At 56.3% G+C, this 115,343-nt stretch carries 104 protein-coding genes and 2 pseudogenes (1 of these 106 running past the window's edge); 60 read left to right on the top strand and 46 right to left on the bottom strand.

Annotated features, from left to right (window positions below):
* Positions 1-229: 229 nt before the first annotated feature.
* The 4 genes from GHO03_RS01995 to phoB all read right to left on the bottom strand — a co-directional run bounded on the left by GHO03_RS01995 (position 230) and on the right by phoB (position 5,244).
* Positions 230-1,537 (bottom strand): CitMHS family transporter, encoded by a 1,308-nt coding sequence (locus GHO03_RS01995; protein WP_094999624.1) that lies wholly within the window; start codon positions 1,535-1,537, stop codon positions 230-232.
* A gap of 207 nt (positions 1,538-1,744) precedes the next feature.
* The gene (locus tag GHO03_RS02000; RefSeq protein ID WP_094999623.1) at positions 1,745-3,085 is read right to left on the bottom strand and encodes a hemolysin family protein; all 1,341 of its coding nucleotides are present in this window, start codon (positions 3,083-3,085) and stop codon (positions 1,745-1,747) included.
* 99 nt (positions 3,086-3,184) lie between these two features.
* Positions 3,185-4,507: a phosphate regulon sensor histidine kinase PhoR gene (gene phoR, locus GHO03_RS02005; RefSeq protein ID WP_094999622.1), complete on the bottom strand. Its 1,323-nt coding sequence runs from the start codon at positions 4,505-4,507 to the stop codon at positions 3,185-3,187.
* A gap of 44 nt (positions 4,508-4,551) precedes the next feature.
* Complete coding sequence (gene phoB, locus GHO03_RS02010; RefSeq protein WP_094999621.1) at positions 4,552-5,244, bottom strand: phosphate regulon transcriptional regulator PhoB; 693 nt, start codon at positions 5,242-5,244, stop codon at positions 4,552-4,554.
* 151 nt (positions 5,245-5,395) lie between these two features.
* Here phoB and GHO03_RS02015 point away from each other — a divergent pair, with 151 nt between their 5' ends.
* Positions 5,396-5,776 carry a hypothetical protein gene (locus GHO03_RS02015; protein WP_094999620.1) on the top strand — a complete coding sequence of 127 codons (381 nt, stop codon included), beginning with the start codon at positions 5,396-5,398 and terminating at the stop codon, positions 5,774-5,776.
* A gap of 191 nt (positions 5,777-5,967) precedes the next feature.
* Here the strand turns inward: GHO03_RS02015 and GHO03_RS02020 are convergent, their stop codons facing one another.
* The 8 genes from GHO03_RS02020 to GHO03_RS02055 all read right to left on the bottom strand — a co-directional run bounded on the left by GHO03_RS02020 (position 5,968) and on the right by GHO03_RS02055 (position 15,209).
* Positions 5,968-6,858 (bottom strand): ABC transporter permease subunit, encoded by an 891-nt coding sequence (locus tag GHO03_RS02020; protein WP_016782811.1) that lies wholly within the window; start codon positions 6,856-6,858, stop codon positions 5,968-5,970.
* Positions 6,855-7,775, bottom strand: a complete 921-nt coding sequence (locus GHO03_RS02025) for an ABC transporter permease subunit (RefSeq protein ID WP_029611643.1) — start codon at positions 7,773-7,775, stop codon at positions 6,855-6,857. Before GHO03_RS02025 ends, GHO03_RS02020 begins: the two co-directional genes overlap by 4 nt.
* Positions 7,772-8,914, bottom strand: coding sequence for an ABC transporter ATP-binding protein (locus GHO03_RS02030; protein ID WP_094999618.1), 1,143 nt, complete (start codon positions 8,912-8,914; stop codon positions 7,772-7,774). The genes GHO03_RS02025 and GHO03_RS02030 overlap by 4 nt, the downstream gene beginning before the upstream one ends.
* A gap of 69 nt (positions 8,915-8,983) precedes the next feature.
* On the bottom strand, positions 8,984-10,078 hold the full coding sequence (locus GHO03_RS02035; protein ID WP_372241699.1) for a polyamine ABC transporter substrate-binding protein: 1,095 nt from the start codon (positions 10,076-10,078) through the stop codon (positions 8,984-8,986).
* A 236-nt stretch (positions 10,079-10,314) separates the two neighbouring features.
* Positions 10,315-11,427 (bottom strand): polyamine ABC transporter substrate-binding protein, encoded by a 1,113-nt coding sequence (locus GHO03_RS02040; RefSeq protein ID WP_095017910.1) that lies wholly within the window; start codon positions 11,425-11,427, stop codon positions 10,315-10,317.
* 184 nt (positions 11,428-11,611) lie between these two features.
* On the bottom strand, positions 11,612-12,976 hold the full coding sequence (locus GHO03_RS02045; RefSeq protein ID WP_094999615.1) for an aspartate aminotransferase family protein: 1,365 nt from the start codon (positions 12,974-12,976) through the stop codon (positions 11,612-11,614).
* Positions 12,977-13,037: 61 nt separating this feature from the next.
* A complete protein-coding gene (locus GHO03_RS02050; RefSeq protein ID WP_094999614.1) occupies positions 13,038-14,396 on the bottom strand; it encodes a glutamine synthetase family protein in 1,359 nt (452 codons plus the stop codon).
* Between the two features lie 36 nt (positions 14,397-14,432).
* Positions 14,433-15,209: a gamma-glutamyl-gamma-aminobutyrate hydrolase family protein gene (locus tag GHO03_RS02055; protein WP_095017911.1), complete on the bottom strand. Its 777-nt coding sequence runs from the start codon at positions 15,207-15,209 to the stop codon at positions 14,433-14,435.
* Positions 15,210-15,487: 278 nt separating this feature from the next.
* Between GHO03_RS02055 and GHO03_RS02060 the strand changes: the two genes are divergently transcribed.
* Together GHO03_RS02060 and GHO03_RS02065 are read left to right on the top strand one after the other, a co-directional pair.
* Positions 15,488-16,864, top strand: coding sequence for a glutamine synthetase family protein (locus GHO03_RS02060; RefSeq protein ID WP_094999612.1), 1,377 nt, complete (start codon positions 15,488-15,490; stop codon positions 16,862-16,864).
* Positions 16,865-16,962: 98 nt separating this feature from the next.
* Positions 16,963-17,610, top strand: a complete 648-nt coding sequence (locus tag GHO03_RS02065) for a TetR/AcrR family transcriptional regulator (protein WP_094999611.1) — start codon at positions 16,963-16,965, stop codon at positions 17,608-17,610.
* A 109-nt stretch (positions 17,611-17,719) separates the two neighbouring features.
* Here the strand turns inward: GHO03_RS02065 and tauD are convergent, their stop codons facing one another.
* The 4 genes from tauD to tauA are packed head-to-tail and all read right to left on the bottom strand — an operon-like array spanning position 17,720 to position 21,240.
* Positions 17,720-18,553 (bottom strand): taurine dioxygenase, encoded by an 834-nt coding sequence (gene tauD / locus GHO03_RS02070; protein WP_095017913.1) that lies wholly within the window; start codon positions 18,551-18,553, stop codon positions 17,720-17,722.
* Positions 18,554-18,602: 49 nt separating this feature from the next.
* Positions 18,603-19,439 (bottom strand): taurine ABC transporter permease TauC, encoded by an 837-nt coding sequence (gene tauC, locus GHO03_RS02075; protein ID WP_094999609.1) that lies wholly within the window; start codon positions 19,437-19,439, stop codon positions 18,603-18,605.
* Entirely contained in the window at positions 19,436-20,230 is a 795-nt protein-coding gene (tauB, locus tag GHO03_RS02080; RefSeq protein WP_094999608.1) for a taurine ABC transporter ATP-binding subunit, read from the bottom strand. Before tauB ends, tauC begins: the two co-directional genes overlap by 4 nt.
* Positions 20,231-20,256: 26 nt before the next feature.
* A complete protein-coding gene (gene tauA / locus GHO03_RS02085; protein WP_094999607.1) occupies positions 20,257-21,240 on the bottom strand; it encodes a taurine ABC transporter substrate-binding protein in 984 nt (327 codons plus the stop codon).
* Between the two features lie 499 nt (positions 21,241-21,739).
* Between tauA and GHO03_RS02090 the strand changes: the two genes are divergently transcribed.
* The 8 genes from GHO03_RS02090 to GHO03_RS02125 all read left to right on the top strand — a co-directional run bounded on the left by GHO03_RS02090 (position 21,740) and on the right by GHO03_RS02125 (position 29,051).
* Positions 21,740-23,101 (top strand): OprD family porin, encoded by a 1,362-nt coding sequence (locus GHO03_RS02090; protein ID WP_094999606.1) that lies wholly within the window; start codon positions 21,740-21,742, stop codon positions 23,099-23,101.
* 293 nt (positions 23,102-23,394) lie between these two features.
* The gene (locus GHO03_RS02095; RefSeq protein WP_083369699.1) at positions 23,395-24,033 is read left to right on the top strand and encodes a peroxiredoxin; all 639 of its coding nucleotides are present in this window, start codon (positions 23,395-23,397) and stop codon (positions 24,031-24,033) included.
* 310 nt (positions 24,034-24,343) lie between these two features.
* Positions 24,344-24,937, top strand: coding sequence for an NADPH-dependent FMN reductase (ssuE, locus tag GHO03_RS02100; RefSeq protein ID WP_094999605.1), 594 nt, complete (start codon positions 24,344-24,346; stop codon positions 24,935-24,937).
* 101 nt (positions 24,938-25,038) lie between these two features.
* Positions 25,039-26,004: a sulfonate ABC transporter substrate-binding protein gene (locus GHO03_RS02105; protein ID WP_095017915.1), complete on the top strand. Its 966-nt coding sequence runs from the start codon at positions 25,039-25,041 to the stop codon at positions 26,002-26,004.
* A gap of 31 nt (positions 26,005-26,035) precedes the next feature.
* Positions 26,036-27,184 carry an FMNH2-dependent alkanesulfonate monooxygenase gene (gene ssuD, locus GHO03_RS02110; protein ID WP_016782830.1) on the top strand — a complete coding sequence of 383 codons (1,149 nt, stop codon included), beginning with the start codon at positions 26,036-26,038 and terminating at the stop codon, positions 27,182-27,184.
* 7 nt (positions 27,185-27,191) lie between these two features.
* On the top strand, positions 27,192-27,998 hold the full coding sequence (gene ssuC, locus GHO03_RS02115; protein ID WP_016782831.1) for an aliphatic sulfonate ABC transporter permease SsuC: 807 nt from the start codon (positions 27,192-27,194) through the stop codon (positions 27,996-27,998).
* Positions 27,995-28,801 carry an aliphatic sulfonates ABC transporter ATP-binding protein gene (gene ssuB / locus GHO03_RS02120; protein ID WP_095017916.1) on the top strand — a complete coding sequence of 269 codons (807 nt, stop codon included), beginning with the start codon at positions 27,995-27,997 and terminating at the stop codon, positions 28,799-28,801. The genes ssuC and ssuB overlap by 4 nt, the downstream gene beginning before the upstream one ends.
* A 34-nt stretch (positions 28,802-28,835) precedes the next feature.
* On the top strand, positions 28,836-29,051 hold the full coding sequence (locus tag GHO03_RS02125) for a molybdopterin-binding protein (RefSeq protein WP_003444581.1): 216 nt from the start codon (positions 28,836-28,838) through the stop codon (positions 29,049-29,051).
* 722 nt (positions 29,052-29,773) lie between these two features.
* Here GHO03_RS02125 and betT read toward each other — a convergent pair.
* The 5 genes from betT to hemF form a co-directional block, all read right to left on the bottom strand.
* Positions 29,774-31,771 carry a choline transporter BetT gene (betT, locus tag GHO03_RS02130; protein ID WP_094999601.1) on the bottom strand — a complete coding sequence of 666 codons (1,998 nt, stop codon included), beginning with the start codon at positions 31,769-31,771 and terminating at the stop codon, positions 29,774-29,776.
* A gap of 1,010 nt (positions 31,772-32,781) precedes the next feature.
* Positions 32,782-33,441, bottom strand: a complete 660-nt coding sequence (locus GHO03_RS02135; RefSeq protein ID WP_153399022.1) for a hypothetical protein — start codon at positions 33,439-33,441, stop codon at positions 32,782-32,784.
* 193 nt (positions 33,442-33,634) lie between these two features.
* A complete protein-coding gene (locus GHO03_RS02140) occupies positions 33,635-33,961 on the bottom strand; it encodes a DOPA 4,5-dioxygenase family protein (protein WP_094999598.1) in 327 nt (108 codons plus the stop codon).
* A 50-nt stretch (positions 33,962-34,011) separates the two neighbouring features.
* The gene (gene aroE, locus GHO03_RS02145; RefSeq protein ID WP_138738419.1) at positions 34,012-34,833 is read right to left on the bottom strand and encodes a shikimate dehydrogenase; all 822 of its coding nucleotides are present in this window, start codon (positions 34,831-34,833) and stop codon (positions 34,012-34,014) included.
* A 22-nt stretch (positions 34,834-34,855) separates the two neighbouring features.
* Positions 34,856-35,770, bottom strand: coding sequence for an oxygen-dependent coproporphyrinogen oxidase (gene hemF, locus GHO03_RS02150; protein ID WP_153399026.1), 915 nt, complete (start codon positions 35,768-35,770; stop codon positions 34,856-34,858).
* Between the two features lie 152 nt (positions 35,771-35,922).
* On the opposite strand from hemF, the gene GHO03_RS02155 reads away from it, so the two are divergent.
* A complete protein-coding gene (locus GHO03_RS02155) occupies positions 35,923-36,900 on the top strand; it encodes a quinone oxidoreductase (protein ID WP_095017919.1) in 978 nt (325 codons plus the stop codon).
* 177 nt (positions 36,901-37,077) lie between these two features.
* Here GHO03_RS02155 and GHO03_RS02160 read toward each other — a convergent pair whose 3' ends face one another.
* Both GHO03_RS02160 and GHO03_RS02165 read right to left on the bottom strand, forming a co-directional pair.
* Positions 37,078-37,635: an L-threonylcarbamoyladenylate synthase gene (locus GHO03_RS02160; protein WP_094999595.1), complete on the bottom strand. Its 558-nt coding sequence runs from the start codon at positions 37,633-37,635 to the stop codon at positions 37,078-37,080.
* Positions 37,636-37,670: 35 nt separating this feature from the next.
* Positions 37,671-38,096 (bottom strand): annotated as a pseudogene (locus GHO03_RS02165) (DNA-processing protein DprA); the annotation flags it as partial.
* A gap of 173 nt (positions 38,097-38,269) precedes the next feature.
* Between GHO03_RS02165 and GHO03_RS02170 the strand changes: the two are divergent.
* Positions 38,270-38,848 carry a hypothetical protein gene (locus GHO03_RS02170; protein ID WP_153399032.1) on the top strand — a complete coding sequence of 193 codons (579 nt, stop codon included), beginning with the start codon at positions 38,270-38,272 and terminating at the stop codon, positions 38,846-38,848.
* A gap of 822 nt (positions 38,849-39,670) precedes the next feature.
* Positions 39,671-40,741, top strand: coding sequence for a hypothetical protein (locus tag GHO03_RS02175; protein WP_153399035.1), 1,071 nt, complete (start codon positions 39,671-39,673; stop codon positions 40,739-40,741).
* Between the two features lie 25 nt (positions 40,742-40,766).
* Here GHO03_RS02175 and GHO03_RS02180 read toward each other — a convergent pair whose 3' ends face one another.
* The 3 genes and pseudogenes from GHO03_RS02180 to GHO03_RS02190 form a co-directional block, all read right to left on the bottom strand.
* Positions 40,767-40,970 (bottom strand): hypothetical protein, encoded by a 204-nt coding sequence (locus tag GHO03_RS02180; protein ID WP_153399038.1) that lies wholly within the window; start codon positions 40,968-40,970, stop codon positions 40,767-40,769.
* Positions 40,971-41,025: 55 nt separating this feature from the next.
* Positions 41,026-42,723, bottom strand: coding sequence for a recombinase family protein (locus tag GHO03_RS02185; protein ID WP_178110286.1), 1,698 nt, complete (start codon positions 42,721-42,723; stop codon positions 41,026-41,028).
* Positions 42,724-42,766: 43 nt separating this feature from the next.
* Positions 42,767-43,444, bottom strand: a pseudogene (locus GHO03_RS02190) (DNA-processing protein DprA); the annotation flags it as partial.
* 381 nt (positions 43,445-43,825) lie between these two features.
* Between GHO03_RS02190 and def the strand changes: the two are divergent.
* From def to GHO03_RS02215, 5 genes are all read left to right on the top strand, one after another.
* Positions 43,826-44,332, top strand: a complete 507-nt coding sequence (gene def / locus GHO03_RS02195; protein ID WP_016782844.1) for a peptide deformylase — start codon at positions 43,826-43,828, stop codon at positions 44,330-44,332.
* 207 nt (positions 44,333-44,539) lie between these two features.
* Positions 44,540-45,490 carry a methionyl-tRNA formyltransferase gene (gene fmt / locus GHO03_RS02200; protein WP_094999593.1) on the top strand — a complete coding sequence of 317 codons (951 nt, stop codon included), beginning with the start codon at positions 44,540-44,542 and terminating at the stop codon, positions 45,488-45,490.
* On the top strand, positions 45,487-46,797 hold the full coding sequence (gene rsmB / locus GHO03_RS02205; protein ID WP_095017920.1) for a 16S rRNA (cytosine(967)-C(5))-methyltransferase RsmB: 1,311 nt from the start codon (positions 45,487-45,489) through the stop codon (positions 46,795-46,797). The genes fmt and rsmB overlap by 4 nt, the downstream gene beginning before the upstream one ends.
* Positions 46,798-46,817: 20 nt before the next feature.
* Positions 46,818-48,194, top strand: coding sequence for a Trk system potassium transporter TrkA (gene trkA / locus GHO03_RS02210; RefSeq protein WP_094999591.1), 1,377 nt, complete (start codon positions 46,818-46,820; stop codon positions 48,192-48,194).
* 10 nt (positions 48,195-48,204) lie between these two features.
* Entirely contained in the window at positions 48,205-48,516 is a 312-nt protein-coding gene (locus tag GHO03_RS02215) for a tetratricopeptide repeat protein (RefSeq protein WP_094999590.1), read from the top strand.
* Between the two features lie 122 nt (positions 48,517-48,638).
* Here the strand turns inward: GHO03_RS02215 and GHO03_RS02220 are convergent, their stop codons facing one another.
* Together GHO03_RS02220 and GHO03_RS02225 are read right to left on the bottom strand one after the other, a co-directional pair.
* Complete coding sequence (locus tag GHO03_RS02220) at positions 48,639-49,526, bottom strand: lysophospholipid acyltransferase (protein WP_094999589.1); 888 nt, start codon at positions 49,524-49,526, stop codon at positions 48,639-48,641.
* Positions 49,527-49,709: 183 nt separating this feature from the next.
* Entirely contained in the window at positions 49,710-50,267 is a 558-nt protein-coding gene (locus GHO03_RS02225; RefSeq protein WP_095020604.1) for a DNA-3-methyladenine glycosylase I, read from the bottom strand.
* Between the two features lie 81 nt (positions 50,268-50,348).
* Here GHO03_RS02225 and glyQ point away from each other — a divergent pair, with 81 nt between their 5' ends.
* From glyQ to GHO03_RS02245, 4 genes are all read left to right on the top strand, one after another.
* Entirely contained in the window at positions 50,349-51,302 is a 954-nt protein-coding gene (gene glyQ, locus GHO03_RS02230; protein WP_003437964.1) for a glycine--tRNA ligase subunit alpha, read from the top strand.
* Positions 51,299-53,353 carry a glycine--tRNA ligase subunit beta gene (gene glyS / locus GHO03_RS02235; protein ID WP_094999587.1) on the top strand — a complete coding sequence of 685 codons (2,055 nt, stop codon included), beginning with the start codon at positions 51,299-51,301 and terminating at the stop codon, positions 53,351-53,353. The genes glyQ and glyS overlap by 4 nt, the downstream gene beginning before the upstream one ends.
* A 4-nt stretch (positions 53,354-53,357) precedes the next feature.
* The gene (gene gmhB / locus GHO03_RS02240; protein ID WP_165446529.1) at positions 53,358-53,897 is read left to right on the top strand and encodes a D-glycero-beta-D-manno-heptose 1,7-bisphosphate 7-phosphatase; all 540 of its coding nucleotides are present in this window, start codon (positions 53,358-53,360) and stop codon (positions 53,895-53,897) included.
* Positions 53,898-53,974: 77 nt separating this feature from the next.
* Entirely contained in the window at positions 53,975-54,745 is a 771-nt protein-coding gene (locus tag GHO03_RS02245) for a 1-acyl-sn-glycerol-3-phosphate acyltransferase (RefSeq protein ID WP_094999585.1), read from the top strand.
* A 253-nt stretch (positions 54,746-54,998) separates the two neighbouring features.
* On the opposite strand, the gene GHO03_RS02250 is transcribed toward GHO03_RS02245, so the two are convergent.
* From GHO03_RS02250 to GHO03_RS02260, 3 genes are all read right to left on the bottom strand, one after another.
* A complete protein-coding gene (locus GHO03_RS02250) occupies positions 54,999-56,216 on the bottom strand; it encodes a class I SAM-dependent methyltransferase (RefSeq protein WP_095017923.1) in 1,218 nt (405 codons plus the stop codon).
* 228 nt (positions 56,217-56,444) lie between these two features.
* Entirely contained in the window at positions 56,445-58,067 is a 1,623-nt protein-coding gene (locus tag GHO03_RS02255; RefSeq protein WP_094999584.1) for an MFS transporter, read from the bottom strand.
* Positions 58,068-58,157: 90 nt separating this feature from the next.
* A complete protein-coding gene (locus GHO03_RS02260) occupies positions 58,158-59,819 on the bottom strand; it encodes a GMC family oxidoreductase (protein ID WP_153399044.1) in 1,662 nt (553 codons plus the stop codon).
* Positions 59,820-59,970: 151 nt separating this feature from the next.
* On the opposite strand from GHO03_RS02260, the gene GHO03_RS02265 reads away from it, so the two are divergent.
* Positions 59,971-60,858 carry a LysR family transcriptional regulator gene (locus GHO03_RS02265; protein WP_094999582.1) on the top strand — a complete coding sequence of 296 codons (888 nt, stop codon included), beginning with the start codon at positions 59,971-59,973 and terminating at the stop codon, positions 60,856-60,858.
* A 71-nt stretch (positions 60,859-60,929) separates the two neighbouring features.
* On the opposite strand, the gene gyrB is transcribed toward GHO03_RS02265, so the two are convergent.
* The 4 genes from gyrB to dnaA are packed head-to-tail and all read right to left on the bottom strand — an operon-like array spanning position 60,930 to position 67,119.
* A complete protein-coding gene (gene gyrB / locus GHO03_RS02270; protein WP_016782862.1) occupies positions 60,930-63,347 on the bottom strand; it encodes a DNA topoisomerase (ATP-hydrolyzing) subunit B in 2,418 nt (805 codons plus the stop codon).
* Positions 63,348-63,352: 5 nt separating this feature from the next.
* A complete protein-coding gene (recF, locus tag GHO03_RS02275; RefSeq protein ID WP_094999581.1) occupies positions 63,353-64,456 on the bottom strand; it encodes a DNA replication/repair protein RecF in 1,104 nt (367 codons plus the stop codon).
* A gap of 21 nt (positions 64,457-64,477) precedes the next feature.
* Positions 64,478-65,581: a DNA polymerase III subunit beta gene (gene dnaN, locus GHO03_RS02280; RefSeq protein WP_016782864.1), complete on the bottom strand. Its 1,104-nt coding sequence runs from the start codon at positions 65,579-65,581 to the stop codon at positions 64,478-64,480.
* A 38-nt stretch (positions 65,582-65,619) separates the two neighbouring features.
* Positions 65,620-67,119: a chromosomal replication initiator protein DnaA gene (gene dnaA / locus GHO03_RS02285; RefSeq protein WP_095031564.1), complete on the bottom strand. Its 1,500-nt coding sequence runs from the start codon at positions 67,117-67,119 to the stop codon at positions 65,620-65,622.
* Positions 67,120-67,682: 563 nt separating this feature from the next.
* On the opposite strand from dnaA, the gene rpmH reads away from it, so the two are divergent.
* From rpmH to mnmE, 5 genes are all read left to right on the top strand, one after another.
* A complete protein-coding gene (rpmH, locus tag GHO03_RS02290; protein WP_003213577.1) occupies positions 67,683-67,817 on the top strand; it encodes a 50S ribosomal protein L34 in 135 nt (44 codons plus the stop codon).
* A gap of 16 nt (positions 67,818-67,833) precedes the next feature.
* Positions 67,834-68,235, top strand: coding sequence for a ribonuclease P protein component (rnpA, locus tag GHO03_RS02295; protein ID WP_019828646.1), 402 nt, complete (start codon positions 67,834-67,836; stop codon positions 68,233-68,235).
* Positions 68,228-68,461, top strand: coding sequence for a membrane protein insertion efficiency factor YidD (gene yidD, locus GHO03_RS02300; RefSeq protein ID WP_019828647.1), 234 nt, complete (start codon positions 68,228-68,230; stop codon positions 68,459-68,461). The genes rnpA and yidD overlap by 8 nt, the downstream gene beginning before the upstream one ends.
* A gap of 13 nt (positions 68,462-68,474) precedes the next feature.
* Complete coding sequence (gene yidC, locus GHO03_RS02305; RefSeq protein WP_094999579.1) at positions 68,475-70,157, top strand: membrane protein insertase YidC; 1,683 nt, start codon at positions 68,475-68,477, stop codon at positions 70,155-70,157.
* 80 nt (positions 70,158-70,237) lie between these two features.
* Positions 70,238-71,605 (top strand): tRNA uridine-5-carboxymethylaminomethyl(34) synthesis GTPase MnmE, encoded by a 1,368-nt coding sequence (mnmE, locus tag GHO03_RS02310; protein ID WP_094999578.1) that lies wholly within the window; start codon positions 70,238-70,240, stop codon positions 71,603-71,605.
* Positions 71,606-71,637: 32 nt separating this feature from the next.
* Here the strand turns inward: mnmE and GHO03_RS02315 are convergent, their stop codons facing one another.
* Positions 71,638-72,558 (bottom strand): transposase, encoded by a 921-nt coding sequence (locus GHO03_RS02315; RefSeq protein WP_133144963.1) that lies wholly within the window; start codon positions 72,556-72,558, stop codon positions 71,638-71,640.
* A 469-nt stretch (positions 72,559-73,027) separates the two neighbouring features.
* On the opposite strand from GHO03_RS02315, the gene GHO03_RS02320 reads away from it, so the two are divergent.
* The 17 genes from GHO03_RS02320 (at position 73,028) to glmS (ending at position 90,998) form a co-directional block, all read left to right on the top strand.
* Positions 73,028-74,644, top strand: coding sequence for an ABC-F family ATP-binding cassette domain-containing protein (locus GHO03_RS02320; RefSeq protein ID WP_153399047.1), 1,617 nt, complete (start codon positions 73,028-73,030; stop codon positions 74,642-74,644).
* Positions 74,645-75,148: 504 nt separating this feature from the next.
* Positions 75,149-77,041, top strand: coding sequence for a tRNA uridine-5-carboxymethylaminomethyl(34) synthesis enzyme MnmG (gene mnmG, locus GHO03_RS02325; protein ID WP_016782869.1), 1,893 nt, complete (start codon positions 75,149-75,151; stop codon positions 77,039-77,041).
* Positions 77,038-77,682, top strand: a complete 645-nt coding sequence (rsmG, locus tag GHO03_RS02330) for a 16S rRNA (guanine(527)-N(7))-methyltransferase RsmG (RefSeq protein WP_094999576.1) — start codon at positions 77,038-77,040, stop codon at positions 77,680-77,682. The genes mnmG and rsmG overlap by 4 nt, the downstream gene beginning before the upstream one ends.
* An 18-nt stretch (positions 77,683-77,700) precedes the next feature.
* A complete protein-coding gene (locus GHO03_RS02335) occupies positions 77,701-78,492 on the top strand; it encodes a ParA family protein (protein ID WP_094999575.1) in 792 nt (263 codons plus the stop codon).
* A 9-nt stretch (positions 78,493-78,501) separates the two neighbouring features.
* On the top strand, positions 78,502-79,374 hold the full coding sequence (locus GHO03_RS02340) for a ParB/RepB/Spo0J family partition protein (protein WP_094999574.1): 873 nt from the start codon (positions 78,502-78,504) through the stop codon (positions 79,372-79,374).
* Between the two features lie 148 nt (positions 79,375-79,522).
* Positions 79,523-79,930 (top strand): F0F1 ATP synthase subunit I, encoded by a 408-nt coding sequence (locus GHO03_RS02345; RefSeq protein ID WP_003437994.1) that lies wholly within the window; start codon positions 79,523-79,525, stop codon positions 79,928-79,930.
* A 16-nt stretch (positions 79,931-79,946) separates the two neighbouring features.
* The gene (gene atpB / locus GHO03_RS02350) at positions 79,947-80,816 is read left to right on the top strand and encodes a F0F1 ATP synthase subunit A (RefSeq protein WP_086799500.1); all 870 of its coding nucleotides are present in this window, start codon (positions 79,947-79,949) and stop codon (positions 80,814-80,816) included.
* Positions 80,817-80,938: 122 nt separating this feature from the next.
* Positions 80,939-81,196 carry a F0F1 ATP synthase subunit C gene (gene atpE, locus GHO03_RS02355; RefSeq protein ID WP_002555987.1) on the top strand — a complete coding sequence of 86 codons (258 nt, stop codon included), beginning with the start codon at positions 80,939-80,941 and terminating at the stop codon, positions 81,194-81,196.
* A 57-nt stretch (positions 81,197-81,253) separates the two neighbouring features.
* Positions 81,254-81,724, top strand: a complete 471-nt coding sequence (locus tag GHO03_RS02360; protein WP_094999573.1) for a F0F1 ATP synthase subunit B — start codon at positions 81,254-81,256, stop codon at positions 81,722-81,724.
* 12 nt (positions 81,725-81,736) lie between these two features.
* A complete protein-coding gene (locus GHO03_RS02365) occupies positions 81,737-82,273 on the top strand; it encodes a F0F1 ATP synthase subunit delta (RefSeq protein WP_016782875.1) in 537 nt (178 codons plus the stop codon).
* A 21-nt stretch (positions 82,274-82,294) separates the two neighbouring features.
* Positions 82,295-83,839, top strand: a complete 1,545-nt coding sequence (gene atpA, locus GHO03_RS02370; protein WP_086799496.1) for a F0F1 ATP synthase subunit alpha — start codon at positions 82,295-82,297, stop codon at positions 83,837-83,839.
* Positions 83,840-83,889: 50 nt separating this feature from the next.
* Positions 83,890-84,750 carry a F0F1 ATP synthase subunit gamma gene (atpG, locus tag GHO03_RS02375; RefSeq protein WP_003438003.1) on the top strand — a complete coding sequence of 287 codons (861 nt, stop codon included), beginning with the start codon at positions 83,890-83,892 and terminating at the stop codon, positions 84,748-84,750.
* Between the two features lie 27 nt (positions 84,751-84,777).
* Positions 84,778-86,157, top strand: a complete 1,380-nt coding sequence (gene atpD, locus GHO03_RS02380; RefSeq protein WP_153399050.1) for a F0F1 ATP synthase subunit beta — start codon at positions 84,778-84,780, stop codon at positions 86,155-86,157.
* 56 nt (positions 86,158-86,213) lie between these two features.
* A complete protein-coding gene (locus tag GHO03_RS02385; RefSeq protein ID WP_029611653.1) occupies positions 86,214-86,633 on the top strand; it encodes a F0F1 ATP synthase subunit epsilon in 420 nt (139 codons plus the stop codon).
* Between the two features lie 115 nt (positions 86,634-86,748).
* Positions 86,749-88,116, top strand: a complete 1,368-nt coding sequence (gene glmU, locus GHO03_RS02390) for a bifunctional UDP-N-acetylglucosamine diphosphorylase/glucosamine-1-phosphate N-acetyltransferase GlmU (RefSeq protein WP_094999572.1) — start codon at positions 86,749-86,751, stop codon at positions 88,114-88,116.
* 269 nt (positions 88,117-88,385) lie between these two features.
* The gene (locus GHO03_RS02395; RefSeq protein ID WP_088378585.1) at positions 88,386-89,153 is read left to right on the top strand and encodes a DeoR/GlpR family DNA-binding transcription regulator; all 768 of its coding nucleotides are present in this window, start codon (positions 88,386-88,388) and stop codon (positions 89,151-89,153) included.
* A 9-nt stretch (positions 89,154-89,162) separates the two neighbouring features.
* Complete coding sequence (glmS, locus tag GHO03_RS02400) at positions 89,163-90,998, top strand: glutamine--fructose-6-phosphate transaminase (isomerizing) (protein WP_094999571.1); 1,836 nt, start codon at positions 89,163-89,165, stop codon at positions 90,996-90,998.
* Positions 90,999-91,133: 135 nt separating this feature from the next.
* Here glmS and GHO03_RS02405 read toward each other — a convergent pair whose 3' ends face one another.
* Positions 91,134-92,096: a bifunctional GNAT family N-acetyltransferase/nucleoside diphosphate kinase regulator gene (locus GHO03_RS02405; RefSeq protein ID WP_094999570.1), complete on the bottom strand. Its 963-nt coding sequence runs from the start codon at positions 92,094-92,096 to the stop codon at positions 91,134-91,136.
* A gap of 187 nt (positions 92,097-92,283) precedes the next feature.
* Here GHO03_RS02405 and GHO03_RS02410 point away from each other — a divergent pair, with 187 nt between their 5' ends.
* The 7 genes from GHO03_RS02410 (at position 92,284) to cfaB (ending at position 102,012) form a co-directional block, all read left to right on the top strand.
* Complete coding sequence (locus tag GHO03_RS02410) at positions 92,284-93,123, top strand: LysR substrate-binding domain-containing protein (protein ID WP_256668367.1); 840 nt, start codon at positions 92,284-92,286, stop codon at positions 93,121-93,123.
* Between the two features lie 178 nt (positions 93,124-93,301).
* Complete coding sequence (locus GHO03_RS02415; RefSeq protein ID WP_153399053.1) at positions 93,302-94,636, top strand: serine hydrolase; 1,335 nt, start codon at positions 93,302-93,304, stop codon at positions 94,634-94,636.
* Positions 94,637-94,786: 150 nt separating this feature from the next.
* Complete coding sequence (hflK, locus tag GHO03_RS02420; protein ID WP_153399057.1) at positions 94,787-96,721, top strand: protease modulator HflK; 1,935 nt, start codon at positions 94,787-94,789, stop codon at positions 96,719-96,721.
* An 11-nt stretch (positions 96,722-96,732) separates the two neighbouring features.
* Positions 96,733-97,746, top strand: a complete 1,014-nt coding sequence (gene hflC / locus GHO03_RS02425) for a protease modulator HflC (RefSeq protein ID WP_153399060.1) — start codon at positions 96,733-96,735, stop codon at positions 97,744-97,746.
* The gene (gene hflK / locus GHO03_RS02430) at positions 97,743-98,801 is read left to right on the top strand and encodes a protease modulator HflK (protein ID WP_153399063.1); all 1,059 of its coding nucleotides are present in this window, start codon (positions 97,743-97,745) and stop codon (positions 98,799-98,801) included. The genes hflC and hflK (GHO03_RS02430) overlap by 4 nt, the downstream gene beginning before the upstream one ends.
* A complete protein-coding gene (locus GHO03_RS02435; RefSeq protein ID WP_095023140.1) occupies positions 98,798-100,708 on the top strand; it encodes a cation-translocating P-type ATPase in 1,911 nt (636 codons plus the stop codon). Before hflK (GHO03_RS02430) ends, GHO03_RS02435 begins: the two co-directional genes overlap by 4 nt.
* A gap of 119 nt (positions 100,709-100,827) precedes the next feature.
* Positions 100,828-102,012 carry a C17 cyclopropane fatty acid synthase CfaB gene (gene cfaB / locus GHO03_RS02440; protein WP_088378578.1) on the top strand — a complete coding sequence of 395 codons (1,185 nt, stop codon included), beginning with the start codon at positions 100,828-100,830 and terminating at the stop codon, positions 102,010-102,012.
* Here cfaB and GHO03_RS02445 read toward each other — a convergent pair.
* A complete protein-coding gene (locus tag GHO03_RS02445) occupies positions 102,003-102,473 on the bottom strand; it encodes a hypothetical protein (RefSeq protein WP_254925285.1) in 471 nt (156 codons plus the stop codon). The two genes, cfaB and GHO03_RS02445, sit on opposite strands and share 10 nt — an antisense overlap.
* Positions 102,474-102,598: 125 nt before the next feature.
* Entirely contained in the window at positions 102,599-104,038 is a 1,440-nt protein-coding gene (gene cls, locus GHO03_RS02450; RefSeq protein WP_095023139.1) for a cardiolipin synthase, read from the bottom strand.
* Between the two features lie 134 nt (positions 104,039-104,172).
* Between cls and GHO03_RS02455 the strand changes: the two genes are divergently transcribed.
* The gene (locus GHO03_RS02455; RefSeq protein WP_016782904.1) at positions 104,173-104,691 is read left to right on the top strand and encodes a DUF3617 domain-containing protein; all 519 of its coding nucleotides are present in this window, start codon (positions 104,173-104,175) and stop codon (positions 104,689-104,691) included.
* On the opposite strand, the gene GHO03_RS02460 is transcribed toward GHO03_RS02455, so the two are convergent.
* Genes GHO03_RS02460 through folE2 form a run of 5 tightly spaced genes read right to left on the bottom strand, consistent with a single transcriptional unit; the run spans position 104,692 to position 108,569 of the window.
* Complete coding sequence (locus tag GHO03_RS02460) at positions 104,692-105,252, bottom strand: DapH/DapD/GlmU-related protein (protein WP_095020592.1); 561 nt, start codon at positions 105,250-105,252, stop codon at positions 104,692-104,694.
* The gene (locus GHO03_RS02465) at positions 105,249-106,139 is read right to left on the bottom strand and encodes a metal ABC transporter substrate-binding protein (protein ID WP_153399065.1); all 891 of its coding nucleotides are present in this window, start codon (positions 106,137-106,139) and stop codon (positions 105,249-105,251) included. Before GHO03_RS02465 ends, GHO03_RS02460 begins: the two co-directional genes overlap by 4 nt.
* A gap of 11 nt (positions 106,140-106,150) precedes the next feature.
* Positions 106,151-107,017, bottom strand: coding sequence for a metal ABC transporter permease (locus tag GHO03_RS02470; RefSeq protein WP_094999559.1), 867 nt, complete (start codon positions 107,015-107,017; stop codon positions 106,151-106,153).
* Positions 107,017-107,676: a metal ABC transporter ATP-binding protein gene (locus tag GHO03_RS02475; RefSeq protein ID WP_095024798.1), complete on the bottom strand. Its 660-nt coding sequence runs from the start codon at positions 107,674-107,676 to the stop codon at positions 107,017-107,019. The genes GHO03_RS02470 and GHO03_RS02475 overlap by 1 nt, the downstream gene beginning before the upstream one ends.
* Positions 107,676-108,569: a GTP cyclohydrolase FolE2 gene (gene folE2, locus GHO03_RS02480; protein ID WP_095020589.1), complete on the bottom strand. Its 894-nt coding sequence runs from the start codon at positions 108,567-108,569 to the stop codon at positions 107,676-107,678. Before folE2 ends, GHO03_RS02475 begins: the two co-directional genes overlap by 1 nt.
* 127 nt (positions 108,570-108,696) lie before the next feature.
* On the opposite strand from folE2, the gene GHO03_RS02485 reads away from it, so the two are divergent.
* From GHO03_RS02485 to GHO03_RS02500, 4 genes are all read left to right on the top strand, one after another.
* Positions 108,697-109,908: an N-acetylmuramoyl-L-alanine amidase gene (locus GHO03_RS02485; protein WP_153399068.1), complete on the top strand. Its 1,212-nt coding sequence runs from the start codon at positions 108,697-108,699 to the stop codon at positions 109,906-109,908.
* Positions 109,909-110,001: 93 nt separating this feature from the next.
* Positions 110,002-111,210 (top strand): zinc metallochaperone GTPase ZigA, encoded by a 1,209-nt coding sequence (gene zigA / locus GHO03_RS02490; protein ID WP_150628723.1) that lies wholly within the window; start codon positions 110,002-110,004, stop codon positions 111,208-111,210.
* Positions 111,207-111,860: a DUF1826 domain-containing protein gene (locus GHO03_RS02495; protein ID WP_095017938.1), complete on the top strand. Its 654-nt coding sequence runs from the start codon at positions 111,207-111,209 to the stop codon at positions 111,858-111,860. The genes zigA and GHO03_RS02495 overlap by 4 nt, the downstream gene beginning before the upstream one ends.
* Positions 111,861-111,899: 39 nt before the next feature.
* Complete coding sequence (locus tag GHO03_RS02500; RefSeq protein ID WP_153399071.1) at positions 111,900-112,880, top strand: GTP-binding protein; 981 nt, start codon at positions 111,900-111,902, stop codon at positions 112,878-112,880.
* A 199-nt stretch (positions 112,881-113,079) separates the two neighbouring features.
* Here the strand turns inward: GHO03_RS02500 and GHO03_RS02505 are convergent, their stop codons facing one another.
* Positions 113,080-113,481, bottom strand: a complete 402-nt coding sequence (locus GHO03_RS02505; protein WP_094999552.1) for a DUF3301 domain-containing protein — start codon at positions 113,479-113,481, stop codon at positions 113,080-113,082.
* A 113-nt stretch (positions 113,482-113,594) separates the two neighbouring features.
* Here GHO03_RS02505 and pdxY point away from each other — a divergent pair, with 113 nt between their 5' ends.
* On the top strand, positions 113,595-114,467 hold the full coding sequence (gene pdxY, locus GHO03_RS02510; protein WP_095020586.1) for a pyridoxal kinase PdxY: 873 nt from the start codon (positions 113,595-113,597) through the stop codon (positions 114,465-114,467).
* Positions 114,468-114,497: 30 nt separating this feature from the next.
* Here pdxY and GHO03_RS02515 read toward each other — a convergent pair whose 3' ends face one another.
* A complete protein-coding gene (locus tag GHO03_RS02515) occupies positions 114,498-114,983 on the bottom strand; it encodes an acyl-CoA thioesterase (protein ID WP_094999550.1) in 486 nt (161 codons plus the stop codon).
* Between the two features lie 287 nt (positions 114,984-115,270).
* Between GHO03_RS02515 and GHO03_RS02520 the strand changes: the two genes are divergently transcribed.
* Positions 115,271-115,343, top strand: the start of a protein-coding gene (locus tag GHO03_RS02520; protein ID WP_094999549.1) for a cation:proton antiporter. The gene runs 1,688 nt beyond the window's last position; only the first 73 of its 1,761 coding nucleotides appear in the window; it begins with the start codon at positions 115,271-115,273; the stop codon falls past the right edge of the window.

Below are 115,343 nucleotides of genomic sequence, written 5' to 3' on the forward strand. Positions count from 1 at the left end.
AAGCAGCTATCGGCCTCCCCGAAACGCTTTTTGTACACGCCCCGGCATTTTCTTGGGCACCGGGAAAACATACAAGCAGCTGCCGAGGAACGAAGGCTGCGTCCGGCTGCGCAGCAGTCGTAAAATCGGCGATTGCGGTGTGTCAGGCACACCATAGGCTCAGACTTTACGACCGCTTCGCGCTCGAACGCAGCCTTCGTTCCTCGGCAGCTGCTACGCGATTGCTGTGTTACAGCGTACTGAACAGCGGGAATGTGCCCAGCAGCAGCGCGGCGACCATGATGCACAGGCACACCAGAATCGCCCACTTGAGGGTGAAACGCTGGTGATCGCCAAACTCGATACCGGCCAGGGCTACCAGCAGGTAGGTCGAGGGCACCAGCGGACTGAGCAAATGCACTGGCTGGCCGACAATTGAGGCACGGGCCATTTCGGCGGCAGTGATGCCGTAGTGGCTGGCCGCTTCGGCCAATACAGGCAGTACCCCGTAGTAGAACGCATCGTTGGACATGAAGAAGGTGAAGGGCATGCTCACCAGCGCGGTGATCACCGCCAGATACGGCCCGAGCGCAGGCGGAATCACGGCCAACAGGCTTTTGGACATGGCATCGACCATCCCGGTGCCCGACAGGATGCCAGTGAAGATACCCGCGGCAAAAATCAGCCCAACCACTGCCAGGACACTGCCAGCATGGGCCGCTACACGGTCTTTTTGCTGTTGCAGGCAAGGATAGTTGACGATCATCGCGATACTGAACGCGACCATAAACAACACGGGCAGAGGCAGCAGGCCGGCAATCAGCGCGATCATCAGCGCCAGGGTCAATGCACCGTTGAACCAGATCAGTTTAGGTCGACGTGCATCCGGATACTGCGACACGCTGATTTCGCTGTGGTCGACTTCATCGCCGTGCAGGTGCAATTCGCCCAGACGCGCACGCTCGCGCTTGCCGTAGAACCAGGCGATGACCAGGATCGCTGCGCAGCCGGCGAGCATGGCCGGGATCATCGGTACAAAAATATCCGAAGGATCGACGTGCAGCGCACTGGCCGCCCGTGCAGTCGGGCCGCCCCAGGGCGTCATGTTCATCACGCCGCCGGCCAGGATGATCAGGCCGGCCATGATCCGCGGGCTCATCCCGATACGGCTGTAGAGCGGCAGCATGGCCGCTACGCAAATCATGTAGGTGGTCGCGCCGTCGCCATCCAGGGACACCACCAGCGCCAGCACCGCCGTGCCCACCGAGATTTTCAGCGGATCACCCTTGACCAGCTTGAGGATCTTGCGCACTGCCGGGTCAAACAGACCGGAGTCGATCATCAGGGCAAAGTAGAGGATGGCGAACATCAGCATCACCCCGGTAGGGGCCAGCTTGGTGATGCCTTCGAGCATCATCGGGCCGATTTTCGGGGCAAAACCGCCGAAAACGGCAAACAGGATGGGCACCAGAATCAGGGCGATCAGGGCGGAAAGACGCTTGGTCATGATCAGGTACATGAATGTAATGACCATGGCAAAGCCAAGGAAGGTCAGCATGAAAGTCACCCTTATTGTTGTAGTAAGGCGCTGACCGCGGGTTGTACGCGTGGCAGGCCAACCGGTCTGTTGCCGGTAATGACTCGATGCTAGAGAGGGAAGCTTTCAGCCAGCTTTCGCTGGCAAAAGTTCTTACAGAAGGGAGAGTTGCATAAATCCTTGCAGCAGCTGCCGAAGGTACGAGGCAGCTGCTACAAAGAGCGGGCTTTAATCCAGCTTGAGGACTTTGGCCAGGACGATTTTCGGACCTTTCATCTTTTTGATGATGATGCGCAGGCCTTCGACTTCCAGTTGTTCTTCTTCGGCCGGAACCCGCTTGAGGGTGTCGTAGATCAGGCCCGCGACGGTTTCGGCTTCAACGTGGTCAAGGTCCACACCCAGCAAGCGTTCAATCTTGAACAACGGCGTGTCGCCGCGCACCAGCAGCTTGCCAGGCTGATACGACAGAATGCCGCGCTCGGCCTTGCGGTGTTCGTCCTGGATATCACCCACCAGCACTTCCAGCACGTCCTCCATGGTCAGGTAGCCCACCACCTTGCCGTCAGCTTCTTCAACCAGGGCAAAGTGCGCGCCGCCCTTGCGGAACTGCTCAAGCAACTGACTCAGCGGCATATGCCGCGACACCCGCTCCAGCGGTCGGGTCAGTTCTTCAAGGTTGAAGGTTTCGGGCAAGTGGTCCAGGTCGGCCAGTTCCAACAGCAGATCCTTGATGTGCAGCAAACCGACGAAGGTGTTGGTGTCGGCATCATAGACCGGGTAGCGGCTGAATTTGTGGCGACGGAACAGCGCCAGGATGTCCTTGAGCGGCGCCTTGGAATCCAGGGTCACCAGGTCTTCGCGGGAGTTGGCCCAGTCGACCACTTCCAGCTCGCCCATTTCCACGGCAGAAGCCAGCACGCGCATGCCCTGGTCGCTCGGATCCTGGCCACGGCTGGAGTGCAGGATCAGCTTGAGTTCTTCACGGCTGTAAGCGTGATCGTGATGGGCACCGGGCTCACCCTGGCCGGCAATACGCAAAATCGCGTTGGCACTGGCGTTGAGCAGGTAAATCGCCGGGTACATGGCCCAGTAGAACAGGTACAGCGGCACGGCGGTCCACAGCGACAGGGTCTCTGGCTTGCGGATGGCCCAGGACTTGGGCGCCAGCTCACCGACCACGATGTGCAGGTAGGAAATGATAAAGAAGGCGGTAAAGAACGATACGCCCTTGATCACTTCAGGCGACGAGACGCCGATGGCGCCCAGCAGCGGCTCCAGGATATGGGCGAACGCCGGCTCGCCGACCCAGCCCAGGCCCAGCGAGGCCAGGGTGATACCCAGCTGGCAGGCAGACAGGTAGGCGTCGAGCTGGTTATGCACGGTGCGCAGGATCTGCCCGCGCCAGCCGTTGTCTTCGGCTATCGCCTCAACCCGGGTGGAGCGCAATTTGACCATGGCAAATTCGGCCGCAACGAAAAAACCGTTGAGCAAAACCAGGATCAAAGCAAAAAGAATCATGCCGAAGTCGGCGAAGAGTGTCGCGAGGGTCAAGCCAGGGGAAGGGTCCATGATGGAGTTTTACGGGTTCCGTCGTTACAGATAGGGAGGTATGGCCAAACAATGTAACGGCTGATGTAGCCCTTGCCTAGTGGGAAAGGGCTACAGGGCCTAGTCAATAAGTGTCTTTGGCTGGGGTTTTGTCACCTGGCCCGGTGCGAAATGGCAGGTGAAGGTGCTGCCGTGTCCCAATACGCTGCTGATCTCCAGCCGCGCGCGGTGGCGCAGCAACACATGCTTGACGATCGCCAGGCCCAGCCCGGTGCCGCCGGTGCTGGCGTTGCGGCTGGAGTCGACACGGTAGAAGCGTTCCGTCAGGCGCGGCAAATGCTTGTTGTCGATGCCCACGCCCGAGTCCTGCACGCTCAAGTGGGCGCCCGCGCTGTCTGCCCACCAGCGAATGCGTACGCTGCCGCCATCGGGGGTGTATTTGACGGCGTTGAACACCAGGTTGGAGAACGCGCTGCGCAATTCGGCTTCGCTGCCCTTGAGCGCGCAATCGGCTTCCACGTCCAGGGTGATCGTCTGGTTGCGCTGACCGGACAACGCCTGGGCGTCGCTCTTGATCGAACGCAGCAAGCTGTCGATGGCCACCGGCTGGTTATCCGAGGGGTAGTCCGTGGCCTCCAGCTTGGCCAGCAACAGCAGGTCGTTGAGCAGGGTCTGCATGCGTTCACCCTGTTGCTGCATTTGCGACAGGGGGCGCTTCCAGCGCGGGTTTACGTCGTCGACGTTATCGAGCAGGGTTTCAAGATAGCCACAGATCACCGTCAACGGCGTACGCAGTTCATGGGACACGTTGGCGATAAAGTCTTTGCGCATCTGCTCCAGTTGATGAATGCGCGTCACATCGCGCACCAGCATCAGGTGTTCGTTGTTGCCGTAGCGGGTGATATAGAGCTGGATGCGCAAGTGATCGTTGACCGGCGAGGGGATATCCAGCGGTTCGCCATAATTACCTTGCTCGAAGTATTCCTTGAAGCGCGGGTGGCGTACCAGGTTGGTCACTGGCTGGCCGCTGTCCTGTGGCGTCTTGAGACCCAGCAGGGTCTCTGCGGCGAGGTTCCACCACTCCAGGTTGCCGTCACTGTCTAGCATGATCACCGCGTCCTTGAGCGCCGCCGTAGACTCTTGCACGCGATCGATCACCGCTTGCAGTCGCCCGCGTACGCGCTGGTCACGGCGCTGCAGGTGGTAGATGCTGTCGAACACCTCGCCCCACAAACCGTAGCCATCGGGCGGTGCTTCGTCGGGTTTGTGCTGGCGCAGCCACTCGTGCAGGCGCAGCAACTGCTTGAGGGTCCAGCCCAGATAGAACGCTAGGCCAATGGCCAGGCTCCAGCCGTAATAGCCACTGATCAGCCCGACCAGCAGGCAGCCAGTGACCAAAAGCAACAAATGACGGATCAGAGTGCCATGCCAGTTTTGATTCACGTCGCGCGAGTCCTTGCTTGCCGCTGGATCAGTGAGAGCCGGTATCAGGCCTTGGTGGAAAACCGGTAACCGGTACCACGCACGGTTTGTACCAGATTTTCGTAAGCCTCACCGAGCGCTTTGCGCAAGCGGCGGATATGCACGTCCACAGTGCGCTCCTCCACATACACGTTGCCGCCCCAGACCTGGTCCAGCAACTGGCCCCGGGTGTAGGCGCGCTCCTGGTGGGTCATGAAAAATTGCAGCAGGCGGTATTCAGTGGGGCCCATTTCGGCAGGGGTGCCGTCGATGGTCACGCGGTGGCTGATGGGGTCGAGCAGCAGGCCGCCGATCTCGATGGGCGATTCGGCATCGGCCGGGCCGGCGCGGCGCAGCACGGCCTTGAGGCGGGCGACCAGCTCACGGGGGGAGAATGGTTTGGTGATGTAGTCATCCGCGCCCACTTCCAGGCCCTGGATCTTGTTGTCCTCTTCACCCTTGGCCGTGAGCATGATGATGGGAATATCGCCGGTCAGCTCTTCGCGCTTGAGGCGTCGGGCCAGCTCAATGCCCGACGTACCGCCGGGCAGCATCCAGTCGAGCAGGATCAGGTCCGGTTTACGGTCCACGATAATGGCATGGGCATCCTGGGCATTATCGGCTTCAAGGCAATCGTAGCCCGCCATTTCCAGGGCCACGGCGATCATCTCGCGGATCGGCGCCTCGTCATCAACGATCAAAATGCTCCTGCCAACCATGCCGTAATCCTCTCGTCATTAAACTGTCTTGTGGCGCATTAGATAACGCAATTATTGCAGTCGTGTGACAGCTTTGGGGATGGGCGCGCGCTAACGGTTCGTGAACTACGCTTTAGTCTCAAATCGTACAACCACAAAAAGGACGATTCCAATGACATCTAGCTCGTTTTCCCTAAAGACATTGCTGCTGGCCGTAGCCTTCACCTTGCCCGGGTTGGCGTATGCGGCTGAACCGGCGATGACCAAGGACGGCATGCTGGTCGACCACAAAGGCATGACCCTCTACACCTTCGCCAAGGATGCGGGCGGCAAATCGATGTGCAATGACAAGTGCGCCGCCAACTGGCCGCCGCTGGCAGCCGAGAGCACAGCCATGGACATGGGCAAGTGGACGGCCATCAAGCGCGATGACGGCCACATGCAATGGGCCTATGACGGCAAACCGCTGTACACCTTCGTGATGGACAAGAAAGCCGGTGACATGACCGGTGACGGTAAAATGGACGGGGCGTGGAAGGTGGCCAAGCCATAGGAAGATCAAAAAAACCCTCACCCTGACCCTCTCCCAATGGGAGAGGGGACTAGAAGCAAAAGCAGATGTACGCCTCACTGAAGATCGGCTCCCTCTCCCTCCGGGAGAGGGCTGGGGTGAGGGGTCTTGATCTCAGGCAAAAAAAACCTCGCCTCCCTGTCACAGGGGGCGAGGTTTTTTATGACGCTGTCTTAAACCGCGCTGGTCGACTGCGGACGACGCACGTCCGGCTGCTTCCACGATTCCGCCGCAGACTCATCGATAGCCTGCTGAATCGCCTTTTTGCGGTGCTCTTCGGCACGGCGGCTGAAGAACCACACCATGAAGGTCACCAGTGACACTGCCAGCAAAATCAGGCTGGCCACGGCGTTGATCTCAGGTTTGACCCCCAGGCGCACCGCCGAAAACACTTCCATCGGCAAGGTCGTCGACCCCGGCCCCGACACAAAACTGGCCAGTACCAGGTCATCCAGCGACAGGGCAAAGGACATCATTGCGCCGGCCGCCAGGGAGGGCGCAATCATGGGAATGGTGATCAAAAAGAACACCTTCCACGGCTTGGCGCCCAGGTCCATGGCCGCTTCTTCGATCGACAGATCCAGCTCACGCAAGCGCGACGACACCACCACCGCCACATAGGCCGAGCAGAACGTCGTGTGCGCGATCCAGATGGTCACCAGGCCACGTTCTTGCGGCCAGCCAATCATCTGCGCCATCGCCACGAACAGCAGCAACAGCGACAGACCGGTAATCACCTCTGGCATGACCAGCGGCGCCGTCACCAGGCCGCCAAACAGCGTGCGACCCTTGAAGCGGCTGATACGCGTCAGCACAAATGCCGCCAACGTACCCAGTGCCACCGCTGCAATCGCCGTGTACAGGGCGATTTCCAGCGAGCGCATCACCGAACCCATCAGTTGCGTGTTGTCCAGCAGGCCCACGTACCACTTCAACGACCAGCCGCCCCACACCGTCACCAGCTTGGAGGCGTTGAACGAGTAGATCACCAGAATCAGCATCGGCAGGTAGATGAACAACAACCCCGCGACCAACATAAAGCTAGAAAAACGGAAGCGATTCATATCTTGCCCTCCAGCTCTTTAGCCTGGCTGCGGTTGAACAGAATGATGGGCACGATCAGGATCGCCAGCATGACCACGGCAAGCGCAGACGCCACCGGCCAGTCACGGTTATTGAAGAACTCTTGCCACAGCACTTTACCGATCATCAGGGTTTCCGGGCCGCCCAGCAGTTCCGGGATCACGAACTCGCCCACCACCGGGATAAACACCAGCATGCAGCCGGCGATAATGCCGTTTTTGGACAGCGGCACGGTGATCTTCCAGAAGCTGTTGAAGGTGCTCGACCCCAGGTCTGACGCGGCTTCCAGCAAGCTGGTGTCGTGTTTCACCAGGTTGGCATACAGCGGCAGGATCATGAATGGCAGGTACGAATACACAATGCCGATATACACCGCGATATTGGTGTTGAGGATCTGCAGGGGTTCACTGATCCAGCCCATCGACATCAAGAAGCCATTGAGCAGGCCGTTGTTGCTGAGAATGCCCATCCACGCGTAGACGCGGATCAGGATCGCGGTCCAGGTCGGCATCATGATCAGCAGTACCAGCACGGTCTGCATCTCTTTACGGGCATTGGCGATGGCATAGGCCATCGGATAACCGATCAGCAGGCACAGCAGGGTGCTGAAGAAAGCCATCTTCAGGGAGCCCAGATACGCGGCGATATACAGTTCATCGTCGCCGAGCATGGCGTAGTTGCCCAGGTTCAGCAGTACCTGGATTTTCTGGTCAACGTAGCTATAGATCTCGGTATACGGCGGAATCGCGACGTCCGCTTCGGCAAAGCTGATCTTCAGGACGATGAAGAACGGCAGCATGAAGAACAAAAACAGCCACAGGAATGGAATCCCGATGACCATATGGCGGCCACCGGGGGTTATTCGTTGCAGTCGGCGTTTGAGTTTTCGCATGTTCATGAGCGCAATACCACGCCGCTGTCGTCTTCCCACCACACGTAGACTTCGTCGTCCCAGGTCGGGCGGGCGCCACGGCGTTCGGCGTTGGCCACAAACGACTGCACCAGCTTGCCGCTCGGCAGCTCGACGTAGAACACCGAGTGCCCGCCCAGGTAAGCGATGTCATGCACCTTGCCGCGCGACCAGTTGTATTCGCAGGTCGGCTTTTCGGTGGTGACGAGCATTTTTTCCGGGCGAATCGCGTAGGTGGTGTGCTTGTCTTCCACCGAGGTGCTCACGCCGTGACCGACGTAGATGTCGTTCTCCAGCTCCGGGCACTTGATCCGCGCATAGCCTTCGGCGTCATCGACCACTTCACCGTCGAACAGGTTGACGTTGCCGATAAATTCGCACACCAGGCGGCTGACCGGGGTTTCGTAAATGTCGATAGGGCTGCCGATCTGGGCAATCCAGCCCAAATGCATGATCGCAATACGCTGGGCCATGGTCATGGCCTCTTCCTGGTCGTGGGTCACCATCACGCAGGTCACGCCCACGCGCTCGATGATCTCAACCAGTTCCAGCTGCATCTGCGAACGCAGTTTTTTGTCCAATGCGCCCATTGGCTCATCCAGCAGCAGCAACTTCGGGCGCTTGGCCAGCGAACGGGCCAGGGCAACACGCTGGCGCTGGCCACCGGACAACTGATGGGGCTTGCGCTTGGCGTACTGGCTCATGTGGACCAGCTTGAGCATCTCGCCCACGCGGGCATCGATCTCGGCGGTCGACATCTTGTCCTGCTTGAGGCCGAAGGCGATGTTCTGCGCCACGGTCATATGCGGGAACAGGGCATAGGACTGGAACATCATATTGATCGGCCGCTCATAGGGCGGCAGGTCGGTGATATCAACACCGTCAAGGAAGATACGACCCTCTGTTGGGCGCTCGAAACCGGCGAGCATGCGCAGCAAAGTGGATTTGCCCGATCCCGATCCGCCGAGCAGGGCGAAGATTTCGCCCTTGTTGATTTCCAGGGACACATCGTCCACGGCAATCGTCTCGTCGAATTTCTTCGTGACCCGGTCGATTTTGACCAGCACCTGCTTAGGTGTCTGGTCGCCCTCGAGGGCTTTCTTATAGGCGCCGGAGGCAACAGCCATTACGTAACTCCCAACAAATTTAGCAGCCCGGCCTTGATGGCCGGGCCTTGGATAGGTGGTCTGGCGAGATTACTTGCCCGTCTTGACCTTGGTCCACGTACGCGTCATCAGACGCTGTATTTTCGGGGGCAGCTCGGTTGAGACGTATGTCTTGTCCAGCACCGCCTGGGTTGGGTAAACCGCTTCGTCGGTACGAATGGACTCATCCATCACCTTGTCGGCCGCCGGGTTAGGGTTGGCATAACCGACATAGTCACTGACCTGAGCGATCACTTCAGGCTTGAGCTGGTAGTTGATGAATGTGTGGGCCTCCTTGACGTTGCTGGAATCCTTGGGGATGGCCAGCATGTCAAACCACAGGGCGCCGCCTTCCTTGGGCACGATATAGGCGATGTTCACGCCTTTTTTTGCATCCTCGGCACGCGTCTTGGCCTGGAATACATCACCGGAAAAACCAATCGCAACGCAGATGTTGCCGTTGGCCAGGTCGGAGATGTATTTGGAAGAGTGGAAGTAGGTGACGTATGGACGCACCGACATCAGGACTTCTTCAGCTTTCTTGTAGTCCTTGGGGTTGGTGCTGTTGGCATCCAGGCCCAGGTAGTTGAGTACGGTAGGCAGCATTTCATCCGCCGAATCCAGGAAAGCCACGCCGCACTTGGTGAGCTTCTTCATGTTCTCGGGTTTGAACACCGCATCCCAGGAGTCGATACTGTCGACGCCCAGCACTTCTTTGACTTTATCGACGTTGTAGCCAATGCCGTTGGTGCCCCACAGGTAAGGCACGGCATATTGATTGCCCGGGTCATTGGCCTGCAGGCGCTTGAGCAGGGCCGGGTCGAGGTTGGAATAATTCGGCAACTGCGCAAGGTCGAGCTTCTGGAACGCACCCGCCTTGATCTGCTTGCCCAGGAAGTGGTTAGACGGAACGACCACGTCATAACCGGTACGCCCGGCCAGCAGTTTGCCTTCCAGGGTTTCGTTGGAATCAAAGACATCATAAATCGGCTTGATGCCGGTCGCGGCTTCAAAATCAGCCAGCGTGTTCGGCGCGATATAGTCCGACCAGTTGTAAATGTGCACCGTGGGTGCCGCTTGTACGCTGACGGCAAGCGTCAAACCAGCTCCGACCAGCAAGGTCTTGCGAAACAGAGATATAGACACGTGATGGTCCTCTAAATAGTTGGGCCTGAGTTGCCCGCGTCATACGGCAGTCGAACCGCCAAAGACAAAACCGGCGCGCAACTTACCCTCGATAAACCTGCACAGCAAAGTTTTCCGCGAATAATTGCCCTAACACCTTGTTTTTCCGACCATTGCGCCGGTTTTTGTGAAACCGGAAGGCATCAGCCCTCCGGTCTCAATCGCAGCCTTCGGCAGCGGCTACAAGGGGCGAGGCGTTATTTACCGGACTTGATTTTGGTCCAGCTGCGCGTCAGCAACCGCAGGGTGGTCGGTGGCAAATCGCTGATAGCGTAGAGCTTGGCCTTCACTTCATCGGACGGGTAAATGCTCGGGTCGCCCGAGATATCTTTATTCACCAGCGGCGTTGCAGCCTTGTTACCGTTGGGGAAACGCACGCTGTTGGTGATTTCGGCCATCACTTCAGGCTGCATCAGATAATTCATCCAGGCATAGGCGGCGTCGACGTTCTCGGCATCCTTGGGAATGGCGACCATGTCATAGAAGCTGCCGGCACCTTCTTTAGGGATCGCGTACTTGAGCTTGACCTTGTCACCGGCCTCTTTGGCGCGGGAAATGGACTGTTCAAGGTCACCCGAGTAACCCACGGCCACGCAGATGTTGCCGTTGGCCAGGTCGGAGATGTACTTGGAGGAATGGAAGTAGCCGACCGAAGGGCGAATCTTCAGGAACAGCGCTTCGGCTTCAGCCAGTTGTTTCTTGTCTTGCGAATCGGTCGGGTAGCCCAGGTAGTGCAGGGCGGCCGGGATCATTTCGGTCGGCGAGTCGAGGAAGCTTATGCCGCAGCTTTTAAGCTTGGCAGCGTTCTCCGGCTTGAACAGCACGTCCCAGGAATCGATGGTGTCCACGCCCAGCGCGGCCTTGACCTTCTCCGGATTGTAGCCGATGCCGATGGTGCCCCACATGTACGGGAACGCATGTTTGTTGTCTTTGTCGCTGGCATCGCCAACGGCCTTGAGCAACGCCGGGTCGAGGTTTTTCCAGTTGGGCAGCTTGGACTTGTCCAGCTCCTGGTAAACCCCGGCCTTGATCTGCTTGGCCAGGAAATTGTTGGAAGGCACGACGATGTCGTAGCCGGACTTGCCCGCCAGCAGCTTGGCCTCAAGGGTCTCGTTGCTGTCGAACACGTCGTAGACCACCTTGATACCGGTCTGGTCTTCGAACTTTTTAACCGTGTCCGGTGCGATGTAATCGGACCAGTTGTAGATGTGCAGAACCTTGTCTGCTGCTTGAGCTGCCCCGGCCATCACACCCATCAAGGAGAGGGCGAGAAGGGTCTTGCCAGCTTTTTTAAAACCTGATGCCTTCATCTGTAATGCTCCAATTGTTCTTTTAAACCACCGATTCAGCGACCTGATCTCAAGGTGACTAAAGCCGGCGGCTAGTCTGGCAAGATCCGGGGCAGGCTTTCAAGGGAAGAGCCTTGATTCTTAAGGCTCTGAGCGCAATTGCCTGCTTTAAAACAGCAGTTCTCCTGCGCTCAAAGCCTAGCAGTTAACCTTGCAAAGTTTCCAAGGTCAGATCCAGGCACTTACGCGCCTTGGTCACCAGCTCGTCGATCTCGTCCTTGCTGATCACCAATGGCGGCGAGATGATCATGGTGTCACCCACGGCACGCATGATCAGACCGTTATCAAAACAGAACTGCCGGCAGATCATGCCGACACCACGGCCTTCGTAACGCTTGCGTGTGGCTTTGTCCTGTACCAGCTCAATGGCACCCAGCATGCCCACACCACGCACTTCGCCCACCAACGGGTGATCGTTCAGTTCACGCAGACGCTTTTGCAAATACGGTGCCGTTTCGGCATGCACCTTCTCGACAATTTTTTCTTCGCGCAGGATGCGGATGTTTTCCAGTGCCACGGCAGCGGCTACCGGGTGACCCGAGTAGGTGAAGCCGTGGTTGAAATCGCCGCCCTCATTCAGCACCGCCACCACTTCGTCGCGCACGATCAGGCCGCCCATCGGGATGTAGCCCGAGGTCAGGCCCTTGGCGATGGTCATCATGTCCGGCTTGAGGTCGTAGAAATCACTGCCGAACCACTCGCCGGTGCGACCAAAACCACAAATCACTTCATCGGCCACGAACAGGATGTCGTACTTGGCCAGGATTTCCTTGATGCGTGGCCAGTAGGTGGCTGGCGGCACGATCACACCGCCCGCGCCCTGGATCGGCTCGGCAATAAAGGCACCGACAGTGTCGACGCCCAGTTCGAGGATTTTTTCTTCAAGCTGATTGGCCGCCCAGATACCGAACTCTTCCGGGGACATATCGCCACCTTCACCGAACCAGTACGGCTGCGGGATGTGGGTAATGCCCGGAATCGGCAAATCGCCCTGTTCGTGCATGTAGGTCATGCCGCCCAGGCTGGCACCGGCCACGGTAGAACCGTGGTAGCCGTTTTTGCGGCTGATGATGGTCTTTTTATTCGGCTGGCCCTTGATCGCCCAGTAATGGCGAACCATGCGCAGCATGGTGTCGTTGCCCTCAGAGCCTGAGCCGGTGAAGAACACATGGTTCATGCCTTCAGGTGCGATCTCGGCGATGGCTTTGGACAGTTCAAGGACCGGCGGGTGGGCGGTCATGAAAAACAGGTTGTAGTACGGCAGTTCACGCATTTGCTTGCTGGCCGCTTCAGCCAGCTCGTCACGGCCATAGCCGATGGCAACACACCACAGGCCGGCCATGCCGTCGAGAATCTTGTGGCCTTCGCTGTCCCACAGGTACACGCCCTTGGCGTGAGTGATGATGCGTGGGCCGACTTCTTTCAACTGTTTGAAGTCACTGAACGGTGCCAGGTGGTGATCGTTGCTCAGTTGTTGCCATTCGAGGGTTTGCGGGTTCTTGTTGGTCATACGGCTCTCCTTTAGTCAGTAGAGGAGGGGCGGCGCCTTCCTGGCTCGCCCCTCCAGCGTGTCAGACGGCGAACAGCAGGAATTCCCGCTCCCACGAACTGATGACGCGCTTGAAGTTTTCATGTTCGGCACGTTTGACTGCCACGTAGCCGGTGATGAACTTGGTGCCCAGATACTTCTCGACCGTCTTGCTGTTTTCCATACGCTCCAGGGCGTCTTCAATGGTCAACGGCAAGCGCAGGTTGCGGCGCTCGTACCCACGGCCCACTACCGGCGCACTCGGGTTGATGCCTTCGACCATGCCGATGTAGCCACACAGCAGGCTGGCGGCAATAGCCAGGTACGGGTTGGCATCGGCGCCCGGCAGGCGGTTTTCGACACGACGGTTCTGCGGCCCGGCATCCGGTACGCGCAAACCCACGGTACGGTTCTCCTCGCCCCACTCCACGTTTACCGGTGCCGAGGTATCAGGCAAGAAACGGCGGAACGAGTTCACATTCGGAGCAAACAGCGGCAACAGTTCTGGAATGAACTTCTGCAGCCCGCCGATGTGGTTCAGGAACAGGTCGCTCATGGTTCCATCTTCATTGGAGAAGATGTTTTTGCCGGTGTTGATATCGATGATGCTCTGGTGCAAATGCATGGCACTGCCAGGCTCGCCGGTCATGGGTTTGGCCATGAACGTGGCGGCGACATCGTGCTTGAGCGCGGCTTCGCGCATGGTGCGCTTGAACACCAGAATCTGGTCGGCCAGGGACAGTGCGTCGCCGTGACGGAAGTTGATTTCCATCTGCGCCGTGCCGTCTTCGTGGATCAACGTGTCCAGATCCAGCTTTTGCAGTTCGCACCAGTCGTATACGTCTTCGAACAACGGGTCGAATTCGTTGGCCGCTTCAATGGAGAAGGACTGACGACCGGTTTCCGGGCGGCCGGAGCGGCCCACAGGCGGCTGCAACGGGTAATCCGGGTCGTCACTGCGCTTGGTCAGGTAAAACTCCATCTCCGGCGCCACAATCGGCTGCCAGCCGTGGTCGGCGTAGAGCTTGAGCACCTTTTTAAGCACGTTGCGCGGCGACAGCTCGATCGGGTTGCCCTGCTTGTCGTAGGTATCGTGAATCACCTGAGCAGTTGGCTCAATTGCCCACGGCACCACAAAGACTGCGTTCTGATCGGGACGGCAGACCATGTCGATGTCGGCCGGATCGAGGAGTTCGTAATAGATGTCGTCTTCGACATAGTCGCCCGTTACGGTTTGCAGCAATACGCTCTCGGGCAGGCGCATGCCCTTTTCGGCAATGAACTTGTTGGTCGGGGAGATCTTGCCGCGAGTAATCCCGGTAAGGTCGGCGATCATGCATTCGACTTCTGTGATCTTGTGGTCTTTCAACCAATCGGTGAGCTGGTCGAGGTTGTTACTCATAAATGCCTCTGGGCTGAGTGTCCTGACTTGAATAAGTCAGGCGTTTACTGACGCATCTGCGTCGCGTTGTGTTGCGCGCCGTCTGCAGGCATCTCCAAATGCCTGGAAGATGGCGAGGTAAATCGGGTTGGAGCTTACCTGCCATTCGGGGTGCCACTGAACCGCCAAAGCAAAAGCCTTGCCGTCTTTGACCGACACGGCTTCGACCAGACCGTCCGGTGCAAGGGCTTCTGCGCGTAAACCGGGGGCCAGGCGATCGATACCCTGGGTATGAATCGAGTTGACCTCGAACTCAGTGGGCAAGCCCAAAGCTGCCAACACTCCGCCCGGCTGGACGTGCATGGCGTGGCTCGGTGCATATTGCACCTCAACAGGGGCACTGGGGTCTTCGCGATGTTCGATAAAACCTTCGACTTCATGCAATTTCTGGTGAAGTGAGCCACCCAGAGCTACATTCAACTCCTGAAAGCCGCGGCAAATGCCGAGCACCGGAACGCCCGCTGCCAATGCAGCACGAATCAGGGGAAGGGTGGTGCGATCACGCTCGGGATCATGCAGCGTGTCTGGTGCGCTGGCGGGGCCGTGATACAAGTGGGGTTCAATATTGGAAGGCGACCCGGTAAAGAGCAGGCCGTCCAGACCGTCAATAATATCGGTCGGATCAATCAGTTCCGCCAGTGACGGAATGATCAGGGGCAAGCCTTTGGCGGCCACTGCAACTGCTCGCACGTACTTATCGCCAGTGATGTGATAAGGATGCAAACCGATCTGCTTGGTGCAGGCGGTGACGCCGATTAACGGCAGGCGTGACATGTAACACCCCGGTATTATTGCTGTTATGGGTTTGAATCGAGCTTAGCCTTGTTCATTTTTTTACACAACACCCCCGTAAAAAATACAACACGGCCCGCTCAAGCCTGCGGGCGCCACCCGTCAAAACAGAACAAATACGCCCCAAAAAGCGTCAAAAATGGCCTTCCGGCGCTTTTTCAGGGCAAAAAAGAGGCTGCTTGACTTCGGTATGCCGTTCGGGTTGACTGAATCCCGTAGCGCTCAATGATTGATATTTTTAACAACAAAGGTGTTGCATCATGTCGGTACCCCCGCGTGCCGTTCAGCTTAACGAAGCGAACGCGTTCCTTAAGGATCATCCTGAGGTTCTGTACGTAGACCTTCTCATTGCGGATATGAATGGTGTGGTGCGCGGCAAGCGCATCGAACGCACCAGCCTGCACAAGGTTTACGAGAAAGGCATCAACCTGCCTGCCTCTCTGTTTGCACTGGATATCAATGGCTCAACGGTGGAAAGCACCGGCCTGGGTCTGGATATCGGTGACGCAGACAGAATCTGTTATCCCATCCCCGACACCCTGTGCAACGAACCCTGGCAAAAGCGCCCTACCGCGCAACTGCTGATGACGATGCACGAACTTGAAGGTGAACCTTTCTTCGCCGACCCTCGCGAAGTACTGCGTCAAGTTGTTACCAAATTTGACGAGCTGGGCCTGACCATTTGTGCCGCTTTCGAGCTGGAGTTCTACCTGATCGACCAGGAGAACGTTAACGGTCGCCCGCAGCCACCCCGTTCGCCGATCTCCGGCAAACGCCCGCATTCGACTCAGGTTTACCTGATCGACGACCTCGATGAATACGTCGACTGCCTCCAGGACATTCTGGAAGGTGCCAAAGAGCAAGGCATCCCGGCTGACGCCATCGTTAAAGAAAGTGCCCCGGCGCAGTTCGAAGTGAACCTGCACCACGTTGCCGACCCCATCAAGGCCTGCGACTACGCGGTACTGCTCAAGCGTCTGATCAAAAACATCGCCTACGACCATGAGATGGACACCACATTCATGGCCAAGCCTTATCCGGGCCAGGCGGGCAACGGGCTACACGTTCATATTTCGATTCTGGACAAAGACGGCAAAAATATTTTTGCCAGCGAGGATCCCGAGCAGAACGCCGCATTGCGTCACGCGATCGGCGGTGTGCTCGAGACCCTACCGGCACAGATGGCGTTCCTTTGCCCCAACGTGAACTCCTACCGTCGTTTCGGCGCACAGTTCTATGTGCCCAACTCGCCGTGCTGGGGCCTGGACAACCGTACCGTGGCCATTCGCGTTCCGACCGGCTCGGCCGACTCGGTACGGATCGAACACCGGGTTGCCGGTGCCGATGCCAACCCGTATCTGTTGATGGCCTCTGTGCTGGCCGGTGTTCACCACGGTCTGACCAACAAGATCGAACCGGGCGCACCCGTCGAAGGCAACAGCTACGAGCAAAACGAGCAAAGCCTGCCGAACAACCTGCGCGATGCATTGCGTGAGCTGGATGACAGCGAAGTGATGGCCAAATATATCGACCCGAAATACATCGATATTTTTGTCGCCTGTAAAGAGAGCGAGCTGGAAGAGTTTGAACACTCCATCTCCGATCTCGAATACAACTGGTACTTGCATACCGTGTAAGCGATTGCAGTCCACGAAAAACGCCGCCGGCCTTACAGCCCGCGGCGTTTTTTCATGCTCACAGGTCTACAATGCCGGCTGCCCTTGAGGAGACGCTGATGTCCAGCCGCGCCACACCCCGAAAGCCACGCGCTCGCAGCCAGGGCCGCATCGACACGATACTTGACGCTGCCCGCACGCTGCTGACGGCGCAGGGCGTATCCAGCCTGTCGATTTACAACGTGGCAGAGCACGCACAAATCCCGCCATCGTCGGTCTATCACTTTTTCGCGGGCGTACCCGCGCTCCTTGAGGCGCTGACCGGTGATATTCACGCAGCCTTCCGCGCCTGTCTGCAGGCGCCGATCGAGCATGATGCGTTGAAAGACTGGCGTGATCTTTCGCACATTGTTGAACACCGGATGCTGACGATCTACAACGAAGATGCAGCCGCCCGGCAGTTAATTCTCGCCCAGCATGGCCTTACCGAAGTCACACAAGCCGACCGCCAGCACGACCTTGAGCTGGGGCAATTGATGCACGCGCTGTTTATGCGCCACTTTGAATTGCCAGCACTGCCACAGGACGTGGACGTGTTTGCCCTGGCGATGGAGCTGGGCGACCGCGTGTATGCACGCTCCATCCAGCTGCACGACAGCATCACCCCGCGTATGGCCGAAGAAGGCATGCGCGTGGTGGATGCTTATCTGGGGTTGTATTTGCCGCCGTTTTTGCCGAAACGCAAGAGCCCGACGGTAAACCTGTAGATACTCTGTTGCAGGTCAAGCCCTATTGTGGGAGCGAGCAGGCTCGCTCCCACAGTTGCAGTGTTCATGCCGCTGCGCTCGTCAGCGGCTACACGTCATCCCGCGCTCATCAGAACGGAGCATCACCCAAAATCGTTGCACGGTGCATCACACGGCGGTTCGGACGGTAATCGTCCACGGCGTAATGCTGGGTTACGCGGTTATCCCAAAACGCCACATCGTTCTCCTGCCAGCGCCAGCGAATGGTGTATTCCGGGCGGGTGGCATGGGCAAACAGCAACTTCAGGATCGCTTCGCTCTCTGCTTCAGACAGTTCATTGATGCGCGTGGTGAAACCTTCGTTGACGAACAACGACTTGCGCCCGCTTACCGGGTGGGTGCGGATAACCGGGTGCGACAGCGGCGGGTTATTTTTTCGGGTCTGTTCCCAGCGTGCCAAATCTTCCGGGGTCGAACCAAAGCGCTCCAGCGGGAATGACTTGGTGAAATCGTGCGTTGCGGTCAGCCCATCGAGCAGCACCTGCAACGGTTTCGACAACCCTTCAAAAGCGGCAATACCGGCTGCCCACAAAGTGTCACCACCAAAAGCCGGCAGTTGCTTGGCACTCAATACCGCGCCCATGGCCGGGGTTGGCAAAAAGGTCACGTCGGTGTGCCATACCGCGTTGTCACGCACGTCAGTCACGGCGGTGTCCAGCACCAGCACTTCCGGCTGGCCAGGCACGTTGGGGTAGATCGGGTGAATATGCAGGTCGCCAAAATTGGCGGCAAAACGGGCCTGCTGCTGCGGTGTAATCGACTGGTTCTTGAAAAACACCACATGATGCTCAAGCAATGCTTGCTCGATGGCATCACGGTGCTCAAGGCTCAGCGGTTGAGTCAGGTCGACACCCTCAATCTGGGCGCCCAGGGCAGAGCTAATCGGGGTAATGGTCAGGCTCATGATCTCTCTCTTAATCAGCGCGCCGATTAATCAGCGTCGAGTTCTGTTGTTAGTGAGCCTGGCCGTGCCACGGCACCAGCTTGCGTTGCAGGGCGCGCAGGCCCATTTCCATGGCAAAGGCGATGATGGCTATCACCAGAATCCCCAGTACCACCACATCGGTCACCAGGAACTGCGCGGCGGACTGCACCATAAAACCCAGGCCACTGGTGGCGGCGATCAGTTCGGCGGCCACCAGCGTCGACCAGCCCACGCCCAGACCGATACGCACACCGGTCAAGATATCCGGCAAGGCGCTCGGCAAAATCACATGGCGAATCAACTGCCAGCGCGTCGCACCCAACGACTGCGCAGCACGGACCTTGGCCGGGTCAACGGTACGCACGCCGGTGGCGGTGGCAATCGCGATCGGGGCGAAAATCGCCAGGTAAATCAGCAGCACTTTCGACAGCTCGCCAATACCGCACCAGATCACGATCAGTGGCAAATAGGCCAATGGCGGGATTGGGCGATAGAACTCGATCAGCGGATCGAAAATTCCCCGCGCAATGCGGTTGTGGCCAATGGCGATGCCCACCGGCACTGCCGTCAGAATCGCAAAGCCCAGACCCAGGCCGATACGGCTCAAGCTCGCGCCCAGGTGCTGCCACAGGGTGGAATCCATATAGCCGGTGGTCGCCAGCAGCCAGCCTTTTTGCAACACGGCAGAGGGCGGCGGCAGAAACAGGGGTTCAATCAGACCGGCAGCGGTAACGGCCCACCATACGGCGATCAGGGTGACGAGGGTCAGCACGCTGATCCAGCGTGTGCTCAGGCTGCGCTTGACCGGGCGTGGGGTGTGGGGCGCGGCAACCGGGTTGGCGGCGACTGCTTCATAACTGCTCATGCGCGCTCCTGCCGCTGGGCGGCACCGCGTTGTGAAAACACGCGATCAAGCACGTGCTCACGGGTTTCAATAAAGCGAGGGTCGGACTTGATCGAACGTGCCGATTCGCCGGCGTTGTAGCGCTGGCCAAAATCCAGGCTCAGACGCTCAACAATGCGGCCGGGGTTGGGCGCCAGCAAAATCAGGTCAGTGGCCAGAAACACCGCTTCTTCAATGTCGTGGGTAATCAGAAATACCGGCTTGTCGGTACGTCGGCACACTTGCAGCAACAGTTCCTGCATCTGCTCACGGGTGAACGCATCGAGGGCACCGAAGGGCTCATCCATCAGCAATACGCGAGGGTCGGCAGCCAGCGCGCGGGCCAGGCCCACCCGCTGTTTTTGACCGCCAGACAGCTCCCATACGCGGCGCTTTTCAAAGCCGGACAAATCCACCAGCGAAAGCATTTCACGGGCACGGGCTTCGCGCTTGTCCCGTGGCACACCGGCCAGCTCAAGGCCGAAAGCCACGTTGGCCAGTACGTCTTGCCAGGGCAGCAACACATCGTCCTGAAACACCACACCGCGCTCGGCACTCGGGCCGTGGACGGGTACGTTGTCGAGGGTAATTCGACCAGCGCTGGGCTCGACGAAGCCAGCGATCAGGTTCAACAAGGAGGTCTTGCCGCTGCCCGACGGGCCAAGTGCGACCAGCAGTTGCTGTGGCCCGAGGCTGACGGAAATATCCGACAGCACCGGCTCAGCGGCGCCCGGGTACTGTGCGCTGATGCGCTCCAGTGTTAACAAGGCCATGACGGTCGACTCCTCAGCGGCGTTGATTATTGAGTAACAAAAGTGGCGTTGACCGACGGCGCGTAGTCCGGCAGTACAGCGTCGACTTTTTTCTGCTCTTTCAGGAAGGCAGCAGTGTCGGCCAGGGCTTTGGTAGTCGGTGCGCCCAGCAATACCACCTGATCAGCCGCCAACGGGTAGACGTTGCCTTGCAGCAGCAGCGGGATATCGGCGGCCTTGGCGCCCGAGAGCTTCACAACCTTGTCGATATTGCCCTGATTGGCCAGCCAGGCTTTTGGGTCCTTGTGGTAGTCGGCGTAGGCATCCAGAGTCACTTTGGCGAACTGCTTAACGACTTCCGGGTGCTTGGCGGCGTAGTCCTTGCGCACGATCCAGGCATCAAAAGTCGGCGCACCGAGCTTGCCCAGCTCACCGGAAGTGATCAGCACTTTGCCGTTCTCTTTGGCAGTGCCCAAAGCCGGGTCCCATACATAGGTGGCGTCAATATCGCCACGCTTCCAGGCCGCGACAATGGCAGGCGGTGCGAGATTCAGAATCTGTACTTTCGAAGGGTCGATGTTCCAGTGCTTCAATGCAGCCAGCAGGCTGTAGTGACCGGTGGACACAAACGGCACGGCTACTTTTTTGCCGACCAGGTCCTGCGGGCCGTTGATACCGGAGCCGTTGCGGGCGACCAGGGCTTCAGAACCGCCCAACTGAGTGGCGATCAAAAAGGTTTCGACCGGTACGTTACGGGTCACGGCGGCGGTGAGCGGGCTCGAACCCAGGTAGGCAATCTGCACATCACCCGAGGCAATGGCCGCAATGATGTCTGCGCCGTTATCGAATTTGCGCCAGTTGATCTTGGCGTCGGTGGCTTTTTCGTAAGCACCGTCGGCCTGGGCGACTTTGGCCGGGTCAACGGTGGTTTGGTAAGCCACGGTGACATCCGAGCTGGCAGCCTGCGCGAAGAAGCTGGCACCCGCCAGAGACAAAGCAGCCAAAAGGCGTAGGGGAGAGTGCAGTTTCATCAGGTAGCTCCTCGGCAGGTGGCCGGATATCGGCTGGATGCGAGGTTAAATGATCTAAGAATCAGTAAATAAATAACTTTTAAGCATTAGCTTATGTAGTTACGCAACATACAGGCGCGCACCCGCGCCCTAACTGCCAGGGCGTTTTAGCCAGCGGGTGATTAGGTCGAGTGTTTAATAACCAAAGGCTATTAAAAGATTCATGAAATTATGTTTAGAAATTAGACAAAAGACCGATAGCATTCCCACGCGCGCGTGTAGGAGAAACCCTGCTATATGCCTATTTGATCTGAAAAGATCAGAAACAATTCTTTTTAGGTTTATTAAATAGTCATTAACCTGCGCACAAACGACGAATGATTAGACAAAGGTCGTAGCCATGATGGGTTGCGATTGACTTGCCGGTCACCGTCTGGCGCTAATCGCGCATCTGCAGCACCCAGGCATCAGATCCGGGGCTGAGGAACTACAAAAATTAGAAACGCAAAGGAGCAACACAATGCACAAGTCCACCTTGGCCATCGCTGTGGCCGTAGGATTGTTGGCACAACAAGCCAGCGCTGCCGGCTTTATCGAAGACAGCAAGGCCACGCTGAAGCTGCGTAACTTCTATATCAATAACGATAACCGTGACTCGGGCACCAAAGCTGCCGGTGCGCAAAGCAAGACTGAAGAATGGGGCCAGGGCTTCCAGCTGGACTTCACTTCGGGCTTCACCCAGGGCACAGTCGGTTTCGGTATTGATGCCATTGGCCTGTTGGGCGTCAAGCTCGACTCCAGCGCTGGCAAACACGGCAACCCTACCGGCGCAAACTATGGCGGTTCGGTGTTCCCAAGCGATGGCAACCACGCTGTAGACGATTTCTCCAGCCTGGGCCTGACCGCAAAAGCCAAAGTGTCCCAGACCGAACTGCGCATCGGTACCCTGCAGCCTAAACTGCCGGTTATCGTTAGCAACGACGGTCGCATGCTGCCGCAAACCTTCCAGGGTGGCCAGATCACTTCCAGCGAGTTCAAGGACCTGACCTTCACCGGCGGCCAGATCGAGCACGCCAAGGGCCGTAACTCGAGCAACAACGAAGGCCTGTCGATTGCCGGCGCGAACAATTCCATTACGGGCAAGTTCGTTAACAAGTTCTACTACGGCGGTGTGGACTACAAGGTCAACAAAGACCTGTTGCTGCAGTACTACTACGGCAACCTGGAAGATTTCTACAAACAAAACTTCCTGGGTCTGGTTCACAACTGGTCCATCGGTCCGGGCGTGTTGAAATCTGACCTGCGCTACTTCAACAGCACCGACGACGGCAAGAACGGCCACGACTCTGCGTATTACACCACCGGTGATTACGCCAACAGCTCTGCAGGTAGCGGCAAGGGCAAGGTCGACAACAACCTGATCAGCGGCCTGTTCCTGTACACCGTTGAAGGTCACACCTTTGGTGGCGGTTATCAGGTGAGTAACGGCAGCAGCGACTTCCCGTTCCTGAACCAGGGCGACGGTGCATCGGCGTACATCCCTACCGATATGCAGATCTCGAAGTTCGCCCGTGCTGGCGAGCGTACCTGGCAGGCGCGTTACTCGTATGACTTCGCCAAAGTCGGCGTACCTGGCCTGACGGCGGGCGCGGTTTACCTGCGTGGCGACAATATCGACACCTACAACAGCAAAAATGTGCAAACCAGCAATGGCTCTTCCGAGTGGGAACGCGATATCACCGTGGCTTACGTGATCCAGGAAGGCACGCTGAAAAATCTGGGCTTCATGTGGAAAAACGCCATGTGGCGCAACGATATTGCTGGCCAGCGCGACCAGGACGAAAACCGTCTGATCGTGAGCTACTCGATCCCGTTGCTGTAAGCGTGATTTAGTACAAAGTAAGAAAAATCCTGCCCGGCGCAATGCCGGGCAGGGTGTTTACCGAAGACCTCAACGGTCAATTCGCAACACATTAATAGTCGCAGCTCCCTGCCGCTCCCCTTGCCTAAACCAGAACCCACAGTGGCCCCACGCCTGGGCCGCGTCCAATGAAACAGTTTTTAATATCTCTTTTTGTTCTAATCAAATCGATATTTATTCTTTTTAATTATCTCCTGATGCATGCAGAGTGGCTCCAACACGCCCCGCCATTGCCAATAAAAAGGAGCTGCACCATGAGCCTCAGACTCGGCGACATCGCCCCCGATTTCGAACAGGATTCCAGCGCCGGCAAGATCCGTTTCCATGAATGGCTGGGCGACAGCTGGGGCGTGTTGTTTTCGCACCCGGCGGACTTCACCCCGGTGTGCACCACCGAACTGGGTTTTACCGCCAAGCTCAAGGACGAGTTTGCCAAGCGCGGCGTCAAAGCCATCGCACTGTCGGTAGACCCGGTGGACTCACACCACAAGTGGATCGAAGACATCAACGAAACCCAGAATACCGTGGTCAACTTCCCGATCCTGGCCGATGCCGATCGCAAGGTGTCTGACCTCTACGACCTGATTCACCCCAATGCCAGCGACACCCTGACCGTGCGCTCGTTGTTCGTGATTGATCCGAACAAAAAAATCCGCCTGACCATTACCTACCCGGCTAGCACCGGTCGCAACTTCAACGAAATTTTGCGGGTGATCGACTCGTTGCAACTGACCGACAGCCACAAAGTGGCCACCCCGGCGAACTGGCAGGACGGTGACGAGGTCGTGATCGTGCCGTCGCTCAAGGACGAAGACGAAATCAAGCGTCGCTTCCCCAAGGGCTACCGCGCCGTGAAGCCCTACCTGCGCCTGACGCCGCAGCCGAACAAGTAAAACCAACCTCATACCCTGTGGGAGCGGGCTTGCTCGCGATGATGGCGCCGCGGTTTTTTCTGATACACCGCGCCGATCCCATCGCGAGCAAGCCCGCTCCCACAAACATGCAACCGTGTCTTCAACAGGGTTTTTGGCCGTTTCGACGGCCTTTTTTTTGCTTTCGATTTAACAAAAAGGCATATGCATTTTAAGAATAAACAAATGAATAAATATGATTTATAGATATATAAATCACCTGTTATGGTCTGTTCACTCAAGCGAAAACGCTGACAGCGAATTGCACATATTCATTCAAGGAAACGTCTAGATGCTGGTCGTGACACTCGGAGGAAGCCCAAGCCAACGTTCCCGCTCAGGAGTGTTGCTGGACCACGCCAAACGCTGGCTCAACCAGCAAGGCGTTGAAGTGGTGAGCTATCAGGTACGCGACTTTCCGGCCGAGGACTTGCTGCACGCACGCTTCGACAGCCCGAAAATCATCGACCTGCTGCAACAGATCGAAAACGCCGATGGCCTGGTGATTGCCACCCCGGTGTACAAAGCCTCGTTCAGCGGCGCGCTGAAAACCGTGCTCGACCTGCTGCCCGAACGCGCCCTGAGCCACAAAGTGGTACTGCCTATCGCCACCGGTGGCAGCATCGCCCACATGCTGGCCGTGGACTACGCCCTCAAGCCAGTACTGTCGGCACTCAAGGCCCAGGAAATGCTTCAGGGCATTTTTGCCGAAGACAGCCAGATTGCTTACGGCGAAGGCGGCGCACAAGCGCAACTGGTGCCGATTCTGGAACAGCGCCTGCAAGAGTCACTCGAACAGTTCTACAGCGCCCTGGCGCGACGCCCCAAGCCTCTGGACCCGAGCATCCTCAACGAGCGTCTGGTGACGGCTCGCTGGAGTATCTGAAACAGCATTTTTCCCACCGATAAAAGCTCCACCACCTTACTGATCCGCTAACGGCCCAGCAGGTGCTACCCGAATCCCGAACAACAAAAAAGGAGAGCGCCATGCGCCCTGTCATTTTGCGTCGTGGTCTGGTCGCACTCTTAGCTGCGGCTGTGTCCTTCGGTGCTGTTACCCAGGCCCAAGCCGATACCCTGCGCATCGGCTATCAGAAATACGGCACGCTGATGCTGCTCAAGGCCAAAGGCACGCTGGACAAGCGCCTGGCCGAGCAGGGCGTTGACGTGCAATGGACCGAATTCCCCGGTGGCCCGCAATTGCTTGAAGGCCTGAACGTGGGCTCCATCGACTTCGGCGTGACCGGCGAAACCCCGCCCGTGTTCGCCCAGGCCGCCGGCGCCGACTTGCTCTACGTCGCCTACGAGCCACCAGCCCCCACCAGCGAAGCGATTCTGGTGCCGAAGGATTCGACCATCACCTCGGTCAAAGATCTCAAAGGCAAAAAAGTCGTCCTCAACAAAGGCTCCAACGTGCACTACCTGCTGGTGCGCGCCCTTGAAGACGCCGGCCTTAAATACACCGATATCCAGACCGTGTTCCTGCCCCCCGCCGATGCCCGTGCTGCCTTTGAACGCGGCAGTGTCGATGCCTGGGTAATCTGGGACCCGTACCAGGCAGCCGCCGAACAACAGCTGCAAGCGCGCACCCTGCGTGACGCCAGTGGCATCGCTGACAACCATCAGTTCTATCTGGCTACCAAGCCTTATGCCGAACAGCACCCCAAGGTGATCGAAACCCTGGTCGATGAAGTACGCACTATTGGCGAATGGGCCAAGGCCCACCCCGAGGACGTGACAAAACAAGTCGCACCACTGCTGGGCCTGTCTCCTGAGATCACCCTCACGGCGGTCAAACGCCAGGGCTACGGCGCACAGTTTCTGACCCCGGAAGTGGTCAATGCGCAGCAAAAAATCGCCGACAGTTTTTACCAGCTCAAGCTGATCCCCAAGCCGCTGGTTGTGAAAGACGTGATCTGGACGCCCCCGGCCAATCTGGCCAAAGCCAACTAACGCTTGCTGCCCCTAATTAGGAGACCACTCCATGAGCCTCAATATTTTCTGGTTCCTGCCTACCCACGGTGATGGCCATTACCTTGGCACCTCCGAAGGCGCCCGCGCCGTTGACTACGGTTACCTGCAACAAGTCGCGCAGGCTGCTGACCGCCTGGGCTTTGGCGGGGTACTGATTCCTACAGGTCGTTCGTGCGAAGACTCATGGCTGGTGGCGGCATCGCTGATTCCGGTAACCCAGCGCCTGAAATTTCTCGTAGCCCTGCGCCCGGGCATTGTGTCGCCCACCGTTGCAGCGCGTCAGGCCGCGACCCTGGACCGTTTGTCCGGTGGCCGCGCCCTGTTCAACCTGGTCACCGGCGGCGACCCGGAAGAGCTGGCCGGTGATGGTTTGTTCCTCAGCCACGAAGAGCGTTATCAGGCCTCGGTAGAGTTCACCCGCATCTGGCGCCGTGTGCTTGAAGGCGAAACCGTGGACTACGATGGTGAACACATCACCGTCAAAGGCGCCAAGCTGCTTTACCCGCCGATTCAGCAACCGCGGCCACCGCTGTATTTCGGCGGGTCTTCGGAAGCCGCACAGGATCTGGCCGCCGAACAAGTGGAAATGGTTCTGACCTGGGGCGAGCCACCGGCTGCCGTTGCAGAAAAAATCGAACAGGTGCGCGCCAAGGCCGCCAAATTGGGCCGCACCGTACGTTTCGGCATTCGTTTGCACGTAATTGTGCGTGAAACCAACGAGGAGGCTTGGAAGGCCGCCGACAAACTGATCTCGCATCTGGACGACGACACCATCGCCCGTGCCCAGGCCTCGCTGTCGCGCTTTGACTCGGTGGGCCAGCAGCGTATGGCCGCCCTGCACGGCGGCAGCCGCGACAACCTCGAAGTCAGCCCTAACCTGTGGGCAGGCGTGGGCCTGGTACGGGGCGGCGCTGGTACGGCGCTGGTCGGGGATGGTCCGACCGTGGCCGCACGGGTTCAGGAATACGCCGACCTGGGCATCGACACCTTTATTTTCTCCGGTTACCCGCACCTGGAAGAGTCCTACCGTGTGGCCGAGTTGTTGTTCCCGCACCTGGATATCGAACGCCCGGAACTGCCAAAAAGTGCAGGCTACGTGAGCCCGTTTGGCGAAATGGTCGCCAATGACATCCTCCCTAAAGCCGCGTCGCAGAGCTGAGGTCGCCATGAGTTCAGGCAAGGCCTCGGGCCTCAAAAATATCGGTCACACCCTGGCGCCCTGGGCCTTGCCGGTCTTGCTGCTGGCAGTGTGGCAGCTGTCCGTGTCAGCGGGCTGGCTGTCGACACGCATCCTGCCCGCCCCCAGTGCCGTGATCACGGCCGGCGTCGAGCTGGTGCGCAGTGGCGAAATCTGGAAACACCTGGCCATCAGCGGCTGGCGCGCCGGGCTCGGCTTTGTGATCGGTGGCAGCATCGGTCTGGCGCTGGGCTTTATCACCGGCCTGTCGAAATGGGGTGAACGCCTGCTCGACAGCTCGGTGCAAATGATCCGCAACGTGCCGCATCTGGCGCTGATTCCGCTGGTCATCCTGTGGTTCGGCATCGACGAGTCTGCGAAGATTTTTCTGGTGGCGCTGGGGACTTTATTCCCGATCTACCTCAACACTTACCACGGCATCCGCAACGTTGACCCGGCGCTGGTGGAAATGGCGCGCAACTATGGCCTGTCCGGTTTCAGCCTGTTCTGGCAGGTGATCTTGCCGGGCGCGCTGCCGTCGATCCTGGTGGGTGTGCGCTTTGCCCTGGGCTTTATGTGGCTGACGTTGATCGTGGCCGAAACCATCTCCGCCAGCTCCGGTATTGGCTACCTGGCGATGAACGCCCGGGAGTTCCTGCAAACCGACGTGGTGGTGCTGGCGATTGTTTTGTACGCAGTGCTCGGCAAACTGGCCGACACCGCAGCCCGGGGGCTGGAGCGCATCTGGTTGCGCTGGCACCCGGCGTATCAAGTGGTTAAAGGCGGTGCAGCATGACAGCTCAACAACCTCCACGTTTGCGCCAGGGCATACCGCTGGCCATCAACGGCTTGCAGAAGGCATTCGGTGAGCGCCTGGTGCTACGTGATATCAACCTGCATATCCCGGCAGGGCAGTTTGTCGCCATCGTAGGCCGCAGCGGGTGCGGCAAAAGCACCCTGATGCGTTTGCTGGCCGGCCTGGATCAGCCCACTGCAGGCCAGTTGCTGGCCGGTAGTGCGCCCCTGCAAGAGGCCCGTGAAGACACGCGCCTGATGTTTCAGGAAGCGCGTTTACTGCCCTGGAAAAAAGTCATCGACAACGTGGGCCTGGGCCTTAAGGGCGACTGGCGGCCAAAGGCACTCAAGGCACTGGAAGAAGTCGGCCTGGCCGAGCGCGCCAATGAATGGCCGGCAGCACTCTCGGGCGGTCAGAAGCAGCGCGTGGCCCTGGCCCGCGCCCTGATCCACCAACCGCGCCTGCTGCTGCTTGACGAGCCGCTGGGCGCGCTGGATGCCCTGACCCGCATCGAAATGCAGCAACTGATTGAACGCCTGTGGCGCCAGCATGGTTTTACCGTATTGCTGGTGACCCATGACGTGAGCGAAGCCGTCGCGATTGCCGACCGTGTCATTTTGATTGAAGAAGGCCAGGTAGGGCTGGACCTCACGGTCGACCTGCAACGCCCACGGCTACGCGGCTCGCATCGTCTGGCGGCACTGGAAACCGAAGTACTGAACCGTGTTCTTGCACTGCCTGGCTCGCCACCTGAGCCGGAACCCGTTGCACCGCTGCCTACGCAACTGCGCTGGGCGCAATAAACCCACTTTCTATCCCAAGACAGGAATCGACACCATGACCATTAAAGCCATCAACGTTCGCAACCAGTTCAAAGGCCACATCAAGGAAATCGTACTGGGCGACGTGCTGTCGGAAATCGACGTACAAACGGCGTCGGGCATCGTGACTTCGGTGATCACCACCCGCTCGGTCAAGGAGCTGGAGCTGGTGGTCGGTAGCGAAGTGATCGCGTTCGTAAAGTCCACTGAAGTGTCCATCGCCAAGTTGTAAATCATGGGTGATTCACAGCCCCGAACGGCGTAAGCCCTTCGGGGTTTTTTGTGCCTGAAAATCGCCCTCAAATCCTGGGGGTCATGGCTGTGGCCGCTCATCAGCGATAAACAGCGCAACAAATTCTTGGCCGCCTGAATGCGCTGCTCGGCACTGGCCAGCAGGGCAGATACAGAGGCGCGGGGATCGATCAATAAAACATGGGAACCGACGGGATTGTCGGTTTGGGGAACGTACTGGGACATGCTTTAACTCCTAAGAAAAGGAGCCACCTCAATCAGCTTGCACGCAGAAAGAGGCTAGCAATTGTGCGCGGGTGTGCAAGACCGGTCCCAGATAACCCGGCAGACCCGAAGATCTCCCGCGCACAACCGCCATAACGCCGATTGCAGGCGCAGAGCCTACCAAGCGAAATGAAAAGTTGGAAATCTGAGAGTCAGGCTTGCACGCCTGATCGCTGATGTTCAGCGATGGAGCGGACTATAGGCAGCCCGCCTGGGCATCACAATGGGGTAACGCGGGTGAAAGCCCGATCCCACATAAGTGCGCGAAAGGTCTGTAGAAATCGCAGCGCCTGCATCGCGAGCAAGCCCGCTCCCACAGGTTTGACGAGCATCCACACATGGTGAGAACACCCAAAACCTGTGGGAGCGGGCTTGCTCGCGATGGCATCAGCCCGGTGATTCAGGCCGTCACAGCAGCCTGAATCACCACCAAACCAATCAGCGCACCAAATGCAAAAACTGCAGATGGCGTTCGTACTGGTCGAGGATATCGTTGATGATCTGCTCTTTGGTGTAGCCCGTCAGGTCGTAGTCCTGGCTGCCTTCGGCCAGATGCACTTCAGCACGGTAGTAACGGCGATTACGCAGTTGCTCCTTTTTGCCAAAGCCACCCCGGGCGAAGGACGGCGTGAAGTAGCCACGCATCTGCACCTGGTAGATAAACGGATGTTCATCCCCATGACCGATTTCCAGGCTCACGTTGTCGTTGGCCGGGTCTGGCTGGGTGACAACGTTAAGGCCTTTCTCCCGGAACACCGCACTCACTTCTTCAATCGCCGGGCGCACGGTGGTGTCCATAAAACGGTACACCTCGTCCCGCGACGGGAAGTGCACGGCCTGGCTCAAGCGCTGGCGCCAGCCACCACGACGCGAGTGCGAAACCGGCGCCAGGGAGTGGGTCTGCGCAATCTTCTTCTGCGACTCAAGGTAGAACGCCTTGTGCAGGCCCCACATCATCAGCAGCAAAATCAGCGAGAACGGTAACGAGGTCAGTACTACCGCTGACTTGAGCGCATCGATACTGCCCGAGAACAGCAGCGCACTGGTGACCAGCGCAGTCATCGCGCCCCAGAACACCCGCAGCCATTTCGGGCCGTCTTCGTCCGCGTTATTGCCACGGGCCGAGAGGGTGGACAGCACCACAGTACCGGAGTCAGCCGAGGTCACGAAGAACACGAAGCTGATAAACACCGTCACCGCGATAACGGTCTTGCTCCACGGATAGGTCTCAAGCAGCAGGTACAGCGTACGCGACGGGTCATCGATAGCCGACTGGCCAAGGGCGACCATGCCGTGGTTGAGCACCTGGTCGATGGCGCTGTTGCCGAAAATAGACATCCACGCCAGGGTAAAGCCCAGCGGAATAAGCAGCACGCCGAACACGAACTCGCGGATGGTCCGGCCACGGGAAATACGCGCAATAAACAGACCTACAAAGGGCGACCATGCGATCCACCAGGCCCAATAGAACACGGTCCAGCCGCCCAGCCAGTCACTTGGCTTGTCGTAGGCATACACATCGAAACTCTTGGTGGGCAGTGCACCCAGGTAGTCACCGATGTTCTGCACCAGAGTGTTGAGCAAGTGCTGGGTGGGGCCGGCGAACAACACAAACAGCAGCAGGGCACAGGCCAGCAGCATGTTGATGTCGGACATCACCCGCACGCCCTTGTCGACACCGGCAATGGCCACCAGAATCGCGGCGCCCATCATCAACGTGATCAGGCCCACTTGCACCCATTGGGTATGGGGCATTCCGAACAGGTAGTCGAGGCCGGAGTTGAGGTGCAGCACCCCAAAGCCCATGTCGGCACCCAGGCCGAATACCGTAGCGATAATGCCGAAACCATCCACCGCATAACCGATGGGGCCGTTGATGCGCTTGCCGATCAGCGGGTAGAGCGCCGAGCGCAGCGCCAACGGCAGGTTATGCCGGTAGGCGAAGTAGGCCAGCGCCATGCCGACGAACGCGAACACACCCCAACCGTGCAGGCCCCAGTGCAGGAACAGCAGCTGCATGCCCTGGCGCGCAGCCTCGGCATTGCCGGCCGGGCCCTGCGGCGGGTTGAGCATATGGGTGAGGGGTTCGGACACACAGAAGAAAAATAGCGTGATGCTGATCCCGGCGGCGAACAACATGCCCGCCCAGGACAGGTAACTGAACTCGGGTTCGTCGTGGTCGGCACCGAGCTTGATCTTGCCGTAGCCGGACAAGGCGGTGACGACCACGAAGATCAGATACAGGGTCATCGCTAACATGTAGTACCAGCCGACCGTGTTGGCCGCCCAGTTTTGTGCGGCCAGCAGCCATTCGCCGGCAGCGGCAGGCATGGCGATGACCACCACACCGAAGATCAGGATAAACGCGGCGGCAAAGTAGAACACCGGCGGGTTCATGCGGATCGAGGACGTCTCGGACGTGATCGGTACACTCATTGGATGTGCACCTTATAGAGGTAAAACGGGATCAAAAAGAGCGGATTCGGCAAGGGTTAGCCTCCTGTTGTGAGCGGGCAGCGGACCACCGGTTTAACTTGAACAAGCATTCAAGTTAAACATGGATGGCCTTTCAGCACTAATCGCTGCCCGCAGCTGCACGCCTGATACGTTAGCTCATGGCAAGGTATGACACATGGCCATGATCATCGTTCAGCCGTTATAGCGTGGGGCTATCAGGGGAGGCGGGGGTGGTTGAAGGCGAAAGATTTTATGGCCGTGAAAAAAATTTCAAATCCAGGCAAATGCCGGATGACATCAAGCAAAACATCAGCAAAACCGCCGCCCCAACTCACGCATGCTCATTCCATATTTTCAGGGCTCAAGGATCAATCCTCAGTCGCCCCCCACCGCCACTGTAATGTCCGCCATTGTCGTACCCGGCGGCTGTAGTTGGTGGCCGTCCGCCACCTCCGCGGCGTCTTCGACGGCGGGCAGGTGGTTGTGTTGGCATCTGGACAGGAGGTAATGGCATTACAATCTTTGGAGGAGGAGAGGTGGGGGCAGGTGCGGGGTAATAGGGAACCACTGGCTTGCCAAAAATATACTCCTTAACTTGTGTTATCGAGCCGCCAAAAATCTTAACCAGTTTGGCTGATCCTAACTTAACGATGGCGCCAGAGTTTTCAATAGACTCAATGCGTCTGATCCAACGAGCAGCCATTTGTCGGCCCTCACTGGAAGCTGAAATAGACGCAATATGCATAAACATATAAGTCTCTGCCGCAAGCTCCAACTCGGCCTGAGTATTACCGGCCGAGTCCAGCACCCGCTGCCAATATTCTTCGCGTTTACCTCCGGTAAAATAGTAAATACGGAGTTAAGCGTCCATGCATCTGCTGTGTAGCCAGCAGAGATAAATACATCACTATGAAACTTCCAAACTTCTTGATAATTAATATCTCGAACTACTTCCAGCTGTTCGTCTTCAATTTGACTTTTCAACACCTTCAAATACTCACCGTCGAGCCGATACCATCGTTAATCCACTTTTGATCACACGTACAGGGTTCATCTTCACGCATGAAATTGCACTCTATAATGACCTGCTCCGCAGCCTTGGCATCAGTCCAATAGAGCGAGACTCTGCCTTGGCCTATATAGCCTGAGTCGGTTGCATTTAATTCATAAAACAACCCTAACGCTTCATCAAATTTGTCTCGCTGATCATCGGAAACTTTACGCTGCCTAATTATGAAATCGATCATAGAGGCTGCATTGACCTCACGAGTTGGACCTGGGTACAGAGACACACTGATAAATCCAGGGCGGATCTCCATACTGTAAGCAGGCTCCATGCTAGGCCATAACAACTCGAACCCCAAACTAACTAAATTTGCATCACACCCCTTTTTATTATTTATAAACCCCTTTTCCCAGGAGCTTTTCCCTTCATATTCTGGCCAAAAAAACATATAAGCTTTGGAAATTTCAAATACTGTTCCCGATAATTTTCCACACGCCAGGGCATAGGTTAGTTCATGAGGTTGCTTACCGTCTACAATCCAGAACCAGTGAAAACTGGAAGCAATAACTACCAGCGACGACTTAACCAGTGCCGACCATACATAGAGATAAATAAGTGCTAAAAACGGCATAACAATAAACATGGCTTAATCTTCTCGCACCGCCAGCCCCGAACATGCGATATTAAAAACCTTATATATCGTGCATATTCAAACGTTAGACCCGGTATAAAAATATAACCACAGCGAAGCCGCCGTACTTAATGTCGGATATTTCCGTAACTAATAATTTTATGTAGGAGAGGGTTAAACCGGGCGCTGAACTGCGCGCCCCCGTTTAAAAAACAGACAAATCCAGCGGCCGAATCGCGCCCATCCAGATTGCATGGTCGGTGTGGTCCAGCAGGTCATTGCCGGTATCGGGATGCATAAACACCACCAAACCGTGCCGGTAGAGCGCCAGCCACGGCAGGACGACTCCGATCAGTTCAGGGCCGAAAGCCAGTTGGCAGCTCCAGTCCGGGTGCGGGCCCACCGGGCGCTCGTGGACGCGGCCCATGGTGACGCCAAACAGTCGCCTGGCCTCTTCGCACAAGGCGCGCGCCTGATCGATGGTCGAAGCGTCGAAGTAGACATGGGCGTGGTAGCCCTTGATTCGCTGCATAAGTACCTCTTGCCCTCACCCCGCCCTCTCCCGGAGGGAGAGGGGCTGCTTTAAAGCGCCAGCAACCGGCGCAATTCAGCCAGCGCCGGTGCAGTATCCGGACGCACCCCGCGCCACAGATAAAACGCCTCGGCGGCCTGTTCGGCCAGCATGCCCAAACCATCCATCACCTGACCCGCGCCATGCCCGCTGGCCCACACGCAAAACGGCGTCGGCTCCTTGCTATACATCATGTCGTAGCACAGGGTTTTACCCGGCTCGATCAGGCTGCTGGCAATGGGGGGCAGTTCGCCGCTCAGGCTGGCCGAGGTGGCATTGATAATCAGGTCGACCGGCTCGTGCAGCCAGTCAAAACCGCTTGCAGCCACCGGGCCCAGGTCGCTGAACAACTCGGCCAGCAACTCGGCTTTTTCAACGGTGCGGTTGGCGATGGTGACCGAGGCCGGCCCTTCAGCCAGCAGCGGCTCCAGCGCACCCCGCACCGCACCGCCCGCACCCAGGATCAGGATGCGCTTACCCTTGAGGCTGAAACCGGCATTGACCGTCAGGTCGCGCACCAGCCCTGCACCATCGGTGTTGTCCCCCAGCAAAACGCCATCGGCCAATTTGCTCAGGGTGTTGACCGCTCCTGCTCGCTGGGCCCGAGCTGTCAGTTGATCCGCCAGGCGGTAGGCGTCTTCTTTGAAAGGCACTGTCACATTGGCGCCACGCCCCTGCAGGAAAAACTCCGTTGCGCAGCCAGCAAAATCATCCAGTGGTGCCAGCAAGGTGTCGTACTGCATGGCCTGGCCAGTTTGCTCGGCAAACAGGCGATGCAGCACCGGGGATTTGCTATGGGCAATCGGGTTACCAAAAACAACGTAACGGTCCATCAGGCAAGCTCCTCGGGCAGTGTCAGGCGTTGGCCAACCAGTCGCGGTCTTGCAGGAAGTAATCCGTCAGGCGCGCTTCCGGGCTTTCCGGTTCCGCTTTCCAGTCATAAGCCCAGCGCACTTGCGGTGGCAGGGACATCAGGATCGACTCGGTGCGACCGCCCGATTGCAGGCCAAACAGGGTGCCACGGTCATAGACCAGGTTGAATTCCACATAGCGTCCACGGCGGAATTCCTGGAACTCACGCTGCTCGGCAGTGTATTCGTCGTTTTTGCGGCGCTGAACGATCGGCAGGTAGGCGTCGATATAGGCATCACCAATGGCGCGAATAAAAGCGAAACAGGTGTCGAAATCCCACTCGTTCAGGTCATCAAAAAACAGGCCGCCAATACCACGGGGCTCATTGCGATGCTTGATATGGAAGTAGGTGTCACACCACGCCTTGTAGCGCGGGTACACATCGGCACCAAATGGCGCACAGGCCTGCTCGGCCACGCGGTGCCAGTGCACGCAGTCTTCTTCAACGCCATAGTAAGGGGTGAGGTCAAAGCCGCCACCGAACCACCAGACCGGTTCTTCGCCTTCTTTCTCAGCGATGAAAAAACGTACGTTGGCGTGGGAAGTTGGCACATGCGGGTTGTGCGGGTGGATCACCAGCGACACACCGAGGGCTTCAAAGCCACGGCCCGCAAGTTCAGGGCGATGAGCACTGGCCGACGGTGGCAGGCCGCTGCCAAACACATGGGAAAAGTTGACCCCGCCTTTCTCGATGACGTGGCCGTTTTCGATTACACGGGTACGACCGCCACCACCCGCCGGGCGCTCCCAGGCGTCTTCAACGAACTGGGTGCCGCCGTCTTCCGTTTGCAATGCGTTGCAAATGCGGTCTTGAAGGTCGAGCAGGTAGGCTTTTACAGCCTCGGTGCGAGTAGTCATGACATCACCTTAAATCGGGCAAAGCGACGCGGCGTGCGGGGCCGGCGGCAAAGGGGGGCTAGCATAACACCGCACTCCGGCTCACCGCAGTTGACGAAGATCACGCTTCAGCGTTGGATGGTGGCTTCGTGAAATGAGCGAGGACAGTGCAGATGGCAAAGCGTATCCAGTTTCGGGCCCACGGCGGCCCTGAAGTGCTTGAGTATGTCGATTACCAACCCGCCGAGCCGGGCCCGCAGCAAGTTCGGGTGCGCAATCAGGCCATCGGTCTGAATTTCATCGATACCTATTACCGGGGTGGCTTGTACCCGCTGGCTGAACTGCCGTCCGGTCTGGGCAATGAAGGGGCAGGGATCGTTGATGCGGTGGGCAGTGACGTGCGCAACGTGAACGTCGGCGATCGCGTCGCTTACGGCACCGGGCCGCTGGGGGCATACAGTGAACTGCACGTTTTGCCTGCAGCCAATGTGGTGAAACTGCCCGAGGATATTTCCTTTGAACAAGCCGCCGCAGTGATGCTCAAGGGCCTGACAACCCAGTACCTGCTGCGTCAGACCTACGAACTCAAAGGGGGTGAAACCATCCTGTTCCACGCTGCTGCAGGCGGGGTAGGTTCGATTGCCTGCCAATGGGCGAAAGCCTTGGGCGTGAAATTGATCGGCACGGTCAGCTCAGCCGAAAAAGCCGCCCACGCCAAAGCTCTGGGCGCGTGGGAAACCATCGACTACAGCCACGAGGATGTTGCCAAGCGTGTACTGGAATTGACCGACGGCAAGAAGTGCCCGGTGGTTTACGACGGTGTAGGCAAGGACACCTGGCTAACGTCACTGGACTGCGTAGCACCACGTGGGCTGATGGTCAGCTTTGGTAATGCTTCAGGCGCGGTAACGGGAGTCAACCTGGGGATCTTGTCGCAGAAGGGCTCGCTGTATGTCACTCGACCGACGTTGGCGTCCTACGCCAATAGCGCCGAAAACCTGCAAGCGATGGCCGATGAGCTGTTTGCGATGATCCGCAGCGGTGCAATCAAGGTTGATATCAGCCAGCGTTTTGCGTTGGCTGATGCGGCCAAGGCGCAGACGGAACTGTCGGCGCGCCGAACCACGGGATCGACGATTTTGTTGCCTTAAAACAAATTCGTAGCAGCTGCCGTAGGAACGAGGCTGCGTTCGGCGGCGCAGCCGTCGTAAAACCAGACACTGTGGTCGTTCAGAAAAATCTCGGACTCAGGTTTTACGATTGCTTCGCAACCGGACGCAGCCTCGTTCCTTCGGCAGCTGCTACAAGATCGGTTGGGCTGCAACTCATTACGCCGGGCGTACGATTTTGCCGCTAGCCAGGTCGCGGATCAGGCTCGGGTTTTTACGTCCACCCAAGTTGCCACCCAACACATGGTCGATTTGCCCACGGAAATACTGCTCCACTTTCAAGCGAGTACGCGCTGCCGGCAAACCTGCCGGGTTGGCTGACGTCGAGACAATCGGCCCCACCAGCGCGCACAGTTCGCGCACCAGCGGGTGATCGCTCACGCGCAGCGCCACCGTATCGTGTACCCCGGTGATCCACTCGGGCAGCAAGCCCTGATGCGGCACCAGCCAGGTGTTCGGCCCTGGCCAGGTACTGGCCATGCGGTCAATCCACTCCTGGGGGAAGTCTTCAAACAGGAAGTCGAACTGGTGAATGTTGTCTGCCACCACAATCAGACCTTTATCCACAGGCCGCGATTTGATCGCCAGCAGCCGCTCGACCGCGTCTTCATCCCATGGGTCGCAGCCCAGGCCCCAGACCGCCTCGGTCGGATAGGCAATCACCGCGCCTGCGCGAATGGCTCTTGCAGCTTGTTGGACGCGCCAGGTGCTGATCATTGAATGTCTCCAGATATGTGCTGCGCGCAGTGTACTTAGCTGGCGCGAGCAAACCAACGCCCACCCTCGAGTACAACATGCCCCGCCAGTTCAAGCTCGGTCAGAGTAGCCAGCAATCGGGGCAAATCCCAACCGCTGATATTGGCCAATGCTTCGCTGGTATAGGGCGCTGCCTGCAACAATTGCACTAATGGATGACAGCTTGGAGTAAACATTTCTGTTGTGGGCAACGGCATCGAGCGCCAGCCACGCAGGCCTTCGAGAATGTGCTCAACGGTCTCGACAAGCGTAGCGCCATCACGGATCAACTGATGGCAGCCACGCGCCCCAGGGTGGTGGATGGAACCGGGCATGGCGTACACCTCGCGCCGCTGCTCTGCGGCGAGACGGGCAGTAATCAGCGAGCCGCTGGACACGCTGGCCTCGACCACCAGCACGCCAAGGGACAAACCGCTGATGATCAGGTGTGCGTTTTACCGTGTGATTTTTAATCAAGGTCACCGAAGGGGGGGAGGCTCTGCATCCGCCCCTTCGGTGGCCCAATGCGATACGAAGGTTTCAGGTCATACCTTTTTCTGGTTAAGTATCACTGGGTCAGCTGTCATCTACTTTTTTACGGAAGGGATACGAAAAAATGTTTGATATCATTAAATCATTTTTCAATAAAAAGAATGGTTCAGCCCCACAGTTGGAAATAACTCCGATTGCCATTCAGGCAGATGCAGACGTGTCGGAAGCCTCTGCTTGCGATGATTACTTCTTGAATGAATTAGAGGTATGCCCATATATAAAAGTAGAGGCCCGCGAAAAAGTTCTAGACCATTTACGCCATAAAGTTAGCCTCCTCAAAACAGGTAACAAACTAACCTTAGAGGAAAAGAAAGAACTGGGAGTTAATCCAAGGCTATCTATTACAAAAGAGTTTTTAGAGGTTTTGACCGTTGAGGGGTTGGCACTTTCCAATCCAAAGCAGATGCTTGAAGATATTTACAATAAGGCCACTATCGAAAAGCTTCGCGATGATAGTTTTGCTAAGTCCATTAAAATAGGTATCAAGCAATATACCTTGGAAGGTGCTTTGAGCGATAGTTGTAAATGGTGTACAGATAGTAATGGTAAAAAATTTGGTTTGGATATCATGGATAAGTTAAAAGAAAACTGCGAATGCAAACCATATAGTAAATGCTACATCGCTCCAGTAATTAAATTTTAAGGGTTTTGATATTTTTGAAGGTATGGCTCTCGTGTGCATACGTGTGTCTTTCTTAATAAAAGATATCTTAATTTATTAACTCAAAGCCTTTGGCTTTTCGCCTTTTAATTCCAGAATTGCCTGCGAAAGCAGGCTTCGCTCTTGCTTTCTCAGGCAAAGCTGCTCTTCCTGATTTCAAAGTTTGAAAACAGTGGAGCCTTGCCTGATTTTCTCAGGGTCTAAATCTGTGATACTCAGTTTAAACTTTGAACACTTAAAGCCTACATCAACGACTTTCCGGCACCCTGTTCAACACTATTTCAGTGGCTTGCGGGTTGCTGGTTTACCGGAATCCCCATTCTAACCAGCTAAGCTTTTCACAACGGAACAATCACCTGAATTTCCAACGTTGGAAAAAGGTTAATACTGAATTTATAGTTTTAGATTATTTGCGGCAGGAGACTTGAAATTAAATTTCAGCGTGATATAAATTTAATCACGTTGAACTGCCGTTATCAGTATCAACCCGAACCCCAAATGAGCGATGACATTTGGGGTTCACTTTTTTATAATTTAGCACTCCATTAATTTAAGTCAAATCACCACCCACTACCAGTAAGCACGCCAACAAAATTTTTGGCGTTGTGTTGTGGTTTGGGTTTTTGCTCTTGCATTTTAGCCCGTCAGGGCTGGGGTATTAGGGGGATTCCCCCTAACAAGTAGGAAGGCGAAGCCGTCAACCCGTAGGGTTGTCCTATCTTGAACTCTTTTAATATATTGAGTTCAACTTGATTTTTTATTTGCAGGTGGTATCTATATAAGTAACTAACATTACAATAATATATGACCATTAAGAATTTTGTAGTCATCTCCCAGCGTATTAAAAATAAAGCCGAAGGATTGATTGCTTATCTAAACTATTTGGAAAATGAGAAAAGCCCAAGCCACAAAAATACAGAGATTAAAAAAGTCTTTGAGAGTATCAATTTAAGGAATTTTTTAAACAAGACAATACAGGAGGTTATAGACTTTGATAGAGGAAATAAAAAGGGTGGCCGAAAGGTCGAGTCATATGCTCAAAGCTTTAATTTTGTCCTACCTCCAACCGTGGAAAGGCCCACTATTGACCAATGGAAAAAAATAAGTGCGGACTTGTTAAAGTCTGCAAAATTAAAAATGGACGTTGAAGGTGATTTGATGAGCTTCGTCAAATCAACCTATTTGAATGTCCATGACCAAAAAAACCCACATTTAAACTTGGTAATCCCAAGAATTTACAAAGGTAAACGACTAGAAGACCTTGACCGTAAAGGGTTGATAGCAGAACTCAAAAAAGAGTTCAATACATCTGTTTTGAAGCATTGCCAAATCAACTATAAAAATTACAAGCCTACTGAGCAGAAGCTTGGAAGAAGAAGAAAACAATGGCAAGTGGACCAAGACCGATATAGAAAAGAAAGGGATGCTCTAATGGAGCAGCGTCTAGAACTCGCTCAAACAGCGTTAGAAGCGTCGCAATTGATTGAGCTAAGCGAAACTGCCAAGAAAGAGTTAGAGGCTGAGAAAGCGGCCATAGATAAGGCCAAGGCTGATGCTAATAGGGCAAAGGTGGAAGCGGAACAGGCCATCGGCTTAATGGCAGAAATGACAAGGCTTTATAAAAATTTCAAAGCGTCTTTGTCTGGGTGGGCTAAGAGCTTAAAAGAATACGACCACATCAACGAAGGGCTTAATAAAAATGAGGTTATAGATAAGATTGAGGCTGTGCAAAATCATGAGAAATATGATAATTCGATGGAGCTTGTATTATTTCATGAAATAGAGCAGGTTGAAAAAGAAGTTGAATTTTATACATCTGAAAAAAAGCCTATTTCAAATAAAGTCAGACGAAAACACTCCTTGCATCAAAAATGAAAACAACAAAAAAGCCCAAGCGGGCTTATTTTTTCCTATACATATATTCGGCGGCTTCAAGTTCCAATTCCAACATCTCCATTCGAAGCGTGATGCGTTTTTCCAAATCGAATTCAGGAGGAAATACGGCATTGGGATTTCTATTTTCAGCCATCAATTTACTGAGTTTGTTTTTTTCTTGAGCTATTCGCAACCTAATGTGCTGTGTAATTATTTCTTTTTCGTTCATTCCTTTTTTCCTTTTGTAGACTTATAAATTACCACCTAGATTTGCCAAGTCAAGTTTATAAAGCGTCTTTCTCGATTATACTTTGGTATGATAAGTCAAACATATCTTGAAGCTCTGGCAAGCTCCACGCTTTAAGAATATCTTTTTTGGGGGAAAATCTACTTGTATAAACTAACTCTTCTTCCGAACCCGCTGACTTCCTCGACATTCGTAGCTGACTTAGAGTTGATTGCTTATGATGCTCGACATAGAAAACTATATCGTTCTCCTTGAAGAAGGTATTGATTTTGGCCCTGCCTTCTTCTGTCATAAATAGTTCGACAATTGTCTGGTAATCATTTATTTCAATTGTGGGGGTCGATTTACTTGCTTGAAGTGCCTCTACCTCTTGGGTTAGCTCTTCAATCCGTGCCTCGGTTTCCGAAAGCTGTTTCATTACTAATACCGGTATTTTTCCACCGAATTCTTTTATACTGATACTCAGGTTCTCGTAGGTAGTTCTAAATTGAGCCAATTCAGCGGTTTTTTGATTTATTGATATGTCAGTATCAGTGTTGTTGTTTACCTTCAATAAACCATTAACCTGTGAGTTTAACAGGTTGTTTCTACCTGCTGCCCCTTCATCAATATCCAATAACTTCCAAACATCAGTTGTTGTTTTAAGTTTTTCTAGGCTTTTCAATAGTAGGCCAAAAACATACTCGAAGCGGATGTTGTCAGTGCTACACGCTCTTGGGTTTACTCGCTTGGTGTTACATTTGAAATGCGGATAAATCTTACCCTTGTAGCGGCTACCTCTATGGTCATAGTAAATTTTTCCACCGCACGAAAGACAGAAAATCTGGTTCTTAAAAATATTGAAGTCTTGTTCTGTTCTTCGCCCATTAAAATTTTTAACTTTCCGTTCCTTCATCTTATCGACAACTTGATAAAATAGGGCTGGGGGTATTAAATTAGGATAGTAGTTCTCAATAAATCCCGTTGGAATTTTCTGGGCTTTGCCGCCATCATACTCCATTCGATGAGTGGCAAGACATCCGATTACTGTTTTATTGGTAATGACCTTGTTTAAGGTTCCGTTATTCCAAAGCTTCTTCGAAGTCCTATTTATTTTTTTAATTGCTGTGTTAATTCCATAGGTCAAGAGATATTCAAAAAGGGTTTGTATTTCTTTCTGCTCTTCTTCGTCTATTATGAATTTTCCGTTGTAGACGCGAAGGCCGTAGGGAATAGAATTTCCTTTCTTAATGATGATTTCACCATTTTCGGCTTTCTCTCGCCGCGTTCGCCAAGACGACAGTAGGCGTTTAGATTTGGTTTCACTTTCTTCGTTGGCACGTTTGGCGATTAAACTAATCATCAGGAGATTTTCAAAATCTCTTGAAGGGTCGTTGTAAGAGTAGGTTTTCTGGTCGGTAGTTGTGTAGATATTGATGCCTTTCTTCAAAATGTTTTGAAGAAGTTCAACACCATCTAACACCCGCTGGCGGGTGATCCTGTCGATAGATTCGACGACCAGATAGTCACCTTTACGAATGCCTCCCTGCTCAATCCGTTCAAGAATTTCTTTGAATTTGCCTGTCTTGGCGTTATCACCTCGAAACGCCGATTTTCCACGGTCATAGACCACCTCAGCAATGACGATGCCTGTGGTGTGTTCGAAGAGTTCGAGGGCTGTGTACTGGCGATTTTCGCTGTCCCCAGTCTGCTGGACGGCTCTCGAATAGCGTATGTACGCGTATGCGGCTGGCATGGGTAAGATTCCAAATTCTACTCGGAGAATCATACCACCGTATTATAATGCGGTTACGCCGCGGGAAGTTGGCGGCTTGGGGCCCGGCGTCCAGAGGAAACTCCGATACCACGGCGCTACCGTTGCAAATCATTGCGTCTGCCAATGCCCGATGGCGCTGTGGATAAAGTTTTTCCAGGCCCGTCCCCAAAACCCCCACTGTCTGCCCGCCAACGTCCAGAGCAGCCTGATGCGCTGCGCCATCAATCCCCAGCGCCAGCCCGCTGGTAATCACAAAACCGGCGCCAGCCAGGCTGCGGGAAAAGGCGGTCGCGGTGTCCAGCCCAGGCCTCGAAGCGCGTCGGCTACCGACCATCGCCAACTGCGGTTTTTCCAGAGTTGACGGCTCTCCCGCCACGAATAACAGCGGCGGGGCATCGCTCAATTCGCTTAACAGCGCCGGGTAATCGGCCTGATCATGCAGCAGCACATGGTGTCTGGAGCGCTCAAGCCAGCGCAATGCAGCGCTGGCACCCTCACGGACTTCAGGGCTGCGCCGCGCCTGGGCACACCCCTCGGGCAGCCCCAGGGCACGCCAGGCGCTGGCAGGTGCGCTGAGCGCCGAACTGGCCGAACCAAAGGCTCTGAACAGGCTGTAATAACGCCGTGGCCCAACGTCGGGCAAACGGTGCAAACGCAAGCGGGCCTCCAACTCTGCTGGGGATATTTCTGAGGGTGGCATAGGATCATCCTTGATCGGTTATTCCATCTGGCTGTAAGGAACAAGCTGTGGATAACTCTGTTGACAAGTTGTTTGGCTAACGATGAAAAGTACCGGGTTGAGCCCCTTGGCAGAACTTGAAACGCCAATGGGAAACCCAACATTAGTTGAACGTCGCCTGGAGGCCGGGCAGGTTGGTTTCAAATTGAGACATGCACAGGTGCAGCCCGGCAGCTAGTCGTTTCATCCGTGGGTGAATCCCTTTATTATGTGCTCTCGCGTGAAACGCCTGAGCCCGAGCGGGCTCTCTCTGAAGGAGACGTTTTGCACAGGTTGCTCGAGTCCCCAGGACCCACCTGACAACCGTTTTTGAATCTTTCACACAGTGCACCAAACAAACTTATGGCTATTTTGAACATCCTCGAATTCCCAGACTCGCGTCTGCGTACCATCGCCAAACCCGTGGCGGTTGTGGACGACGAAGTCCGTCAGTTGATCGATGACATGTTTGAAACCATGTACGAGGCGCCAGGTATCGGCCTGGCCGCGACCCAGGTCAACGTGCACAAACGCATCGTGGTCATGGATCTGAGCGAAGATCGCAGCGAACCGATGGTGTTTATCAACCCCGAGTTCGAGATCCTGTCCGACGAGATGGGCCAATACCAGGAAGGCTGCCTGTCGGTACCGGGTTACTACGAGAACGTTGATCGCCCGCAGCGCGTCAAGATCAAGGCGCTGGACCGTGACGGCAAACCTTTCGAAATGATCGCCGAAGGCCTGTTGGCGGTGTGCATTCAGCATGAGTGCGACCACCTCAACGGCAAGCTCTTCGTCGATTACCTGTCTACGCTCAAGCGCGACCGGATCAAGAAGAAACTGGAAAAACTGCACCGCCAGAACGCTTGATCGGCATAAAACGCACAACACTCCCGAACTGGCAGGGACCCGATGTGGGAGCGGGCTTGCTCGCGATCGGGCCAACACGGTTCTGCTGATACACCGGGTAGCCCTCATCGCGAGCAAGCCCGCTCCCACATGAAAATGAGCCAGCCGGTCCGTTCGCTGGCTCATTGCCGTCAGTTCCCGCGCCCCCCTATTCCAAGTGAGTATTCCATGACTGAGCCACTGCGCATCGTCTTTGCCGGCACCCCAGAATTCGCCGCCGAACACCTCAAGGCACTGCTAGACACGCCTTACGAGATCGTCGCGGTCTACACCCAGCCGGACCGTCCGGCAGGGCGCGGGCAAAAGCTGATGCCAAGCCCGGTCAAACAGCTGGCGCTGGAGCACAACATCACAGTGATGCAGCCACCCACCCTGCGTGCCCCTGAGGCCCAGGCCGAACTGGCTGCACTCAAGCCGGACCTGCTGGTGGTGGTGGCCTACGGCCTGATCCTGCCGCAAGTGGTGCTGGATATTCCGCGCCTGGGCTGCATCAACAGCCACGCCTCCTTGCTGCCACGCTGGCGCGGAGCAGCGCCGATCCAGCGCGCCATCGAAGCCGGCGACAGTGAAAGCGGAGTGACCGTAATGCGTATGGAGGCGGGTCTGGACACCGGCCCCATGCTGCTCAAGTCCGTGACCGCAATCACCGCCGATGACACCGGCGGCAGCCTGCACGACCGCCTGGCCGAACTGGGCCCACCGGCCGTGATCCAGGCCATTGCCGGTCTGGCGGCGGGGACGCTGCAAGGTGAAGTCCAGGATGACAGCCTGGCGACCTACGCCCACAAGTTGAACAAGGACGAAGCGCGCATCGACTGGAGCCGCCCGGCCGTTGAGCTGGAGCGCCTGATCCGCGCCTTCAACCCGTGGCCGATCTGCCACAGCACGCTCAATGGCGAAGCCCTCAAAGTACTGGCCGCAAACCTGGCTGACGCTCAAGGTGCACCGGGACAGATTCTCGCCGCCAGCAAGGACGGCCTGATCGTGGGTTGCGGTGAAGGCGCCTTGTGCCTCACACGCCTGCAATTGCCTGGTGGCAAAGCGCTGAACTTCAGTGATTTTTTCAACAGCCGCCGTGAGAAATTCGCCGTCGGTACAGTTTTGGGTGCCGCACAATGAATCCTCGTCTGGCCGCCGCCAAAGCCCTGACTGCCGTGCTCAACGGCAAGGCATCGCTCAACAGTTCGTTGCCGCTGCAACTGGACAAGGTTGAGGTACGTGACCGCGGTCTGACCCAGGATCTGGCCTTCGGCACCGCGCGCTGGCAGCCACGCCTGTCGGCGCTGGCCAACAAGCTGCTGCAAAAACCGTTCAAGGCCGCCGACGCTGACGTCGAGGCATTGCTGCTGGTCGGTTTGTATCAACTGCTCTACACCCGCATTCCGGCCCACGCCGCCATCGGCGAAACCGTAGGTTGCGCCGACAAACTGAAAAAGCCGTGGGCCAAAGCCCTGCTTAACGCCGTATTGCGCAATGCACAGCGAGAAAGCGAAGCCTTACTGGCTGAGCTGGAGCGTGACCCGGTGGTGCGTACTGCGCACCCACGCTGGCTGCAAAAATCCCTGAAGGCTTTTTGGCCTGAGCAATGGGAAGCCATCTGTGCAGCCAACAATGCGCACCCGCCGATGATCTTGCGGGTCAACCGTCGCCATCACAGTCGTGATGCGTATCTGCAGTTGCTGGTCGAGGCAGGGATCGAAGCTCAACCTTGCACCTTTAGCCAGGACGGCATCGTGCTGGCTGCGGCCTGCGATGTACGCAATCTGCCAGGCTTTGCCGAAGGCTGGATCAGTGTGCAGGACGAAGCCGCCCAGCTGGCTGCCGATTTGCTCGATCTGGCCCCGGGCCAGCGTGTACTCGACGCCTGCTGCGCCCCCGGCGGCAAGACCTGCCACATCCTGGAAGTCGAGCCCAAGCTCGCCGGCGTGGTAGCCGTGGACCTGGAAGCCAAGCGCCTGGTGCGCGTTCGCGAGAACCTTGAACGTCTGGGCCTGAGTGCCGAGTTGATTGCGGCTGACGGCCGCGATACCGCAACCTGGTGGGACGGCAAACCATTCCAGCGCATTTTGCTGGATGCGCCTTGCTCAGCAACGGGTGTTATCCGCCGTCATCCAGACATCAAGCTGACCCGCCAACCGGACGACATCGCCGCACTCGCCACCCTGCAAGGCGAACTGCTGGACGCGATGTGGCCAACCCTGGAAGTCGGTGGCATCTTGCTTTACGCCACCTGTTCGACGCTGCCGACCGAAAACACCGAGGTGATCGAAGCGTTTCTGGCCCGGACACCGGGTGCCCGCGAGCTGGATATCGCCGGTCAGTTCGGTATCAAACAACCCCACGGCCGCCAGTTGCTGGCGCAAGAAGGTGGGCATGACGGTTTCTATTACGCCAAACTGATCAAGATCGCTGCCGCACGCAGCTAACGGTTCCAGGAAATGACGGCATGAAAATCATCATCCTCGGCGCAGGCCAGGTCGGCGGTACGCTGGCAGAACATCTGGCCAGCGAAGCCAACGACATCACCGTGGTCGACACCGATGGCGAACGCCTGCGCGACCTGGGTGACCGCCTCGACATCCGCACCGTGCAGGGCCGCGCCTCGCTGCCCAATGTGCTGCGCCAGGCGGGTGCAGATGACGCCGACATGCTGGTGGCCGTGACCAACAGCGACGAGACCAATATGGTCGCGTGCCAGGTGGCCTACACGCTGTTTCACACCCCGACCAAAATCGCCCGTGTACGAGAAGCGGCTTATCTGACACGCGGCGAGGAGTTGTTTGATAACGACGCCATCCCGGTCGACGTGCTGATCAGCCCCGAGCAGGTGGTCACCAACTACATCAAGCGCCTGATCGAACACCCCGGTGCTTTGCAGGTGATCGACTTTGCCGAGGGCAAGGCGCAGTTGGTCGCGGTCAAGGCGTATTACGGTGGCCCGCTGATTGGCCAGCAATTGCGCCAGCTACGCGAGCACATGCCGAATGTGGATACACGAGTCGCGGCGATTTTCCGACGCGATCGGCCAATTACACCCCGTGGCGATACCATCATCGAGGCTGACGACGAAGTATTTTTCATCGCCGCCAGAGCCAATATTCGCGCAGTAATGAGCGAAATGCGCCGCCTTGACGAAAGCTACAAGCGTATTGTCATTGCTGGCGGCGGACAGATCGGCGAGCGCCTGGCCGAGGCCATTGAAAGCCGTTACCAGGTCAAAATCATAGAGATGAATCCTGCACGTTGCCGCTATTTGTCCGACACGCTCGACAGTACAGTTGTGCTGCAAGGTAGCGCCTCGGACCGCGACTTGATGCTCGAAGAGAACATCGCCGATGCCGACGTGTTCCTGGCCCTGACCAACGATGACGAGGCCAATATCATGTCCTCGCTGCTGGCCAAGCGCCTGGGCGCGAAGAAGGTGATGACCATCATCAACAACCCGGCCTATGTGGACCTGATCCAGGGTGGCGAAATCGATATCGCCATCAGTCCGCAGCTGGCCACCATCGGCACCTTGCTGGCCCACGTACGCCGTGGCGATATCGTCAGTGTGCACTCACTGCGCCGCGGTGCGGCGGAGGCCATCGAAGCCATCGCCCACGGTGACTCCAAGTCGAGCAAGGTGATTGGCCGCAGCATCGGTGAAATCAACTTGCCACCGGGGACCACGATTGGCGCGATCATTCGCGACGAAGAAGTGCTGATCGCCCACGACTCTACCGTCATCAATGCCGGCGACCATGTCATCCTGTTCCTTGTGGATAAAAAGCATATTCGCGACGTAGAGAAGCTGTTTCATGTGGGCTTGAGTTTTTTCTAAGGAGTCAGGGATGCTGGAATCACTGGAAAAGATGCTCGCCAAGGGTGTGGATAACTCATTGCTGCGCTTTGGCCTGGGCAAGGGCTATCTGGACCTTGGGGATAACTTGAAAGCGGCGGAGCATCTGCAGCGTTGCGTCGGCTTTGACCCCAAGTATTCGGCGGCCTGGAAGCTGCTGGGCAAGGCGCAGCTGGCGGCGGGGGATCGTGCGGCAGCGCGGGCGGCATGGGAGCAGGGGATTGCAGCGGCTCAGGCCCATGGCGACAAGCAGGCCGAGAAAGAAATGACGGTGTTTTTGAAGAAGCTGGATAAGTCGCAGTAATTCATCCAGCTTCATATTGGGAACTTGATGTGGGAGCGAGCCTGCTCGCGAAGATCGTTAGATAATCGCGGCGCTTGTGAAACCTTCGCGAGCAGGCTCGCTCCCACGGGATGCATGTCTGGTCAGTACCAGCGCGCCTCACCCGGCGGACGCTTCTTGAAGCGCTTCATGCTCCACATGTACTGGCTCGGGTACGCCCGCACATACTTCTCGACCACCTTGCTCATGGCCGCGCACGAGGTCGCCGTATCGGTGCTGTACATCTCTTCGGGCGCCGCTTCCAGAATCACTTTGAAACCCGAACCGTCGGGCAAGCGCAATGCGTGGAGGAACACGCCCACCGCTTTGCCGCCCGCCAGCATATTGGGCACAAACTTGCTGGTCAGGGCCATCGTGCCGAGGAACGGCACAAAAATACCGGCTGACTCAGCGGGCTCCGGATCTGCCGGAATGCCCACCTGACCACCTTTGCGCACCTCCTTGATCACGCTCAGGATGCCTTCTTTGGTCGATGCCGCCACGCGGTTGCCCAGCTGAACGCGTTGCTTTTGCAGCAATTCATCCACAGCCTTGAGCTTGGGCGGGCGGTAAAAAATGATCGGCTTGCACTGGCTGCAATAGAAGTGGTTGAGCACTTCCCAGTTGCCCAGATGGCTGGTGATGCCTACCACGCCCTTGCCTGAGGCCAGGGCGTCCTTGAGCACGTCCAGACCTTCGACTTCACGCACCAGGTCAATCGAACGCTGGGCCGGCCAGATCCAGGCGCACGCGCTCTCGGTCAGGCTTTTACCGATGTCCTTGAGGCTCTGGCCCACGAGTTGCTCACGGGCGACCGGGTCCATTTCGGGGAAGCATTTGGCCAGGTTGATCCGCACCACATCGCGCGAACGATTAGGCAGTTTCCACATCAACCAGCCAATGGCCGAGCCCACGCGTTGCACCGCGCTCCACGGGAGCATGGCAAACAATCGCAAAGCCCCGACCAGCAAGGCGCCTTTAAACTTTTCCACAGAATAATCTCTCGAAAGCACTCGTAGCAGCTGCCGAAGGCTGCGTCCGATTGCGAAGCAATCGTAAATGCTGAGTGCTTGATTTTACTGACACATCGCAGGGCCTGACTTCACGACGGCTGCGCCGCCGGACGCAGCCTTCGGCAGCTGCTACGGGTTATGCGTGTGGCGAAAAAAGACATTCTAACCGCCGTTGGCCAGTTCCGCGTAACGGTCGCAATACGTGGCATGGTCCATAACCATGCCGCTGGCCTGCATAAAGGCGTAGCAAATGGTCGGGCCGACGAACGTAAAACCGGCTTTTTTCAGGCCTTTGCTCATGGCTTCGGCCTCTGGCGTCACCGCAGGGAATTCATGGCGTTCAGTAAAGTGGTTGATCTTCGGTTTACCACCCACAAACGACCATAAAAACTCCACCGGGTTGTCCAGAGCCAGCCAGGCCCGGGCATTGCGTCGTGCTCCGGCCACCTTGAGACGGTTGCGGATAATCCCCGGATCCTGCAACAAAACCTCGATTTCAGTGTCCGTCATAACTGCCAAACGCTGCACATCAAAGCCAAACATGACCTTGCGATAGTGCTCGCGCTTCTTCAAAACCGTGATCCATGACAAACCTGCCTGGAACCCTTCGAGCAATAACAACTCGAACAGCCCATGCGCATCGCGCAACGGCACGCCCCACTCTTGATCGTGATAAGCGGCATACAGCGGATCTTCTGAACACCAGAAGCAACGTGGCATATAGGCTCCAGGGGGTGGAGGGGCGACCGAATCGGGTATACTCCCGCTCTTTAAATCGCAGCCCAAGAAACAGGTGAATTTGTGAGCCAGCCTACGCCAGCAGTGCGTACCTTCCAAGACTTGATCCTCGCCCTCCAGCAATACTGGGCCGAGCAAGGTTGTGTGGTGCTTCAGCCCTACGATATGGAAGTGGGCGCCGGCACATTCCATACCGCCACGTTTTTGCGCTCTCTGGGCCCGGAAACCTGGAACGCCGCTTATGTGCAGCCCAGTCGTCGTCCGACTGACGGCCGCTACGGCGAAAACCCGAACCGTTTGCAGCACTACTACCAGTTCCAGGTGGTTTTGAAGCCAAACCCGCCAAACTTCCAGGAGCTGTACCTGGGTTCGCTGAAACATATCGGCCTGGACCCACTGGTCCACGATATCCGTTTCGTAGAAGACAACTGGGAATCGCCAACACTGGGCGCCTGGGGTCTGGGCTGGGAAATCTGGCTCAACGGTATGGAAGTCACCCAGTTCACCTACTTCCAGCAAGTAGGCGGCATTGAGTGCTACCCGGTTACCGGCGAAATCACCTACGGCCTTGAGCGTTTGGCTATGTACCTGCAGGGCGTGGATTCTGTCTACGACCTGGTATGGACTGACGGCCCGTTCGGCAAAGTGACCTACGGCGACGTGTTCCATCAGAACGAAGTCGAGCAGTCGACTTACAACTTCGAACACGCCAACGTCGACAAACTGTTCGAACTGTTCGATTTCTATGAAAGCGAAGCCAAGCGCCTGATCGAACTCGACCAGCCGCTGCCGTTGCCAAGCTACGAAATGGTGCTCAAGGCATCCCACACGTTCAACCTGCTGGATGCCCGCCGCGCCATTTCCGTGACCGCGCGTCAGCAATACATCCTGCGTGTGCGTACCCTGGCGCGTTCGGTGGCTCAGGCCTACCTTGAAGCTCGCGCCAAGCTGGGCTTCCCGATGGCTCCGCCGGATTTACGTGATGAAGTGTTGGCTAAGTTGGAGGCAGCACAATGAGTGCTCAAGATTTTCTGGTTGAACTGGGCACTGAAGAACTGCCACCAAAAGCCCTCAATACCCTGGCTGATGCATTTCTCGCCGGGATTGAAAAAGGCCTGCAAACAGCCGGTCTGAAATTCAGCGCGAAAAAAGTCTACGCCGCACCGCGCCGCCTGGCCGTTCTGCTGACCCAGCTGGAAACCCAGCAGCCTGACCGCAGCATCAATATCGACGGCCCGCCACGTCAAGCTGCTTTCGATGCCGAAGGCAACCCGACCCAGGCAGCCCTTGGCTTTGCCAAAAAATGCGGTGTTGAGCTGAGCGAAATCGACCAGAGCGGCCCGAAACTGCGTTTCAGCCAGGTGATCGTCGGCAAGCCGACCGCCAGCCTGCTGCCGACCATCGTTGAAGACTCGCTCAATGACCTGCCGATCCCCAAGCGTATGCGCTGGGGCGCGCGCAAGGTCGAGTTCGTACGTCCAACCCAGTGGCTGGTCATGCTGCTGGGCGACGAGGTCATCGATTGCACGATCCTTGCGCAAAAAGCCGGTCGTGAGTCCCGTGGCCACCGCTTCCATCACCCGGAAAACGTGCGCATCAGCGCCCCGGCCAACTACGCCGAAGACCTGCGCAAAGCCTACGTGCTGGCCGATTTCTTTGAGCGTCGCGAGCTGATTTCCAAGCGTGTGGCCGAGCTGGCGACGATGCAGGAAGGCAGCGCTATCGTGCCGCCGGCCCTGCTCGACGAAGTGACCGCGCTGGTTGAATGGCCGGTGCCGCTGGTGTGCTCGTTTGAAGAGCGCTTCCTGGACGTCCCGCAAGAAGCCCTGATCACCACCATGCAGGACAACCAGAAGTACTTCTGCCTGCTGGACGTCGATGGCAAATTGCTCCCGCGCTTTATTACCGTGGCCAACATCGAGAGCAAAGACCCGCAGCAGATCATCTCGGGTAACGAGAAAGTGGTTCGCCCGCGCCTGACCGATGCCGAGTTCTTCTTCAAGCAAGACAAGAAGCAAAAACTCGAGAGCTTCAACCTGCGTCTGCAAAACGTGGTATTCCAGGCCCAACTGGGCAGTGTTTACGACAAGGCTGAGCGTGTTTCGAAACTGGCGGCATTCATTGCCCCGCGCATTGGCGGTGACGCACCGCGTGCCGCCCGTGCCGGTTTGCTGTCCAAGTGCGACCTGGCCACGGAAATGGTCGGCGAGTTCCCGGAGATGCAAGGCATTGCCGGTTACTACTACGCGCTGAATGACGGCGAGCCTGAAGACGTCGCCCTGGCGTTGAACGAGCAGTACATGCCGCGTGGCGCGGGCGCGGAGTTGCCGAGCACCCTGACCGGTGCTGCAGTGGCCATCGCCGACAAGCTCGACACCCTGGTGGGTATTTTCGGCATTGGCATGTTGCCTACAGGCAGCAAAGACCCGTACGCACTGCGTCGTGCAGCGCTGGGTATCCTGCGCATCCTGATCGACAAGAAACTCGACCTCGACCTGACTGAAGCAGTGAAATTCGCTGTCAGCGCTTTCGGGGCCAAGATCAAGTCGGCCGGTCTGGCAGATCAGGTTCTGGAATTCATCTTCGACCGCCTGCGTGCGCGTTACGAAGACGAAGGCGTGGACGTGGCCACTTACCTGTCGGTACGTGCCCTCAACCCAACGTCGGCGCTGGACTTCGATCAGCGCGTGCAAGCCGTACAAGCGTTCCGCCAGTTGCCGGAAGCCGCTGCACTGGCCGCCGTGAACAAACGCGTTTCGAACCTGCTGAGCAAGGTTGAAGGCACGGTTTCGACCCACGTTGAAGCCCGCTATTTCGACAATGCTTGTGAGTTCTCGCTGTTCTCGGCCATCCAGAAGGCCGACGAGGCCGTACAGCCAATGGCTGCTGCCCGTCAGTACAACGAAGCCCTGACCCGTCTGGCCTCGTTGCGCGAGCCGGTGGATGCGTTCTTCGAAGCGGTGATGATCAACGCAGAAGACCCGAGCGTGCGGGCTAACCGCTACGCCTTGCTGGCCCGTCTGCGTGGCCTGTTCCTGGGTGTTGCCGATATTTCACTGCTGGGCTGAGGGGTTGCCGTTGAAACTGCTGATTCTCGATCGGGACGGAGTAATCAATTACGACTCCGACGCTTACATCAAGTCAGTCGAGGAGTGGCAACCACTGCCCGGCGCGATCGAGGCCATTGCGCAGTTGAGCAAGGCCGGCTGGACAGTCGCCATCGCGACCAACCAGTCCGGCATTGCCCGCGGCTACTATGATGTTGCCACGCTGGACGCCATGCACGCCCGCTTGCGGGCGCTGGTGGCAGAGCAGGGTGGCGAGGTCGGATTGATTGTCTATTGCCCACACGGACCTGACGCGGGTTGCGCTTGCCGTAAGCCCAAACCTGGCATGTTGCAAACGATTGCCAACCATTACGGCGTTGATTTGGCCCAATGTTGGTTCGTCGGTGACAGTTTGGGTGACTTGCAGGCTGCGCAAGCCGTCGATTCTCAGCCAGTTTTGGTAAAAACCGGAAAGGGCCTACAGACATTGGCCAAAGAGTTACCGGTTAATACTCTAGTATTTGACGATCTGGCGGCAGTCGCCGCAGAACTTATCCACAAATAAAGCATGTTCGAACACTGGCCTGCACGTTATGCGCTGGCCTGTTCCCTTATGCTTTATCCGCAACGGTAAAAGCCGCTATGTCGATACTGCAGGCCATCAGAACCTTCTTCTTTTACCTGCTGCTGGGCACCAGCTCTCTGCTGTGGTGCTCGCTGAGCTTTTTTGTCGCTCCGTTTTTGCCATTCCGTGCGCGCTATCGGTTTATCAATGTTTACTGGTGCCGCTGCGCGCTGTGGCTGACACGGGTGTTCTTGAAAATTGACGTTCGGGTTACGGGCGCAGAAAACATCCCGCAACGACCGTGCGTGATTCTGGCCAACCACCAAAGTACCTGGGAGACGTTTTTTCTCTCGGCCTACTTTCAGCCGTTGAGCCAGGTACTCAAACGCGAATTGCTGTATGTGCCGTTTTTTGGCTGGGCGATGGCGATGCTGCGCCCGATTGCCATCGACCGTGACAACCCCAAGGCTGCGCTCAAGCACATTGCAAAAAAGGGTGATGAGCTGCTCAAGGACAACATTTGGGTGCTGATCTTCCCGGAAGGCACCCGCGTGCCGTTTGGCCAGGTGGGAAAATTTTCCCGGGGAGGCACGGCCCTGGCGGTCAACGCCGAACTACCGGTACTACCGATTGCCCACAACGCGGGCAAGTTCTGGCCCAAGACGGGCTGGGCGAAAAAGGCTGGCACCATCGAGCTGGTCATCGGTGAACCGATGTACGCCAACGGCAGCGGTCCACGGGCCATTGCCGAGCTGAACGACCGGGTACAGGCCTGGAACGAGCAGGCTCAGCGCGACATGGGTTCGTTGCCTCCTATAGCTAAACCTTCTGAAACGATTGTGAACTAAGCAAATTGTGGATAACTTGTGCACAAGTTTTCTTTTTTTGTGAAAAAACAGACGTAAGCCTATGATTTTCATGCTTATTTCAGACTGTAAGTTTTCACCTAAATACGTGCATAAGTTTTTCTAAGCGCAAAAAAACCGGCTTATATCAGCCGGTTTTTTGTGCCTGTCGATTCATTGCTTCTACCGCGCGGCCATCCTGCACCTTGGTAAATTCAAGATATCTGGATTCATCGCAACCTAACCAACATTGCTGTCAGGAAAAGCTATTGCTGCGTGTCAGATGCGGGATGAACGTGGTCTGGTACTTCAACTGATCGGCCTTGAGGGTTGACGCCGGATACACCAGATTTTCCAGCTGTCTGGTTTTTTCGATCATCTTTTGATCACCTTTGACGAAGTTTATCGAATACGCATTGTCTGGGCCCGGACTCGTAGGGGTGACCGTCACCGGGGTAAATCCAGCATTGGTGGCCATGGCGATCAGTCTTTCTTGGGACATATAATTGGCAGGTGTTTCAGCTTCCATATATTGATTGTAGGTTCGCTCCAGTTGTGCGGGCGATATATCCGGGTTTTCATGGAGCTTCTTATACAACTCAATGACCACATGCATCAGGTCGATATCATCTCCGCTCAGGCGACTGGAGTGCTCGGTGATGCTCAGTACGCCCCCCTCCTTGAGCAGATCGGCGGCTTGTTTGATACTGTATTGTTGCACCCCGTCGGAGGGGAAGTGATGCAGTGAATGCTGATACATGACGCAATCAAACTTTCCACCTTCCACTAATGGGTTTGCACAATCGCTCCCTGCCACTTTGCCGCTGCTCATGCTAGTGCCGTCATAAATGATCTTTTTAACGGATGCACAATTCTTGCGACTCTCGAGTTGCACCGTTTTGCTGTTTTCGTCCCATCCTGTTTCAGTATCGACTTCCAGGACATAGGGCTCGACATATATGCCGCTGGCCTCGGCCAGACTGGCGGATACATAGGACGTCAGCTTGCCGTCATTTCCGCCGATATCCAAAACCTTGAGCTTGTTCGAACCGCGGCCCAAATCTGGATTCACCTCCATGATCATAGTGGCGATGTCATTACCCTTTCTGCTGAGGTGAGCAGTGACATCAGTCGCAACGGATTGTTTATTGATCGTTGTCGCGTTTCTATACCAATCGCACAGTTTTTCTATAAAAACGGCGTTGGGAAGCTTTCGTGAAACGTCCTTGGCGAGGCCCACCATATCGGCAATCAAGCGTTCCTTGTACTCATTGCTGATTGAAAAAGAATCCGAGTCGCAGTGATAGGTCAGTACTTTGGAAAGATCAGCATGTCGGCCAATATTCTCGCCGTGCAACTTTAAATAGTCATGGATAAAGTAATTACTCTTTGAGTCCAGTCGATGTTGGACAGGTTCGAAGCTTTCCAATGGACCGTCGAATGCCCTAGGAGAGAGTGAGATAAGTTGCAACATACAGAGTTCCTTATTCGCTGATGATCGTTCTAGGCTATAAGTAGGATTATCAGCAAAGCGGGTTCCAGAGACTTTGTATGAGCCCTTGTCCAAAGCTTTGGACGACCCGACCACAACAACAGAGGGGCAGGTTATTGAATGGGGCTTTATTGCCACGGTCAAGTTCGGGAATGTGGAAGGCGGTGGGGCTCTTCGCTCCACCGCTCGCTCAAAGGGAAGGCGGGTTACTTAGACCTTGTCGATATTCACATTCCTCGTTTCCTTGAGGCACAGCATGCCCACCACCAGGCTGACCCCGGTGATCACCACCGGGTACCACAGGCCATAGAAGATATCCCCGGTGTAGACCACCAGTGCAAACGACACGGTGGGCAGAAAACCACCGAACCAGCCGTTGCCGATATGGTAGGGCAGGGACATTGAGGTGTAGCGGATGCGAGTCGGGAACAGCTCTACCATCACGGCTGCCAGTGGGCCGTAGGTCATGGTGGCAATGAGTGTCAGTAGTACCATCACCAGTACAACCATTGGCTGGTTGACCGCGCCTGGATCAGCCTTGGCCGGGTAACCCGCTTCGGTTATCGCTGCGCGCATGGCCGCTTCGTCAAAACCGCTGATTTTCTGTTCACCTACCGACACTTGAACTTCAGCGCCCGGTGCAGCCGACTGTGAGGTATACGGCAAGCCCTGCTTCACCAGGAAGGTTTTAACCTTGTCGCACGGGCTGTCAAAACGTGCCTTGCCTACCGGGTCAAACTGGAAGGTGCAGGTGCCCGGGTCGGCCATGACCACAATCGGTGATTGACGGCTGGCGGTATCAATCTGCGGGTTGGCGTAATGGCTCAATGCTTTGAACAGCGGAAAGTACAGGACTGTGGCCAATAACAGGCCAAGCATCAGGATCGGCTTGCGCCCCACACGGTCAGACAGCCAGCCGAAGAATATAAAGAACGGTGCCCCGATCACTACGCTGATAATCAGTAAGAGATTGGCCTGGGCCGGGTCCATCTTGAGCATCTGTGTCAGGAAAAACAGCACATAGAACTGCGCGGTATAGAAGGTTACCGCCTGGCCAGCGTTGATACCGAACAGGGCAATCAGCACGATCTTGAGGTTTTCCCATTTACCGAACGATTCGCGGATCGGCGACTTGCTGGTTTTACCTTCGGCTTTCATTTTCACGAACGCTGGCGACTCGTGCATGCTCATGCGAATCCAGGTCGAGATGCCCAGCAGCACGATGGACAGCAGAAACGGCAGGCGCCAGCCCCAGACTTCAAACTGGTCACCGGTCAGGTACCGGCAACTCAGCACCACCAGCAGCGACAACAACAAACCCAAGGTGGCAGTCGATTGAATCCAGCTGGTGTTGAAGCCACGCTTGCCCGGTGCGGCGTGTTCAGCCACGTAAGTGGCTGCACCGCCGTATTCACCGCCCAGCGCCAGCCCCTGGAGCATGCGCAATACCACGAGCATGATCGGGGCAGCGATACCGATGCTGGCGTAGGTCGGCAACAGGCCGACAGCGAAGGTCGATAAACCCATCAAGATGATGGTCATGAGGAAGGTGTATTTACGCCCGATCATGTCACCCAATCGACCGAACACCAGTGCCCCGAAGGGTCTCACCAAAAAGCCTGCGGCGAAGGCCATCAAGGCAAAAATAAACGCCGTGGTGTCGTTGACCCCAGCAAAGAACTGCTTGCTGAGCACGGTGGCCAAAGCGCCATACAAGAAAAAGTCATACCACTCGAAAACGGTCCCGAGGGATGACGCAAAAATGATCTTGCGCTCTTCGCGCCCGGTCGTTCCTTTGACGGTAGCCGCCTGTTGTGCAAGTGCGTCTGACATGTGCAAAGTCCTCGGCCCTATGGGCCACAGTGATTATTGTTGTTGTCCACTGCCGGTTCCGGATGACTGCGCCCGAAACCACGATCGCCTTCAGGCGACCGGTATAGCTGCCGTGCGGTTAACGCCTGCTGTGTACTGCGGTGTTTCAAGCGAAGCCTGCAAAATCAGCTGCGCGGCTTTTTCGCCAATCATCAGGGTCGGAGAACAGGTATTACCCGACACGATGCTGGGCATGATCGAAGCGTCTGCCACCCTCAAACCCGGTACCCCATGAACGCGCAATTGGGCATCGACCACTGCCTCGGCGTCCTGGCCCATGCAGCAAGTGCCCACGGGGTGAAAAATCGTCGTACCAATACGGGCAGCTGCGTCGTACAGCTCTTGTTCGGTCTGCAAGTCCTTGCCTGGCAGATATTCCTCAGGGGTAAAGGCCTGCAGAGCTGCGCTGGCCACGATACGCCGAGTCAGGCGTATGGCATCGGCTGCTACCTTCAGATCATCAGGGTGGCTCAGGTAATTGGGGTCGATCAGCGGTGCGTCATCCGGGTTTGCCGAACGGATATCCACGCGCCCCCGGCTTTTTGGTCGCAAGTTGCACACCGAGGCGGTAAAGGCCGGGAAGGTGTGCAGCGGCTCGCCAAAACGCTCAAGGGACAGCGGCTGGACGTGGTATTGCAAGTTGGCAGATAACTGATCAGGGTCGGATTTGACGAACGCCCCCAGCTGACTGGGGGCCATCGCCAAAGGACCACTGCGGTCGTAGGCATATCGCAGGCCCATGCCGACTTTACCCCACACGCTATTGGCGACCTGGTTGAGGGTTCGGGCCTTGGTCAGTTTGAAGATCAAGCGTAACTGCAAGTGGTCCTGCAAATTCCCCCCCACCCCGGGCAGCTCATGCAGCACAGTTATCCCCAGGCTTTCGAGCAAAGGCCGCGGGCCAATACCCGAGCGCTGCAAGATGCCAGGAGAGCCAATCGAACCGGCGCAAAGGATAATCTCGCAACCGGCCGTGAAGGTATGCTGTGCGCCTTGCCAGCGCGCACTGACCTGGGTGGCCCGGCCGTTTTCAAGCAGCACTTTGTCGACTTGCACGTCGGTCAAAACCGTCAGGTTGGGGCGCTTGAGTATTGGCCGCAGAAAAGCCTTTGAGGCATTCCAGCGCACACCGGAGCGCTGGTTGACTTGAAAGTATCCACAGCCCTGGTTATCGCCACCGTTGAAATCGCTGACGCTGGCAATTCCGCTTTGCGCGGCGGCGTCACGAAACGCGTCGAGAATCGGCCATGAATAGCGCTGCTGCTCAACCCGCCACTCACCTTCACTGCCATGCAGCTCAGAATTGCCGGCAAAGTGCTTTTCGCTGCGTTTGAACAATGGCAATACGTCATCCCAGCCCCAGCCCGAATTGCCCAACTCGGCCCAGCGGTTGTAATCACCCGCCTGGCCGCGCATATAAATCATGCCGTTGATGGACGAGCTGCCGCCCAAGACCTTACCCCGTGGGTAGCTCAGGCTGCGACCTTGCAAACCGGCCTGGGTTTCGGTCTTGAAACACCAGTCGGTGCGCGGGTTACCGATGCAATACAGGTAACCCACAGGAATATGGATCCACGGGTAGTTATCTTGCCCGCCCGCTTCGAGCAGCAACACGTTGTGGCGAGGATCGGCAGACAGCCGATTGGCCAGCACTGAACCTGCAGGCCCGGCACCCACGATGATGTAGTCGTACACCTTGTTGGCTGATGGCATGTATCACCTCGCGCCTTTTATTTATTGTTCTTGTCCTACACCATCCTATTGATTATTTTCGTGTTGCAAACGCGAGATTTCACCCATGGCTTGTGCGTTTTTGCACAGTCATCCGTAAGCCACATCTGATGTAGCGCTCTGGGGGTTGATCATGTTCGACTGGAATGACATGCGGTACTTCCTGGAGTTGCAGCGCAGCGGACGTTTACTCACCGCCGCCAAGCGCCTGAACACCACCCATAGCACCGTTGCCCGGCATATTGAGAGCATCGAGCAACACTTGGGCGCGGCTTTATTTGTGCAATATGCCCAGGGGTACGAACTGACCCCGGCCGGGCAAGCCTTGCTCAAACATGCCGAAGCGATGGAAAACGTCGCACTGCTGGCCCAGGAAGAAATCAACCAGTCCCTCACCCCCTTGGGCAAAATCCGTCTGGGTGTCACCGAGGGCATTGGCATCATGTTTATCACCTCGCGACTGCGGGGTTTGTTTGAGCGTTATCCAGGTCTGGAGGTGGAACTGGTCGCAGTACCGCGCTTCGTCAGCATCCTCAACCGCGAAGCAGAAATCAGTATTCATCTGGACCGTCCCAACGCCGACCTGTTGATAACTCGCAAACTCACTGACTACCGGCTCGCGCTCTATGCCAGCCGCCTTTATCTGGACAAGGCGCCGCCTCTGAACAGCCGCGACGATCTGGCCAACCACTACTGGATCGGCTACGTCGACGACCTGTTGTTCAGTCAGGAGCTGCTGTTCCTCAATACCTTCTGCCGCACCCCGACCGTGACCTTTCGCAGCACCAGCGTCATTGCCCAGCAACAAGCCGCTCGCGCCGGCCTGGGTATCGCCGTATTGCCCAACTACATGGCCGCTGACGACCCCGACCTGGTGCGTGTATTGCCGGGCGAGTCTGTGCAACGCAGTTACTGGATCAGCACCCGCCGGGAACTGCACAAATCCGTAAGGTTGAGGGTGGTGTGGGATTTTTTACTGGAGTTGTGCCGCGAGGAGAGGGCGGTGCTGCTGGCGCCATAGTCATTTTTTAGCCATTAAAAAAGGCCAACGCTGAGCGTTGGCCTTTTTGGGTACTGCGGGTCAAAACAGGATCAGAAATCCAGGTTGGACACTGCCAGTGCGTTGCTCTCGATGAATTCACGACGTGGTTCTACAGCATCGCCCATCAAGGTGTTGAAGATCTGATCGGCGCCGATCGCGTCTTCGATGGTGACTTTCAGCATGCGACGTACGCTTGGGTCCATCGTGGTTTCCCAGAGCTGATCCGGGTTCATTTCACCCAGACCTTTGTAGCGCTGGATGGTGTGACGTTTGGTACTTTCAGCCATCAACCAGTCCAGTGCTTCCTTGAACTCGGTCACTTGCTTGCGACGTTCGCCACGCTGGATATAGGCGCCTTCATCCAGCAGGGTGCTCAGTTGAGCGCCCAGGGTCACAACGGTTTTGTAATCGTTGCTGCCGAAGAAGTCGCGGTTGAAGGTGATGAACGTCGAGTGGCCGTGGGAGATCAGTTCGACCTCTGGCAACCAGACATTACGCTCACGGTCTTCACGCAGGCTGGCTTTGTAGACCAGGCCCGATTTCTCGACCAGACGCAGACGCTCTTCAAACTTGGCCATCCAGTCCTGCATGGCAGCGTGGTCACCCAACTGCTCAAGGCTTACAGCCGGCAGGTAGATGAAGTGCTCGGTCAGCTCCTGAGGGTACAGGCGCGACAAACGCTTGAGGGTCTTCATCACCATGCGGAAGTCGTACACCAGACGCTCCAGTGCCTCACCGGAGATGCCAGGGGCATCTTCGTTCAAGTGCAGGCTGGCATCTTCAAGAGCCGACTGGGTCATGTACTCTTCCATGGCCTCGTCGTCTTTAATGTACTGCTCTTGCTTGCCCTTTTTCACTTTGTACAACGGTGGCTGGGCGATGTAGATGTAGCCACGCTCGATCAGCTCCGGCAACTGACGGAAGAAGAAGGTCAGCAGCAGGGTACGGATGTGCGAACCGTCAACGTCAGCATCGGTCATGATGATGATGTTGTGATAGCGCAGTTTGTCGATGTTGTACTCTTCGCGGCCGATGCCACAGCCCAGCGCAGTGATCAAGGTGCCGACTTCTTGCGAAGAGATCATCTTGTCAAAACGGGCTTTCTCGACGTTGAGGATTTTACCTTTCAACGGCAGGATGGCTTGGGTACGACGGTTGCGACCCTGCTTGGCGGAGCCGCCAGCAGAGTCACCTTCCACCAGGTACAGTTCGGACAGAGCAGGGTCTTTTTCCTGGCAGTCAGCCAGCTTGCCCGGCAGGCCCGCGATGTCCAACGCGCCTTTACGACGGGTCATCTCACGGGCTTTACGTGCAGCTTCACGAGCACGGGCTGCGTCGATCATCTTGCCGACAATCAACTTGGCTTCGTTCGGGTGTTCCAGCAGGAAGTCGGAGAAGAACTTGCCCATTTCCTGTTCAACAGCGGTCTTCACTTCGGAAGACACCAGCTTGTCTTTAGTCTGCGAGCTGAACTTTGGATCCGGCACTTTCACCGAGATGATCGCGGTCAAGCCTTCACGGGCGTCATCACCGGTGGTGGCGACCTTGTGCTTCTTGGCCAGGCCTTCAGCTTCGATGTACGTGTTGAGGTTACGCGTCAGGGCAGAGCGGAAGCCCACCAAGTGCGTGCCACCATCGCGCTGTGGAATGTTGTTGGTGAAGCACAACAGGTTCTCGTTGAAGCTGTCGTTCCACTGCAGGGCGATTTCTACGCCGATGCCGTCTTCACGCTGAACATTGAAGTGGAACACCTGGTTCACAGGGTTCTTGTTGGTGTTCAGGTAATCAACGAATGCACGCAGGCCACCTTCGTACTTGAACAGCTCCTCCTTGCCGCTGCGCTCGTCCTTGAGGACGATACCCACACCGGAGTTCAGGAAGGACAGTTCACGAATCCGCTTGGCCAGGATGTCCCAGCTAAAGTGGATATTCTTGAAGGTTTCAGCCGAAGGCTTGAAGTGGATCTGCGTACCCGTGGTTTCGCTTTCACCCACAATAGCCATAGGCGCCTGAGGAACACCGTGGACGTAGGTCTGTTCCCAGATCTTGCCACTGCGGCGTACAGTCAGGACCAGCAGTTCGGACAGGGCGTTTACCACCGAAACACCTACACCGTGCAAGCCGCCGGATACTTTGTAGGAGTTGTCATCGAACTTACCGCCGGCGTGCAGCACGGTCATGATGACCTCGGCTGCAGATACGCCTTCTTCTTTATGCACGTCAACCGGAATACCGCGGCCGTTATCGCGCACGGTGATGGACTCGTCCGGGTGGATCGTGATGGTGATGTCGTCGCAATGGCCAGCCAGCGCTTCGTCGATGGAGTTGTCGACTACTTCGAACACCATGTGGTGCAGACCGCTGCCATCGTCAGTATCACCAATGTACATACCGGGACGTTTGCGTACGGCATCAAGGCCTTTCAGCACTTTAATGCTCGTTGAGTCGTACGTGTTTTCTTCGCTCAATGCCTTCACTCCCGATGGTCGTGGGTCTGGGTGATACAGCCCTGTTCCACGTGGAACAGGGCAACTGGCGTTTCCGTCTGCCAGCCTTCCCTCAATAATTCGTGGTCTACACAGGTAATGAATACCTGGCAGCGTAAGTCTTCCAACAAGCGACACAGTGCGTTGCGATGCTGCTCGTCCAGTTCGGACGGCAAGTCATCCACCAGATAAATACATTGGCCTCGCCGGGCCTGGCTGACCAAGTGCCCCTGAGCGATGCGCAGCGCGCAGACCACCAACTTCTGCTGCCCCCGCGACAAAATATCTGCGGCGTTATTTGCACCCAGCTTAAGGCGCAAATCAGCACGTTGTGGCCCCGCCTGGGTATGCCCCATTTGCTGGTCCCGGTGGACAGACGCGGCGAGTACAGCACTCAGCTCACGGTCTTTATCCCAACCACGGTAATAGCTCAGCGTTAACCCCTGGAGATCCAGCAGCTCGCTCAGGGTCTGCTCAAAGACTGGTTTCAAGGCTTTGATGTAGGCGCGGCGGTATTCATCAATTTCAGCACTGGCCAGGCACAGTTCCCGGTCCCAGGCCGCTTGTGAAACGGCGTCGAGTGTACCATGCCGCAGCCATGAGTTCCGCTGCCGCAGGGCCTTCTGTAGCCGCTGCCAGGTCGACATGAACCGCGGTTCAACATGGAACACGCCCCAGTCGAGAAATTGCCTGCGGATCTTTGGGGCCCCTTCAAGAAGTCGGAAGCTGTCCGGGTTGATCAATTGCAGCGGAAGTATCTCGGCCAATTGCGCAGCACTGCGCGCATTCTGGCCGTCGATACGAATCTGGAACTCCCCCTGACGATCCCGCGAGACACCCAGTGCACTGTGCCCGCCTTCTGCCAGTTCTACCTGACCAAAAACTGTACAGCTCTGCTGCTCATGCTGGATAACGGGGTTCAGCCGCACACTGCGAAACGACCGCGCCAACCCTAGCAGGTGGATAGCTTCCAGCACGCTGGTTTTGCCGCTGCCGTTGGCGCCGTACAGAATATTGATGCGGGGGGAGGGGGAGAAGGTCACCGGGTGCAGGTTACGCACCGCGGTGACTGTGACACGACTGAGGGACATCTAGCGTGGGCTGTGCATAAGTTACAGGCGCATCGGCATGACAACGTAGGCCGAGTCGTCGTTGTCCGACTCCTGGACCAGGGCGCTGCTGTTGGAGTCCGACAGGATCAGACGCACTTGCTCAGTGGTCATGACGCCCAGTACGTCCAGCAGGTAGCTCACGTTGAAGCCGATCTCCAGGGAGCCGCCGTTGTAATCAACGCCAACTTCTTCTTCCGCTTCTTCCTGCTCCGGGTTATTGGCCTGGATTTTCAGCTGGCCATTGGCCAGTTGAAGGCGAATACCGCGGTACTTTTCGTTGGACAGGATCGCAGTACGGCTGAACGCTTCACGCAGTGCCTGACGGTCACCGATCACCACCTTGTCACCGCCTTTAGGCAGAACGCGCTCGTAGTCCGGGAACTTGCCGTCTACCAGCTTGGAGGTAAAGGTGAACTCGCCGGTGGTCGCACGGATATGGTGTGCACCCAGAACGATGCTCACTTCGCCGTCTGGCTCGGTCAGCAGGCGCGCCAGCTCGAGGATACCCTTGCGCGGTACGATCACCTGGTGACGGTCTGGTTGGCCGATATCGGCTTTCATCGAGCACATGGCCAAACGGTGACCGTCGGTAGCTACGGCACGGATGATCCCGGCCGACACTTCCAGCAGCATACCGTTGAGGTAGTAACGAACGTCCTGCTGGGCCATGGCAAAGCTGGTGCGCTCGATCAGACGACGCAACTTGCTCTGCTGCAGGCTGCAGGTCAGCGAACCCGGACCTTCTTCAACCGTCGGGAAATCGTTGGCCGGCAACGTCGACAGGGTAAAGCGGCTACGGCCTGCCTTGACCACCAGTTTGTTGTCATCAAGTTTGATGTCGATCAGTGCATCGTTGGGCAGGCTTTTGCAGATATCCATCAGCTTGCGCGCAGGCACGGTGATTTCGCCTGGCTCGGCCGGCTCTTCAAGTTGCACCCGACCGACCAGCTCGACTTCAAGGTCAGTACCGGTCAGCGACAGTTGCTGGCCTTCGACAACCAACAGCACGTTGGACAATACCGGCAAGGTCTGGCGGCGTTCTACTACGCCGGCGACCAGTTGCAGGGGTTTCAACAGGGCTTCGCGTTGAATGGTGAAATGCATGGTCTAGTCCCTTGCCTTAATAAGCTGCGCTGGTGTCATCAGGTTGTCAGAGTTCGCAGCAGGTTCTTGTAGTCCTCGCGGATGTCCGCGTCGGATTCCTTGAGTTCGTTGATCTTGCGGCATGCGTGCAAAACCGTGGTGTGATCGCGACCGCCAAACACATCGCCGATTTCCGGCAGGCTGTGGTTGGTCAGTTCCTTGGACAGTGCCATGGCGACCTGGCGTGGTCGCGCTACCGAGCGCGAACGGCGCTTGGACAACAAGTCCGAGATCTTGATCTTGTAGTACTCGGCCACGGTACGCTGGATGTTATCCACAGAGACGAGTTTGTCTTGCAGCGCCAGCAAGTCTTTTAGGGACTCGCGAATCAGCTCGATGGTGATGTCGCGGCCCATAAAGTGCGAGTGAGCGATAACGCGCTTGAGCGCGCCTTCGAGCTCACGCACGTTGGAGCGAATGCGCTGGGCAATAAAGAAGGCTGCATCATGGGGCAGATCAACCTTGGCCTGATCGGCCTTCTTCATCAGGATCGCTACGCGGGTCTCTAGCTCCGGCGGCTCGACGGCAACCGTCAGTCCCCAGCCAAAGCGCGACTTCAGACGCTCTTCGAGGCCTTCGATTTCTTTCGGGTAACGGTCACTGGTCAGAATCACTTGCTGACCGCCTTCAAGCAGGGCGTTGAAGGTGTGGAAGAACTCTTCCTGGGACCGTTCCTTGCGCGCAAAGAATTGAATGTCATCGATAAGCAAGGCATCGACCGATCGGTAGAAGCGCTTGAACTCGTTGATGGCATTGAGCTGCAGGGCTTTAACCATATCAGCTACAAAACGCTCGGAATGCAGGTACACGACCTTGGCATTCGGGTTCTTCTTTAACAGGTGGTTACCCACCGCGTGCATCAAGTGAGTTTTACCCAGACCTACGCCACCATAAAGGAAGAGCGGGTTGTAACCATGCTTGGGGTTATCCGCCACTTGCCACGCCGCAGCGCGGGCCAGTTGGTTGGACTTGCCCTCGACGAAGTTTTCAAAGGTAAAGGTGCGGTTCAGGTAGCTGGTGTGCTTCAGGGCACCTTCAACCTGAACGGTGCGCTGTTCGGCGCGCACGGGTGCTTGCTGCGAGCTGGCGCCTGCCATCGGGTCGAAGCTGGCACGCGAAGGCTCTTCGCTGGCGGGCTCGGACTGCTTGGGCGCGGGTGCAGAGACTGCAGGCGTAGGCGCGCTCGGCGCCGGGGCTTGTTGAGAAGCCGATGCAGCCAAGGGCGCATTGGGGGCAGCACGAGGCGCCGAGCTGCGTTTGCTGCCTATTAACAAGGACAACGCTGGCGCCATGCCATTGCTGTGCTCATTCAACAGTTCAAGCAAACGGCTCAGGTATTTTTCGTTAACCCAGTCGAGAACGAATCGGTTGGGTGCATACACACGCAACTCGTCGCCTTCGGCTTCGACCTGTAGTGGACGGATCCAGGTGTTGAATTGCTGGGCAGGCAGCTCATCGCGCAAAAGCTCCACGCACTGCTGCCAAAGTTCCACTGACACGGATATCCCCTAAGTTGAAAGCCGGTGAGGCAAAAACAGGCGCCATTGTAGCGACCGCCGCCCCACTTATCCACATGTAGCTGACCTGCATATAAGGCGTTGACAGGCTTTTTACTGTGAACAAAGCGACAAATGGTATGTGCATAAGGTCTGTGGATAAGCGGGCCTGAGCTCGTTGCACAAGTGGGGGTAAAACTCTGTGCATAACACGACTGTGGATAAGTAGCCCTTTCATGCACAGCTTTTCCGAGGGTGCAGCACAGGCAAAGCACCGCTTGTGGACAACCTTTCTGTTCTCTGAAAACCTTGCTCTACAAGGGCTACATAGAGTTATCCACAGCAGAACGGCTCTATAAGAGTAGTAAGTTCTTTAAAAGAGCTTTAAATACTTCGTTTTTTTATTTCTATAGTTGGCAGGCACAAGACTGGTGCAAAACGGCAAACATCTATTTAGCAGTAAACGTTGGTTGGAAATTGACCTATCGGCTTGCATTCTCTAGAATCGCCGGTCTCTTAAAACGGGGGCCATTCCGGCCCGTTGTGGACGAACCAGGTAGCACGACATGAAACGTACTTTCCAACCAAGCACTATCAAACGCGCCCGCACTCACGGTTTCCGTGCTCGCATGGCTACTAAAAACGGCCGTGCAGTCCTGTCGCGTCGCCGCGCCAAAGGCCGTGCACGTCTGGCAGTTTGATAATCAGACAATGGTGGTGAGTCAGGACTTCAGTCGGGAAAAGCGGTTACTCACTCCCCGACATTTCAAGGCAGTCTTTGACTCCCCCACCGGCAAGGTTCCGGGGAAAAATCTCCTGCTCCTTGCGCGTAGCAACGATCTTGATCACCCCCGCCTGGGGTTAGTGATCGGGAAAAAGAGCGTAAAGCTCTCCGTTGAGCGCAATCGCCTTAAGCGTTTGATGCGTGAATCGTTTCGTCTCCACCAGGATTTACTGGTTGGTTGGGATATCGTTATCGTCGCGCGCAAAGGTTTGGGTGACGTAGAGAACCCCGAATTGATTCAGCATTTCGGCAAACTCTGGAAGCGTCTGGCCCGTAACACGCCAGTTCCAGCGGTTAAAACCGAAACTGTAGGGGTAGGCAGTCCTGATGCGTAAACTGGCACTCGTTCCGATCCAGTTTTATCGTTATGCCATTAGTCCTTTGATGGCCAGCCACTGCCGTTTCTACCCCAGTTGTTCCTGCTACGCGTTGGAAGCCATCGAAAATCATGGCCTTCTGCGCGGCGGCTGGCTGACCTTTCGTCGTTTAGGTCGCTGTCACCCGTGGAATCCCGGTGGTTACGACCCGGTTCCACCTATCCCTACCTCCCGTTCTTCTTGATGGCCGAGTAATCATGGATATTAAACGCACGATCCTGATCGTCGCTCTCGCAGTCGTGTCCTACGTTATGGTTCTGAAATGGAACCAGGACTACGGCCAAGCTGCCCTGCCGACTCAGAATGTTGCCGCCAGCACCACCGCACCGGCTTTGCCCGATACGGTTTCAGGTAACAACGTTGCAAACAGTGCCGATGTACCCAGCGCCAATACCGATACCAGCACACCGACTGAAACCCCGGTGGCTGCAAGCAAAGACCTCATCCACGTAAAAACGGATGTTCTGGATATCGCGATTGATCCACAGGGTGGTGATATTGCCCAGCTGCGTCTGCCGCTTTATCCACGTCGCCAGGATCACCCGGATGTTCCTTTCCAGTTGTTCGATAACGGCAACGAACGCACCTATCTGGCCCAAAGTGGCCTGACAGGCGTTGATGGCCCGGACGCCCGTCCGTCAGGTCGTCCTGTTTTCAGCACCGAGAAAAAGACCTACGAACTGGCCCCAGGTCAGGATCAACTGGTTGTTGATCTGAAATTCAGCGAAAACGGCATCAACTACATCAAACGTTTCACGCTCAAGCGTGGTTTGTACGATGTACAAGTCAGCTATCTGATTGATAACGAGAGCGGCAAGCCGTGGAACGGCAACCTGTTCGCGCAATTGAAGCGTGATGCCAGCTCCGATCCTTCTTCCAGCACCGCCACCGGTACTGCGACTTACCTGGGCGCTGCCCTGTGGACAAGTGCAGAGCCGTACAAAAAAGTGTCGATGAAAGATATCGACAAGGCTCAGCTGAAAGAAACCGTACAAGGCGGCTGGGTTGCCTGGTTGCAGCACTACTTTGTGACCGCGTGGATCCCTCAGAAAGGCGATAACAACGTCGTTCAGACCCGCAAAGACAACCAAGGCAACTACATCATCGGTTTCACTGGCCCAACATTGACTGTTGAACCGGGCAAAACCGCTGAAACCAGCGCTACGTTGTACGCCGGTCCGAAAAGCCAGGGTGTACTCAAAGAGTTGTCCCCAGGCCTGGAACTGACAGTTGACTACGGCATCCTGTGGTTCATTGCCCAGCCTATCTTCTGGCTGCTGCAACATATCCACAGCCTGGTCGGTAACTGGGGCTGGTCGATCATCTTCCTGACCATGCTGATCAAAGGGATCTTCTTCCCTCTGTCGGCCGCCAGCTACAAGTCGATGGCCCGCATGCGCGCTGTGGCACCAAAACTGGCCGCTCTGAAAGAGCAGTTCGGTGATGACCGCCAGAAAATGTCGCAAGCGATGATGGAGCTGTACAAGAAAGAGAAGATCAATCCACTGGGCGGCTGCTTGCCGATTCTGGTGCAGATGCCGGTCTTCCTGTCCTTGTACTGGGTACTTCTGGAAAGTGTTGAAATGCGCCAGGCGCCGTTCATGCTCTGGATTACCGACCTGTCGATCAAAGACCCGTTCTTCATTCTGCCGATCATCATGGGCGCAACCATGTTCATCCAGCAGCGTCTGAACCCGACTCCGCCGGATCCGATGCAGGCCAAGGTGATGAAGCTGATGCCAATCATCTTCACCTTCTTCTTCCTGTGGTTCCCGGCTGGTCTGGTGCTGTACTGGGTTGTGAACAACTGCCTGTCCATCGCTCAACAGTGGTACATCACGCGTAAAGTCGAAGCGGCTACCAAAAAAGTCGCTGAGTAACTTACTCTGATACGCACCACTCAAAACGCCCCCTAGTGGGGCGTTTTGCTATCCGTCACTTTTGTTTTGAGGCCTGTTTTATGAGTGTTCCGGCAGAGACTATTGCTGCAGTAGCGACCGCCCAAGGCCGAGGTGGTGTGGGGATCGTACGTATTTCCGGCCCACTCGCCCGTGTTGCGGCCAAAGCGTTCAGCGAACGCGAACTAAAACCGCGCTATGCCCATTACGGCCCTTTTTACGGCGACAACCGCGAAGTGCTGGATGAAGGCATAGCACTCTACTTCCCCGGGCCCAACTCCTTTACCGGCGAAGACGTCCTTGAACTGCAGGGCCACGGCGGTCCGATTGTTCTGGATATGCTGCTGCAGCGCTGCATCCAGTTGGGCTGCCGTTTGGCCCGTCCGGGGGAGTTCAGCGAGCGGGCCTTTTTGAATGACAAGCTCGACCTGGCCCAGGCCGAGGCGATTGCCGATCTGATCGAGGCAAGTTCTGCACAGGCTGCGCGTAACGCATTACGTTCCTTGCAGGGTGCTTTCTCTCAACGTGTGCATAACTTGACCGAGCAATTGATCGGTTTGCGTATCTATGTCGAAGCAGCGATTGATTTCCCGGAAGAAGAAATCGACTTCCTCGCCGATGGCCATGTGCTCGGTATGCTCGACAAGGTTCGTGAAGAGTTATCCACCGTACAGCGCGAAGCCGGCCAGGGTGCTTTGCTGCGCGACGGCATGACCGTGGTGATTGCCGGGCGGCCCAATGCTGGAAAATCGAGCCTGCTCAATGCCCTGGCCGGGCGTGAAGCGGCGATCGTGACCGAAATCGCGGGTACTACCCGTGATGTGTTACGCGAACACATCCACATCGATGGCATGCCATTGCACGTTGTCGACACCGCAGGTCTGCGCGACACCGATGACCAGGTTGAGAAAATTGGCGTGCAGCGCGCACTCAAGGCCATTGGTGAAGCTGATAGGGTATTGCTGGTGGTTGATGCCACGGCACCGGAAGCTGATGACCCGTTTGCCCTGTGGCCAGAGTTTCTTGAACAACGCCCGGATCCGGCGAAGGTGACCTTGATCCGCAACAAGGCGGATCTAAGCGGTGAGAATGTAGCCCTTGAAGTCAGTGAAGATGGCCATGTCACCATCAGCCTGAGTGCCAGATCTACAGAAGGCTTGGACCTGCTGCGGGAACACCTCAAGGCCTGCATGGGCTATGAGCAGACCTCGGAGAGCAGCTTCAGCGCACGCCGCCGCCATCTGGAGGCATTGCAGCACGCCAGCAAGGCACTTGAGCATGGCAGGGCACAACTGACCCTGGCGGGCGCCGGGGAGCTATTGGCCGAAGATTTGCGCCAGGCACAGCATTCCCTTGGCGAAATTACCGGGGCATTCAGTTCGGATGACCTGCTGGGGCGGATCTTCTCCAGCTTCTGTATCGGTAAATGACCCTCGTAGCAGCAACTGTCTTGCCCAGTCATTTACGTTCGCCATGCTGTGCCGTCGCGCAGCATGGCGTTAAGCCGGATCAACAGCACCCGCATGCATGCCACCAGCGCTACTTTTGCGCTCTTGCCTTTGCCGCATAGCCCTTCATAACGCGCTTTGAACGAGGCATCGTAGCGGATGACCGTCCAGCACGACATGTAGAGCGCGCGCCTCACAGCACTGCGTCCACCGCAGATCTTGCGCTTGCCTTGGAACGTCCCGCTGTCATTGTTATACGGGGCCAGGCCGGCCAGTGCCGCAATTTGGTGACGGTCGAGTTCACCTAGCTCCGGCAGGTAAGCCATCAGGCTGGCAGCGGTGATCGTGCCGATGCCTTTGACAGATGTCAGCTGCGTCGTCTTGAGCGCGTCGAGCGCCTGCATCGCTTCTTCGATAGCCTTTTCCAGATCCAAGATTTGTACTTTCAGGAAGGCGATATGACCTTTCAATGCCTCGATAACCTTGGGCAGGTGAGCTTGATGGATGCGGCGCCGATCATCGTCACGCTGCTGGACGAAGCGCTCGCGTTGTTGAACCAACTCCCGCAAACACTGGGCCTGCGTGGAGACCATCTGCGGATTGCTTGCCTTTAGCGTTTGCGCAAACTGCGCGAGAACGTGGGCATCAATGGGGTCTGTTTTGGCTTGCTTGCCGATTGCCTCGGCAAACGCCCGTGCACGGCGAGGATTTACGCGGATGACGATAAATCCAGCCAGACTTAACGCCATCATCACGCCCCGCTCGTAACCACCGGTCGCCTCAAGCAGAGCCTTCTGTACGTCGTATTCGCTCAGCTTTTCGACCAGCTGCGCGTAACCTGCTGAGTTGTTGGGGACATTAAAGCTGACGTCTTGGGGGTGGAGCCAAACGGACAGAGTGGATTTAGCTACATCGATACCGAGCCAGGAAATCATAACAAACACCTCTTACACTCAAGGATGAGAGCACTCTGGTGATGCCCATGCTTGTGATGTTCGAGGTGCGCTCGTTCAACTGTTCGGGCTTGTAGCCAGAGCGGAGAGGTGAATGGCGGTTCTGCTGCTACACGTGCTTACTAACACTGCTGCCGAACAACCTGCCATTCACCGCTCTCACCCCAGACTTTATTCCTTTCTTTAGACACAAGCTGCCGTAGGTACGAGGCTGCGTCCGGCGGCACAGCCGTCGTAAAATCAGACACTGTGGTGTGCCAGTTAAAACCGGAGCTCAGGATTTACGACGACTACGTCGCCGAACGCAGCATCGTTCCTACGGCAGCTGCTACAGTTATCCACATTCACACGAGGTATTAGTCCGATGCGCCATTGATGCCGCCGCGATGCTTGCGGCCAGTTCTTGATTCCCCTGCAACAGGGGGTAGATCTGTGCATCTCTGGAGTGCGTATGGCTAACGTTACCTCTGTAACGCTGCAAGGCGTTTCTTATCATCTGCCCGATGGCAGTTCCCTGTTTTCAGATATTGATCTGCATCTCGACCAGCGCCGCACCGGCCTGGTAGGGCGCAATGGTGTGGGCAAGAGCATATTGGCGCGCATCATGGCAGGGGATATCTTGCCCTCAACCGGCCACTGCATGCGTAATGGCACGGTGTATTACCTGACGCAGCAAGTCAGCCATGACCCCAATCACACCCTTGCCGAGCTTGCTGGCGTGCAACCAGTCATTAGCGCCCTTGAGCGAATAGAGCGGGGCAGCAGCGCCCAAGCGGACTTTGACTGTGTGGGCGAACGCTGGAATATCCGCCAGCAACTGCTCGATCAGCTAAGCCGCAACAAGCTTGCACACCTGACCCTTTCGACTCCTGCATCAGCACTCAGCGGTGGTGAAGCCATGCGCGTGGCTCTGCTGGGCGCCTTTTTGTCGAAAGCCGACCTGTTGATCCTGGATGAGCCCACCAATCATCTGGATCACCAGCATCGACTTGCCCTGCATGAACAGTTGCAGCAGTGGCCAGAAGGATTACTTGTTATCAGCCATGATCGCGCCTTGCTGGAAAATATGGAGCGCATCGTTGAGCTGTCACCACAGGGCCTCACCAGTTACGGCGGCGGTTACTCGTTTTATGCACAGGCCAAAACCGGGCAACTGCAAGCGGCACAACAACAGCTGGCGGCATACCGGCTGGAGCGCAAGCGTCAGGAACAGACCCTGCGTGAGCAAAGGGAAAGTCTTGAGCGCAAACAATCCCGTGGCCGGAAACAGGCCGCTGACGCCAATCAGGCGAAGATTTTGCTGGGCCGGCAAAAGGAGCGCAGCCAGGCCAGCAGCGGTAAGTTGCGGGTACAGCAGGATGCGGCTCGCGAGCAATTATCTGTGCAGGTCCGTCAGGCTGCGAATCAGGTAGAAGAGCAGCAGGCCATCTTTATCTCTGCGCCGCAGCCTTGCTCTGGCTCGCCGGCTCAAATTGCCGAGTTGATAGAGGCCCGCCTGCCTTATGGGGCGCAACAACTGCGCAGGATCAATCTTGCCGTTACGCGAGGCCAGCGCATTGCCTTGACCGGCCCGAACGGCTGCGGCAAGTCGACCTTGCTCAAGGTATTGGCCGGGCAACTAACGGTTGTTTCCGGTCAGGCCAGGACCCTGGTCACCAGCACTTACCTCGACCAGCACCTGGGCGTTTTGGAACCGGCTCGGTCAGTTCTTGAGCAGTTGCAGTCACTTAACCGGCAACTGAGTGAAGGAGAATTACGTACCCGGCTGGCGCAATTGGGCCTCAATGCCGATCGTATTAACCTGCAATCCCATCGGCTCAGTGGCGGTGAACGCTTGAAAGCGGCGATGGCCTGCGTGTTTTATACACAATCCCCACCACAGCTGTTACTGCTCGATGAACCGGCCAATCACCTGGATCTGCCTTCCGTTCAAGCCCTGGAAAGCATGCTCAAGCATTACCCGGGCACTCTGATCGTTACCTCACACGATGATGTGTTTCTGGCCGCAATCGGAATTACCCACAGGCTCATGGCCTCACCCACAGGCTGGCTGCTTTGCCCCGTCTAACGGGGCTGTTGGCTACCGTTTATCACATTAATCATTGACCGAACGTCCGACCGCTTGCCGGATTGCACCTTCAAGCGTTTTTCGGCTGCCTGTTTATTGGCTCGAAAGCACCCAAACACGGGAATAAGCCCTGTGTATAACTGGCCCTCAGGTCAGTGGGTAAGTAGGTCTGAAAACTGAAGATAACCACCCCTGTGGATAAGCACCTGTTTTACCCACAGGCTTAAAGCACTTATCCCAACCCCTCATCAGTGCATAACCACAGACTTTTGATCCTCTGTACAGTACGTAAAATATAGCCTGTAGCAATCTATCCACAGAAAGGTGCCCCAGTAGAAATAAACATAAAAACAAAGCTTTATAAATTTCTTCTCTATTTATTTATCTATCTTGCCCTTATCCACAGCTGGTTAAATTTTGTGCAAAGGGTTCTTTAAGAAGGGCGAAGTCCCTATACTTCGCGGTCTATCCAAAAAACCCCTAGTAACAGGCACGAGGTGCGTGGTGAATTTCCCTTCCCGTTTTGCAGTGATCGTCATCGGCGGCGGTCACGCCGGAACCGAGGCTGCACTTGCTTCAGCACGTATGGGTGTGAAAACCCTGCTGTTGACCCACAACGTGGAAACCCTCGGGCAAATGAGCTGCAATCCTGCAATTGGCGGGATTGGTAAAAGCCATCTGGTTAAAGAAATCGATGCCCTTGGCGGCGCGATGGCGATAGCCACCGATAAAGGCGGTATTCAGTTCCGCGTACTCAACGGACGCAAAGGCCCGGCAGTACGGGCGACCCGTGCACAGGCCGACCGCATCCTGTACAAGGCCGCCGTACGCGAAATCCTGGAAAACCAGCCCAACCTGTGGATATTTCAACAGGCCGCTGATGACCTGATCGTTGAACAGGATCAAGTCCGTGGCGTAGTGACCCAGATGGGCCTGCGTTTTATGGCTGATGCCGTGGTTCTGACCACAGGCACTTTCCTCGGTGGACTTATCCACATCGGCATGCAGAATTACTCGGGCGGTCGGGCCGGTGATCCACCTTCGATTGCCCTGGCACACCGTCTGCGTGAACTGCCCCTGCGAGTCGGTCGCCTGAAAACCGGGACGCCACCGCGTATCGATGGCCGTTCTGTGGATTTCTCGGTAATGACCGAGCAACCGGGTGATACACCGATTCCTGTCATGTCGTTCATGGGCAACAAGGAACAGCACCCGGCCCAGGTCAGCTGCTGGATTACCCATACCAACGCCCGCACTCACGAAATCATTGCCTCCAACCTTGATCGTTCGCCGATGTATTCAGGCGTGATCGAAGGTATTGGCCCGCGTTACTGCCCGTCGATCGAAGACAAGATCCATCGCTTTGCCGACAAGGAAAGCCATCAGGTCTTTATCGAGCCGGAAGGTTTGACCACACACGAGCTGTACCCGAACGGGATTTCCACCTCCTTGCCGTTCGACGTGCAAATCCAGATCGTGCAATCGATTCGCGGTATGGAAAACGCCCATATCGTGCGCCCGGGCTATGCCATCGAGTACGATTACTTCGATCCACGCGACCTGAAGTACAGCCTCGAAACCAAGGTGATTGGCGGCTTGTTCTTTGCCGGGCAAATCAACGGCACCACCGGTTACGAAGAAGCCGGCGCCCAGGGTTTGCTGGCTGGCGCCAACGCGGCATTGCTCGCACAGGGCAAGGAAAGCTGGTGCCCGCGCCGGGATGAGGCGTACATCGGCGTATTGGTCGACGACCTGATTACCCTGGGTACTCAAGAACCGTACCGGATGTTCACTTCCCGCGCCGAATACCGCCTGATCCTGCGCGAAGACAACGCCGACATGCGCTTGACTGAAAAAGGCCGCGAACTGGGCCTGGTCGACGACGCTCGTTGGGCGGCTTTCTGCACCAAGCGCGAAAGCATCGCGCAGGAAGAACAACGCCTCAAAAGTACCTGGGTTCGTCCGGGTACCGAGCAGGGTGATGCCATTGCTGCCAAGTTCGGCACACCGCTGACCCATGAATACAATTTGCTCAACCTGCTGACCCGCCCCGAAATTGATTACGCCGGCCTGGTTGAAGTGACCGGGCAGGGGGCAGAAGACCCGCTGGTTGCCGAGCAGGTTGAGATCAAAACCAAGTACGCCGGTTATATCGATCGTCAACAAGACGAAATTGCCCGTCTGCGTGCCAGTGAAAATACCAAGCTGCCTGTGGATATCGATTACACGACCATCTCCGGTCTGTCGAAAGAGATTCAGAGCAAGTTGGGCGCAACACGTCCCGAGACCCTGGGCCAGGCTTCGCGTATCCCGGGTGTGACCCCTGCGGCAATTTCCCTGTTGATGATTCACCTGAAAAAGCGCGGCGCTGGCCGCACGTTGGAGCAAAACGCTTGAGTTCGCTGGTAACCGCACAACACGCCGAAGAGTTATCCACAGGTGCACGCCAGCTGGGCGTCGCACTGACCGAGCATCAGCATCAGCAATTGCTGGGTTATCTGGCCCTGTTGATCAAATGGAACAAGGCCTACAACCTCACGGCTGTGCGTAACCCGGACGAGATGGTGTCGCGTCATTTGCTCGACAGTCTGAGCGTGATGCCCTTCATCGAAAATGGCCGTTGGCTGGATGTGGGCAGTGGCGGCGGCATGCCGGGTATTCCCCTGGCGATCCTGTTTCCCGAGTCGCAAGTGACCTGCCTGGACAGCAACGGCAAGAAAACCCGTTTCCTGACCCAGGTAAAACTCGAGCTGAAGCTGGATAACCTGCAAGTTATCCACAGTCGCGTCGAAGAATTCCAGCCTGAGCAGCCTTTCAACGGAATTGTTTCCAGGGCTTTCAGCAGCATGGAGAACTTCAGCAACTGGACGCGCCACCTTGGCAACAGCGAAACCCGCTGGTTGGCAATGAAGGGCGTTCATCCGGCCGATGAGCTGGTAGCATTGCCGTCTGATTTTCGTCTCGATGGCGAACACGCCTTGACCGTTCCGGGTTGCCAAGGCCAACGCCATCTGCTGATACTGCGCCGCACGGCATGATTGGGAACGCAAGCAAGAATGGCTAAGGTATTCGCAATAGCGAACCAAAAAGGTGGTGTGGGTAAAACCACCACCTGTATCAACCTCGCAGCATCGCTGGTCGCGACCAAGCGCCGCGTGCTGCTCATTGACCTTGATCCACAGGGCAACGCCACCATGGGTAGCGGTGTGGATAAACACGGTCTTGAGAATTCGGTCTACGACCTGTTGATCGGTGAATGCGACCTGGCCCAGGCCATGCACATCTCCGAGCACGGTGGTTACCAGTTGCTTCCCGCCAACCGCGATTTGACCGCGGCTGAAGTCGTGCTGCTCGAAATGCAGATGAAGGAAAGCCGTCTGCGTACAGCGCTGGCCCCGGTTCGCGAAAGCTACGATTACATCCTGATCGATTGCCCGCCGTCGTTGTCGATGCTGACCTTGAATGCCCTGGTGGCGGCCGATGGGGTGATTATCCCCATGCAGTGCGAGTACTTTGCACTCGAAGGCCTGAGCGACCTTGTGGATAACATCAAGCGCATCGCCGAGCTGCTCAATCCGAACCTGAAGATCGAAGGCCTGCTGCGCACCATGTACGACCCGCGCCTGAGCCTGATGAACGATGTTTCGGCGCAGCTCAAGGAACACTTCGGCGAGCAGCTCTACGACACCGTGATTCCGCGCAACATCCGCCTGGCCGAAGCGCCAAGCTATGGCATGCCAGCGCTGGCGTATGACAAAAATTCCCGTGGCGCGATTGCTTACCTTGCCCTGGCGGGCGAGCTGGTTCGTCGTCAACGTCGTTCTACCCGCACGCCTCAGCCAACTTAAGGAATTTCCATGGCCGTCAAGAAACGAGGTCTCGGACGCGGACTGGATGCACTCCTGAGTGGTCCTACGGTCAGCTCGCTGGAAGAGCAAGCGGTCAAGGTTGATCAAAGCGAACTGCAGCACCTGCCCCTGGACCTGATCCAGCGCGGCAAGTACCAGCCTCGTCGCGACATGGATCCGCAGGCGCTTGAAGAACTGGCCAGCTCGATCCGCACCCAGGGCGTGATGCAACCGATCGTGGTGCGCCCGATCGAAGGTAACCGCTTTGAGATCATCGCCGGTGAACGTCGCTGGCGCGCCAGCCAACAGGCTGGCAAGGACACGATCCCGGCGATGGTCAAAGACGTGCCGGACGAAACCGCCATTGCGATGGCGTTGATCGAGAACATTCAGCGTGAAGACCTCAATCCGATCGAGGAAGCTGTCGCCTTGCAGCGTTTGCAGCAAGAGTTCCAGCTGACTCAACAGCAAGTCGCCGACGCTGTGGGTAAGTCCCGGGTGTCTGTGGCTAACTTGTTGCGATTGATTTCGTTACCGGAAGTGATCAAGACCATGCTGTCCCACGGTGACCTGGAAATGGGTCATGCGCGGGCATTGCTCGGTTTGCCTGATGCTCAGCAGGTTGAAGGGGCGCGACACGTTGTCGCACGAGGCCTGACGGTACGTCAGACTGAAGCCCTGGTTCGCCAGTGGTTGAGTGGCAAACAGGAACCCGCGGAACCGGTTAAAACCGATCCGGACATTGCCAGACTCGAACAGCGTCTGGCTGAGCGGCTGGGCTCTGCGGTGCAGATCCGCCACGGAAAGAAGGGAAAAGGCCAGTTAGTGATTGGTTACAATTCCCTGGATGAGCTGCAAGGAGTGCTTGCTCACATCCGCTGAAACAATTCCTCATGTAGCGCGCAGTCGGAAATCACTACCTGACAGTTGAATAGGGGCTTCGTCGCCCCTATACTCTGCGCGCATTTTGTCGGCACAAATTATGCCAAGTTTTCTGTTTTTGGTAGCCGACCTTTGAGGAGCAGTTGTGATGGAAACCCGCACGCCAAACCGCTTGCCGTTCCATCGCTTGGCGGTTTTTCCGGTTTTGCTGGCTCAATTTGTCGTTTTATTGCTGGCTGCTCTGGGGCTCTGGCAATGGCATGGAGTCGTCGCCGGATATTCAGGACTCTGCGGAGGCCTGATAGCTTTGCTACCCAATGTGTATTTTGCTCACAGGGCTTTTCGGTTTTCCGGCGCCCGAGCAGCGCAAGCCATCGTCCGGTCGTTTTACGCCGGTGAGGCAGGCAAGTTAATTTTGACGGCAGTGCTGTTCGCGCTGACGTTTGCAGGTGTGAAGCCATTGGCGCCGTTAGCAGTATTCGGTGTCTTCGTGCTGACCCAACTGGTCAGTTGGTTCGCTCCCCTGCTAATGAGAACAACACTTTCGAGACCTTAGGGCGTTTGAGGCAACCATGGCAGAAACAACCGCTTCGGGCTATATCCAGCACCACTTACAGAACCTGACCTTTGGGCAGCTACCTGATGGCGGCTGGGGCTTTGCCCACACCGTTGCAGAAGCTAAAGCAATGGGCTTTTGGGCGTTCCACGTCGATACCCTCGGCTGGTCGCTGTTTGTTGGTCTGATTTTCATCCTCGTATTCCGCATGGCGGCCAAGAAGGCAACTTCCGGTCAGCCAGGCGCACTGCAGAACTTCGTTGAAGTACTGGTGGAATTCGTTGATGGCAGCGTAAAAGACAGTTTCCACGGTCGCAGTGCAGTAATCGCACCGCTGGCGCTGACCATTTTCGTGTGGGTGTTCCTGATGAACGCCATCGACTTGATCCCGGTTGACTGGATTCCTCAGTTGGCCATCTTGATCACTGGCGATGAACACTTCCCGTTCCGTGCCGTACCGACGACTGATCCAAACGCGACCATGGGCATGGCCCTGTCGGTGTTTGCACTGATCATCTTCTACAGCATCAAGATCAAGGGCATCGGTGGCTTTATCGGTGAACTGACCCTGCACCCATTCGGCAGCAAGAACATTTTTGTTCAGGCGCTGCTGATTCCGGTGAACTTCCTGCTCGAATTCGTGACGTTGATTGCCAAGCCTATTTCGTTGGCTCTGCGTCTGTTCGGCAACATGTACGCTGGCGAGCTGGTGTTTATCCTGATCGCCGTGATGTTCGGCAGCGGCCTGCTTTGGCTTAGCGGTCTGGGCGTGGTGCTGCAATGGGCGTGGGCTGTATTCCACATCCTGATCATCACCTTGCAAGCGTTCATCTTCATGATGTTGACCATCGTCTACCTGTCGATGGCACACGAAGATAATCACTAAGATCCGCTTCGGCGAATCTGGTGCTCCTCTCACCTTCGGGTGAGAGGGCGTCGCAAAATGATTTTGTTTTACCGCTTTAATCTAAAAACCTAAACCATACGACGTAAAAGTCGGGAGGAAAGATGGAAACTGTAGTTGGTCTAACCGCTATCGCTGTTGCACTGTTGATCGGCCTGGGCGCACTGGGTACCGCAATTGGTTTCGGCCTGTTGGGTGGCAAGTTCCTGGAAGGCGCAGCGCGTCAACCAGAAATGGTTCCAATGCTGCAAGTTAAAATGTTCATCGTTGCCGGTCTGCTCGACGCCGTAACCATGATCGGTGTTGGTATCGCACTGTTCTTCACCTTCGCTAATCCTTTCGTTGGTCAACTCGCTGGCTAATCACTCGAATTTTCGAGTTGATTAGAGTGATGGACAACGAACGAGCGAGGTGTTGGCGTGAACATTAATGCAACCCTGATTGGCCAGTCCGTTGCGTTCTTCATTTTTGTACTGTTTTGCATGAAGTTCGTGTGGCCTCCGGTCATCGCGGCATTGCAAGAACGTCAGAAGAAGATTGCGGCTGGACTGGACGCTGCTAACCGAGCAGCTCGCGACCTGGAGTTGGCCCAAGATAAAGCGGGTCAACAACTGCGCGAAGCTAAGGCTCAAGCAGCTGAAATCATTGAGCAAGCCAAGAAACGCGGTACTCAGATCGTAGACGAAGCCCGTGAACAGGCTCGCGTTGAAGCTGACCGTGTGAAGGCTCAGGCTCAGGCCGAGATCGAACAGGAACTGAACAGCGTCAAAGACGCCCTGCGTGCCCAACTGGGTACCCTGGCTGTTGAAGGCGCAGAGAAGATCCTGGGTGCCACAATCGATCAAAACGCGCACGCGGAGCTGGTTACTAAACTGGCTGCTGAAATTTAAGCGAGGGCGATCATGGCAGAATTGACCACGTTGGCCCGACCTTACGCTAAGGCAGCCTTCGAGCACGCCCAGGCCCACCAGCAACTGGCCTCTTGGTCAGCCATGCTCGGCCTGGCTGCAGCAGTGTCGCAAGACGACACTATGCAGCGCGTGCTCAAGGCCCCGCGACTGACGAGCGCAGAAAAGGCCGCCACGTTTATTGACGTGTGCGGCGACAAGTTCACTGTAGAAGCACAGAACTTCATCAACGTCGTTGCCGAAAACGACCGTCTCCCGCTGTTGCCGGAGATCGCCGCTCTGTTTGACCTGTACAAGGCCGAACAAGAGAAGTCGGTAGACGTTGAAGTCACCAGTGCTTTTGCATTGAACCAAGAACAGCAAGACAAACTCGCCAAGGTTCTCAGTGCACGACTCGACCGGGAAGTGCGCCTGCAAGTTGCGGAGGATGCCAGCCTTATAGGTGGTGTCATCATCCGCGCCGGCGACCTGGTTATCGATGGCTCGGTTCGCGGGAAACTCGCAAGCCTTGCCGAAGCATTGAAATCTTGAGTTTGAAGGGGCAGCAGAGCAATGCAGCAACTCAATCCTTCCGAAATAAGTGAAATTATCAAGGGCCGCATCGAAAAACTCGATGTGACCTCCCAAGCCCGTAACGAAGGCACTGTCGTCAGCGTATCTGACGGTATTGTGCGGATTCACGGTCTGGCCGACGTAATGTACGGCGAGATGATCGAGTTTCCGGGCAGCGTCTTCGGTATGGCTCTCAACCTCGAGCAAGACTCTGTAGGTGCCGTAGTACTGGGCGCATACACGACTCTGGCTGAAGGCATGAGCGCCAAGTGCACTGGCCGTATCCTGGAAGTTCCGGTTGGTAAGGAACTGCTGGGTCGCGTTGTCGACGCACTGGGTAACCCAGTTGATGGCAAAGGTCCACTGGGCAACACCGAGACTGATGCAGTCGAGAAAGTTGCTCCAGGCGTGATCTGGCGTAAGTCGGTAGACCAGCCTGTACAGACTGGCTACAAGGCTGTCGATGCCATGATCCCTGTCGGCCGTGGCCAGCGTGAGCTGATCATCGGTGACCGTCAGATCGGTAAAACCGCTCTGGCGATCGACGCGATCATCAACCAGAAGAACAGCGGCATTTTCTGTGTATACGTAGCGATCGGTCAGAAGCAATCGACCATCGCCAACGTGGTTCGCAAGCTGGAAGAAAACGGCGCGCTGGCTAACACCATCGTCGTTGCTGCCAGTGCTTCCGAATCCGCAGCGCTGCAGTTCCTGGCACCGTACTCCGGTTGCACCATGGGCGAATACTTCCGCGACCGCGGTGAAGACGCGCTGATCGTTTATGACGATCTGTCCAAGCAAGCAGTGGCTTACCGCCAGATTTCCCTGCTGCTGCGCCGTCCACCAGGCCGTGAAGCTTACCCAGGCGACGTGTTCTATCTCCACTCCCGTCTTCTGGAGCGCGCATCCCGCGTATCCGAAGAATACGTAGAGAAGTTCACCAACGGCGCAGTGACCGGCAAAACCGGTTCCCTGACCGCACTGCCGATCATCGAAACCCAGGCTGGCGACGTTTCCGCGTTCGTTCCGACCAACGTGATTTCCATCACCGACGGTCAGATCTTCCTGGAATCGGCCATGTTCAACTCCGGGATCCGTCCTGCAGTGAACGCCGGTGTTTCGGTATCCCGTGTGGGTGGTGCCGCTCAGACCAAGATCATCAAGAAGCTGTCCGGTGGTATCCGTACCGCTCTGGCTCAGTACCGTGAACTGGCAGCATTTGCCCAGTTCGCTTCTGACCTGGACGAAGCGACCCGTAAGCAACTTGAGCATGGTCAGCGCGTTACCGAGCTGATGAAGCAGAAGCAATACGCACCAATGTCGATCGCTGACATGGCGCTGTCGCTGTATGCCGCTGAGCGTGGGTTCCTGACTGACGTCGAAATCACCAAGGTCGGTAGCTTTGAACAAGCGCTGATTGCTTACTTCAACCGCGATCACGCCGAGCTTATGGCGAAGATCAACGTTAAAGGTGACTTCAATGACGAAATCGACGCTGGCATCAAAGCCGGTATCGAGAAGTTCAAGGCCACCCAAACCTGGTAAGCCGCAGCGGGAGCCGCAAGGCTCCCGCTTGCTAACCTGATAGGTGTTACATGGCAGGCGCAAAAGAGATTCGCAGTAAGATTGCGAGCATCAAAAGCACGCAAAAGATTACCAGCGCCATGGAAAAAGTGGCGGTCAGCAAAATGCGCAAGGCACAAATGCGCATGGCTGCTAGCCGTCCTTATGCGGAGCGTATCCGCCAGGTTATTGGGCATTTGGCCAACGCCAACCCGGAATACCGCCACCCGTTCATGATCGACCGCGAAGTTAAGCGTGTGGGTTATGTGGTTGTGAGCAGTGACCGTGGTTTGTGCGGTGGTTTGAATACCAACCTGTTCAAGGCTTTGGTCAAGGACATGGCGGTAAACCGTGAAAACGGCGTCGAGATTGATCTGTGCGTGGTCGGCAGCAAAGGTGCGGCATTTTTCCGTAACTTCGGCGGTAACGTCGTCGCTGCTATCAGCCATCTGGGTGAAGAACCGTCGATCAATGATTTGATCGGCAGCGTTAAGGTGATGCTGGATGCTTACCTGGAAGGCCGTATTGACCGCCTGTCCGTGGTATCCAACAAGTTCATCAACACCATGACGCAACAGCCTACTGTGGAGCAATTGATTCCACTGGTGGCGACCCCGGATCAAGAACTCAAGCACCACTGGGACTATCTCTACGAACCGGATGCCAAAGAGCTGCTAGACGGCTTGATGGTGCGTTACGTGGAGTCGCAGGTGTACCAGGCGGTGGTCGAGAACAGTGCAGCTGAACAAGCTGCGCGGATGATCGCAATGAAGAACGCCACTGATAACGCCGGTGACTTGATCAGCGATTTGCAGCTGATCTACAACAAGGCGCGTCAGGCTGCGATCACCCAAGAGATCTCGGAAATCGTCGGCGGCGCTGCCGCGGTTTAACGGTTCAAATATTCAGAGGATCCAGCTATGAGTAGCGGACGTATCGTTCAAATCATCGGCGCCGTGATCGACGTGGAATTTCCACGCGAAAACGTACCGAGCATCTACAACGCGCTGAAAGTAAAAAGCGCGGCCGGAACCACTCTGGAAGTTCAGCAACAGCTGGGCGACGGCGTGGTTCGTACCATTGCGATGGGTTCCACCGAGGGCTTGAAGCGCGGTCTGGAAGTCACCGACTCTGGCGCAGCCATCTCCGTTCCAGTAGGTAAAGCTACCCTGGGCCGGATCATGGACGTTCTGGGCAACCCGATCGACGAAGCTGGCCCGATTGACACCGAAGAGCGTTGGGGCATTCACCGCCCAGCACCGTCCTTCGCTGAGCAAGCTGGCGGCAACGACCTGCTGGAAACCGGTATCAAGGTTATCGACCTGATCTGCCCGTTTGCAAAAGGCGGTAAGGTTGGTCTGTTCGGTGGTGCCGGTGTAGGCAAAACCGTAAACATGATGGAACTGATCCGTAACATCGCCATGGAACACAGCGGTTACTCTGTGTTTGCTGGTGTGGGCGAGCGTACCCGTGAGGGTAACGACTTCTACCACGAGATGAAGGATTCCAGCGTACTGGACAAAGTGGCACTGGTTTACGGTCAGATGAACGAGCCGCCGGGTAACCGTCTGCGCGTAGCACTGACCGGCCTGACCATGGCCGAGAAGTTCCGTGACGAAGGTAACGACGTACTGTTGTTCGTTGACAACATCTACCGTTACACCTTGGCCGGTACTGAAGTATCCGCACTGCTGGGCCGTATGCCTTCGGCAGTAGGTTACCAGCCGACTCTGGCTGAAGAGATGGGTACTCTGCAAGAGCGCATCACTTCGACCAAAAACGGTTCGATCACTTCGATCCAAGCGGTATACGTACCTGCGGATGACTTGACTGACCCGTCGCCTGCGACCACGTTTGCCCACTTGGACGCTACCGTCGTTCTGTCCCGTGACATCGCTTCCCTGGGTATCTACCCAGCAGTAGATCCACTGGATTCGACTTCGCGCCAGCTGGACCCGAACGTAATTGGCCAGGAACACTACGACACCGCTCGCGGCGTTCAGTACGTGTTGCAGCGTTACAAAGAACTGAAGGACATCATTGCGATCCTGGGTATGGACGAGCTGTCGGAAACCGACAAGCAGTTGGTATCCCGCGCTCGTAAGATCCAGCGTTTCTTGTCTCAGCCGTTCTTCGTGGCTGAAGTCTTCACTGGCGCTTCGGGTAAATACGTTTCCCTGAAAGACACCATTGCTGGCTTCAAAGGCATCCTCAACGGTGACTACGACCACCTGCCAGAACAAGCGTTCTACATGGTCGGCGGCATCGAAGAAGCGATCGAGAAAGCCAAGAAACTGTAATTCCAGCGCCCGGCAACGGGCGCTAATCAGGTTGAGGCAATCAGATGGCTAATATGATGACAGTCCATTGCGATATCGTCAGTGCGGAAGGAGAAATCTTTTCCGGTCAGGTCGAGATGGTGATTGCGCACGGCAGCCTGGGTGATCTTGGTATCGCTCTGGGTCACGCTCCGCTGATCACTGAACTCAAGCCAGGTCCGATCCGCCTGATCAAGCTGGGCGGGGAATCGGAGGTGTTTTACATCTCCGGTGGTTACCTCGAGGTTCAGCCGAACATGGTCAAGGTTCTTGCCGACACCGTGCAACGTGCTGCCGACCTGGATGAAGCCTCCGCTCAGGAAGCCGTAAAGGCTGCCGAGAAGGCACTGAACGAAAAAGGCGCAGATTTCGATTACGGGTCTGCTGCTGCACGTCTGGCCGAAGCCGCAGCTCAGCTGCGCACCGTCCAGCAAATCCGCAAGAAGTTTGGCGGCTAAGCCTCCTGTCTTATTGTGTGATTGATTAAAAAGGGTAGCCTCGGCTACCCTTTTTCTTTTTCCGCGAAATACTTTTTGGTCGCAACCGCTGACCACCCAGGATTGGTAGCCAGTCATGTCTCTCGATATCGTTATTCTCGCCGCAGGTCAGGGCACCCGCATGCGTTCTGCCCTGCCCAAGGTTCTGCACCCCGTGGCAGGCAACTCCATGCTTGGCCATGTTATCCACAGCGCTCGTCAGCTTGAACCGACCCGCATCCACGTCGTCATTGGTCACGGAGCCGAACTGGTGCGTGAACGCCTGGCTGCTGATGACCTGAACTTTGTGCTGCAAGACAAGCAACTGGGTACCGGCCATGCCGTGGCTCAGGCGCTACCATTTCTGACCGCAGAAAACGTGTTGATCCTGTACGGCGATGTACCGCTGATCGAGGTTGAGACCCTGCAACGTCTGCTCAAGCAAGTTGGCCCCGAGCAACTGGGCCTGCTGACCGTCAACCTGGCCGACCCGACTGGTTATGGTCGTATCGTGCGTGATGCGGATGGCAAGGTGTGTGCGATTGTTGAGCACAAGGACGCAACCGAAGCCGAACGTACAATTACCGAAGGCAACACCGGGATCCTCGCCTTGCCGACCCGTCGCCTGGCTGACTGGATGAGCCGTCTGTCGAACAACAACGCACAGGGCGAATACTATCTGACCGACGTTATCGCCATGGCGGTTAGCGATGGTTTGGTCGTGGCCACCGAGCATGCCCTTGACCCGATGGAAGTGCAGGGCGCCAACGATCGTAAACAACTCAGTGAGCTGGAACGTCATTACCAGTTGCGCGAAGCCCGTCGCCTGATGGCCTTGGGTGTGACCTTGCGTGACCCGGCGCGTTTCGATGTGCGCGGTGAAGTCACCGTGGGTCGTGATGTGCTGATCGATATCAACGTGATTCTTGAAGGTCGCGTGGTTATTGAGGACGACGTGGTCATCGGCCCGAATTGCGTAATCAAGGACAGCACCTTGCGCAAAGGTGTTGTGGTCAAGGCCAATAGCCATCTCGACGGTGCCGTGATGGGCGAGAACAGTGATGCCGGTCCGTTCGCTCGTCTGCGCCCGGGCAGTGTGCTGGATGCCCGTGCCCATGTGGGTAACTTTGTCGAATTGAAAAACGCCCACTTGGGTGAAGATGCCAAATGCGGTCACCTGACTTATCTGGGCGATGCCGAGGTCGGCCCGCGCACCAATATCGGTGCTGGCACCATCACCTGCAACTACGATGGCGCCAACAAGTGGAAGACCGTGTTGGGCGCTGATGTATTTATTGGTTCGAACAACTCGTTGGTTGCACCTGTGGATATCTCCAACGGTGCTACCACTGCTGCAGGCTCGACCATCAATCAGGATGTTGCCGCGGAGCAACTGGCCGTTGGTCGTGCGCGCCAGCGCAACATTGATGGCTGGAAGCGTCCGGTTAAACAGCCAAAGCCTTGATTTAAAGTTATCCACAGATAGGCGATGATGATTTAAGGTTATTAACAAGTCATCCTATAACTGTTTTAAATCAATAAGTTACCTGAAGCCTTATTCACGCCCTGTGGATAAGGCTTTGTTTTTTGCGGGCTTAAATAAGCGTTTTGGCCAATGAACACAGGCCCATATCGAGTTATTCACAGAAAATAGCCCACAACATTTTCTTGACGAAGGTTTCGAGATACGGTTTCATTGCTTTCGTTATCTTTCGAAACGAAACTTAAGCCGTTATGTCCAAACGTAATACGCCACAACGCAGACACAACATCCTGGCCATGCTTGCCGAGCAGGGCGAAGTCAGTGTGGATGAACTGGCCAAGCGCTTCGAAACCTCTGAGGTTACGATTCGCAAGGATCTGGCTGCACTCGAAAGTAACGGGCTTTTATTGCGTCGTTATGGCGGCGCGATCACCATGCCGCAAGAACTGGTCAGTGATGTCCCTCAGCCAGTTTCTCTTTATAAGCAAGCCATTGCCCGTGCAGCGGTTGGTCTGATTAAAGAGCATGCGCGCATCATCATCGACAGCGGCAGCACCACGGCCTCGATGATTCCACAACTGGGCCTGCAACCTGGCTTGGTAGTGATGACCAACTCCCTGCACGTCGCCAATGCACTCAGTGAACTGGAACATGAGCCTGTATTGCTGATGACCGGGGGCACCTGGGATCCGCACTCCGAGTCCTTTCAGGGACAGGTTGCCGAACAGGTGTTGCGCTCATACGACTTCGATCAACTGTTCATCGGTGCTGACGGCATAGACCTGCAGCGCGGCACGACAACTTTTAACGAGTTGTTGGGTCTGAGCCGGGTCATGGCTGACGTCGCGCGTGAAGTGATCGTGATGGTCGAGTCGGACAAGATTGGTCGAAAAATACCCAACCTGGAACTGCCCTGGAGCAGCGTCCATACCCTTATTACCGATGATCGCCTGCCCCTTGAGGCACGCGAACAGATTCAGGCCCGGGGCATAACATTGTTATGCGCGGCCCTAAGCTAGGAGAACTTTATGTGTGGAATCGTTGGCGCAGTCGCTGAACGTAATATCACGGCCATTCTGCTGGAAGGCCTGAAACGTCTTGAATACCGTGGTTACGACAGCGCAGGTGTGGCTGTTTTCACCAACAACGGCACCCTGGAACGCATGCGCCGCAACGGCAAAGTGGCCGAGCTGGAACAAGCTCTGGCCGGTGAGCCATTGGCCGGTCGTCTGGGCATTGCCCATACCCGTTGGGCCACCCACGGTGCGCCGTGCGAGCGTAACGCTCACCCGCATTTCTCCGGTTCCGATCTGGCTGTTGTGCACAACGGCATCATCGAAAACCATGAAGCCCTGCGTGAGCAGCTCAAAGGCTTGGGCTATGTGTTTACCTCGGACACTGACACCGAAGTCATTGCCCACCTGCTAAACCACAAACTCAAAGATCACAGCGACCTGACCGAGGCCCTCAAGGCCACCGTTAAAGAGTTGCACGGTGCCTACGGCCTGGCTGTGATCAGCGCCAAGCAACCGGATCGTCTGGTTGCAGCCCGCAGCGGCAGCCCGCTGGTGATTGGCCTGGGCCTGGGTGAAAACTTCCTGGCCTCCGACCAATTGGCACTGCGTCAGGTCACTGACCGTTTCATGTACCTGGAAGAAGGCGATATCGCTGAAATCCGTCGTGACAGCGTGCAGATCTGGGACGTAAACGGTCAGAGCGTTCAACGCGAAGCCGTGCAATACAGCGATGGCGCCGAAGCGGCCGACAAGGGCGAGTATCGCCACTACATGCTCAAGGAAATCCACGAGCAACCAGCTGTAGTTCAACGCACCCTGGAAAACCGCCTGGGTGCTGACCATGTACTGGTTCAAGCTTTCGGTCCACAAGCGAAGGAATTGTTCGCCAAGGTTCGCAATGTTCAGATCGTCGCCTGTGGTACCAGCTACCACGCCGGCATGGTTGCCCGTTACTGGCTCGAAAGCCTGGCAGGCATTCCGTGCCAGGTTGAAGTGGCCAGCGAGTTCCGCTACCGCAAAGTTGTGGTGCAACCGGACACCCTGTTTGTTTCGATCTCGCAATCGGGCGAAACCGCTGACACCCTGGCAGCACTGCGCAATGCAAAAGAATTGGGCTTCCTCGGTAGCCTGGCGATTTGCAACGTAGGTATCAGCTCGCTGGTTCGTGAGTCTGATCTGACGCTGCTAACCCAAGCCGGTCGCGAAATCGGTGTGGCTTCCACCAAGGCATTTACCACCCAGCTGGTAGGCCTGTTGCTGCTGACCCTGTCCCTGGGGCAAGTGCGCGGCACTCTGGAAGAGGGCGTTGAAGCACAGCTGGTAGAAGAACTGCGTCGTTTGCCTGCGCGTCTGGGCGAAGCCCTGGCGATGGATTCGGTGGTTGAAAAAGTGGCTGAATTGTTTGCCGATAAACATCACACCCTGTTCCTGGGCCGTGGCGCTCAGTTCCCGGTGGCAATGGAAGGTGCACTCAAGCTCAAAGAAATTTCGTACATCCACGCTGAAGCGTACCCGGCGGGCGAGTTGAAGCACGGCCCTCTGGCACTTGTGGATAACGATATGCCGGTAGTGACCGTTGCTCCGAACAATGAGCTGTTGGAGAAACTTAAATCCAACCTGCAAGAAGTGCGTGCCCGCGGTGGCGAGCTGATTGTGTTTGCTGATGAACAAGCCGGTATGAGCAACGGCGAAGGCACCCATGTGATCAACATGCCGCATATCCACGATGTGCTGGCGCCGATCCTCTACACCATCCCGCTGCAATTGCTGTCGTACTACGTGGCCGTGCTTAAAGGCACTGACGTGGACCAGCCGCGTAACCTGGCTAAATCCGTGACTGTGGAATAAATCACAGCTGCGGCACTACTCAGTGGTTTTAGAGAGTTAAAACTGTCGCGAATGAAGGGAGCCACTTACGGGCTCCCTTCTTCGACAGATCCCCTTCTTCCAGGTTGCTTGACCAACACTGAGGGAAAGAATCAATTACAGGTGGAAATGGCCCGCAGCCTCTGGCTGGTAAAGCACTTTCCTGATCTCAATTCGGCGGGTCCGATCAGAAATTCGCCAGTCTATGGCGTCCCCCTCCTGATAGCCCAGGATGGCAGCACCAATGTCGGAATACACAGAGTGCTTCCCGGCGTTACTGTCCGCGTCTTCCGGGTAGACCAAGGCCACTTCGATCTCTTCGTCGTCCAGTTGCACTAAAGCCCTGGAGTTCATCGTGACGACATTGCCCGCCACCTGCTGCGGCTTGACGACAATGGCTCGTTCAAGCTCATGTTCGAGCTCAACAACCGTCGGACCTTGCTCCAGAGCGATTAGACTCTCGAGCCTGGCCTTGTCGATTTCAGTGATGTAGATCCTGGTGGAGTCGCCAACGGTACCTTCGCGCAAGAGCTGGAGATAGCGCCCCGCTGCCATGGAAAATGACTTCAATGTGGGCGTTTCGCTTTCAAGCACAAAGCCGCTGCGCAGAAAGGCTTTTACCGAGCGCGTGTTGTCCGGGTGGATCTTGGCGATGAGCTTCTTGGCCCGCATGTCGAGGAAGGCCAGTTTCATGCCTTCGCGGATCGTGCGGGCGCCAAGGTTTCGGCCCCATTTGTCGCTGTCTCCAATGACCAGGACTATCTCGCAATTTGAGCCGGTCTTGATCAGACGGACAAAGCCTACCGGGGCGTCATGCCGGTCATAAGCCATGAAGAATCGGCCACCCTGGTTGAACAGATGGGTCAGGATTGGCAATTGGGTTCTATCAATGGCTTGCTCGATGGAGCGGGAGACATGACGTGAATCGCTCAGATAACAGGTGACGCGCTCATCTTCCAACCAATCCATCAACGTCAACGCATGCGCCCGAGTAACTTCCGGGCACAGCGAAATGAAAGGCTTGTTCATCTTCACCACACTTATTTTCAAGGGATGAAAGCCCTTCATGGCTACGGCCATGACGGTTCTTTCGGCAACCGGCTATTTTAAGACATAACGCAAGTAATGCCGAATGGTCGGGAGAGTTCGGGGATATCTTCGTTTTACCCTTTGATCCGACCCAGTGCCTCGCCGCAAGCAGCGCCAGCAAATGTACGTGGATGTCTTGTGGTTTCAGGGTTGTGGATAACTTCAGCAAGGAGCTGGCATGCTTTACACCAATGCGCTGAAACAATTGGATATGCAGGATATTTCGATCGTCTTGCTGTTGATCGAAAATCGCAGCGCCAAGCGTGTGGCAGAAATGTTGAATCTCAGCCAATCAAGCATCAGTTACAGCCTGAAAAAACTCCGCCACTGTTTCGACGACAAACTCTTCGAGAACACCGACGGCGCCATGCAACCCACGGCACGGGTGCTGGCGATCAAGCCCTATCTGCAAAACATCCTGCAGTGCATCAATCAGTGCGCCAAGGAAGGAGCAGGGCAGGGCACCGCGCTGCGTCAGTGGAATATCACTGCCCCGGAATATTTTGAAATTCTCATGTTGCCTGCAGTGTTGCAGCAGGTGCGTTCAACCGGGCGCAACTGGGCGTTGAGTATGAGCCGCCTGGGCCAGGATTTGCCCATCAGTGAGTTATTGGCTTCTGACACCGACGTTTGCTTTGGCTTCGGCCCGGGCTATCACCAACGGCATCCGTTGCTGGGCTATCGCAGCCTTACTGAAGATTCTTTTGTGTGCCTGTCCAGCGTGGCAAAACATCAGGCTAAATCTTTTTTGGATATTGATGAATTTTGTGACACGCCGCACATATTTCCAACGCCGTGGCTGTCGGAAAAAAACATGGTGGATGGCTGGCTGGAAAAACAGTCGCGGCGTAGAAATATTTTTACCCGGGCCAACTCCTATCACGCCGGGGTCAATGTTTTATTGGCGGTGCCGGCACTGATCGTGATCCCGAAAAAAATAGTGGCGACGTTGAATGTGCCGCCAAACATTAAAGTTCTCCAACCGCCGCCCGGTTTCCGACTTTCACTCTGGACATGATCTGGAGCCGTGAACGAACCATCCACAGCGACTTTCATGAGCTGGAAGGGTTGATCGAAAAAATAAAAAAATAAATTTCAGGTGCGCAAAATCGCCTGCGGGTGCTGGTGTGCGCTATACATTCCCACTGCTTATCCCGCAGGGTAGGGCACGGCCATGAACTGAAAAGGAATTTTCGATGATCAAGCAATTTATCAAACCCACCCGCACCGGTGCGGTTTTTCTAGTGACTTGCCTGGCGGCTTCCATCGCCTGTGCCAGCGATAAAACCAGTTACCCGGACGCCGCTGCCAGCGACCCGGCGAAGCTGGGCTGGATGGTCGGTGCACCGCCCCCGCCGGATCGCATCGTGCGCTTTGCCGACGGCAGTTATTTCCAGTTTCCCGCCATGCGCTGGAGTGTTTCCAACTTCCGTCAATTGATGCCTACCACCAATGTCTCCCGTGGCCTGGGTGCGCCCGTGCCGCTGGCCAAAGCCTTGCGCACGGATATCGACGCCTTGACCTTCGTGCCACTGGGCAGCAAGGAGCCGATGACCTGGGAACAGTCGCTGGCGGCGAACTACACCGACGGCATTGTGGTGCTGCACCGCGGCAAAATTGTTTATGAGCGTTACTTTGGTGTGTTGACCCCCGAAGGCCAGCACGGCGCCATGTCGATGACCAAGTCCGTGGTGGGCACGATGGGCGCGATGCTGGTGGCTGATGGCACGTTGGATGCCAATAAAAAAATTGCTGAGTATGTACCCGAGCTGGCCAAGTCGGCCTTTGGCAACGCCACCCTGCGCCAGGTGCTGGACATGACCACGGGGCTTAAATACAGCGAAGATTATGCCGACCCCAATGCGGAAGTCTGGAAGCATGCCCAGGCGGGTAATCCGCTCCCCAAACCCAAGGACTACACCGGCCCGCAAAGTTATATGGAATATTTGCAGACGGTCGAGCCGGAGGGGGAGCACGGCGAGGCCTTCGCTTATAAAACCGTGAACACCGATGTGCTGGGCTGGGTCATTGCACGAGTGACAGGGCGTAACGTTGCGCAATTGCTCTCGGAAAAAATCTGGCAGCGCATTGGCGCTGAACAATCGGCCTATTTCACCGTGGATTCAATCGGTACCCCGTTTGCGGGGGGTGGTTTGAATACAGGGCTACGGGACATGGCCCGCTTTGGAGAAATGATCCGTAACAATGGTCAGTATCTCGGCAAGCAAATCGTACCCAAGGCGGTTGTCGATGACATTCGTGGTGGCGGCGATAAAGCGGCCTTTGCCAAAGCCGGTTATGACTTGCTCAAGGGCGCCAGCTATCGCGACATGTGGTGGGTGACGCACAACGCGGATGGTGCTTTTATGGCGCGCGGTGTTTACGGTCAGCGCACCTACATTGACCCGAAAGCCGAAATGGTTATTGTGCGTTATGCCTCCAACCCGGTTGCCAGCAACTCGGCTAACGATCCGGTGACTATTCCTGCATTTGAAGCCCTGGCCAAACAGTTGATGACTCACCCGGACTGATAGCGCCAAAAAACGCTGGGAGTCGTGCTTGACCGGCTCCCATAGCGGCGTTTCGCCGTTTTTAAACCAAGATGAAGAATCCGTAAGCTCAACAAAAGTTTCATCATTTCTGCGATATCGTAACTAGATATTTCATAAGTGAGTGTTTCCATGCGTGTCGATTTAGAGGCAGAGGAGGGCCGGCTCGAGTCTTTGCCTCGTTTCCAAAGCGCCAGCGCACAGGCTCGTCAGCTCTATCTACTGGGGGTAGTGCTGGCAGTCCTGGCGTTGCTGGCGTGGGTGCTGGCATTTTTTATAGGTCTGTTTTCATCGGAATCGCTGCGGCCGGTGCTGCTGGGCAATAACGCAGCAGCCATGCTGGTGCTGGCCGCAGGCGTTCAATCGGCTTACTGGGTGGCGGATTGGCGCAATGACGCACTCAACCCCGCACCACAGGTGGCTGAGGTCGCTCCCGACGAACAGTTGCGTGGCATTGAACGTTTTAACCAGCGGATTGATGCCGGGGCAAAACAGGTGCTGGCCACCATCGGCGCGCCCGTTTTGTGGCTGGCAGGCGTGAGCGGTGTCGCCTGGTGGAGCGTCCAGCACACCTGGAACCTGGCTTTACCCGGTTTGGCTCTGGGAACCTGGGGCAGTGTCGCGGCTGGCATTGCGGTGCTGTGCGCGTTTGCACTGTTAGTGTTCGAACGTTTCCTGGCGCAGCAACACCCTGGCCAATGGCCGGAGGCGCGTTTGCTGGCACCGTTGGTTCGCGTGCCCATCCTCACTTTGCTCCTGAGCGCCGTGTGCCTGATTTTCAGCAGCGACGATGCGGTGTGGCCTGCCCGCCTCGCGGTGCTGACCGGGTTGCTACCTGCTGCCGTGGCTATTGAGCTGATTCTGAGGGCGCTGGCTGCACTGTTCATCCCGCGCCGCGACAAACTAGAACCGCGCATGATCGGGCAAAGCTTTGTCGCTGGTATGTTGCGTTGGCCGCCTCAGCCATTGCTGACGCTGCAGAGCGAATTGCATAACCGGTTCGGCATCGACCTGCGCCAAATCTGGGCTTTTACCTTTATGCGCAAAGCGTTTTTCCCGGTGCTGGCGGTGGTTGCTGCTGTCGGCTGGGTGCTGAGCGGTGTGAGTGAAATCCCGCTGCAAGGTCGAGGGATTTATGAGCGCTTTGGTGAGCCGGTTGAAGTGTTGGGCCCGGGTTTGCACGTGGGCCTGCCATGGCCTTTTGGGCGAGTCCTGGCGGTGGAAAACGGTGTGGTACATGAGTTGGCCACTAGCACAGAATCGACTGTCGATCCGCTACTCACGCCTGCCGATGGTTTACCACCGCTTACCGCCAATCGCCTGTGGGATGCCACCCATGTGAATGACAAGTCCCAGGTGATTGCCAGCGACAGTGGCGACAAACAGGGCTTTCAGATCGTCAATATGGACGTGCGTTTTGTCTATCGCATTGGCCTGAGCGACCACGCCGCCATTGCCGCCACTTATCACAGTGCTGATGTACCGACGCTGATTCGCACTACCGCCAGCCGCATTCTGGTACACGACTTTGCCTCTCGGACGCTTGATGGTGTGCTCGGTGAGCAGCGCAGTGCGCTGGCCGATGATATAGGCCACGCCGTGCAGGCTGATCTGGATGGCCTGGACAGCGGGGTGGAAATTCTTGCCACCGTGGTTGAAGCCATCCACCCACCTGCCGGGGCCGCCAATGCCTATCACGGTGTGCAGGCAGCACAGATCAGCGCGCAGGCCCTGATTGCCCGCGAACGGGGCGCGGCCAGTGAACAAGCCAATGTGGCGCAATTGCAGGCCAGCGTCGCCCTGGATCAAGCCCATGCGCTGGCGCGTGAAATAAATGCCACCGCACTGACAGCTGATCTGCGCTTTGGCGCCGAGCAAAAAGCCTACGCCAGTGCCGGTCATGCGTTCCTTTTGGAACAGTACCTGAGCCAGTTAAGCCAGGGGCTGAACAATGCCCGATTGCTGATCCTCGACCATCGCCTTGGGGGCAGCAGTGCGCCGACCCTCGACCTGCGTTCTTTCACGCTGCCGGCCGATCCTGTCGCGCCGCGTAAAGCTGCTCAGTAAGGAGTCTTCTCTTGTCTCAATCCCACGATCACAGCAGCCATCATCATGGCTGTTCCCACCACGGCCATCACCATCATGACGATACCCTTGAGCCAAGCCCCTTCCCGTGGCGACGCATGGGCTGGGCGGCATTGCTGGTGCTGTTTGCCATCGCCGCGGCGAGCCTGGTGCAAGTACGTTCCGGCGAAGCCACGGTAATTACCCGCTTTGGCAACCCGGCCCGGGTGCTGCTGGAGCCCGGTCTGGGCTGGCGCTGGCCGGCGCCATTTGAAGTCAGCGTGCCGGTGGATCTGCGTTTGCGCACCACCTCCAGCGGCCTGCAGGACGTGGGCACTCGCGATGGTCTGCGGATTATTGTGCAGGCCTATGTGGCCTGGCAGGTGCAGCCCGATGCCGAGAATGTGCAGCGCTTTATGCGCGCCGTACAAAATCAGCCTGACGAAGCGGCGCGGCAGATCCGTACATTTGTGGGGTCGGCACTGGAAACGACGGCTGCCAGTTTCGATCTTTCAAGCCTGGTGAACACCGATGCCAGCCAGGTCAAAATTGCCGACTTTGAAGCGCAATTGCGTCAGCAGATCGAACAGCAATTGCTCAACACCTATGGTGTGCGTGTGCTGCAAGTGGGCGTGGAGCGCCTGACTTTGCCATCGGTCACGCTCACGGCGACGGTTGACCGCATGCGTGCCGAGCGCGAAACCATCGCCACGGAGCGCACCGCCGCAGGCAAGCGCGAAGCGGCGCAAATCCGCTCCGATGCCGAACGCGATGCGCGCATCCTGCAGGCCGATGCGAGCATCAAGGCCGCGGATATCGAAGCGCAGTCGCGGGTAGAAGCCGCGCAGATTTATGGTCGTGCCTATGCCAGTTCGCCCGCGCTGTACAACGAACTGCGCGCGCTCGATACGCTGGGAACAATGGTTAATCCCGGCACAAAAATTATTTTGCGCACCGATGCCGCACCCTTCCGGGTATTGGTCGATGGCCCGCCGAAGCTGGATGCCAAGGCTGGATCGCAGCCATGAGCCAGGCACCTGATGAAATCAAAGGTGTCAGCAGCCCATGGCAACAGGCGGGGCGACTGGCATTTTTGGGCCTGTACGCGGTGACTGTATTCGCGGCGGTTGCCTGGGGGTTTTCCAATGTGCGTCAGATCGATCCGCAAAATCGTGCCGTGGTATTGCGCATGGGCGCGTTGGACCGTATCCAGAATGCCGGCTTGTTGTGGGCGTGGCCAAAGCCTTTCGAGCAAGTGGTGATCGTCCCCGCAGCAGACCGCGTGAGTGAACGCCGGATTGAAAATCTGCTGCGCTCGGATGTGGCGTTGCAGGCCGATCGAAAAGCTTCGTTCGCCACGCCGGTCAGCGATACGCTGGCCGGTTCCGGGTATTTGCTGACCGGTGATGCTGGCGTGGTGCAACTGGATGTACGGGTGTTTTACAACGTCACCGAGCCCTATGCGTTTGTGCTGCAAGGTGAGCATGTACTGCCTGCGCTGGACCGGTTGGTGACACGTAGCGCCGTTGCGCTGAGCGCCGCCCGCGATCTGGACACGATTCTGGTGGCGCGCCCGGAACTGATCGGCAGCGACAGCCAGGCAGCTGAACGCCGTGAGCGCCTGCGCGGTGATCTGGTGCAAGGCATCAACCAACAACTCGCATCCCTGAGTGCCACCGGGCAGGGTATTGGTTTGCAAGTGGTACGGGTGGATGTGCAATCGAGTTTGCCGGGCCCTGCGGTGAATGCCTTCAATGCGGTACTGACGGCCAGCCAGCATGCGGAGCAAGCGGTGGCTGCAGCGCGCAATGAAGCGGCCAAAGTCACCCAATCGGCCACCCAGCAGGCTGATCGCAGTGTCGAGCAGGCCCAGGCCCAGGCCAGCGAGCGTCTGGCCAAGGCTCAGGCAGATACGTCTACCATCATCAACCTGGCCAAGGTACAGCAGGCCGGCAATGACTCTGGCTTGATGTTGCGCCTGTACCGCGAACGCATGCCCAGGATTCTGGGGCAGGCCGGTTCTGTCACCAGCGTCGATCCCAACGATGATTCCCGCCTGATTATTCAGGGAGCCGAACAATGAATGCGTCTGCCACTCAACCCGCCGTGAGCCTGTTGACCGGTCCCGAACAACGTCGCGCAGCGCGCCAACTGACACTGGCCATGCTGGCGCTGGGCTTGTTGGGTTTAGGGCTGGTATGGCGCTGGCTGATGCCCGCGCAAATCGGCGTCAGTCAGTTGCTGCTGGGTTTTGCTTCAATATTGGTGGCCGTGCCGGTCATGCGTTCGGCCTGGTACAGCCTGCGCTACCCGAGCCTGCACGGGATCACCGACCAGTTAATTGCCTTGGCCATGCTCGGCGCCTGGGCCACCGGCGATTTGCTGACGGCGGCTTTGCTGCCGATCATCATGATTTTTGGCCATGTGCTGGAAGAGCGCAGTGTGATTGGCTCCCAGGAAGCGATCCATGCCCTGGGCAAACTGACCCGCAGCCAGGCGCGTTTATTTCAGGCTGACGGCAGTTTGCTGGAAGTCGACAACGCCACCCTTAAAAGCGGCGATCAGGTAGAGGTGCGCGCTGGAGATCGGGTGCCCGCCGATGGTCTGGTACTGGCAGGGCAGGCCAGCCTGGATACGGCCTCTATTACCGGTGAGTCAGTGCCGCTGGAAGTCGGTAGCGGCATGCCGGTCTTTGGTGGGGCCATCAACCTCGATGGTTTACTGCGGGTACAGGTTACCCGCACCGGTGAAGAATCGACATTAGGTAAAGTCATCGCCCTGATGCAAAGCGCCGAGCGCGCCAAGCCGCCGATCACCCGTTTGCTTGAACGCTATGCTGGCAGTTATATGGTGTTGGTGTTGATGATTGCAGCAGTGACCTGGTTTATCACCAACGATGCCCAGGCCATGCTGGCAGTGCTCGTGGCTGCGTGCCCTTGTGCGCTGGTGTTGTCGGCACCGGCGACGGCGATTGCCGGGATTGCCGTGGCGGCGCGCCACGGGATCTTGATCCGTAGTTCGGCGTTTCTGGAAGAGCTGGCAGACCTCAGCTCATTGGTTGTGGATAAAACCGGTACCCTGACCTACGGCACTTTGCGCCTGCAAGCGATCGAAACCGATGTGCTGCACGAGCAACCGCTGCTGCAACTGGCCGCCAGTTTGGGCGCCGCCAGCAGCCACCCGGTGAGCCGGGCGCTGGCCGGGTTGGTGAGCCACGAGCAGATGCTCCCCCTCAATGATGTGCGCGAGCGACAAGGGTTGGGCATTGTGGCCAGCACCGGGCAGGGTGAAGCAGCGTTGGGCCGTCCTGAATTGTTCAGTCAATTGAACATCACCACCAGTGCCGTGCCTGACCACGATGGCCCCATTGCCGGGCTTTCCCTCAATGGCAATTTCCTGGGCTGGATGTTGCTGGCAGATAGCGTAAAACCCGAAGCCCGACAGGCGTTAAGTGAATTACGTGAACTGGGGCTTGGGCGCCAGGTGCTGCTGACCGGCGACCGCCAGAGCGTGGCCGAGCATTTGGCGCACACTGTGGGCATCAACGAAGTTCAAGCGCAGGCACTGCCCGAAGACAAGCTCGAACGTGTGCTGAGTGAAATCGGCAACGGCTTTCGGCCTATGGTGGTGGGCGATGGTATCAACGATTCGCTGGCGCTCAAGGCCGGTGTGGTGGGGGTTGCCATGGGCGCCGGTGGCGCGGATATCGCGCTGGCGTCATCGGATATCGTGTTGATCGGCAGCGATTTGCGTCGGCTGGGCACCTGCGTGCGCCTGAGCCGTGAGTGCCGGCACACTTTGCAGGTCAATGTGATCATCGGCCTGGGCTGGACCCTGGCGATTGTCGCGGCGGCGGCTTTTGGCTGGCTGGGGGCCGCCGGCGCGATGATCGCCGCGGTGTTGCATAACCTCAGCACATTGCTGGTGCTGGGCAATGCCGGGCGTTTGCTGCGGTTTCATGAACCCCTGCAGCCGTTGAAGTTGGCTTGAAAGTGATTCGGATAAACGGTCGCGCCCGCTCTAGCGTCGACCTCCTGTCCGCGAAGCTGACAGTTTTCGTTATTCGTCTAACCTATAGTTTTGATATCTGAAATGAAGGAGGATTACAGATGCTCGCGCAACTTCCACCGGCCTTACAGAAACTTCAACTTCCATTACGCCTGAGGCTGTGGGACGGGCACGAGTTCAATTTCGGCCCGACGCCCAGCGTCACGATCGTGGTCAAGGACCCGACCCTGGTGGCTCAATTTACCCACCCCAGCCTCGACTTGCTGGGCAGTGCCTTCGTTGAGGGTCGGCTTGAACTGGAAGGCTCTATCAGCGAAGCGATTCGGGTATGCGATGAGTTGAGCCAGGCGCTGGTAGATGATGATGACTACGCCCCGCCACCCCGGGTTTATCACGACAAGGCGACTGACGCCGAGTCCATCTCTTATCACTACGACCTGTCCAATGACTTCTACCAGCTGTGGCTTGATCGCGACATGGCGTATTCCTGTGGTTATTTTGAAACCGGGGAAGAGAGTCTGGACGAAGCCCAGCAAGCCAAGTTTCGTCTGTTATGCCGCAAGCTGCGGCTCAAGCCCGGCGAATACTTGCTGGATGTAGGCTGCGGTTGGGGCGGGCTGGCGCGGTTTGCCGCACGCGAATATGGGGTCAAGGTATTCGGGATTACCCTCAGCAAGGAACAACTCAAACTTGCCCGTGAGCGCGTCAACGCTGAAGGTCTGCAAGACAAGGTTGATCTGCAACTGCTCGATTATCGCGATCTGCCGCAGGATGGCCGGTTCGACAAAATCGTCAGCGTCGGGATGTTTGAACACGTCGGGCACGCCAACCTGCGCGAATACTGCGAAATTCTCTCCAGAGCGGTGCGCGAAGGCGGGTTGGTGATGAACCACGGGATCACTTCCAAGCACACCGATGGCCGCCAGGTTGGTCGGGGTGCAGGGGATTTTATCGATCGTTATGTGTTCCCCAATGGCGAGTTGCCGCATCTGTCGATGATGACTGCCGAAATCAGCGAGGCCGGGTTGGAAGTGGTCGATGTTGAAAGTTTGCGCCTGCACTACGCGCGTACGCTGGAGCATTGGAGCCAGCGCCTGGAGCAAAAACTGGATGCTGCCGCCAAGCAGGTACCGGAGCAGGCCCTGCGGATCTGGCGTTTGTATCTGGCCGGTTGTGCCTACGCCTTTGCCCATGGCTGGATCAACATCGACCAGATTCTGGCGACCAAGCCCCATGCCGATGGCTCGTTGGAGTTACCACCGACCAGGGCGGATATTTACCGCTGAGCGTGGGTTTCCCAGGTGATGGGTTGCGGGTCTTGTATCAGGTTTCTGTCCAGGACGAAGCGCCCATTCTGGAGCCCGATATTTTGATCAACCTTGGCCAGGGCTTTTTGCTCAAACGTCAGTGAGCTTTTGTTGAAAACAAGGTCGTGGCGGGCAACATTGCCGCCCCAGTCCGGTGAGGGGAGGGAGATGTAACTGATGCGGTATTGGTCGTCAGTAAAATCTCCCTCCACCACATACACGCCGTAATGGTTCTCTCCCGGGGAGATGATTTTGTAGAGGCCATTGTCGTAGTAGTACAACACCGCTTCTTCAAAGGGCTTTTCGCTATACATCTTCTTGTAGTGCAGCCGGTGGATAAACGTTGGCTGGCCCACTTCTACGTTGATTAGCGGCGGGGTGTGAGGGGTGTCTTTGGCCTGAGCTGAAGCAAGCGTGCTGATAGTGAAGAGCACACCCATTAACGAGAATCTCATTATTTTTATTCCTTAAACTGAACGGCCCGGGTTATTCCGGGCCATTCAGTTTATGGAATCCTGCTTGACGCTTTTGCCTGCCCTGAGTAATTCAGATCCGTCCTACACAGCTATAAAACCGGTGAAACCAGTCTGGCTATTCGCATGCCCAGTTGCTGCAAACGGTGTGTGGCTTTGATATCGGCATCAGTGATTTCACGGGCCAGTGCGAAGTCATCAAGCAGCATATGCTCGACTTGCCTGGCGAAGTCTTGGTCGACGGTCAGCAGCATGACTTCAAAGTTGAGACGGAACGAGCGGTTGTCCATATTGGCGCTGCCAATGGCGCTGATCTCGTCATCGACCAGTACTACTTTTTGATGCACAAAACCGGGCTGGTAACGGAAGATCCGTACGCCTGCGCGTACTGCCTCGAAGGCATACAGGCTGGATGCGGCGTACACGACTTTGTGGTCCGGGCGTGAAGGTATCAGGATGCGTACATCCACGCCGCGCAGCACGGCGAGCCTGAGCGCGGAAAACACCGCTTCGTCAGGTACAAAGTAAGGGCTGGTAATCCACACCCGTTGATTGGCGGCATGGATAGCTTCAACGAAAAACAGCGAACAGGTTTCGTATGGATCTGCCGGGCCGCTGGCCAGGAACTGGCAGAGCACGCCACCGTCCGGGTAGCTTTGTGGCAGGATCAGGGGCGGCAGTTTGCGTGCGGCCCAGAACCAGTCCTCGGCAAACGACTCCTGCAGGCAGGCCACAACAGGGCCGGTGACTTCCACATGGGTATCGCGCCACGGCGACAGCGGGGGCTTGGCACCCAAATACTCATCGCCAACGTTATGGCCGCCGACAAAACCGCGCACGCCATCCACGACCACCACTTTGCGATGGTTACGGAAGTTGACCTGGAAACGACTGATCCAGCCGCCACGGGTGGCAAACGCATAAGTTTGTACACCACCTGCGCGCAGGGTCTCGGCATAAACTTTTGGCAAGGCATGGCTGCCGATACTGTCATACAGCAGATGCACCGCGACCCCTTGCGCGGCTTTTTCGAGCAGCAGTGCATGCAGTTTCATGCCCAGGTCATCGTCGTGGATGATAAAAAACTGCACCAGCACCACTTCTCTGGCTGAGCGAATGGCATCGAAAATGGCGTCAAATGTCGCCGTGCCATTGATCAACAGGCGCACGCTGTTGTTGGCCAGGCATGGCATGCGACCCAGTCTGGGCATTGCGCGCAGCGAGGCGTAGGCTTTTGAGCTGCGTGCGGCCAGTGCTTCTTCGACCCATGGGCGCCAGCTCAGATGGGTGATGGCTTCACGCATTTCCTGGTTGGCATCGCGTCGGGCTCGAATGTAATCGTCAAAAGTACTACGGCCAAAGATCAGATACGGGATCAGCGTGAAGTAAGGAATAAAGAACAGCGACATAGCCCAGGCAATCGAGCCCTGCGCAGTCCTGACCGTCAGCACTGCATGCACGGCGGCAATCAGGCCTAAGCTGTGGATTAATAAAATCAGATAACCAAGTACGTGCGGGCCTAGATAATCCATGCGTATCCTTACTCCAAAATGTCCAATGCCAGTACTAACAGACCATGATCTGTTATGAATGTCCTATTTGTTTGCGGGCGCAACACTTGCCCTTTTTTGACGTCTAACGCTGACAATCGCGTAGGAGTTGCTTGATGAATGTTCGTCTGCTTGGGCTGTTCATGGCCTGTGGTTTGTCGATTCCTGTGGCTCAGGCCCAGATGCTGCAACCGGGGCTTTGGGAACTCAGCTCCAGCAATATGCAGGTAGATGGCCAACAGCTGCCTGAACTGCAGGTAATGTTAGGCCAATTACAGAATATGCTGACCCCGGAACAAAAAGCCCAACTGGAAAGCCAGGGGCTGACCATGGCGGGCAAAGGTGTGCGGGTGTGCCTGACGCCCGAGCAAGTGAAGTCAGACAATATTCCGCTGACTGACCCCAAGTCTGGGTGTAACCAGCAGATCACTGAGCGTAGTGGAAATCAGTGGAAGTTTCGCTTTAGTTGTCCAAAAGCCCAGGGCGCAGGTGTGGCAACGTTTGCCAGTGATCGAGAGTTCACCACCCAAGTAAATGGCACCTTCAATGCGACCGGGATACAGCAGAAGGGCAGCATGGACACCCGTGCTGTCTGGTTGGGACAAAACTGTGGAACCGTCAAACCGCGTACTTGATCAGAACTCGTTTTGCAGCGCTTTATAGCCGCGCACCAAATCCACATTGGTGCGCGCTACATCTTCTGAAAACTCCGATGCGCTAACACTCACTGGCGCAAATTGGCTCAGGTCCGTGTTTGGTCCGATTCGGGTCGTGGACGGCACATAGAAGTTATCCGGCAGGTCGCGGCCATCCACGACCGAGTTATGCCGCACCACACAGCCATCACCCAACTCGCAATTGAACAGCACACTGTTGAAACCGATAAATACCCTATCGCCAACACGGCATGGCCCGTGAACGATGGAACGATGTGCTATCGAAGTGTTTTCACCAATGATGACCGCCGCGCCGGACTTTGAGTGAATGACCACGCCGTCCTGAATATTTGAATTAGCGCCGATGCTGATCGGTTGCATGCCGCCGTCCTTGTCGACTTCATCGGCGCGGATCACGGCGTACGGTCCGACAAATACGTTTTCGCCGATCACTACTTTGCCGCAAATGATGGCCGTTCTGTCGACATAGGCGGACTCGGCGATTTGTGGCAAGTCGCCTGATGGATTTTTTCGGATCATGGTGTGCTCAATGCGTTGTGCAGGGTGGTGAGGTTGTATTCGAAAAGGCCAAGAAAAGTGCTGGCCGGACCTTCACTGGCCAGGGCATCGGAGTACAGCGTGCCACCAATCTGTGCGCCACTTTCATCGGCAATCTGCTGCAACAGACGCGAGTCTTTAATGTTCTCCATAAATACGGCCCTCACCTTGTCGGCCCGTATCTGACGAATCAGCGAAGCGACTTCAGCGGCCGAAGGTTCGCGCTCAGTGGACAAACCCTGTGGTGCCATAAAGTCGATGCCATAGGCCTGGCCCAGATAGCCGAAGGCATCATGGGAGGTCACGATACGGCGATTGCCGGCGGGCAGGTTGCCCAGCTCTGTTATGGCCTCGGCTTGCAGTCGATCCAGCTTTTTCAGATAAGCCGCAAGGTTGCGGTTGTAGTACGCCTCATCGGCCGGGTCGGCCTTGATCAGCGCTTGAGTGATGTTGTTCACATACAGTTTTGCGTTTGTCAGGTTGTGCCAGGCGTGAGGGTCGGGGATGGTTTCGCCGTCTTCCTCCATCGTGTGAGCAGCCACTCCTTTGCTGGCAGTCACGATAGCCCCCGGGGTTTCGGTACTGCTCACCAGGCGATCAAGCCAGGGCTCGAACCCCAGGCCATTTTTGATAATGATCTTGGCATTGAGCAGTGCCTTGGCATCGTCCGGGGTGGGCTCATAGGTATGTGCATCCTCATCAGGGCCGATCAGCGCGCTGACGTGCACATGTTCGCCGCCGATTGCCCGGGTCATGTCGCCGAGAATGCTGAAGCTGGCAACGACAGGTATTTTCGGTGTCTGAGCCGCGACGCCAAGGGACAAGCCCATCGCCACGCACATACTGAATATCATGGTTAGAGCACGCATCGTGTTGCACCTCATCGGGATGACAGCAAAGGCGGTCGGCGCAGCAAACCGTGTACCGGACCAAAAATGACAGACAACGCATAGCTGCAACCCGCTATCAGCACGATGGCCGGGCCGCTGGGCAGTGAGTAATAAAACGACAGTAAAAGGCCCAGCCAAACCGAAACGCAGCCAATCGCAGCCGAGATCAGGATCAGCACAGGCAGTCGACGGCTCCAGAAGCGCGAGGCAATAGCCGGCAACATCATCAGGCCAACCACCATCAGTGCGCCGATAGCCTGAAAGCCGATCACCAGATTCAACACCACCAATGTCAGGAATAGCCCGTGAGCCAATGGCCCCAGCCGACTGACACTGCGAAGGAATAGAGGATCCAGGGTGTCGAGCAACAATGGGCGGTAGATGGCTGCCATCAGCAGCATGCTGAAGCCGGTTACCCAGAGCATGCCTGTGAGCGTCTGGCTGTCGACGGCCAAGGCTGAACCAAACAACAGATGGAGCAGATCAAGACGTTTACCGGCGATGCCAAGGATCAATATGCCGCTGGCCAATGAGATCGGGTAAATCGCCGCGAGGCTGGCATCTTCACGCAAGCCGGTGCGCCGAGTGATCCAGGCTGACACTCCGGCCATGCTCAAACCCGCCCCCAACCCCCCCAATGTCAAAGCAGGCAGGCTCAGCCCGGCAAACCAAAACCCCAGCGCAGCTCCAGGGAGAATGCCGTGTGCGACTGCATCACCAATCAAACTCATGCGCCGCAAGATCAAAAAAACGCCCAGGGGTGCCGTGCTACATGCCAGTACCAGACCGCCAAATAAGGCACGGCGCATAAAGACAAATTCCTGGAACGGTTGCCATAACTGGCTGACGATAACCATCAGGCGACCTGCGGCGGGTTGATCAGTTGCTCGGTCGGCGCCAGTAAGTTGCCGCTGCTTTTAATCAATAATGTTTGGGGGATATGTTTGCGAACGGCGTTAAGGTCATGGCACACAACCAGCAACGTTCGGCCTTCGGTTTGCCATCTCTGGATATGTTGCCAGAGCAGTTCTTGCCCCAGTTCATCGAGAGCTGCATGGGGTTCATCCAGTAGCAACACCGAGGCATCGGCAAGGCATAAGCGGGCCAGAAGCGAGCGTTGCAATTCGCCGCCCGACAGGGCCATAAGCGGTCGGTGTTCCAGGCCGTCTAAATGCCAGTCTGCCAAGACAGCGTTCAACCGGTCGCTTCGTTGTTGGGCCGTTTGCTTCTTGCCCCAAAATCCCGCAGCCACCAACTCTTGCAAACTGATGGGGAATTGCCGATCCATAAATTGTTGTTGTGGCATAAAGGCCACGTTGCCTTGGCGTGGAACATCCAGCACAACTTTTCCCGAGAGCGGCTTTTGCAGCCCCGCAATCACTTTGAGCAAACTGCTTTTGCCGCAACCATTGGCGCCTATTACGGCTGTGAGGCTGCCTTTGACCAGGTTCATATTTAGCGCTGGAGTGAGGGGCTGACCCGGAACGCCCCAAGTCAGATGCTGACAACCGATCATCACGCCTCCCAATTCCAAAAGCTTTCGGCCACGGCGTCATGGCTGTGCAAACTTTCTGCGTGAACAACTTTAAGTTTGAACGCCTCCACGCCAGAACTTTTCTGCAACACCGTGTTGAGCCTTCGGGCCGCGTCTTCGCAGAACATCAAGTTTTGACCGTTGGCCAGTGCGAAGGCTTGTTCGTCGGCGCGTTTTACCGCTGTTTGAACGGCAGTCCCTAATGCGCCTTCGGCATTATTGATGATTGTTTCCAGAGGCAGTTGTGGGAACTGATGTTCCAAACGAATCGTTAGATGTGCAGCGCTTCGCTGGCTGTGTGGTGTGGCCACGATACCTTTTGAACTACCGAGCCAAGCAAGAACATCTGCGTGTTGCAGTGATGTGTTGGCGAAATCATCGATGAATTGTCGCTGTATTAATTGCCGTGCGAGCGCCGCTGAGCAGGGGCATGTGGAGGAGTAACTCACGAGAATTTTTAGTTCCACGTGGAACATTCCGTTTTTCAAACTCGCTTCAATGCTTGTTGGATAGCTTTTCCAGCCTGCCAATGGGCTGACTAAGGCCGAGCGTTTGAGCAGTACATCGCTGTGAATTCGCACATAGGCTTTGTTCGATAAACCTTCGTGGCTGTCGAGAAAGCACTGCAATAGTTGCCTGAGCAGGGCAGGCGTAAGGTTTTCCGTTTCCAGCTGATCCAACGCCAGATACAGGCGAGACATGTGAATGCCCCGTGCAGTGGCATCTACGAGATTGACGCCGGCATCTATTTTCGCGCTGAGGCGTTGGCCGTTGATTAATACCGGGGAAGCAATGCCGCACATACCGACCCATTCAAGCGCTATTGCTTGCTGGGATGACTGCGCGGCGACATCTGGCAAAGTCAGCGCATTCATAAAGTGAGATCCGTCGCAGAGTGTTTTGACATGTTATATTATAACTATAAAGTCGACGATGCTTTTTTGCTGGGGCATACACACAGCAATCTTGAGTACGGATGCTCCCTTATCTGCGGTACAGGCCATGCACAGACGTCAACTGCTCAACTGGCTGCTTGCCAGTTCCGTATTCACATTGCCGCTGGGAATTTCAGCTGCCCAAATTCAGCACGCCAGGCTATGGCGCACCGGGAATACCTTGCGTCTGGTTCTGGATCTGAGTGGGCCGGTGCAGTACAAAACCTTCTCATTAACGGCTCCCGATCGGCTGATTATTGATGTGAGTGGTGCCAGCCTGAAGGGGGATTTCAGTGAGTTGGTACTGGCCAATACGGGCCTGCGTTCGATTCGCTCCGGGCATTACGGCCAGGGTGATACGCGCATCGTGCTGGACCTGGATGAGCCGGTTCAGCTCAGCAGTTTTCTGCTGCCACCCCAGGGCGGGCAAGGTCACAGGCTGGTGCTAGACCTGGCCAAAAGTGCGGTCGCCAAACTGGGTGTGGCTGCGGCAACGCCAAGCAACACACACCCCAAACGCGACATTATTGTGGTGATTGACCCCGGGCACGGGGGTAAGGATCCGGGTGCGACGAGCGCCAAAGGCCATCGTGAAAAGGATGTTGTTTTGTCCATCGCCCAGCTGCTGGCCAAGCGCCTCAAGCGTGAAAAAGGCTTTGATGCACGGCTGGTGCGCAATGATGATTTCTTTGTCCCCCTGCGCAAGCGGGTAGAAGTCGCTCACAAGCACAATGCAGACCTGTTTATTTCGGTGCATGCAGACGCAGCGCCGCGTCTTACGGCGTCTGGAGCGTCGGTGTACGCGCTCTCGGAGGGTGGGGCTACATCGGCCACGGCGCGGTATATGGCACAGCGTGAAAATGGTGTGGATTTGCTCGGTGCCACCCGCCTTTTGAACCTTAAAGACAAAGACCCGATGCTCGCAGGCGTGATCCTCGATATGTCCATGAATGCCACCATCGCGGCCAGTTTGCAGTTGGGCAACACCATTCTGGGCAGCCTTTCGGGCATCACCTCACTGCATCAAAAACGCGTGGAACAGGCCGGTTTTGCCGTGCTCAAGTCGCCGGATATTCCGTCGATTCTGGTAGAGACGGGCTTTATGTCCAACCCCCGCGACAGCGAGCGCTTGATCACCGCGCCTCATCAACAGGCGGTAGCCGAGGGTTTATTTAACGGATTAATCGCTTATTTTCAGAAAAATCCGCCCGCCAGCAGCCATATGGCGTGGGTTAACGAACAGAAAAACAGTACGTTCGTCACTTCAGGGTTGTCTTAAATGTATTGTTATAATGTATCATTTGTTGATCCGGTATCGGATTGACTGCCAAGCGGGCGTTTTGACCTGCAGCCCTGATGAGGAAATATCCAGATGTCGAATCGTCTTCCTGTAACTGTTCTCTCAGGCTTTTTAGGTGCAGGTAAAAGCACGCTGCTCAATTATATTTTGCGCAACCGCGACAACTTGCGCGTGGCCGTGATCGTTAACGATATGAGCGAAATAAATATTGATGGCGGTGAAGTACAGCGCGATGTGACCTTGAACCGGGCTGAAGAAAAACTGGTCGAAATGAGCAACGGCTGCATCTGTTGCACCCTGCGTGAAGACTTGCTTGAAGAGGTCAGCGCACTGGCCAGGGAGGGTCGATTTGATTATTTATTGATCGAGTCGACCGGTATTTCAGAACCGCTGCCTGTGGCAGAAACTTTTACGTTTCGTGATGAATCAGGACAAAGCCTGGCCGATATTGCCCGCCTGGATACGATGGTTACAGTGGTCGACGGGCTGAATTTTCTTCAGGATTATCAAGCCGCAGAGAGCCTGGATTCACGGGGTGAAACCCTTGGAGAATCAGACGAACGGTCAATTACTGATTTATTGATCGAACAAGTTGAGTTCGCTGACGTCATTTTAATCAGCAAAATTGATTTAATAAGTTCCGACGAACGGCAAGAATTAATGGCCATTCTGCAACGCCTCAACGCTCAGGCCGAAATAATGCCTATGGTCATGGGTGAAATTGCGCTGCATAAAATTCTCGATACCGGCCGGTTTGACTTTGACCGTGCGGCGCAGGCACCGGGCTGGTTGCAAGAGTTACGCGGTGAGCATGTGCCCGAAACCGAAGAGTACGGCATCGCCTCCAGTTCCTATCGTGCGCGCCGGCCTTTTCATCCCGAACGTTTTTTCAATTTTATCGAGCGGCCCTGGACCAATGGCAAACTGCTGCGCTCCAAAGGTTTTTTCTGGCTGGCCAGTAAATTTCAGGAGGCGGGCAGTTGGTCTCAGGCTGGCGGTCTGATGCGCTATGGGTTTGCCGGTCGCTGGTGGCGCTTTGTGCCCCGCGACCAATGGCCGCAGGAGCCGCAAGCCAAGGCAGAAATATTGCAAAAATGGCTGCCGGATACAGGAGATTGCCGCCAGGAATTGGTGTTTATCGGTCAGCACATCGACTTCGCCCGGCTGACGGCTGAACTCGATGCCTGTTTGCTCAACGATGCTGAAATGGCCTTGGGCGAAGCGAGCTGGAAATTGCTGAGCGATCCTTTTGGCGACTGGTATGAAGAGGTGGCTGCATGAAGAATGCATTTGCCTTTACCGCTCAGCCGTTGATCGATCAGGTTCGTGGGCAGACGCCTGAAATCATGACCCGAATTCTGGATGAAGACGTCAACCTGGCGATCTGGCAGCGTCAGTTACCTGTGCATATCGTCGATTTCGGGGCTTTATTGCTTTCGCTGGACGAGCCATTGGCTGACGCCATCGTGATAGATATGCCCAACGAAAAGGCTCAGCCCAACCTGACAGGCCTGGCTGCCAGGTTTAATGATCTGGAAGGCTATGCAGGCTTTATTGCAGACGTTTCCTGGCTGGTGAGTGCCTACGCGTGCCTGTTGGGCGCAAAACGCATTGGGCTGCGTCTCAGGGCCCTGGATAAAGCCATGTGCCCCCGGTTTCATGTGGACCATGTACCTGTACGTCTTATTACCACTTATGCAGGGATTGGTAGCCAGTGGCTGCAGGAAGGCGTAATGGAGCGTCGTCAGTTAGGGCAGGTGCAGGCCGAACCCGCCCGTGCAGAGTTGATTCAGCAAATAAACGCCGGTGAAGTTGCCTTGCTCAAGGGGGAGAAGTGGCAGGGTAACGAGGGAGCGGGGTTGATCCATCGTTCGCCGGCCCTGGCACCGGGCGAGCGCAGGCTGATTTTGACCCTCGATTGGCTGGCCTGAGGCATATTGCTTGCTTCAATCCGTACAGAAGCTGGCCTCATGTTGCAAAACATACCTACCCACGTGATTGCCGGGCCGCTTGGCGCCGGCAAAACCAGTCTGATTCAGCATCTGATGGCACACAAACCGCCACACGAACGCTGGGCGGTGCTGGTCAATGAGTTCGGTCAGATCGGCCTGGATGCGGCCCTGATGAGCCAGGGAAGCGATGACATTGCTATCACCGAAGTGGCGGGTGGCTGTGTGTGCTGCGTCAATGGTGCGCCTTTTCAGATCGGTTTGAGTCGCCTTTTGCGCAAGTCCAGGCCCGATCGCCTGTTTATCGAGCCTTCCGGTTTAGGCCATCCCGCACAGATTCTAAAGCAGCTCGGTGAAGCGCCCTGGCTGGGGGTTTTGGCCCTCCAGCCGTGCGTCATGGTGCTCGATGCGCAAGCGATGGCTCAGGGCAAACCTTTGCCAAAAACCCAGCAAGAGGCCCTGAAAAGTGCCGGTTTACTGGTCATGAATAAATCTAATAGTGTCCCAAATGAGCAACGTGAGGAGATTGCATGCAGCCTGCCAAAGTGCCCTGTTTTATGGGTCGAGCATGGCCGCATCCCTTTAAATACGCTGCCTGTAGCCCATATGAATATCGCTCATGCTGTGGATAACTCATTGATTTATAAGGATTTTAATCATATTGGCAGTGTGTTTTCCGACCCGCGTACGCCGATGGTGATGACTCAACATCAGCCCGAAGGATGGAGCGCAGGTTGGCGCTGGCACCCCTCTCGGCAATTTGACCTGGATCTGTTGCAACAGTGGCTCGAAAGGCTGGATTGGCAGCGTGCAAAGCTGGTTATTCATGGTTCGGCGGGCTGGTTTTCGAACAATTCTGTGGATAACTCGATCGCGCAATGGAGATCGAGTGAGTGGCGCAAGGATTCACGCCTCGAATTGATTTTTGCTCAGCCCCAGGATCTGGATCTGGATTTGCTTTGCTCGGGGCTGGAAAGTTGTCTACTCAAGGAGGTTTTTTAGGTAGCAGGCCCGTGTTGCGAGGCACAAAACCCAGGGTTTTAGCGGGTTCTGTGCTGGTAAAATTGTCCTACAACTTGAAGTGTGCGCAGGGGATTTGCACCGTTAAAACCTCACGGAGGTGTCTATCTCAATGGTTTTAGCGAGGTTGCGCGGAAAGTTATCCACAGGCGCCCGGCATGCAGGCGCTGAAAGGCAGGGCTCAGTGGCGGGTCTTGCTGTGTTCCTGGCGCCACTGGCTGAGTTCGATCACCTGAGCGCTGGGAATGACACTTGGCTCGGCTTCGGTCTGGAACGGGTAGGGCGGCAGCTCGATTTTTACGCTGTGGGCGCCGAACTGGGTGATGGTTCCGGTATGACGCTGATCACCGGTCACCGTGAATTCAAAGTTATACACACGGGCCAGGCGTTTATGGCCGTTGGCGTCGGGGATCAGACCGATTTTTTTAAGCGCCACGTTTTCATCGAGCAGTTCGATATCGAGGTTTTTGCAGTGTTGCTTGACCCGCTCCAGCGCCCGCTCGCGCAGCCCGTGGTTGTGCCACAGCCAGGCAGCGCCTGCAGCTAGCAGCATGAGGACGAACATATTTCCCAGGGTCAGCATTACATGTGCTCCAACAGATTGTGCTCAGCTTAACTGCGTCTTCAACCTGTCGTACAGGCCGCGTTTGGTCGCATACTGCGTGGCTTGAATCCACCCGTAGTCTGGAATCCGGCATGAAACGTACACCTCATTTACTCGCCATCCAATCCCACGTGGTTTTCGGCCATGCCGGCAACAGCGCAGCGGTTTTTCCCATGCAGCGCGTCGGGGTGAATGTCTGGCCTCTGAACACGGTGCAATTCTCCAATCACACTCAGTATGGCCAGTGGACGGGGGAAGTGTTGGCTCCCGAGCAAATTCCTTCGCTGGTCGACGGAATCGCCGCCATCGGCGAGCTGGGCAGCTGTGATGCGGTCTTGTCCGGTTACCTGGGCAGTGCGGCGCAGGGGCGGGCCATTTTAAGCGGGGTGGCGCGTATCAAGGCTGTTAATCCCCATGCACTGTACCTGTGCGACCCGGTAATGGGGCACCCGGAGAAAGGTTGTATCGTGCCTCAGGAAGTCAGTGACTTTCTGCTTGAAGAAGCTGCCGCTATGGCCGATTTTTTGTGCCCCAACCAGCTCGAACTGGACAGTTTTTGCGGCCGTCATCCGCAATCGTTGTTTGACTGCCTGGCCATGGCCCGCAGCTTGCTGGCCCGCGGCCCGAAAGCGGTGCTGGTGAAGCATTTGTCGTATCCGGGCAAACCGCCTGAAAGTTTCGAGATGCTGCTGGTCACGGCAGAGGGCAACTGGCACTTGCGTCGGCCGCTGCTTGCCTTCCCGCGCCAGCCAGTGGGCGTAGGCGACCTGACCTCAGGTTTGTTCCTGGCGAGAGTGCTGCTGGGCGACAGCCTGGTGGCTGCGTTTGAATTTACCGCTGCGGCGGTGCATGAGGTGTTGCTGGAAACCCAGGCCTGCACCAGCTATGAATTGCAGCTGGTACGGGCCCAGGACCGCATTGCCCATCCGCGTGTGCGGTTTGAGGCAGTGCCGATCAGTTTGTAAGCAAACTGAACAAAACCTGTGGGAGCGGGCTTACAGTGTTTCGTCTTTTAGCTCGCGGTAGCGCTGCTCCAGCTCCTGACGGATCTGGCGGCGTTGCTTGCCCTGGATAAAGCGGCGCTTGTCTTCGCTGTTCACTGGCTGCAACGGAGGAACAGCGGCCGGCTTACGGTCGTCGTCCACGGCTACCATGGTGAAGAAGCAGCTGTTGGTGTGGCGCACCGAGCGCTCGCGGATATTTTCGGTAACGACCTTGATGCCAACTTCCATCGAGGTGTTGCCGGTGTAGTTGACCGAGGCGAGGAAGGTCACCAGTTCACCGACATGAATCGGCTCGCGAAAAATCACCTGATCCACCGACAAGGTGACCACATACCGCCCCGCATAGCGGCTGGCGCAGGCATAGGCGACTTCATCGAGGTACTTGAGCAGGGTTCCGCCGTGAACATTGCCAGAAAAATTGGCCATGTCCGGGGTCATCAAGACCGTCATCGACAGTTGGGAGTTTCCGGGTTCCATAGCAGCAGGCTCGTGGTTGTGTTGCAGCAGTGAAATGGGTATCTCTGTGGATACTTGTCGATTTTTGAAACAGTGATTAACGGGACGCTGCCGTGTTGGCTGCCGTCACGCTTATCTCTATCTGTTTCCATATATTGCACCGCCTTTCTGTCGCAAGTCGCGGTGTTAACCTGCAAAAGTCCGTTAGTCGGATACTTCCTACATTTTAAACAGTCGATACGCGCGGCCTGACAGGCTGTGTCTGTCGTCATGTTGCCTGGTGAATATCAAACAAGGAGTGCCACGCCATGCATGCCATCAGTTTTATTCAGGATCTGGCAGTCATCATGCTGGTCGCAGGTGTGGTGACGATTCTTTTCC

This window comes from Pseudomonas sp. FSL R10-1339 (assembly GCF_009600545.1).
Lineage (GTDB): Bacteria > Pseudomonadota > Gammaproteobacteria > Pseudomonadales > Pseudomonadaceae > Aquipseudomonas > Aquipseudomonas bubulae.

What these genes read in the sequence shown, in the direction of transcription:
- cls (WP_095023139.1), bottom strand. Translation starts at nt 104,038, where the DNA reads ATGGATTATCTAGGCCCGCACGTACTTGGTTATCTGATTTTATTAATC.
- atpA (WP_086799496.1), top strand. Translation starts at nt 82,295, where the DNA reads ATGCAGCAACTCAATCCTTCCGAAATAAGTGAAATTATCAAGGGCCGC.
- zigA (WP_150628723.1), top strand. Translation starts at nt 110,002, where the DNA reads ATGTCGAATCGTCTTCCTGTAACTGTTCTCTCAGGCTTTTTAGGTGCA.
- GHO03_RS02125 (WP_003444581.1), top strand. Translation starts at nt 28,836, where the DNA reads ATGACCATTAAAGCCATCAACGTTCGCAACCAGTTCAAAGGCCACATC.
- GHO03_RS02505 (WP_094999552.1), bottom strand. Translation starts at nt 113,481, where the DNA reads ATGCTGACCCTGGGAAATATGTTCGTCCTCATGCTGCTAGCTGCAGGC.
- cfaB (WP_088378578.1), top strand. Translation starts at nt 100,828, where the DNA reads ATGCTCGCGCAACTTCCACCGGCCTTACAGAAACTTCAACTTCCATTA.
- GHO03_RS02445 (WP_254925285.1), bottom strand. Translation starts at nt 102,473, where the DNA reads ATGGGTGTGCTCTTCACTATCAGCACGCTTGCTTCAGCTCAGGCCAAA.
- GHO03_RS02460 (WP_095020592.1), bottom strand. Translation starts at nt 105,252, where the DNA reads ATGATCCGAAAAAATCCATCAGGCGACTTGCCACAAATCGCCGAGTCC.
- GHO03_RS02250 (WP_095017923.1), bottom strand. Translation starts at nt 56,216, where the DNA reads ATGTTGCAACTTATCTCACTCTCTCCTAGGGCATTCGACGGTCCATTG.
- hflK (WP_153399057.1), top strand. Translation starts at nt 94,787, where the DNA reads ATGCGTGTCGATTTAGAGGCAGAGGAGGGCCGGCTCGAGTCTTTGCCT.
- GHO03_RS02320 (WP_153399047.1), top strand. Translation starts at nt 73,028, where the DNA reads ATGGCTAACGTTACCTCTGTAACGCTGCAAGGCGTTTCTTATCATCTG.
- GHO03_RS02170 (WP_153399032.1), top strand. Translation starts at nt 38,270, where the DNA reads ATGTTTGATATCATTAAATCATTTTTCAATAAAAAGAATGGTTCAGCC.
- GHO03_RS02245 (WP_094999585.1), top strand. Translation starts at nt 53,975, where the DNA reads ATGTCGATACTGCAGGCCATCAGAACCTTCTTCTTTTACCTGCTGCTG.
- phoB (WP_094999621.1), bottom strand. Translation starts at nt 5,244, where the DNA reads ATGGTTGGCAGGAGCATTTTGATCGTTGATGACGAGGCGCCGATCCGC.
- GHO03_RS02020 (WP_016782811.1), bottom strand. Translation starts at nt 6,858, where the DNA reads ATGAATCGCTTCCGTTTTTCTAGCTTTATGTTGGTCGCGGGGTTGTTG.
- GHO03_RS02050 (WP_094999614.1), bottom strand. Translation starts at nt 14,396, where the DNA reads ATGAGTAACAACCTCGACCAGCTCACCGATTGGTTGAAAGACCACAAG.
- aroE (WP_138738419.1), bottom strand. Translation starts at nt 34,833, where the DNA reads ATGGACCGTTACGTTGTTTTTGGTAACCCGATTGCCCATAGCAAATCC.
- pdxY (WP_095020586.1), top strand. Translation starts at nt 113,595, where the DNA reads ATGAAACGTACACCTCATTTACTCGCCATCCAATCCCACGTGGTTTTC.
- ssuD (WP_016782830.1), top strand. Translation starts at nt 26,036, where the DNA reads ATGAGCCTCAATATTTTCTGGTTCCTGCCTACCCACGGTGATGGCCAT.
- GHO03_RS02045 (WP_094999615.1), bottom strand. Translation starts at nt 12,976, where the DNA reads ATGACCAACAAGAACCCGCAAACCCTCGAATGGCAACAACTGAGCAAC.
- GHO03_RS02015 (WP_094999620.1), top strand. Translation starts at nt 5,396, where the DNA reads ATGACATCTAGCTCGTTTTCCCTAAAGACATTGCTGCTGGCCGTAGCC.
- GHO03_RS02225 (WP_095020604.1), bottom strand. Translation starts at nt 50,267, where the DNA reads ATGCCACGTTGCTTCTGGTGTTCAGAAGATCCGCTGTATGCCGCTTAT.
- GHO03_RS02435 (WP_095023140.1), top strand. Translation starts at nt 98,798, where the DNA reads ATGAATGCGTCTGCCACTCAACCCGCCGTGAGCCTGTTGACCGGTCCC.
- GHO03_RS02255 (WP_094999584.1), bottom strand. Translation starts at nt 58,067, where the DNA reads ATGTCAGACGCACTTGCACAACAGGCGGCTACCGTCAAAGGAACGACC.
- hflK (WP_153399063.1), top strand. Translation starts at nt 97,743, where the DNA reads ATGAGCCAGGCACCTGATGAAATCAAAGGTGTCAGCAGCCCATGGCAA.
- GHO03_RS02500 (WP_153399071.1), top strand. Translation starts at nt 111,900, where the DNA reads ATGTTGCAAAACATACCTACCCACGTGATTGCCGGGCCGCTTGGCGCC.
- GHO03_RS02410 (WP_256668367.1), top strand. Translation starts at nt 92,284, where the DNA reads ATGCTTTACACCAATGCGCTGAAACAATTGGATATGCAGGATATTTCG.
- GHO03_RS02105 (WP_095017915.1), top strand. Translation starts at nt 25,039, where the DNA reads ATGCGCCCTGTCATTTTGCGTCGTGGTCTGGTCGCACTCTTAGCTGCG.
- GHO03_RS02025 (WP_029611643.1), bottom strand. Translation starts at nt 7,775, where the DNA reads ATGAACATGCGAAAACTCAAACGCCGACTGCAACGAATAACCCCCGGT.
- trkA (WP_094999591.1), top strand. Translation starts at nt 46,818, where the DNA reads ATGAAAATCATCATCCTCGGCGCAGGCCAGGTCGGCGGTACGCTGGCA.
- glyS (WP_094999587.1), top strand. Translation starts at nt 51,299, where the DNA reads ATGAGTGCTCAAGATTTTCTGGTTGAACTGGGCACTGAAGAACTGCCA.
- GHO03_RS02475 (WP_095024798.1), bottom strand. Translation starts at nt 107,676, where the DNA reads ATGATCGGTTGTCAGCATCTGACTTGGGGCGTTCCGGGTCAGCCCCTC.
- ssuB (WP_095017916.1), top strand. Translation starts at nt 27,995, where the DNA reads ATGACAGCTCAACAACCTCCACGTTTGCGCCAGGGCATACCGCTGGCC.
- dnaN (WP_016782864.1), bottom strand. Translation starts at nt 65,581, where the DNA reads ATGCATTTCACCATTCAACGCGAAGCCCTGTTGAAACCCCTGCAACTG.
- atpD (WP_153399050.1), top strand. Translation starts at nt 84,778, where the DNA reads ATGAGTAGCGGACGTATCGTTCAAATCATCGGCGCCGTGATCGACGTG.
- GHO03_RS02340 (WP_094999574.1), top strand. Translation starts at nt 78,502, where the DNA reads ATGGCCGTCAAGAAACGAGGTCTCGGACGCGGACTGGATGCACTCCTG.
- yidC (WP_094999579.1), top strand. Translation starts at nt 68,475, where the DNA reads ATGGATATTAAACGCACGATCCTGATCGTCGCTCTCGCAGTCGTGTCC.
- GHO03_RS01995 (WP_094999624.1), bottom strand. Translation starts at nt 1,537, where the DNA reads ATGCTGACCTTCCTTGGCTTTGCCATGGTCATTACATTCATGTACCTG.
- GHO03_RS02315 (WP_133144963.1), bottom strand. Translation starts at nt 72,558, where the DNA reads ATGATTTCCTGGCTCGGTATCGATGTAGCTAAATCCACTCTGTCCGTT.
- GHO03_RS02065 (WP_094999611.1), top strand. Translation starts at nt 16,963, where the DNA reads ATGTCCAGCCGCGCCACACCCCGAAAGCCACGCGCTCGCAGCCAGGGC.
- def (WP_016782844.1), top strand. Translation starts at nt 43,826, where the DNA reads ATGGCTATTTTGAACATCCTCGAATTCCCAGACTCGCGTCTGCGTACC.
- GHO03_RS02135 (WP_153399022.1), bottom strand. Translation starts at nt 33,441, where the DNA reads ATGTTTATTGTTATGCCGTTTTTAGCACTTATTTATCTCTATGTATGG.
- GHO03_RS02040 (WP_095017910.1), bottom strand. Translation starts at nt 11,427, where the DNA reads ATGAAGGCATCAGGTTTTAAAAAAGCTGGCAAGACCCTTCTCGCCCTC.
- glmU (WP_094999572.1), top strand. Translation starts at nt 86,749, where the DNA reads ATGTCTCTCGATATCGTTATTCTCGCCGCAGGTCAGGGCACCCGCATG.
- glmS (WP_094999571.1), top strand. Translation starts at nt 89,163, where the DNA reads ATGTGTGGAATCGTTGGCGCAGTCGCTGAACGTAATATCACGGCCATT.
- ssuC (WP_016782831.1), top strand. Translation starts at nt 27,192, where the DNA reads ATGAGTTCAGGCAAGGCCTCGGGCCTCAAAAATATCGGTCACACCCTG.
- ssuE (WP_094999605.1), top strand. Translation starts at nt 24,344, where the DNA reads ATGCTGGTCGTGACACTCGGAGGAAGCCCAAGCCAACGTTCCCGCTCA.
- GHO03_RS02485 (WP_153399068.1), top strand. Translation starts at nt 108,697, where the DNA reads ATGCACAGACGTCAACTGCTCAACTGGCTGCTTGCCAGTTCCGTATTC.
- GHO03_RS02335 (WP_094999575.1), top strand. Translation starts at nt 77,701, where the DNA reads ATGGCTAAGGTATTCGCAATAGCGAACCAAAAAGGTGGTGTGGGTAAA.
- mnmE (WP_094999578.1), top strand. Translation starts at nt 70,238, where the DNA reads ATGAGTGTTCCGGCAGAGACTATTGCTGCAGTAGCGACCGCCCAAGGC.
- GHO03_RS02140 (WP_094999598.1), bottom strand. Translation starts at nt 33,961, where the DNA reads ATGCAGCGAATCAAGGGCTACCACGCCCATGTCTACTTCGACGCTTCG.
- GHO03_RS02405 (WP_094999570.1), bottom strand. Translation starts at nt 92,096, where the DNA reads ATGGCCGTAGCCATGAAGGGCTTTCATCCCTTGAAAATAAGTGTGGTG.
- GHO03_RS02060 (WP_094999612.1), top strand. Translation starts at nt 15,488, where the DNA reads ATGTCGGTACCCCCGCGTGCCGTTCAGCTTAACGAAGCGAACGCGTTC.
- tauA (WP_094999607.1), bottom strand. Translation starts at nt 21,240, where the DNA reads ATGAAACTGCACTCTCCCCTACGCCTTTTGGCTGCTTTGTCTCTGGCG.
- GHO03_RS02030 (WP_094999618.1), bottom strand. Translation starts at nt 8,914, where the DNA reads ATGGCTGTTGCCTCCGGCGCCTATAAGAAAGCCCTCGAGGGCGACCAG.
- GHO03_RS02495 (WP_095017938.1), top strand. Translation starts at nt 111,207, where the DNA reads ATGAAGAATGCATTTGCCTTTACCGCTCAGCCGTTGATCGATCAGGTT.
- betT (WP_094999601.1), bottom strand. Translation starts at nt 31,771, where the DNA reads ATGAGTGTACCGATCACGTCCGAGACGTCCTCGATCCGCATGAACCCG.
- yidD (WP_019828647.1), top strand. Translation starts at nt 68,228, where the DNA reads ATGCGTAAACTGGCACTCGTTCCGATCCAGTTTTATCGTTATGCCATT.
- GHO03_RS02185 (WP_178110286.1), bottom strand. Translation starts at nt 42,723, where the DNA reads ATGCCAGCCGCATACGCGTACATACGCTATTCGAGAGCCGTCCAGCAG.
- hemF (WP_153399026.1), bottom strand. Translation starts at nt 35,770, where the DNA reads ATGACTACTCGCACCGAGGCTGTAAAAGCCTACCTGCTCGACCTTCAA.
- atpB (WP_086799500.1), top strand. Translation starts at nt 79,947, where the DNA reads ATGGCAGAAACAACCGCTTCGGGCTATATCCAGCACCACTTACAGAAC.
- GHO03_RS02265 (WP_094999582.1), top strand. Translation starts at nt 59,971, where the DNA reads ATGTTCGACTGGAATGACATGCGGTACTTCCTGGAGTTGCAGCGCAGC.
- atpG (WP_003438003.1), top strand. Translation starts at nt 83,890, where the DNA reads ATGGCAGGCGCAAAAGAGATTCGCAGTAAGATTGCGAGCATCAAAAGC.
- GHO03_RS02515 (WP_094999550.1), bottom strand. Translation starts at nt 114,983, where the DNA reads ATGGAACCCGGAAACTCCCAACTGTCGATGACGGTCTTGATGACCCCG.
- GHO03_RS02455 (WP_016782904.1), top strand. Translation starts at nt 104,173, where the DNA reads ATGAATGTTCGTCTGCTTGGGCTGTTCATGGCCTGTGGTTTGTCGATT.
- rpmH (WP_003213577.1), top strand. Translation starts at nt 67,683, where the DNA reads ATGAAACGTACTTTCCAACCAAGCACTATCAAACGCGCCCGCACTCAC.
- GHO03_RS02095 (WP_083369699.1), top strand. Translation starts at nt 23,395, where the DNA reads ATGAGCCTCAGACTCGGCGACATCGCCCCCGATTTCGAACAGGATTCC.
- tauD (WP_095017913.1), bottom strand. Translation starts at nt 18,553, where the DNA reads ATGAGCCTGACCATTACCCCGATTAGCTCTGCCCTGGGCGCCCAGATT.
- GHO03_RS02395 (WP_088378585.1), top strand. Translation starts at nt 88,386, where the DNA reads ATGTCCAAACGTAATACGCCACAACGCAGACACAACATCCTGGCCATG.
- GHO03_RS02160 (WP_094999595.1), bottom strand. Translation starts at nt 37,635, where the DNA reads ATGATCAGCACCTGGCGCGTCCAACAAGCTGCAAGAGCCATTCGCGCA.
- tauB (WP_094999608.1), bottom strand. Translation starts at nt 20,230, where the DNA reads ATGGCCTTGTTAACACTGGAGCGCATCAGCGCACAGTACCCGGGCGCC.
- GHO03_RS02465 (WP_153399065.1), bottom strand. Translation starts at nt 106,139, where the DNA reads ATGCGTGCTCTAACCATGATATTCAGTATGTGCGTGGCGATGGGCTTG.
- GHO03_RS02345 (WP_003437994.1), top strand. Translation starts at nt 79,523, where the DNA reads ATGGAAACCCGCACGCCAAACCGCTTGCCGTTCCATCGCTTGGCGGTT.
- GHO03_RS02365 (WP_016782875.1), top strand. Translation starts at nt 81,737, where the DNA reads ATGGCAGAATTGACCACGTTGGCCCGACCTTACGCTAAGGCAGCCTTC.
- GHO03_RS02260 (WP_153399044.1), bottom strand. Translation starts at nt 59,819, where the DNA reads ATGCCATCAGCCAACAAGGTGTACGACTACATCATCGTGGGTGCCGGG.
- GHO03_RS02055 (WP_095017911.1), bottom strand. Translation starts at nt 15,209, where the DNA reads ATGTCACGCCTGCCGTTAATCGGCGTCACCGCCTGCACCAAGCAGATC.
- GHO03_RS02215 (WP_094999590.1), top strand. Translation starts at nt 48,205, where the DNA reads ATGCTGGAATCACTGGAAAAGATGCTCGCCAAGGGTGTGGATAACTCA.
- recF (WP_094999581.1), bottom strand. Translation starts at nt 64,456, where the DNA reads ATGTCCCTCAGTCGTGTCACAGTCACCGCGGTGCGTAACCTGCACCCG.
- tauC (WP_094999609.1), bottom strand. Translation starts at nt 19,439, where the DNA reads ATGAGCAGTTATGAAGCAGTCGCCGCCAACCCGGTTGCCGCGCCCCAC.
- folE2 (WP_095020589.1), bottom strand. Translation starts at nt 108,569, where the DNA reads ATGAATGCGCTGACTTTGCCAGATGTCGCCGCGCAGTCATCCCAGCAA.
- GHO03_RS02180 (WP_153399038.1), bottom strand. Translation starts at nt 40,970, where the DNA reads ATGAACGAAAAAGAAATAATTACACAGCACATTAGGTTGCGAATAGCT.
- GHO03_RS02470 (WP_094999559.1), bottom strand. Translation starts at nt 107,017, where the DNA reads ATGGTTATCGTCAGCCAGTTATGGCAACCGTTCCAGGAATTTGTCTTT.
- GHO03_RS02090 (WP_094999606.1), top strand. Translation starts at nt 21,740, where the DNA reads ATGCACAAGTCCACCTTGGCCATCGCTGTGGCCGTAGGATTGTTGGCA.
- atpE (WP_002555987.1), top strand. Translation starts at nt 80,939, where the DNA reads ATGGAAACTGTAGTTGGTCTAACCGCTATCGCTGTTGCACTGTTGATC.
- GHO03_RS02000 (WP_094999623.1), bottom strand. Translation starts at nt 3,085, where the DNA reads ATGGACCCTTCCCCTGGCTTGACCCTCGCGACACTCTTCGCCGACTTC.
- fmt (WP_094999593.1), top strand. Translation starts at nt 44,540, where the DNA reads ATGACTGAGCCACTGCGCATCGTCTTTGCCGGCACCCCAGAATTCGCC.
- rsmB (WP_095017920.1), top strand. Translation starts at nt 45,487, where the DNA reads ATGAATCCTCGTCTGGCCGCCGCCAAAGCCCTGACTGCCGTGCTCAAC.
- GHO03_RS02415 (WP_153399053.1), top strand. Translation starts at nt 93,302, where the DNA reads ATGATCAAGCAATTTATCAAACCCACCCGCACCGGTGCGGTTTTTCTA.
- GHO03_RS02175 (WP_153399035.1), top strand. Translation starts at nt 39,671, where the DNA reads ATGACCATTAAGAATTTTGTAGTCATCTCCCAGCGTATTAAAAATAAA.
- GHO03_RS02385 (WP_029611653.1), top strand. Translation starts at nt 86,214, where the DNA reads ATGACAGTCCATTGCGATATCGTCAGTGCGGAAGGAGAAATCTTTTCC.
- GHO03_RS02155 (WP_095017919.1), top strand. Translation starts at nt 35,923, where the DNA reads ATGGCAAAGCGTATCCAGTTTCGGGCCCACGGCGGCCCTGAAGTGCTT.